Annotated in this window: 97 protein-coding genes and 2 pseudogenes (1 of these 99 cut by a window edge); 42 read left to right on the forward strand and 57 right to left on the reverse strand. The window is 71.9% G+C overall.

Annotated features, from left to right (window positions below; genetic code table 11):
- Positions 1-433 precede the first annotated feature (433 nt).
- Positions 434-1,141, reverse strand: a complete 708-nt coding sequence (locus tag JK364_RS01830) for a response regulator (protein WP_230991262.1) — start codon at positions 1,139-1,141, stop codon at positions 434-436.
- A 2-nt stretch (positions 1,142-1,143) separates the two neighbouring features.
- Positions 1,144-2,106, reverse strand: a complete 963-nt coding sequence (locus JK364_RS01835) for a HAMP domain-containing sensor histidine kinase (protein WP_201846780.1) — start codon at positions 2,104-2,106, stop codon at positions 1,144-1,146.
- Positions 2,107-2,542: 436 nt separating this feature from the next.
- Here JK364_RS01835 and JK364_RS01840 point away from each other — a divergent pair, with 436 nt between their 5' ends.
- From JK364_RS01840 to JK364_RS01855, 4 genes are all read left to right on the forward strand, one after another.
- Positions 2,543-2,872: a TraR/DksA family transcriptional regulator gene (locus JK364_RS01840; RefSeq protein WP_201846782.1), complete on the forward strand. Its 330-nt coding sequence runs from the start codon at positions 2,543-2,545 to the stop codon at positions 2,870-2,872.
- A 49-nt stretch (positions 2,873-2,921) separates the two neighbouring features.
- Positions 2,922-3,290, forward strand: a complete 369-nt coding sequence (locus JK364_RS01845) for a TraR/DksA family transcriptional regulator (protein ID WP_201846784.1) — start codon at positions 2,922-2,924, stop codon at positions 3,288-3,290.
- Positions 3,287-4,126, forward strand: coding sequence for a rod shape-determining protein (locus tag JK364_RS01850; RefSeq protein ID WP_201846786.1), 840 nt, complete (start codon positions 3,287-3,289; stop codon positions 4,124-4,126). The genes JK364_RS01845 and JK364_RS01850 overlap by 4 nt, the downstream gene beginning before the upstream one ends.
- 147 nt (positions 4,127-4,273) lie before the next feature.
- The gene (locus tag JK364_RS01855; RefSeq protein WP_201846789.1) at positions 4,274-4,912 is read left to right on the forward strand and encodes an Rv1733c family protein; all 639 of its coding nucleotides are present in this window, start codon (positions 4,274-4,276) and stop codon (positions 4,910-4,912) included.
- A 76-nt stretch (positions 4,913-4,988) separates the two neighbouring features.
- On the opposite strand, the gene JK364_RS01860 is transcribed toward JK364_RS01855, so the two are convergent.
- Positions 4,989-7,265: a collagenase gene (locus JK364_RS01860; protein WP_307841128.1), complete on the reverse strand. Its 2,277-nt coding sequence runs from the start codon at positions 7,263-7,265 to the stop codon at positions 4,989-4,991.
- 277 nt (positions 7,266-7,542) lie between these two features.
- Between JK364_RS01860 and JK364_RS01865 the strand changes: the two genes are divergently transcribed.
- Together JK364_RS01865 and JK364_RS01870 are read left to right on the forward strand one after the other, a co-directional pair.
- The gene (locus tag JK364_RS01865; RefSeq protein ID WP_201846791.1) at positions 7,543-8,916 is read left to right on the forward strand and encodes an aminopeptidase P family protein; all 1,374 of its coding nucleotides are present in this window, start codon (positions 7,543-7,545) and stop codon (positions 8,914-8,916) included.
- Between the two features lie 112 nt (positions 8,917-9,028).
- Positions 9,029-9,715, forward strand: a complete 687-nt coding sequence (locus JK364_RS01870) for a GntR family transcriptional regulator (RefSeq protein ID WP_201846793.1) — start codon at positions 9,029-9,031, stop codon at positions 9,713-9,715.
- A gap of 35 nt (positions 9,716-9,750) precedes the next feature.
- On the opposite strand, the gene JK364_RS01875 is transcribed toward JK364_RS01870, so the two are convergent.
- The 3 genes from JK364_RS01875 to JK364_RS01885 all read right to left on the reverse strand — a co-directional run bounded on the left by JK364_RS01875 (position 9,751) and on the right by JK364_RS01885 (position 14,061).
- Positions 9,751-10,953, reverse strand: coding sequence for a Gfo/Idh/MocA family protein (locus JK364_RS01875; RefSeq protein WP_201846795.1), 1,203 nt, complete (start codon positions 10,951-10,953; stop codon positions 9,751-9,753).
- A gap of 205 nt (positions 10,954-11,158) precedes the next feature.
- A complete protein-coding gene (locus JK364_RS01880; RefSeq protein ID WP_201846796.1) occupies positions 11,159-12,784 on the reverse strand; it encodes a DHA2 family efflux MFS transporter permease subunit in 1,626 nt (541 codons plus the stop codon).
- Positions 12,785-13,137: 353 nt separating this feature from the next.
- Positions 13,138-14,061, reverse strand: coding sequence for an SDR family oxidoreductase (locus tag JK364_RS01885; protein WP_201846797.1), 924 nt, complete (start codon positions 14,059-14,061; stop codon positions 13,138-13,140).
- An 88-nt stretch (positions 14,062-14,149) separates the two neighbouring features.
- On the opposite strand from JK364_RS01885, the gene JK364_RS01890 reads away from it, so the two are divergent.
- Positions 14,150-14,716: a TetR/AcrR family transcriptional regulator gene (locus tag JK364_RS01890; RefSeq protein ID WP_201846798.1), complete on the forward strand. Its 567-nt coding sequence runs from the start codon at positions 14,150-14,152 to the stop codon at positions 14,714-14,716.
- 66 nt (positions 14,717-14,782) lie between these two features.
- Here JK364_RS01890 and JK364_RS01895 read toward each other — a convergent pair whose 3' ends face one another.
- Positions 14,783-15,862, reverse strand: a complete 1,080-nt coding sequence (locus tag JK364_RS01895; RefSeq protein WP_201846799.1) for an LLM class flavin-dependent oxidoreductase — start codon at positions 15,860-15,862, stop codon at positions 14,783-14,785.
- A gap of 396 nt (positions 15,863-16,258) precedes the next feature.
- Between JK364_RS01895 and JK364_RS01900 the strand changes: the two genes are divergently transcribed.
- The 10 genes and pseudogenes from JK364_RS01900 (at position 16,259) to JK364_RS01945 (ending at position 42,759) form a co-directional block, all read left to right on the forward strand.
- Complete coding sequence (locus JK364_RS01900; RefSeq protein WP_201846800.1) at positions 16,259-16,417, forward strand: hypothetical protein; 159 nt, start codon at positions 16,259-16,261, stop codon at positions 16,415-16,417.
- A gap of 41 nt (positions 16,418-16,458) precedes the next feature.
- Positions 16,459-17,625, forward strand: a complete 1,167-nt coding sequence (locus JK364_RS01905) for a cytochrome P450 (RefSeq protein ID WP_201846802.1) — start codon at positions 16,459-16,461, stop codon at positions 17,623-17,625.
- A gap of 203 nt (positions 17,626-17,828) precedes the next feature.
- Positions 17,829-27,398, forward strand: a pseudogene (locus JK364_RS01910) (SDR family NAD(P)-dependent oxidoreductase); the annotation flags it as partial.
- 3 nt (positions 27,399-27,401) lie between these two features.
- Positions 27,402-28,664: a cytochrome P450 gene (locus tag JK364_RS01915; RefSeq protein WP_201846805.1), complete on the forward strand. Its 1,263-nt coding sequence runs from the start codon at positions 27,402-27,404 to the stop codon at positions 28,662-28,664.
- Between the two features lie 27 nt (positions 28,665-28,691).
- Positions 28,692-34,307, forward strand: coding sequence for a type I polyketide synthase (locus JK364_RS01920; RefSeq protein WP_201846807.1), 5,616 nt, complete (start codon positions 28,692-28,694; stop codon positions 34,305-34,307).
- Complete coding sequence (locus JK364_RS01925) at positions 34,300-38,139, forward strand: type I polyketide synthase (RefSeq protein ID WP_201846809.1); 3,840 nt, start codon at positions 34,300-34,302, stop codon at positions 38,137-38,139. Before JK364_RS01920 ends, JK364_RS01925 begins: the two co-directional genes overlap by 8 nt.
- Entirely contained in the window at positions 38,136-39,359 is a 1,224-nt protein-coding gene (locus tag JK364_RS01930; RefSeq protein ID WP_201846811.1) for a cytochrome P450, read from the forward strand. Before JK364_RS01925 ends, JK364_RS01930 begins: the two co-directional genes overlap by 4 nt.
- Before the next feature lie 135 nt (positions 39,360-39,494).
- Positions 39,495-40,838 carry a PucR family transcriptional regulator gene (locus JK364_RS01935; RefSeq protein WP_201846813.1) on the forward strand — a complete coding sequence of 448 codons (1,344 nt, stop codon included), beginning with the start codon at positions 39,495-39,497 and terminating at the stop codon, positions 40,836-40,838.
- A 172-nt stretch (positions 40,839-41,010) separates the two neighbouring features.
- Positions 41,011-41,505 carry a flavin reductase family protein gene (locus JK364_RS01940; RefSeq protein WP_201846815.1) on the forward strand — a complete coding sequence of 165 codons (495 nt, stop codon included), beginning with the start codon at positions 41,011-41,013 and terminating at the stop codon, positions 41,503-41,505.
- Positions 41,506-41,517: 12 nt separating this feature from the next.
- Positions 41,518-42,759 (forward strand): acyl-CoA dehydrogenase family protein, encoded by a 1,242-nt coding sequence (locus JK364_RS01945; protein WP_230991265.1) that lies wholly within the window; start codon positions 41,518-41,520, stop codon positions 42,757-42,759.
- A 98-nt stretch (positions 42,760-42,857) separates the two neighbouring features.
- Here the strand turns inward: JK364_RS01945 and JK364_RS01950 are convergent, their stop codons facing one another.
- Genes JK364_RS01950 through JK364_RS01970 form a run of 5 tightly spaced genes read right to left on the reverse strand, consistent with a single transcriptional unit; the run spans position 42,858 to position 46,666 of the window.
- Positions 42,858-44,096, reverse strand: coding sequence for a DUF3500 domain-containing protein (locus JK364_RS01950; RefSeq protein ID WP_201846817.1), 1,239 nt, complete (start codon positions 44,094-44,096; stop codon positions 42,858-42,860).
- 8 nt (positions 44,097-44,104) lie between these two features.
- The gene (locus JK364_RS01955) at positions 44,105-44,596 is read right to left on the reverse strand and encodes a nuclear transport factor 2 family protein (protein ID WP_201846819.1); all 492 of its coding nucleotides are present in this window, start codon (positions 44,594-44,596) and stop codon (positions 44,105-44,107) included.
- A complete protein-coding gene (locus tag JK364_RS01960; protein ID WP_201846821.1) occupies positions 44,593-45,345 on the reverse strand; it encodes an HpcH/HpaI aldolase family protein in 753 nt (250 codons plus the stop codon). The genes JK364_RS01955 and JK364_RS01960 overlap by 4 nt, the downstream gene beginning before the upstream one ends.
- Entirely contained in the window at positions 45,342-46,190 is an 849-nt protein-coding gene (locus JK364_RS01965) for a cupin domain-containing protein (protein ID WP_201846823.1), read from the reverse strand. The genes JK364_RS01960 and JK364_RS01965 overlap by 4 nt, the downstream gene beginning before the upstream one ends.
- The gene (locus tag JK364_RS01970) at positions 46,187-46,666 is read right to left on the reverse strand and encodes a MarR family winged helix-turn-helix transcriptional regulator (RefSeq protein ID WP_201846825.1); all 480 of its coding nucleotides are present in this window, start codon (positions 46,664-46,666) and stop codon (positions 46,187-46,189) included. Before JK364_RS01970 ends, JK364_RS01965 begins: the two co-directional genes overlap by 4 nt.
- Before the next feature lie 138 nt (positions 46,667-46,804).
- On the opposite strand from JK364_RS01970, the gene JK364_RS01975 reads away from it, so the two are divergent.
- Positions 46,805-47,740: an NADP-dependent oxidoreductase gene (locus JK364_RS01975; protein ID WP_201846828.1), complete on the forward strand. Its 936-nt coding sequence runs from the start codon at positions 46,805-46,807 to the stop codon at positions 47,738-47,740.
- Between the two features lie 19 nt (positions 47,741-47,759).
- On the opposite strand, the gene JK364_RS01980 is transcribed toward JK364_RS01975, so the two are convergent.
- From JK364_RS01980 to JK364_RS02055, 16 genes are all read right to left on the reverse strand, one after another.
- Positions 47,760-48,713 (reverse strand): LysR substrate-binding domain-containing protein, encoded by a 954-nt coding sequence (locus JK364_RS01980; RefSeq protein WP_201846830.1) that lies wholly within the window; start codon positions 48,711-48,713, stop codon positions 47,760-47,762.
- An 80-nt stretch (positions 48,714-48,793) separates the two neighbouring features.
- A complete protein-coding gene (locus JK364_RS01985; protein ID WP_201846832.1) occupies positions 48,794-49,687 on the reverse strand; it encodes an NAD(P)-dependent oxidoreductase in 894 nt (297 codons plus the stop codon).
- Positions 49,684-50,361, reverse strand: a complete 678-nt coding sequence (locus JK364_RS01990; protein ID WP_201846834.1) for a 4-carboxy-4-hydroxy-2-oxoadipate aldolase/oxaloacetate decarboxylase — start codon at positions 50,359-50,361, stop codon at positions 49,684-49,686. Before JK364_RS01990 ends, JK364_RS01985 begins: the two co-directional genes overlap by 4 nt.
- A 30-nt stretch (positions 50,362-50,391) precedes the next feature.
- Positions 50,392-51,432, reverse strand: a complete 1,041-nt coding sequence (locus JK364_RS01995) for a zinc-binding dehydrogenase (protein ID WP_201846836.1) — start codon at positions 51,430-51,432, stop codon at positions 50,392-50,394.
- A gap of 29 nt (positions 51,433-51,461) precedes the next feature.
- On the reverse strand, positions 51,462-52,226 hold the full coding sequence (locus JK364_RS02000) for an SDR family NAD(P)-dependent oxidoreductase (protein WP_201846838.1): 765 nt from the start codon (positions 52,224-52,226) through the stop codon (positions 51,462-51,464).
- On the reverse strand, positions 52,223-53,011 hold the full coding sequence (locus tag JK364_RS02005) for an SDR family NAD(P)-dependent oxidoreductase (protein ID WP_201846840.1): 789 nt from the start codon (positions 53,009-53,011) through the stop codon (positions 52,223-52,225). The genes JK364_RS02000 and JK364_RS02005 overlap by 4 nt, the downstream gene beginning before the upstream one ends.
- Positions 53,012-53,029: 18 nt before the next feature.
- The gene (locus tag JK364_RS02010) at positions 53,030-54,037 is read right to left on the reverse strand and encodes a sugar phosphate isomerase/epimerase family protein (RefSeq protein WP_201846842.1); all 1,008 of its coding nucleotides are present in this window, start codon (positions 54,035-54,037) and stop codon (positions 53,030-53,032) included.
- A complete protein-coding gene (locus JK364_RS02015) occupies positions 54,030-54,800 on the reverse strand; it encodes an SDR family NAD(P)-dependent oxidoreductase (RefSeq protein ID WP_201846844.1) in 771 nt (256 codons plus the stop codon). Before JK364_RS02015 ends, JK364_RS02010 begins: the two co-directional genes overlap by 8 nt.
- The gene (locus JK364_RS02020; RefSeq protein ID WP_201846846.1) at positions 54,797-55,834 is read right to left on the reverse strand and encodes an NAD(P)-dependent oxidoreductase; all 1,038 of its coding nucleotides are present in this window, start codon (positions 55,832-55,834) and stop codon (positions 54,797-54,799) included. The genes JK364_RS02015 and JK364_RS02020 overlap by 4 nt, the downstream gene beginning before the upstream one ends.
- Positions 55,835-55,951: 117 nt before the next feature.
- Positions 55,952-56,761 (reverse strand): aldo/keto reductase, encoded by an 810-nt coding sequence (locus JK364_RS02025; protein ID WP_201846848.1) that lies wholly within the window; start codon positions 56,759-56,761, stop codon positions 55,952-55,954.
- A 37-nt stretch (positions 56,762-56,798) separates the two neighbouring features.
- On the reverse strand, positions 56,799-57,890 hold the full coding sequence (locus tag JK364_RS54970; RefSeq protein ID WP_201846850.1) for a M24 family metallopeptidase: 1,092 nt from the start codon (positions 57,888-57,890) through the stop codon (positions 56,799-56,801).
- A gap of 34 nt (positions 57,891-57,924) precedes the next feature.
- Positions 57,925-59,253 carry an MFS transporter gene (locus JK364_RS02035; RefSeq protein ID WP_201846852.1) on the reverse strand — a complete coding sequence of 443 codons (1,329 nt, stop codon included), beginning with the start codon at positions 59,251-59,253 and terminating at the stop codon, positions 57,925-57,927.
- 63 nt (positions 59,254-59,316) lie between these two features.
- Positions 59,317-60,546: an aminotransferase class I/II-fold pyridoxal phosphate-dependent enzyme gene (locus tag JK364_RS02040; protein WP_201846854.1), complete on the reverse strand. Its 1,230-nt coding sequence runs from the start codon at positions 60,544-60,546 to the stop codon at positions 59,317-59,319.
- A 69-nt stretch (positions 60,547-60,615) separates the two neighbouring features.
- Positions 60,616-61,587, reverse strand: coding sequence for a 5-oxoprolinase subunit C family protein (locus JK364_RS02045; RefSeq protein WP_201846857.1), 972 nt, complete (start codon positions 61,585-61,587; stop codon positions 60,616-60,618).
- Positions 61,580-62,290 carry a 5-oxoprolinase subunit B family protein gene (locus tag JK364_RS02050; RefSeq protein ID WP_201846859.1) on the reverse strand — a complete coding sequence of 237 codons (711 nt, stop codon included), beginning with the start codon at positions 62,288-62,290 and terminating at the stop codon, positions 61,580-61,582. The genes JK364_RS02045 and JK364_RS02050 overlap by 8 nt, the downstream gene beginning before the upstream one ends.
- Positions 62,291-62,301: 11 nt before the next feature.
- The gene (locus tag JK364_RS02055) at positions 62,302-63,081 is read right to left on the reverse strand and encodes a LamB/YcsF family protein (RefSeq protein ID WP_201846861.1); all 780 of its coding nucleotides are present in this window, start codon (positions 63,079-63,081) and stop codon (positions 62,302-62,304) included.
- 424 nt (positions 63,082-63,505) lie between these two features.
- On the opposite strand from JK364_RS02055, the gene JK364_RS02060 reads away from it, so the two are divergent.
- A complete protein-coding gene (locus JK364_RS02060; RefSeq protein WP_201846863.1) occupies positions 63,506-64,705 on the forward strand; it encodes a S8 family peptidase in 1,200 nt (399 codons plus the stop codon).
- 245 nt (positions 64,706-64,950) lie between these two features.
- Entirely contained in the window at positions 64,951-66,423 is a 1,473-nt protein-coding gene (locus JK364_RS02065) for a PLP-dependent cysteine synthase family protein (protein ID WP_201846864.1), read from the forward strand.
- A gap of 222 nt (positions 66,424-66,645) precedes the next feature.
- Here the strand turns inward: JK364_RS02065 and JK364_RS02070 are convergent, their stop codons facing one another.
- Entirely contained in the window at positions 66,646-67,056 is a 411-nt protein-coding gene (locus tag JK364_RS02070; RefSeq protein WP_201846865.1) for a DUF4395 domain-containing protein, read from the reverse strand.
- Positions 67,057-67,266: 210 nt separating this feature from the next.
- Between JK364_RS02070 and JK364_RS02075 the strand changes: the two genes are divergently transcribed.
- The 12 genes from JK364_RS02075 to JK364_RS02130 all read left to right on the forward strand — a co-directional run bounded on the left by JK364_RS02075 (position 67,267) and on the right by JK364_RS02130 (position 82,230).
- Positions 67,267-67,701, forward strand: a complete 435-nt coding sequence (locus JK364_RS02075; protein WP_201846867.1) for a thioredoxin family protein — start codon at positions 67,267-67,269, stop codon at positions 67,699-67,701.
- Positions 67,702-67,932: 231 nt separating this feature from the next.
- Positions 67,933-69,033, forward strand: coding sequence for an ABC transporter substrate-binding protein (locus JK364_RS02080; protein ID WP_201846869.1), 1,101 nt, complete (start codon positions 67,933-67,935; stop codon positions 69,031-69,033).
- Entirely contained in the window at positions 69,030-70,109 is a 1,080-nt protein-coding gene (locus JK364_RS02085; RefSeq protein ID WP_307841130.1) for an ABC transporter ATP-binding protein, read from the forward strand. The genes JK364_RS02080 and JK364_RS02085 overlap by 4 nt, the downstream gene beginning before the upstream one ends.
- Positions 70,106-71,002 carry an ABC transporter permease gene (locus tag JK364_RS02090; protein WP_201846871.1) on the forward strand — a complete coding sequence of 299 codons (897 nt, stop codon included), beginning with the start codon at positions 70,106-70,108 and terminating at the stop codon, positions 71,000-71,002. Before JK364_RS02085 ends, JK364_RS02090 begins: the two co-directional genes overlap by 4 nt.
- Complete coding sequence (locus JK364_RS02095; RefSeq protein ID WP_201846873.1) at positions 70,999-71,877, forward strand: ABC transporter permease; 879 nt, start codon at positions 70,999-71,001, stop codon at positions 71,875-71,877. Before JK364_RS02090 ends, JK364_RS02095 begins: the two co-directional genes overlap by 4 nt.
- Positions 71,874-73,982, forward strand: a complete 2,109-nt coding sequence (locus JK364_RS02100) for a hydantoinase/oxoprolinase family protein (RefSeq protein ID WP_201846875.1) — start codon at positions 71,874-71,876, stop codon at positions 73,980-73,982. The genes JK364_RS02095 and JK364_RS02100 overlap by 4 nt, the downstream gene beginning before the upstream one ends.
- Positions 73,982-75,949, forward strand: coding sequence for a hydantoinase B/oxoprolinase family protein (locus JK364_RS02105; RefSeq protein ID WP_201846877.1), 1,968 nt, complete (start codon positions 73,982-73,984; stop codon positions 75,947-75,949). Before JK364_RS02100 ends, JK364_RS02105 begins: the two co-directional genes overlap by 1 nt.
- Positions 75,950-75,958: 9 nt before the next feature.
- On the forward strand, positions 75,959-76,891 hold the full coding sequence (locus JK364_RS02110) for an LLM class flavin-dependent oxidoreductase (RefSeq protein WP_201846879.1): 933 nt from the start codon (positions 75,959-75,961) through the stop codon (positions 76,889-76,891).
- Complete coding sequence (locus JK364_RS02115) at positions 76,888-78,120, forward strand: M20 metallopeptidase family protein (RefSeq protein ID WP_201846881.1); 1,233 nt, start codon at positions 76,888-76,890, stop codon at positions 78,118-78,120. Before JK364_RS02110 ends, JK364_RS02115 begins: the two co-directional genes overlap by 4 nt.
- Positions 78,113-79,948: a thiamine pyrophosphate-binding protein gene (locus JK364_RS57455; protein WP_201846883.1), complete on the forward strand. Its 1,836-nt coding sequence runs from the start codon at positions 78,113-78,115 to the stop codon at positions 79,946-79,948. Before JK364_RS02115 ends, JK364_RS57455 begins: the two co-directional genes overlap by 8 nt.
- A 43-nt stretch (positions 79,949-79,991) precedes the next feature.
- A complete protein-coding gene (locus JK364_RS02125; protein WP_201846885.1) occupies positions 79,992-80,705 on the forward strand; it encodes a GntR family transcriptional regulator in 714 nt (237 codons plus the stop codon).
- A gap of 445 nt (positions 80,706-81,150) precedes the next feature.
- Complete coding sequence (locus JK364_RS02130; protein WP_230991267.1) at positions 81,151-82,230, forward strand: LLM class flavin-dependent oxidoreductase; 1,080 nt, start codon at positions 81,151-81,153, stop codon at positions 82,228-82,230.
- Positions 82,231-82,242: 12 nt separating this feature from the next.
- Here the strand turns inward: JK364_RS02130 and JK364_RS02135 are convergent, their stop codons facing one another.
- The 4 genes from JK364_RS02135 to JK364_RS02145 all read right to left on the reverse strand — a co-directional run bounded on the left by JK364_RS02135 (position 82,243) and on the right by JK364_RS02145 (position 85,881).
- Positions 82,243-83,619 (reverse strand): NtaA/DmoA family FMN-dependent monooxygenase, encoded by a 1,377-nt coding sequence (locus tag JK364_RS02135; protein ID WP_201846889.1) that lies wholly within the window; start codon positions 83,617-83,619, stop codon positions 82,243-82,245.
- 19 nt (positions 83,620-83,638) lie between these two features.
- Positions 83,639-84,859: an LLM class flavin-dependent oxidoreductase gene (locus JK364_RS02140; protein ID WP_307841131.1), complete on the reverse strand. Its 1,221-nt coding sequence runs from the start codon at positions 84,857-84,859 to the stop codon at positions 83,639-83,641.
- Between the two features lie 77 nt (positions 84,860-84,936).
- Positions 84,937-85,059, reverse strand: coding sequence for a putative leader peptide (locus tag JK364_RS57985; protein WP_372455496.1), 123 nt, complete (start codon positions 85,057-85,059; stop codon positions 84,937-84,939).
- A 252-nt stretch (positions 85,060-85,311) separates the two neighbouring features.
- The gene (locus JK364_RS02145; protein ID WP_201846893.1) at positions 85,312-85,881 is read right to left on the reverse strand and encodes a GNAT family N-acetyltransferase; all 570 of its coding nucleotides are present in this window, start codon (positions 85,879-85,881) and stop codon (positions 85,312-85,314) included.
- 606 nt (positions 85,882-86,487) lie between these two features.
- On the opposite strand from JK364_RS02145, the gene JK364_RS02150 reads away from it, so the two are divergent.
- Both JK364_RS02150 and JK364_RS02155 read left to right on the forward strand, forming a co-directional pair.
- Entirely contained in the window at positions 86,488-86,682 is a 195-nt protein-coding gene (locus JK364_RS02150; RefSeq protein ID WP_307841185.1) for an ATP-binding cassette domain-containing protein, read from the forward strand.
- A pseudogene (locus JK364_RS02155) lies at positions 86,664-86,876 on the forward strand (aldo/keto reductase); the annotation flags it as partial. The gene JK364_RS02150 and the pseudogene JK364_RS02155, both read left to right, overlap by 19 nt.
- Before the next feature lie 11 nt (positions 86,877-86,887).
- Here the strand turns inward: JK364_RS02155 and JK364_RS02160 are convergent.
- From JK364_RS02160 to JK364_RS02175, 4 genes are all read right to left on the reverse strand, one after another.
- Entirely contained in the window at positions 86,888-88,132 is a 1,245-nt protein-coding gene (locus JK364_RS02160; protein ID WP_307841132.1) for a vanadium-dependent haloperoxidase, read from the reverse strand.
- A gap of 65 nt (positions 88,133-88,197) precedes the next feature.
- On the reverse strand, positions 88,198-88,992 hold the full coding sequence (locus JK364_RS02165) for an ABC transporter ATP-binding protein (RefSeq protein ID WP_201846899.1): 795 nt from the start codon (positions 88,990-88,992) through the stop codon (positions 88,198-88,200).
- Complete coding sequence (locus JK364_RS02170; protein ID WP_201846901.1) at positions 88,968-89,831, reverse strand: ABC transporter permease; 864 nt, start codon at positions 89,829-89,831, stop codon at positions 88,968-88,970. Before JK364_RS02170 ends, JK364_RS02165 begins: the two co-directional genes overlap by 25 nt.
- The gene (locus JK364_RS02175; RefSeq protein ID WP_201846902.1) at positions 89,828-90,889 is read right to left on the reverse strand and encodes an ABC transporter substrate-binding protein; all 1,062 of its coding nucleotides are present in this window, start codon (positions 90,887-90,889) and stop codon (positions 89,828-89,830) included. Before JK364_RS02175 ends, JK364_RS02170 begins: the two co-directional genes overlap by 4 nt.
- A gap of 538 nt (positions 90,890-91,427) precedes the next feature.
- Here JK364_RS02175 and JK364_RS02180 point away from each other — a divergent pair.
- The gene (locus JK364_RS02180) at positions 91,428-91,616 is read left to right on the forward strand and encodes a hypothetical protein (protein WP_201846905.1); all 189 of its coding nucleotides are present in this window, start codon (positions 91,428-91,430) and stop codon (positions 91,614-91,616) included.
- 63 nt (positions 91,617-91,679) lie between these two features.
- On the opposite strand, the gene avaA7 is transcribed toward JK364_RS02180, so the two are convergent.
- The 10 genes from avaA7 to JK364_RS02230 form a co-directional block, all read right to left on the reverse strand.
- Positions 91,680-92,600 (reverse strand): 3-diazoavenalumate denitrifying reductase, encoded by a 921-nt coding sequence (gene avaA7, locus JK364_RS02185; protein WP_201846907.1) that lies wholly within the window; start codon positions 92,598-92,600, stop codon positions 91,680-91,682.
- Positions 92,597-93,136 (reverse strand): hypothetical protein, encoded by a 540-nt coding sequence (locus tag JK364_RS02190; protein WP_230991268.1) that lies wholly within the window; start codon positions 93,134-93,136, stop codon positions 92,597-92,599. Before JK364_RS02190 ends, avaA7 begins: the two co-directional genes overlap by 4 nt.
- Entirely contained in the window at positions 93,133-94,848 is a 1,716-nt protein-coding gene (gene avaA6, locus JK364_RS02195) for a 3-aminoavenalumate diazotase (protein ID WP_201846909.1), read from the reverse strand. The genes JK364_RS02190 and avaA6 overlap by 4 nt, the downstream gene beginning before the upstream one ends.
- Positions 94,845-95,435 (reverse strand): hypothetical protein, encoded by a 591-nt coding sequence (locus JK364_RS02200; RefSeq protein ID WP_201846911.1) that lies wholly within the window; start codon positions 95,433-95,435, stop codon positions 94,845-94,847. The genes avaA6 and JK364_RS02200 overlap by 4 nt, the downstream gene beginning before the upstream one ends.
- 8 nt (positions 95,436-95,443) lie before the next feature.
- Positions 95,444-96,664 (reverse strand): beta-ketoacyl-[acyl-carrier-protein] synthase family protein, encoded by a 1,221-nt coding sequence (locus JK364_RS02205; protein WP_201846913.1) that lies wholly within the window; start codon positions 96,662-96,664, stop codon positions 95,444-95,446.
- Positions 96,654-96,917 (reverse strand): phosphopantetheine-binding protein, encoded by a 264-nt coding sequence (locus JK364_RS02210; protein ID WP_191063597.1) that lies wholly within the window; start codon positions 96,915-96,917, stop codon positions 96,654-96,656. Before JK364_RS02210 ends, JK364_RS02205 begins: the two co-directional genes overlap by 11 nt.
- Positions 96,914-97,192, reverse strand: coding sequence for a phosphopantetheine-binding protein (locus JK364_RS02215; protein WP_020865623.1), 279 nt, complete (start codon positions 97,190-97,192; stop codon positions 96,914-96,916). Before JK364_RS02215 ends, JK364_RS02210 begins: the two co-directional genes overlap by 4 nt.
- A 66-nt stretch (positions 97,193-97,258) precedes the next feature.
- Positions 97,259-98,644 carry a class I adenylate-forming enzyme family protein gene (locus JK364_RS02220; RefSeq protein ID WP_201846914.1) on the reverse strand — a complete coding sequence of 462 codons (1,386 nt, stop codon included), beginning with the start codon at positions 98,642-98,644 and terminating at the stop codon, positions 97,259-97,261.
- A complete protein-coding gene (locus JK364_RS02225; RefSeq protein ID WP_201846916.1) occupies positions 98,644-99,681 on the reverse strand; it encodes a 3-dehydroquinate synthase II family protein in 1,038 nt (345 codons plus the stop codon). The genes JK364_RS02220 and JK364_RS02225 overlap by 1 nt, the downstream gene beginning before the upstream one ends.
- On the reverse strand, positions 99,678-100,484 hold the full coding sequence (locus JK364_RS02230; RefSeq protein ID WP_164422713.1) for a 2-amino-3,7-dideoxy-D-threo-hept-6-ulosonate synthase: 807 nt from the start codon (positions 100,482-100,484) through the stop codon (positions 99,678-99,680). Before JK364_RS02230 ends, JK364_RS02225 begins: the two co-directional genes overlap by 4 nt.
- A 209-nt stretch (positions 100,485-100,693) precedes the next feature.
- Between JK364_RS02230 and JK364_RS02235 the strand changes: the two genes are divergently transcribed.
- From JK364_RS02235 to JK364_RS02245, 3 genes are read left to right on the forward strand one after another with little or no spacing between them, the layout of a single operon-like run.
- On the forward strand, positions 100,694-101,290 hold the full coding sequence (locus JK364_RS02235) for a flavodoxin family protein (protein WP_201848837.1): 597 nt from the start codon (positions 100,694-100,696) through the stop codon (positions 101,288-101,290).
- On the forward strand, positions 101,287-102,894 hold the full coding sequence (locus JK364_RS02240) for an MFS transporter (protein WP_307841133.1): 1,608 nt from the start codon (positions 101,287-101,289) through the stop codon (positions 102,892-102,894). Before JK364_RS02235 ends, JK364_RS02240 begins: the two co-directional genes overlap by 4 nt.
- Positions 102,887-103,756 (forward strand): LysR family transcriptional regulator, encoded by an 870-nt coding sequence (locus tag JK364_RS02245; RefSeq protein WP_201846918.1) that lies wholly within the window; start codon positions 102,887-102,889, stop codon positions 103,754-103,756. Before JK364_RS02240 ends, JK364_RS02245 begins: the two co-directional genes overlap by 8 nt.
- Before the next feature lie 44 nt (positions 103,757-103,800).
- Here the strand turns inward: JK364_RS02245 and JK364_RS57460 are convergent, their stop codons facing one another.
- The 3 genes from JK364_RS57460 to JK364_RS02260 form a co-directional block, all read right to left on the reverse strand.
- On the reverse strand, positions 103,801-105,120 hold the full coding sequence (locus JK364_RS57460) for a sensor histidine kinase (protein WP_201846920.1): 1,320 nt from the start codon (positions 105,118-105,120) through the stop codon (positions 103,801-103,803).
- On the reverse strand, positions 105,117-105,812 hold the full coding sequence (locus tag JK364_RS02255) for a response regulator transcription factor (protein ID WP_201846922.1): 696 nt from the start codon (positions 105,810-105,812) through the stop codon (positions 105,117-105,119). The genes JK364_RS57460 and JK364_RS02255 overlap by 4 nt, the downstream gene beginning before the upstream one ends.
- Before the next feature lie 147 nt (positions 105,813-105,959).
- On the reverse strand, positions 105,960-106,544 hold the full coding sequence (locus JK364_RS02260; protein WP_230991269.1) for a TetR/AcrR family transcriptional regulator: 585 nt from the start codon (positions 106,542-106,544) through the stop codon (positions 105,960-105,962).
- Between the two features lie 160 nt (positions 106,545-106,704).
- Between JK364_RS02260 and JK364_RS02265 the strand changes: the two genes are divergently transcribed.
- Positions 106,705-107,655 carry an SDR family NAD(P)-dependent oxidoreductase gene (locus JK364_RS02265; protein WP_201846924.1) on the forward strand — a complete coding sequence of 317 codons (951 nt, stop codon included), beginning with the start codon at positions 106,705-106,707 and terminating at the stop codon, positions 107,653-107,655.
- A 36-nt stretch (positions 107,656-107,691) separates the two neighbouring features.
- Here the strand turns inward: JK364_RS02265 and JK364_RS02270 are convergent, their stop codons facing one another.
- Positions 107,692-108,615, reverse strand: a complete 924-nt coding sequence (locus tag JK364_RS02270) for a LysR family transcriptional regulator (RefSeq protein WP_201846926.1) — start codon at positions 108,613-108,615, stop codon at positions 107,692-107,694.
- Between the two features lie 50 nt (positions 108,616-108,665).
- On the reverse strand, positions 108,666-109,283 hold the full coding sequence (locus JK364_RS02275; protein WP_201846928.1) for a TetR/AcrR family transcriptional regulator: 618 nt from the start codon (positions 109,281-109,283) through the stop codon (positions 108,666-108,668).
- A 67-nt stretch (positions 109,284-109,350) separates the two neighbouring features.
- Between JK364_RS02275 and JK364_RS02280 the strand changes: the two genes are divergently transcribed.
- Positions 109,351-109,743 carry a nuclear transport factor 2 family protein gene (locus tag JK364_RS02280; RefSeq protein WP_230991270.1) on the forward strand — a complete coding sequence of 131 codons (393 nt, stop codon included), beginning with the start codon at positions 109,351-109,353 and terminating at the stop codon, positions 109,741-109,743.
- 81 nt (positions 109,744-109,824) lie between these two features.
- Positions 109,825-110,127 (forward strand): muconolactone Delta-isomerase family protein, encoded by a 303-nt coding sequence (locus JK364_RS02285; protein WP_201846930.1) that lies wholly within the window; start codon positions 109,825-109,827, stop codon positions 110,125-110,127.
- 1 nt (position 110,128) lies between these two features.
- Here the strand turns inward: JK364_RS02285 and JK364_RS02290 are convergent, their stop codons facing one another.
- The 4 genes from JK364_RS02290 to JK364_RS02305 form a co-directional block, all read right to left on the reverse strand.
- Entirely contained in the window at positions 110,129-110,842 is a 714-nt protein-coding gene (locus JK364_RS02290) for an SDR family NAD(P)-dependent oxidoreductase (RefSeq protein ID WP_201846932.1), read from the reverse strand.
- 237 nt (positions 110,843-111,079) lie between these two features.
- Positions 111,080-111,724, reverse strand: coding sequence for a mycothiol-dependent nitroreductase Rv2466c family protein (locus JK364_RS02295; RefSeq protein ID WP_201846934.1), 645 nt, complete (start codon positions 111,722-111,724; stop codon positions 111,080-111,082).
- A gap of 47 nt (positions 111,725-111,771) precedes the next feature.
- A complete protein-coding gene (locus tag JK364_RS02300; protein ID WP_201846936.1) occupies positions 111,772-112,014 on the reverse strand; it encodes a hypothetical protein in 243 nt (80 codons plus the stop codon).
- A gap of 70 nt (positions 112,015-112,084) precedes the next feature.
- Positions 112,085-112,798, reverse strand: a complete 714-nt coding sequence (locus JK364_RS02305) for an SDR family NAD(P)-dependent oxidoreductase (RefSeq protein WP_198276942.1) — start codon at positions 112,796-112,798, stop codon at positions 112,085-112,087.
- Positions 112,799-113,181: 383 nt separating this feature from the next.
- On the opposite strand from JK364_RS02305, the gene JK364_RS02310 reads away from it, so the two are divergent.
- Positions 113,182-114,474, forward strand: coding sequence for a YbfB/YjiJ family MFS transporter (locus tag JK364_RS02310; protein ID WP_372461919.1), 1,293 nt, complete (start codon positions 113,182-113,184; stop codon positions 114,472-114,474).
- 18 nt (positions 114,475-114,492) lie between these two features.
- On the opposite strand, the gene JK364_RS02315 is transcribed toward JK364_RS02310, so the two are convergent.
- Positions 114,493-114,647: the end of a thiamine pyrophosphate-binding protein gene (locus JK364_RS02315; protein ID WP_230991436.1), read on the reverse strand. Its footprint extends 2,197 nt past the window's final position; the window shows 155 of its 2,352 coding nt (coding positions 2,198-2,352); its start codon lies off the right edge, out of view; the stop codon is at positions 114,493-114,495.

Consider the following 114,647-nt stretch of genomic DNA (forward strand, 5'->3'; position numbering starts at 1 on the left):
GGCGCCGGAGGGGCCCGGCCGCGGTCGTGGGCCGATCGGCCGGGAGAGAGAGGTACGTACGCGGAAGGCACTGAAGCACGGGCGCCGACAGCCGGGGCGGCATCCGCGTCGCGGAGGTCGGCGGCGTGGTGATCCGGTGGGCACGGGCGCTCACCGAGGCGGTCGTACCGGACCCTGGCCTGGGCCGCGCAGCCGGCGGCACACGGGTCATCCGCGCGGGGACCGGTGTCCGGGCGCTCGGCGCCCGTGGCCGACGGGGCCGGATGGGGCACCGGACCGGAGGCGGCCCGCGCGGTATCGGCGGGAACCAGCGCCAGCAGGACGGCGAGGAGCGCGATGAGCGTTCCCGCGAGCCGGTGACCGGCGGTCGGCCGGTGACCGGCGGTCGGGATGGTGCGGGGTGCTGGGCGCATGATCAGGGGCGGGGCGGGCGTCAGGGTTCGATGAGACCGGCGCGGATGGCGTAGCGGGTCAGCTCCAGCCGGTCGTGCAGACCGAGTTTGTGCAGGAGGTTGGCCCGGTGGCGGTGCACGGTCTTGACGCTGATGAACAGGATCTCGGCGATCTCCTTGGAGGAGTGTCCTTCGGCGACGAGTTTGAGGACCTCCTCCTCGCGCGGGGTGAGGAGCTGGTCGGGGTCTTCCTCACCGTGGCGGACCCGGTCCAGGTAGTTGCGGATGAGGGCGGTGACCGCGCCGGGGTAGAGGAACGGCTCGTTGCGCATCGCGGCCCGGCAGGCGGCGACCAGATCGCGGTCGGCGACCGACTTCAGCACATAGCCGCAGGCCCCGGCCTTGAGCGCCTGGAACAGGTATTGCTCGTTGTCGTGCATCGTCAGCATCAGGATGCGCAGGCCCGGCTTGAGCGCCACCAGTTCGCGGGTGGCCTGGAGGCCGGTCAGGCGCGGCATGGCGATGTCGAGCACGGCCAGGTCGATCTCCTGGCTCCGGGCCGCCTCGATGGCCTCGGCACCGTCCCCGGCCTCGGCGACGACCTCCAGGTCGGGTTCCCGGTCGAGGATCAGGCGTACGCCACGGCGTACGAGGGCGTGGTCGTCGGCGAGCAGGATGCGGATCGGCGCCGCGGCCGTGGGAGACGGTGTCGAGGCCGTGCTGGGTCCGGGCGGGGTCGGGTCGGGCATGGTCAGAGCTGCTTCCTGGGGGCGGGTGTGATGAGGCGGATCCGGGTGCCGGTGCCGGGCTTCGAGGTGATGTCCAGGGTGGCTCCGGCGAGCAGGGCCCGTTCGCGCATGCCGCGGATCCCGGCGCCTTCGCAGGCGGCCTCGATACCGCGGCCGTCGTCGGCGATCTCCAGCACCACCGCCTCGCCGACGCGGTGCAGGCTCACCTCGATCTGCCGCGCGTCCGCGTGGCGGGCCGCGTTGGTCAGGCTCTCCTGAGCCACCCGGTACAGCACGAGTTCGCTCTCCTGGTCGAGGGTGGGCAGGTCGGCGTCGAGGCGGCGCACCACACGCAGCCCGGTGTGGGTGGCGAAGTCCTGTGTGAGCGAGGTCAGTGCGCTGACCAGGCCCAGGTCGTCCAGGACGCCGGGCCGCAGGCGGCGCACCAGGCGGCGGACCTCGTCCAGGCTCTCCCGGGTGATCTCCTGGGCCTGCTGGAGGTCCTCGCGCAGCGGCTCGGGGGCGTCGTCCGCGGTGCGCTTGAGCACCAGCAGGATCGCGGTCATGCTCTGCCCCACCTCGTCGTGCAGTTCCTGGGCGATGCGGCGGCGTTCCGCCTCCTGGGCCAGCAGCGCCCGGGCGCTGGACGTGGCGCGTTCGTGCTCCAGCCGGTCGAGCATGGCGTTGAAGGTGCGGATCAGCTCGGACACCTCGCTACCGCCGCGGGCGCCGGGCACGGGCAGCCGCTGGCCCGGGCGCAGCAGGTCGACGGTGGTCATCAGCCTGGTCAGCCGGTCCAGCGGGGCGAGGCCCCAGCGCAGCAGGGTGCCGTTGGCGACCAGCATGACGGCGAGACCGCCGACCAGGATGATCGCCTCGGTCAGCAGCACCGGCACGGAGACGGTCACCGGCGCCCACAGCAGCAGCGCCGTGGCAGTGCCCAGCACCAGGGCGTTGAGCCCGAAGATCCGCCAGAACAGCGACACCGGGGAGACTCCTCCTTCAGTCCTTCTGCGCTCCGTGTGTGATCAGCGTGTGCGATCAGCTCTACTGTCGCTCATCGCCCCCGGGCGGAGCCGCCGCGACTGATCACGACCGAGCCTGACACAGCCTGCCTCCCGCACCGCGCGCGGTCGATGGGGTCCGTTCCCCATATCCGGGGTCATCGGGTACCCATGCGCCGTTCCCCGCCATCGCCCCGTGGTCACCGCTGTCCCGGGCAAATGGGGTCCGCGCCCGATGGGCTTCCGACGCCGAGTCGAGCAGAGTCGAAGAAGATCGAGCCGTCCGGTACGGCCAGTGCTCGCGGTCGTGGAGACCGCGGCCGGCGCAACCGGGCGGCCGCTGCCGCGCGTAGCGCGCCTCCAAGACGCATAGCGCGCCTCCGAGACGCGTGGCGCGCCTCCGAGAAAGGACCTCACCGTGCCGCTCGACACCGCCCAGACCGGCCCCCGCCCCGGGCGGCTGACCTCGCATGAGGCCCGCCAGCGCCTGGAACACGCCCGCAACAGCCGCCTGGCTCAGCTGCGCGCCCTCGACGAGAGCGTGCAGAGCACGGACGCGCATCTGGTGTCCGCGCAGCGGGAGGCGATCCAGCGGGTCCTCACCGAGATCGACGAGGCGTTCGCCCGCGTCGACGACGGAACGTACGGCACCTGCCGGGGCTGCGCCAAGCCCGTCCCCGCCGAACGCCTGGAGATCCTCCCCTACACCCGGTACTGCGTCGCCTGCCAGGGCCGCGCCGCCGCCTGACCCGCCCCATCCGACCCGTCTTCGTCTCCGCCCTGCTCAAAGGGGTGAAGTGGTGAACCACCGAACCGTCGGCGACCGTGCCACGCACCTGTCGCCGGAGGACCTTGCCGCGCTGCGGGAGAGCCTCCACGAACAGCGCCTGTTCCGCCAGGAACAGTTGCGGCAGATCGCCGCGCCGCCCCGCGCCGAGGACCTGCTCCGGCGCCGCTCCGCGGCACAGGCCGAAGTGCACGTCAAGGTCGCCGCCTCCGCGCGCATGGTCCTCGCCGATGTGGAGGCGGCGCTGCGACGCATCGCCGAGGGCCGCTACGGCATCTGCCACCTGTGCCGTCGCCCCGTCGAACGCGAACGACTGATGATCGTCCCGCAGGCCCGCTACTGCGCACGGTGCCAGCAGGTGCGGGAGGCCGGACGATGACCGTCCTCCGCCGCTTCCGAACCGGCTCCCCCGCCGGGCACCGGCACCGGCCCTGGCCGTCGTGCCGGCACTGCTGCGGCCTCGCCCTCGACCTGGGCAGCGCCCGCACCCGCGCCTGGATCGCCGGCCGCGGCCTGATCCTCGACGTGCCCACCATCACCTTCCCCGGTGCCGGGGCGGTGTACCCGATCCAGCGCGGCGCCATCGTCGACGTTCCGGGAACGGCCCGGATGCTCGACCGGCTGCTCAGTCACCGCCTGCCCCGCCTCACCCGCCCGCTGGTGGTGCTCACCGCACCCGTGCTGGACGGCCCCGCCTACCGGGAACGGGCCCGTACCGCCGTGGAGGTGCTGCGCCCGCGCGCGGTCCTGACCGTCCCGGCCGCACGCGCCATCGCCCTGGCCGCGAACGCCGACCTCTCCCTGCCGCTGCTCGTGGTGGACGTCGGCGCCCACCTCACCGAGGTGGTCCTTCTCCTCGACGGCCTGGTCTTCGACGCCCGCCGCACCGCCCTGGGCACCGCCGACCTCGCAGGTGCCGGCACCACGGCGGAGATCAGCGAAGCCATCACCACCATGATCACCTCAATGCTCCGGCAGGACCGCACGTCCCTCACCGCCGAGGCCCTGACCCGGGGAGCCCTCCTGGCCGGGGGCGGCGCCCTGCGCCCCGACCTCACTCACCGGCTCATCGGCGGCACCCACGCGCCTCTGCGGGCGGTTCCCGCACCGCACACCGCGGCGATCCGCGGCGCCGCCAAGTTCCTGCGGGCCGCGCACGGACATCCGTCGGCCGGTGGCACGTCCCCACCCGGGCCTGGCCCGCGCTTCCGCTGACCCCGCGGCCCCACCCCACCGGCCGGGGTCTCCGGTACGCCATCCCCGTACGCCGATCGGCGTCCCGCGACCGGACCGCCCGCACCCGGTCGCGGTCAGCCCTACGCCCTCAGCCCTCTGCCCCCTGCCCTCGGAAGGAGAACCACCGTGTCCGGCGAGATTCCCCCCGCGCAGCCACCGCCCGATCCCCCGCACCACGGGCTCGTGCATCCCCTGTCGCTGTGGCGCTGGCGGCACAATCCGCTGTACCGGTGCACCGACCGCCTTCAGGGCCGGATCGCACTGGCGTTGTTGCTGCTGGTGCCGATCCTGGGGCTCGGTGCCACGTTCGCCATCGGTGACGCCGCCGACCGCCATTACCGCGCGGCCGCCGAGCACCACCGACGGACTCTGCACCGCACCACCGCCGTCCTCACCCACGACGCCCCGGATCATCCGGAGCCCGGATCGGCGGAGGCGAGGGAGAACCGCTACCCGGCCACGGTCCGCTTCACCGATCCGAACGGACGGACCCGCACCGCCGAGGCCGACGTCCTGCCCGGGCTGAACGCGGGCAGCTCCGTCCATGTGTGGGTCGACGCCGACGGAACGATCGCCGAGCCGCCCATGACCACCGAACAGATCCGCAGCCGCACCATGGGCTGGGCGCTTGTCGCCTTCCTGACCGTGGCCCTCGCCGGTGCCGCGGCCTACCGCTGCGCCACCGTGGTCCTGCGCCGGCGCAATCTCGCCGAGTGGGACACCGAGTGGGCCGAGACCGCGCCACGCTGGACGACATCCCCCTGAGCCTCTGCCGACAGCGGCCGCGCCCCCGGCTCAGGAAGCGATGGGCCAGGGGCGCGGTCTCGGTGCTGGTGACACATCAGCCGCGGAGGGGCCCCTCGCAGGTGTAGTCCGACGTGCCCGCGCGCTGGTTGGACCAGATGTCCACCTCGCCGAACGAGCAGTTCATGTCGGTCAGGTTGTTGTCGCCGCCCGCGGCCCGGTCGAGGATGAAGTAGTCGACCGTCTCGGACATGTCCTTGAAGACCGTGTCCGCGTTGCCGGCATCGGTGAGGTTCGCGGTGATCCGGCCGGTGCAGGCGAACCGGGGACGCTCCGGCGCGCCGGTGGCACGGCAGTCCGGGTTGGATTCGGTCATCGCGGTGAAGGAGGTGCGGATCTGGTCGGCCGAGGTGTCACGGAGCTCCCCCAGCGGTGTGTAGCTGGTGTGGGGCACGTACAAGTCGCCGACGTGGGCGATCTGTTGGTCGAGGAAGTGGTCGTACGCGCTCTGCAGCCCCGCGTCCCCGCCGAGCCGGTCGCGCCAGGCGTCGAAGGCCGCCGGGTCGTCGGAGCGCAGGTCGCGGTACATCTCCCGCAGAAGGGAGGGGCGTTCGAGCCACAGGAACTCGAAGAAGGTGCCCGCGTAGTCGTAGAAGCGGAAGCCGTCGCCGTCGTACGTGGCGTGCAGGAACTGGTTCACGGTCATGCGCGGTCCGCCGCCGGCCGTGTCGTCGATGATCCCCTGTACCAGGGACTTGCGGACCCGGATGCCGTCGTCACGGGTGGCGCCGTCGAAGAACTCGGCGGTGCCCTCGTCCATCGCGGTGGTCCGGTCGCCCTCGTACCAGGGACCTTCGCCGAAGCTGCCGGGCACCGCCCAGCGACCGTTGAGGTAGTGGGTGTACTCGTGGCGGAACAGCTCCTCCAGGGTCAGTGAGGAGTCCTGCGGGACGCGACGCTGGTACGTGTAGAAGGTCGCCCCCTTCTCGATGTAGACGCCGCCGTTGTTGGTGTCCATGCCGGTGAGGAGCGGGTGGAAGTTCTCGTAGTCGGCGCGGGAGCCGTACAGGACGATGTGCAGCGTGGTGTTGGTGTCGTCCGCGAGGGGCGTCTCCGTGCCGAGCACCCGGTGGAACTGCGCCTTGACCTGCTTGCTCGCGTAGTAGAGCTGGTCGACGGTGTCCCGGTCGAGGGCGGTGCGGACCTCAATGCCGTCGGTGCCGCCTGTGCCGTAGGTGTACGTGTTCGGGAAGAGACGCTTCTCGATGTCCTCCTTGCACACGTGGTACGGGGCGCAGGCTTCGAACACCACCAGCCAGGTGGCGACCTTCGCCCAGGGTGCGCTGCTGTCCCCGAAGTTGCGGGCGGTGGTGTCCAGGAGGGTGCCGAGGCCGGAGACGATCTCGTCGCGGAGCCCTTCGATCTGGCCGAGGCGGCCGTACTCGAGGAGTGCGTCGCGTATCACCCAGGCGTTGGGCCCGTCCTTGAGGTGGGTGTAGCCGGCGAAGGAGCTGAACGTCGCCCGGTACGAGGGGTCGGCCGTCACCGCGGCGTGGAAGGCGGCGTCCTTGTTGCCGGGATACACGCCGAGGTAGTTCACGGTGAGCGCCGCGAGGGCGGCACCGGCCCAGGAGCTGTCCTGGGCGGTTTCGGGGTGCTGGGCGTCCATGGTGGCCAGAACCCTTTTGATCAGGGGCAGTTGGTGCTGACGCAGACCGGGGGCGGAGGCCGCGTCGAGGGCTTCGCGCAGGGTCTCGGCGTTGGGGCGGGTGACGTCGAAGGTACGGGCGGCCGAGCCGAAGGCGTCGACGGCCTCGCGCATGGCGTTGACGGTCGGCGCGTCGGTGATGTCGATCTCGTCGTGCGAGAAGTCCTGGTACGCCACCGCGTGCAGGTAGGTGAACATCTCCAGCAGATGGCTGCCGTCCTTGCCGTCGTGGGAGGCGGCGAGTTGGGTGATGCGGCGGGAGACGGCCTGGACGTGCTCGTCCGACATGACCGGGACGAGTCGCTGGTCCCAGGTCCACAGGATCGAACGCAGACAGCCGTCGGCGGTGACGGCGGGGTCGGCCAGGAAGTCGGCGAACCGCTCCGGGGGCAGGCTGGTGACGCCGTCGAGCGTGCAGGGCACGGATGCCTTGCCGAGTGTGGCGTGCGGCGTGACGGCGCCGCCCTGGCCCTTCGGCTCGGGCGTTCGGGTTCCGGGGACACCGCCACCGGTGATGCCGCCGGGGGCCGGGACCTTACGTACCCGGCCGGGGGCCTCGGCCAGGCGGTCGACCCTGTCGAAGGGGTCGGTCGAGGCGGCCGGCCGTAACGCCGAAGGCCGCGCGGGAGCGGGGACGGCCGCGTGACCGGGCGGCGTCGCCGTCACGCAGAGCGTCACCGCCGCCACGGCTGTGAGCAGCAGACTTCCGCGTCTGGATCCGCGTGGGTTTCTCAAGTGGAACACCGTTGACTCCTGTGGGGGAGGTGGCAAGGGCTATGGGGCAGCGGCGCTTCAGGGCCTGATTTGCCCTGTGCGGGGCTGCGTTTGAGCGCGCATGGTGCCATGTGATGCGTAACGTAATAATGTGAAATTGCACAGCGCGCAAGGCTCTCGACGCGACGGATCGCGGAGAGCTTGTCAACGTACGGATCGAGGAGGACCGATGCACGATCCCCTGACCGGCGCACCTCGGACGGCCGGCCACGACCTGCCCGTCTCACCGGAGTTCGAGGTCTTCATGGCGGGTGACTGGGCGCCGACCCCGCTGCCCGCGGACATCCGGCCGGCCGCCGCCGACTTCACCCCCGCTCGCCGCGCCCGGCTGTCCGCCCGCTTCCCGGGCGAGCGGCTCGTCATCCCCGCGGGAGAGCTGAAGGTCCGCTCGAACGACTGCGACCACCGCTTCCGGCCGCATAGCGCGTACGCCTGGCTCACCGGTCTGACCGGCGAAGAGCAGGCCGGGCACGTCCTGGTCCTGGAGCCGGACGGGCCCCACCGGCATGAGGCGGTCCTGTATGTGCGGCCCCGCTCGCCGCGCACCGATGACGGCTTCTACCGGGACCGGCGCTACGGCGAGTTCTGGGTCGGCCGGCGCCCCGACCTCGACGAGACCGCGCGCATGACCGGCATCCGCTGCGCCGTCATCGGTGATGAGGCGGAGCCGCCGCCGGGCCGCGACGCCACGGCGGACGCCGAACTGTCCGCGGCCCTCAGCGAGTTGAGGCTGATCAAGGACGCCTGGGAAGTGGGCCAGCTGCAGCTCGCCGTGGACCATACGGCCGCCGGTTTCGACGACGTGGTGCGCGCCCTGCCACGCGCCCTCGCCCACCCACGCGGCGAACGCTGGATCGAGGGCGTCTTCGGCCTGCGCGCCCGCGCGGAGGGCAACGGCACCGGCTACGAGACCATCGTGGCGTCCGGTGCCCACGCCTGCGTTCTGCACTGGATACGGAACGACGGGCCCCTGGACGCACGGCGGTTGCTGCTTCTGGACGCGGGAGTGGAGACGGACAGCCTCTACACCGCCGACATCACACGCACCCTCCCGCTCTCCGGGCGGTTCTCCCCCGTGCAACGGCAGGTGTACGACCTCGTACTCGCCGCCCAGGACGCGGGCATCGCGGCGCTCAGGCCGGGCGCGAGCTTCCGTGATTTCCACCGGGCCGCGATGCGCGTGATCGCGGAAGGGCTCACGGAGTGGGGTGTGCTCAAAAGCCCCGAGGGCGACTTCCACCGCCGCTACACCCTGTGCAGCAGCGGACATATGCTCGGGCTCGACGTCCACGACTGCGCGCGGGCACGGGCGGAAACCTATCTGGACGGGGTGTTGGCGGAGGGTCAGGTGCTGACGGTCGAGCCCGGCCTCTACCTCCAGGCCGACGACGAGACACTCCCGGACGAACTGCGGGGCATCGGGGTACGCATCGAGGACGACCTGGTCATCACCGCCGAAGGAGCACGGCTGATGTCAGCCGCCCTGCCGCGCACCCCGGACGCGATCGAGGCATGGATGGGGGAACTGATCGGGAGCCGCTGAATCGGCAGCGGTAGCGGCATCCGCACAGGGCACCCGCGAGAGCAACATGACATTGTACTCTGGTGATCCTCTCGGCCGTGAAGGCACGGGGCACGAAGGGAACACCACCGTCATGGGCCACCTCAAGCAGCGCAACCTCATCACCACCAGGGAGCGGCTGCGCGACCAGGTGGCCCACGCCCTGCGCGCCGCGCTGATCTCCGGCGAGCTGCGCCCCGGCGAGGTCTACTCGGCACCCGGCCTGGCCGAGGACTTCGGCATCTCCGCGACGCCGGTGCGCGAGGCGATGCTCGACCTGGCCCGCGAGGGCCTCGTCGAACCCGTACGCAACAAGGGCTTCCGCGTCACCGAGGTCAACGAACGCGACCTCGACCAGTACACCGAGATCCGCGCCCTGATCGAAGTCCCCATGATCGGCCGGATCACCCGCAGCGCCGCCCGCGAGGACCTGGAGGCGCTGCGCCCGGTGGCGGAGGACATCGTGCGCGCCGCGCGCGAGCACGACCTCATCGGCTATCTGGACGCCGACCGTCAGTTCCATCTCTCCCTGCTCGCGCTCGCCGGAAACGACCGGCTCGTCGAAACCGTCGGCGACCTGCGCAAACGCTCACGCCTGTACGGACTGACCACACTGGACGAGCGCGACCAGCTGATCCCGTCCGCCGAAGAGCACATCGAGCTCCTCGACCTGATGGTCGCGGGTGATGTGACGGGCGCCGAGACGTGCATGGCCCGCCACCTCGGCCATGTGCGCTCGCTGTGGGCCAAGCCCGGTCCAGGGACGGCTCCAGGCACCTGACCGGCTGCCCCGAGGGGCAGCCGGTCCACGGCCGCTCAGATCCCGGGCGCGTCCCCGAAGTCGGGTATCTCCAACCGGGCTCCGCCCTGCCGCGCGGACTCGTGCGCCACGATGCCCGGCAGGGTGTAGCGGGCCGCGACCCATGCGTTCACGGAGGGCAGTGTGCGGGTGTTGACCGCGGTCACGAAGTCGTCCACCAGGAAGTGGTGGCTTCCCTCGTGCCCGTTGGGCAGGTCGTCGAACTCCCGGGGCAGCCGCGACCGGTCGTGCACGGGCGCGGAGCCCGAAGTGAAGGCGGCGCGCAGGGCGGGCGAGATGTGCTCGAGTGACGGGTCATCGGGAGCCAGTGTCGGCTTGGGCTCCAGCAGCTCCGTGATGTCCTTGACCCCCTTCTTGTCCTGCCAGAAACTCACCGTGGCGAGCTGTTCCATGCTCGCGTCCGTCCCGAAGAACCGGAAACGCGATTCGCGGATGTGCGAGGGATAGCCGACCCGCCGGAACTCGTTCGTACGGAACGAGCCGCCACCCGCCACCTCGAACAGCGCGGTGGCGTTGGAAAAGTCGTTCCCGAACTGGCTGATCTCCTGGTCGAAGACACCGTCCCCGCGATCGTCCCTCACTCCGATCGCCGAGACGCTCACCGCGTGCGTCTGCCAGGCGCCGAGGACCCCGCCGACGGAGTGCGTCGGGTAGAGCAGCGGCGGATAGCTGGCGGTGGCCTTCCAGTTCTCGCCGCCGCTGTACTGATAGGCCTCGTAGAAGCCGAGGTCCATGTCGTGTACGTAGTCGCCCTCGGCGTAGAAGAGCCGGCCGAAGGCGCCGTCGGCGATCTGGTCGCGGGCGTGCACGGTCGCCGGGTTGTACTGGCTCGTCTCACCCATCATGTACGTCAGGCCGGTGGCCCGTACGGCCTCGATGATCGCCGCTATCTCCTCGCGGGTGATCGCCATCGGCACCGCCGAGTACACGTGTTTTCCGGCGTTCAGACCCTGGAGTACGAGCGGGCCGTGTGTCCAGCGCTGGGTGAAGACGGCCACCGCGTCGACCGCCTTCGACTCCAGCATCGCCTCGTACGAGGGGAAGGTACCCGACAGTCCTTCCGCGGCGACCAGCTCCTCGGCCCGCTCGGGAAGCAGATCGGTGACGTGGACATCACCGACGCCCGGGTGGGCGAGGAACAGCTTGGCGAACTGGCCGGAGAACTGCCCGGCGCCGACGATGCCGAGGGAGAACGTCATGTGGTGATCCCTTTCGCTGGTTTGCCGTTGCCGGTCCGCTGGCCGAGCCGGTGCCGGTTCACTGGAGCCGGCCGGAGGCGTCGACCCCGCCGCCGGTGGCCAGACCGTAAACCTTGATATGGGTGCCGGTCACCCCGGCCGCCCGAGAAGGCACCGCCTCGACAACGGCCGCGGCCACCGGGCCGCGACCGTTGTCATCGCCGGGTCAGTCGTGCGGTGTGGTTTCGGCTCGCTGCCCAGGAGCGGGCATGGCCGTCGGCTTCTTGTGCGGGCTGAACAGGAAACAGCACAGGGCGGCGGCCACCAGGACCACGGCGCATGCCACGAGAGCGGTCTGCATGGCGGCGACGAAGCCGGTGGCGAACGTGTCGGCGGTGACGCGTTCGTACAGTCCGGCCGTGGCGGGGTTCAGGCCCCCGGGTGGCGTGGGCGGACGGTAGTCATGTGCGGCGGCGGTGCTGTGGTCGATGAACTGGGCGCGCAGATCCTCCGGTAGCCGGCCGGCCCGCTTCTCGGCCTCGCCGCGCAGGGTCGAGGAGAGGCGGGCCGAGAGCAGGGCGCCCAGCACGGCGGTGCCGAGGACACCGCCGATCTGCCGGGTGGTGCTGGAGACTCCGGAGGCCGCACCGGCCAGCCGGGGATCGACACCGTCCATGGTGGCCTGCTGCAGTGGTGCGAACGTGGCGCCGCCGGCGATCCCGATGATGGTCAGACCGGGCAGCAGGCTCCATGCGCCGCTGCCGGGGCCGACCATGGCGACCAGCACCAGCAGCCCGACGGCCAGCAGCGTCATCCCGGTCAGCAGGATGTACTTGCCGCCGAACGTGTCCGACAGCCGCCCGGCGTACAGCGAGCCGACGGCGGTGAGCACGGCGTTCGGCAGCACCACCAGGCCGGTCTCCAGCGCCGAGTACCCGCGTGCCATCTGCAGGTACAGCACCAGCACGAACATGATGCCGATCATGCCCAGCTGGAAGACGAACCCGACCCAGTTGCCGACCGCGAAGTTGCGCAGGCCGAACAGGGCCAGTGGCATCAGGGGCTCGTCCCGCTGCCGGTGCTGCCGGAGGACGAACACCGCCAGCAGCGCGACACCGGCGACGATGACCGAGGCGATGCTGATCGGCCCGGTGATGGTGCCCCAGTCGTAGCGTTCTCCCTCGATCAGGCCGAACACGATGCCACTCAGCCCGGCGGTGGCCAGCGCGACGCCGACCAGGTCGAGTCGGTGTCGGCGCTCCGAGCGCATGGGCGGGGCGAACGTCAGCGCCAGCACGGCGGTGGCGATCCCGATCGGAACGTTGATGAAGAAGATCCACCGCCAGCTGAGGTGGGCGAGCAGGAAGCCGCCGAGGACCGGGCCGATGATCGGGGCGAAGCCGACGATCGCGCCGAACAGGCCGAACGCCCTGCCGCGCAGCTGCGGCGGGAAGATCGTCAGGATCGACGAGATGACCTGCGGGAACAGCAGCGCGCCGCCCACTCCCTGCAGCAGCCGGGCGGCCAGCAGCTGGGCAGGTGAGCCGGCCAGCCCGCACAGCGCCGAGGCGATGGTGAAGACGATGATGCCGATCACATACAGCCGCCGGTATCCGAAGATGTCGCCCAGCCGCCCGGTGGTGATCAGCAGCACCGAGAAGAGGAGCAGATAGCCGTCGATGACCCACAGCACCTGGTCGTAGGAGGCGTCCATGCTGTGGATCAGCGTGGGGATGGCTACATTGACGATGGATCCGTCGAGCAACGACATGAAGAAGCCGATGCACATGATCGCGAGAACCAGCCACGGACGTCGCGTGGTGGGCTGCTCGGGGGATTTGACTTCCGGCACTCCGGAGACCTCCCTGAGGGGAACCGTCTGCGGGGCGGTGACAGGGACCAGGCCGCTGATGCCGGAACGGCGATATGGCTGGAACACGGTCCCGGGCAGATCCCCCGGGGCTCGGAAAGAACCAGAAGGGTCGACACGCGTCGCCACCATCACAGAACACCCTTATGTGATGAGTGGCTTCCACCTTCCCCGTGTCATCGGGACCCGGGTGAAGCTGGTTGGCGAGGCGGAAAGCCCAACGGTGAGAAGCCGGTTCGGAGCTTAACACGCCGTATTCGGCGCCGTATCCGGCTCGCACGCACGGGAGATGACCCGGACGGCGACGCGCTGGGGCCCGTCGTGGCGGATGTGGGTCAGGCGGGGGTGGCGGGGACTCGGAAGTAGTGGCCCTTGTCGAGGTCTTCGAGGAGGCCGGGGTGGGTCGGCCGCCAATCCAGCAGTTCGCGGGTCAGGGCGTTCGACGCCGGGAGGTCCTGGCCGAGGAAGCCGCCGAGCCAGGTGAAGTGGTCGGCCGCGGCCTCGGGGGTCACGGGGGTCACCGGCACCTCGAGGTGGCGGCCGATCGCCCCGGCGATGTCCCGGATCGGGACACCCTCCTCCGCGACGCCGTGCAGCACCGATCCCGCCGGGGCCTTCTCGACCGCCAGGCGGAACAGCCGTGCGGCATCGAGGCGGTGGACGGCCGGCCAGTGGTTGGCGCCGTCGCCGATGTGGCCGGAGACACCCCTGGTCCGGGCGATGGCGACCAGGGCCGCCATAAAGCCGTTGTCCCCCTCACCGTGGCAGGTCGGGGACAGTCGCACCACGGACGAGCGCACGCCGCGCGAGGCGAGTGCGAGCACCGCCTGGGCGGTGGCCGACCGGACCGAGGCCGGCGAACCGTCGATCGTGGGCGTGTCCCGCTCGGTCGCCACACGTCCGGGCGCGAGGCCTACCAGACCGGAGGCGAGGACGAAGGGGCGGTCGGTGCCGGAGAGCGCCTCACCGAAGGTGTCAACGGCCCGGCGGTCGGCCTCGGCGGCACCCTGGAAGTCGCCGGTGAAGGCGATGTCGTGCTTGAAGGCGAGATGGATCACGCCGTCCGACGCGGCGGCGGCGCTCCCCAGGACGTCGAGGTCGTCAATGGTGCCGCGGACCACTTCCACCCCGGCGGCGGTGAGGGCGGCGGCGGAGGTGTCGGAGCGGGCGAGCCCGACAACCTGGTGCCCCGAGCCGATGAGCTCGGGAACGACGGCGGAGCCGATCCAACCGGACGCACCGGTCATGAAGACGCGCATGAGAGATACCCCGAATCATTGATGTCAGTGACTGTCATCCGACCATAGCACCTGATGTCAGTGACTGCCATCGCGGTAGGATCCGAGCATGGGTAGATGGGAGCCGAACGCGCGCGGACGCCTGGCGAAGGCGGCGTTGGAGCTCTATGGCGAGCTCGGCTACGAACAGACCACAGTGGCGGAGATCGCCAAACGGGCCGGCCTCACCGAGCGGACCTTCTTCCGGCACTACGCCGACAAGCGCGAGGTGTTGTTCGACGGGTCGAGTGCGCTGCAGGAGCTGTTCGTGACCGCGGTCGCCGAGGCACCGCGGTCCGTGGCGCCGATCGACGCGATGGCGGCTGGGCTCGAGGCGGTCTCCACGGTGTTCGAGGGCCGGCGCGAGCACGCCCGGCAGCGCCAGGCCGTCATCGTGGCGAACGCGGAACTCCGGGAGCGTGAGCTGATCAAGCTCGCCTCGATGTCGGCCGCGCTCGCCGACGCCCTGCGCCGACGCGGTGTCGCGGACCCTGCCGCGAGCCTGACCGCCGAGGCGGGGATCGCCGTCTTCAAGGTCGGCTTCGAGCTCTGGCTCACGGCACCGGAGGAACGTGAGATGTCGCGGTTGATGCGGGAATCGCTGACCGAACTCAAGGCCGTGACCGCGCGCGGCTAGGCAGTTCCGGCTGGATCGGCCGGTCGTTGGTCCGGGTCCGCGACCGCGTGTGGCGGGTGGGTCCGCTCAGGTGAGGAGTTTCGCGAGCCGGGCCATCTCGGCGGGCGGGTCGATCACCGGCTGGATGAGGAGTTCGTCGACGCCGGCCTGTTCCAGGGCGGTGATGCGGGTGCGGAGGTCGTCGCGGGTGCCGACCAGGGCCAGGGTGTTCATCAACGAGGGCAGGACCAGGTCGCGGTCGCGCGGTGCGATGCGTCCGAGGTAGTTGGGGTAGAGCTTGATGTGCCGGTCCGGTGCGGTGGAGGTGGTGCCGCGCCGCTCAAGGAGCCGCCGCACCGCCTCGCCCTCCTCAGGGCCGAGTTGCTCGGCGAAGGCGGGTGTGTCGGCGGCGAAGGCCAGTAGCGACATGGCGAGGTGGCCTGTGGCGTCCCGGGCCGGATCGCCGTGGGGGTCCTCGTCCTCGTCGAGGAGGTGGAGCGAGGTGACCACGTAGGAGTCCGCCCGGGAGTCCGGGTGCGAGTCCGGGTGGGAGTCGGGGTCATGGGGTGTGACCCGGGCGGCGTGGCGGCGGGCGTCGTGCAGCGCGTACCAGGCGGTGGGGTCCAGCAGGCCGAAGGAGATGAGGCCGGTGCCGCGGCGGCCGGCGACGGCGGCGGCCTTCGGTCCGCGCAGCGCGGCCACGACGAACTCGATCGGGTCGGCGGTGTTCACCTGCGCCCCGGTGTGCAGGAACCGGATGTCGCTGACCCGGTCACCTTCGCGGTACTCCGTAGAACCTCCGGCGCACAGGTCCTGTAGTGCGGCGGTGAAGTTCTCCAGCCTGGCCGCCGTGGTCGGCCGCATGCCCAGGGTGCGGCGGGCGGTGTTTCCGGTGCCCACCCCGCAGATGATCCGGCCCGGTGCCAGGGCGTTGAGGCCGGCCAGCCCGCTCGCGGCGGCCGGGGCCGAGCGCAGCGCCGGTGAGGTCACGCCGATGCCGAGCCTGATGCGGCTGGTGGCCTTCGCACACAGGCTCAAGGCGACGAAGGGGTCACCGTGGACCATCGGGGTGTCGTAGACCCAGAAGCTGTGCAAGCCCAACTCCTCGGCCCGCACGGCGAGGTCCTCCACACCGGGGTGCGCGGCGACAATGACGCCCGTACGCATCAAGACCTCCAAGGTGTGCGGATGGTATCGAACGTGCTCAGCATGGCGGTTTCCGGCGCGGGGCCGTTGCGGAGTCGCGTGATCTCGTACCGTCGCAGGCCGGATGGCCGCCGTGCCTGACGCAACGAAGCACCGTTGTCGCCCTCCGACACGTCTCCTACCGGCACCGCACGCGGGGCCATACGCCCCGAACCCACCACAACAGCGTCGGACATACCGCGTCCTGGTCTATGCATAGTACTTCCACTAGTTGTGTCGATAAACCATCATCTTCTCCCATCCGCGTTGTTAGCGTGACCTCGTCACGCCCATTCCTGAAGCCACGTCACCCCGAACGACAGCGGTACGCACAACGACAAGACGCACACTCTCTCGACCCAGCCGAGGAAGAGCCATATGAGTGATCGCCTGCTGCACCCGCTCACTGCCCACCAACGGGACATCTGGTTCTCGGACGCCCTTTTACCGGAGTCACCACAATTCTCGATCGCACTCCGCGAAAAGCTCTCCGGAGACATCGGCCTGACGGCCTTGAAGGCCGAGTCGAGGTGGTGAGCGTGCGCGACCAGGGCCCGCTGCGAGCCGAGACTTGGCCGATGTCTCGGACCTGCCCGTTTTCCCTGCCTCCGGACTACGCCAACCTGCGCGAGCACCCCGGCCTGCCCAGGGTGACGGGCCCGAGCGGACGTACCGTGTTCGTCGCCGCACGCCATGACGACGTCCGCGCCGTGCTCGGCGACACCCGGTTCAGCTCCGACCGCTCGCACCCGGACTTCCCGCGGATGCGCGCCGGCGAGGCCGCGTTCCCCGGCTTCAGGCCCTCGCTGGTCGAGATGGACCCACCCGAGCACGGCCCCGCCCGTCGTGCGGTCGCCGGCGAGTTCGCCGTCCGCCGCATGCGAGAACTGGGCCCCAAGGTCCAGCGCATCGTCGACGGTCTGCTCGACGATGTGCTGGCCGGCGCCAAGCCCGCCGACCTGGTGTCCGCGCTGGCCGTGCCGATGTCCGGTCTGGTGCTGGGTGAGCTGCTCGGCATCCCGACCGGTGACCGGCAGGAGCTCACCACCAACATCACGGCGCTGACGGCCCACGACTCCGCTGACGCGGATCGCGCCGAGTCCTTCCGCTCCCTGATCGCGCATTTCGACGCGCTGTGCGCCACCAAGATGACCGAGCGACCCGAGGACCTGCTGGGCAGGCTGGCGGGCCACCAGCTCTTCAGCGGTGACGAGAGCCGCTGGGCCATGGTCGAACTGTGCATACTCCTGGCCACCGCGGGCCTGGAGACCACCGCCACGATGACCGCACTCGGGATCCTGGCTCTCCTCGAACACCCCGACCAGCTCGCCCTCCTCACCGCCGACCCGGGCCTGACCCCGGCGGCGGTGGAGGAAGTGCTGAGGTTCTTCTCCGTCGCCGAGCTGTCCCTGATTCGCCTCGCCACGGCGGACGTCGAGATCGGCGGCACCCTGGTACGGACGGGTGAGGGCGTCGCCGCCCTGCCCGCCGCCGCCAACCGCGACCCCGCGGTCTTCGCCGACCCGGACACGTTCGATATCACCAGGGACAACCGCAGGCACCTGGCTTTTGGCTCGGGACCGCACCAGTGCCTCGGCAAGACTCTGGCCCGGCTGGAGCTGCGCACCGTCCTGGACGCTCTGTTCCGGCGCATTCCCACTCTCCGCCTGGCCACGCCACGCGACGAACTGCGCTACGTCAACGGCTCCGCGTTCTCGGTATCGGCACTCCCGGTCACTTGGTGACGGAGACAAAAAGCGCCGACCGTCAGTCATGCGTTTACGCAATCTGATATTTGAGTTCCGCGTGGGGGCGAGTCGCACTGCTGCGCCCGGTAATCGGGCGGCGCCACTGACCGAACTCGTGGTCCCGCTTCTGGCAGGTCGCGGAATTCAGCGGGATCTACGAATTATCGGCTTTTTTTCTGGGAGGGCACCGGATGCCGGGCGAACCAATTGCGATTGTGGGCATGGCGTGCCGCTACCCGGGCGGAATAGCCGCCCCGGAAGGGCTCTGGCAGGCGGCCAGGGACGGGATCGACGCCATCGGCGAGTTACCGGACGACCGGGGCTGGGACCTGGCGGCACTCTACGATCCCGACCCGGACCGGCCCGGTACCTCCTACGTCCGGCACGGCGGCTTCCTCTACGACGCCGGCCATTTCGACGCCGAGTTCTTCGGGCTCTCCGCCCGCGAGGCGTTGACCACCGATCCGCAGCAGCGCCTCCTGCTCACGACGGCGTGGGAGGCCCTGGAGAACGCGGGCATCGATCCCACCTCGCTGCGGGGCAGCCGCACGGCCGTGTTCGCCGGCTCGATGATGCACGACTACGCGCCCCGGGTGCATACCGTCCCGGACGGGCTGGAGGGGTACCTGATCACCGGGAACACCTCCAGCGTGGTGTCCGGCCGAGTGGCCTATGTGCTCGGCCTCACCGGTCCCGCGGTCACGGTGGACACCGGCTGCTCCTCGTCGTTGGTGACCACTCATCTCGCGGTGCAGTCGCTGCGTCTCGGCGAGTGTGACCTGGCCCTGGCCGGCGGGGTGACGGTGATGGCCACCCCGGAGATGTTCGTGGAGTTCTCGCGGCTGCGGGGACTCGCCCCGGACGGCCGGTGCAAGCCGTTCTCCGTGACGGCGGACGGTACGGCCTGGTCCGAGGGCGTCGGAATGCTGTTGCTGGAACGGCTCTCCGACGCCCAGCGCCACGGGCACACCGTGCACGCGCTGGTGCGCGGCACCGCGGTCAACTCGGACGGGGCCTCCAACGGGCTCTCCGCGCCCAGCGGGCCGGCTCAGGAACGGGTGCTGCGGGCGGCGCTGGCCGACGCCGGACTGTCCGAGGCGGACATCGACGCGGTGGAGGCGCACGGCACGGGCACCACGCTCGGCGACCCGATCGAGGCACGGGCGCTGCTGGCGGTGCACGGCCCGCAACGGGCGCGCTCGCTGCTGGTGGGGTCGGTCAAGTCGAACATCGGGCACACACAGGCCGCTGCCGGGGTGGCGGGCATCCTGAAGATGGTGCACGCCATGCGCGACGGCGTGCTGCCGCGCATCCTGCACCTGACCGAGCCCAGTCCGCACGTGGACTGGGAGTCCGGCAGGGTCACCCCGCTCGCGGAGGACACGCCGTGGCCGGAGACCGGACTCCCCCGCCGGGCCGGGGTGTCCTCGTTCGGCATCAGCGGCACCAACTCCCATGTGATCCTGGAACAGGCGCCGGAACCCCCGCCCGCCGCGGCGCCGCGACCGGCGTCCGCACCACCGCGACCGGCGTCCGCGGTGCCGCTGCTGCTGTCCGCGCGGTCGGCGGAGGCGCTGCGGGAGCAGGCCGGCCGGCTGGCCGAGCGGCTCCGCCCGGACCGGGTCGGCCTGCTCGACGCCGGATTCACGCTGGCGACCGGCCGGGCCGGGTTCGAGCACCGGGCCGCCGTCCTCGGCCGGGACCGGGAATCGTTGGTGCGCGGACTGGACGCGCTCGCCGAGGGCGGCTCGGCACCGGGCACGGTCGTCGGGTCACCCTGCCGGGACACCAGTCCGGTGCTGTTGTTCCCCGGCCAGGGCACGCAGTGGACCGGGATGGCCACGGAACTGCTGGCGTCCAGCCCGGTCTTCGCCGGGCACATGGCGGCCTGTCAGGACGCGATGGCGCCGTACGTGGACTGGAACCTGCGCGAGGTACTCACCGACGCGGACGCGCTGCTCCGGGTGGACGTGGTGCAGCCCGCGCTGTGGGCGGTCATGGTGTCGCTGGCCGGACTCTGGCGGGCCCACGGGGTGCGCCCGGCCGCGGTGGTGGGCCACTCCCAGGGCGAGATCGCGGCCGCGACCGTGGCCGGCGCGCTGTCCCTGGACGACGCGGCGCGGATCGTCACGCTGCGCAGCCGGGCATTGCGGGCGCTCTCCGGTACGGGCCGGATGCTGTCGGTGGGGCTGCCGAGAGCGGCGGTCGAGGAGTCGATGGCCCGCTGGGGCGAGGATCTCTCGGTGGCCGCGGTCAACGGGCCGCGCGCGACGGTGGTCTCGGGCGCCGTCCAGGCGGTCGAGGAATTCGCCGCCGTACTGACCGCCGAGGGCGAACGGGCGCGCCTGTTGCCGGTGGACTACGCCTCGCATTCGGCGCAGGTCGAACTGCTCCGTGCGGAGTTGCGCGAACTGCTGGCGCCGGTGACTCCGATGGCGGCCGAGGTTCCCTTCCACTCGACCGTGACCGGCGGTCCGGTGGACACCACCGGACTGGACGCGGACTACTGGTACCGCAACCTGCGCGCCACGGTCGAGTTCGAGGCGACGGTGCGCGGGCTGGTCGCCGCCGGGCACACCACGTTCCTGGAGTCGAGCCCGCATCCGGTGCTCGCCGGCGGCGTGCGGCAGATCCTCAGGAAGTACCAGAAGGACCACGACGGGGACGGCGTGGTGCTGGAGACCCTGAACCGGGGCGACGGTGGTGCCGACCGCTTCCTGCTGGCGGTGGCCGAGGCGGCCGTACACGGTGTGGACGCGCACTGGAACGGGCTGTTCGACGGCGCCCGGAGGGTGGAGCTGCCGACCTACCCGTTCCGCGAGCAGCGGTACTGGATGCTGCCCACCGCCGCCTCCGGGCCCGTCGCCGGGCATCCGATGCTGGACTCGGTGGTCCAGCTCGCCGGCGGTGGCCTCGTCGCCACCTGCCGGCTCTCTCTCACCCGGCACCCCTGGCTGGCCGAGCACGCGGTGCGCGGCACCGTGCTGCTGCCCGGGGCCGCGTTCGTCGAGCTGGCGCTGCACGCGGGTGCGCGGGCGGGGCTGCCGATGCTGGACGAGCTGGTGCTGGAGAGCCCGCTGGTGCTGCCCGAGCGGGGCGAGACCGAGTTGCAGATCGCGATCGGCGAGACGGATCCGGGCACGCTGGCGATGTACGCCCGGTCCGCGCCGGACGCGCCGTGGACCCGGTGCGCGACCGGGACGCTCCGGGCCGCGGAGTCCGGCGGCGCGACCCTGACGGAGTGGCCGCCGGCCGGTGCCGAGGAGATCGACCTCGACGGCGCGTACGCGCGGCTCGACGAGCGGGGTTACGAGTACGGACCGGCCTTCCAGGGGTTGCGGCGGGCCTGGCGGCTCGGCGCGGAGCGCTGGGCGGAGGTCGAACTGCCGGACGATCCAGGGCGGTTCGGCCTGCATCCGGCCCTGCTCGACGCCGCGCTGCACCCGCTGCTGCTGGATGCGGGGGACGCGCCGGTGCGGTTGCCGTTCTCCTGGAGCGGGGTCGCGCTGCACGCGGTCGGGGCCACGGCATTGCGGGTGCGGCTGACTCCGCGGGGCAGCGACTCGTTCGCCGTGGCGCTCGCCGACGCGGCCGGGGAGGCGGTGGCCACGATCAGCGCGCTCGCGCTCCGGCCCGTGGGGCCCGTGCGGTCGGGGGCGGCGGGCGTGGACCGGGCGCTGCACCGGCTGGACTGGGTGCCGGTCGCGCGGCGGGCCGCCCCGGCGTTCGTGGACGCGCCGATCGTGGACGTGGCCGGGCCGATCGTAGACGTGGCCGGGGCCGAGGAAGCACTGGCGCGGGTCCGCGAGTTCTTGGGCACCGACGACGAGAAGACGTCGGGCGGGCCCCTGATCGTGCGGACCCGTGGTGCGGTCGCGATCGCCCCGGAGGACGACCAGGACCCCGACGCCGCGGCGGTCTGGGGTCTGGTCCGCACGGCACGCACCGAACATCCCGGCCGGTTCGTGCTGGTCGACCTGGACCGCCCCGGCGACCCCGAGGACACCGGCTCCGCCCTGGAACTGGCGCTGGGCACCGGTGAGCCGGAGATCGCCGTCCGGGGCGGGCAGGCGTTCGCACCGCGGCTGGCTCGGGTGACGCGGACCGGGGACCGGCCCGCCCTCGCCGGGGGCACGGTGCTGATCACCGGCGGGACCGGCGTACTCGGCCGGGAGCTGGCCCGGCACCTGGTCACCGAGCACGGGGTGCGGCACCTGGTGTTGGCGGGGCGGCGCGGCGGCGCGGCGGCGCTCGAGTCCGGTCTCGAGGACCTGACCGGCACCGCCGAGATCACGGTCGTGGCGTGCGACGTCGCCGACCGGGCCGCCCTCGCCGAGCTGCTGGCGGCGATCCCCGCGCACCGCCCGCTGACCGCGGTGATCCACGCCGCCGGGGTGCTGGACGACGGCACGGTGCGCTCCCTGACCGCCGAACGGCTGAACGCGGTGCTGCGACCGAAGGTCGAGGGTGCGCGCAACCTGCACGAGCTGACCGAACACCTCGACCTGGCCGCGTTCGTGCTGTTCTCCTCCGTAGCCGGTGTCCTCGGCACGCCGGGGCAGGCGAATTACGCGGCCGCCAACGCGTGGCTGGACGGGCTGGCGCAGCACCGCCGCTCGCGGGGACTGCCCGCTTCGTCGATGGCGTGGGGACTTTGGGCGCGGGACACCGGCATGACCGGGCGGCTGGGCGACACCGACCGGGCCCGGCTGCGGCGAACCGGGCTCGTGCCGATGTCCCGCGAACACGGGCTGGCACTGTTCGACGCGGCGCTGGGCACCGACCTGGCGTGCACCGTGCCCGCCCGCTTCGACCTGGCCAACGTGCGTGCGGCAGGCCCGGAGCGGGCTCCGGTGTGGGCCGGGCTGCTCGGCGTCCGGCGGAGCGCGGCCCGGCCGGCCGCCGTGGCCGCGGCGCCCGTGTTCGTCTCCGGTGGCGAGCGGTCGATGCTCGATCTCGTGCTGGCCACGGTGGGCTCCGTGCTCGGCGTGGAGCGCCGGGTGGACCCGGCGCGGGCGTTCCGCGACATCGGCTTCGACTCGCTGTCCGGGGTGGAGCTGCGTAACCGGCTCACCGCCGCGACCGGGGTGCGGCTCTCCGCGACGGCGGTGTTCGACCACCCCACCCCCACGGCCCTGGCCGGGTACCTGTCCGGGCAGCTCCCCGGCGCGGTACCCGGCGGCCGGACACCGGTCGCCGGGCCCGGCCCGGACGCCATGGACGACCCGGTGGTGCTGGTCGGCGCGAGCTGCCGCTTTCCCGGCGGGGTGTCCACCATGGACGAGCTGTGGGCGCTGCTGGCCGCCGGGCGGGACGCGATCACCGAGTTCCCGGCGGATCGCGGCTGGAACCTGGACGAGGTCTACCACCCGGAGCCGGGCCGCGGCGGGCGCAGCTATGTGCGGCACGGCGGCTTCCTGGACGGGATCGCCGAGTTCGACAACGGCTTCTTCGGCGTCGCCCCGGCCGAGGCGGTCTCGATGGACCCGCAGCAGCGCATCCTGCTGGAACTGGCCTGGCACGCGCTGGAGGACGCCGGGATCGACCCGACCGCGCTGCGGGGCACCCGCACCGGTGTCTACCTCGGGCTGATGGGCAACGACTACGCGCGCCGTGCGCACCGGACGCCCGAGGACCTCACCGGCGACGTTTCGATCGGCAACGCGGGCAGCGTCGCGTCCGGGCGGCTGGCCTATACGTTCGGCTTCCACGGCCCGGCGATCACGGTGGACACGGCGTGTTCCTCCGCGCTGGTGGCGATGCACCAGGCCGCGCAGGCGCTGCGGGCCGGTGAGTGCACGGTCGCGCTGGCGGGTGGCATCACGGTGCTCACCACGCCGACGCTGTTCGTGGAGTTCTCCCAGGTGGGGGTGCTCGCCCCGGATGGCCGGTGCAAACCGTTCGACGCGGCCGCGGAGGGCACCGCGTGGAGCGAGGGCGCCGGCCTGCTGGTGCTCGAGCGGCTTTCCACCGCGCACGAACGGGGCCACCGGGTGCTCGCCGTGCTGCGCGGCTCGGCACTCAACTCCGACGGCGCGTCCAACGGGCTGACCGCGCCGAACGGTTCGGCCCAGCAGCGGGTGATCCGGGACGCGCTGGCCGCCGCGGGCCTGGCGCCCGGTGAGGTGGACGCGGTGGAGGCGCACGGCACCGGCACCCCGCTCGGCGACCCGATCGAGGCCACCGCGCTGCTGGCGACCTACGGGCAGGACCGGGCGCGGCCCGTGCTGGTCGGGTCCGCGAAGTCCAACCTCGGGCACACCCAGGCCGCGGCGGGCTTGGCGGGTGTGCTCAAGATGGTGCAGGCCATGCGGCACGGCCGGTTGCCCGCGACTCTGCACCTGAATGTCCCGAGCCCGCATGTGAACTGGGACGACGGCGCGGTACGGCTGCTGGACGAGCCGATGGACTGGCCGCGCGCGGGCCGTCCGCGCCGGGCGGCGGTGTCCTCGTTCAGCCTCAGCGGCACCAACGCGCATGTGATCCTGGAGGAACCCGAGCCCGAGCCCGAACCGGAGCCGGCGACCGCCGCGGCTCCCCCGCTGATCCCGTGGGTGCTCTCCGCGGCCACCCCGGAGGCGCTGCCCGCGCAGGCCGGGGCCCTGCTCCGCCGGCTGACCGACGAGGGGCTGACCGACGAGGACGCGAACGGGGCGCCGTCCGCCCTGGACGTGGCGTACTCGCTGGCCACCACGCGGGCCCGGCTGCGTGCCCGCACGGTCGTGCTCGGCACGGACACCGGCGAGCTGACCGCCGCGCTGCGAGCCGGGACCGGCATGACCGGAGTGGCGGCCGACGGCGCGACCGCGTTCCTGTTCCCCGGCCAGGGCGTGCAGTACCCGGACATGGCCACGTCGCTCCGGGACCGGGTACCGGTGTTCGCGGCGGCCCTCCGGGAGATCGCCACCGAGCTGGACCCGCTGCTGGACCGGCCGCTCGCCGAGATCCTCCGGGACGGACCCGGTGAACGCACCGACCATGCGCAGGCCGCGGTGTTCGCGGTTCAGGTGGCGGTGTTCCGGCTGCTCACCACGGTGGGGGTGCGGCCGGACTCGGTGACCGGGCACTCGGTCGGCGAGATCGCCGCAGCGCACGCCGCGGGCGTGTTCCCACTGGCCGACGCCTGCGCACTGGTGGCCGCGCGCGGGCGGCTGATGCGCGAACTCGGTGGCGAGGGCGCGATGGTGGCGGTCCAGGTACCGGAAGCCGATGTGCCGGAACTGCTCCGCGGCCACGAGGACCGGGTGGCGCTGGCCGCGGTGAACGGGCCCGCCTCGGTGGTGCTCGCCGGGGACGCGGACGCGGTGCGGGAGATCTCGCGGCGGGTGACCCATGTGCGCCGCCTGGCGGTGGGGCACGCGTTTCACTCCCACCACATGGACCCGGTTCTGGACCCCTTCCGTAAGGTGCTGGCCGGACTGGACTTCCGGACACCGGAGATTCCGGTCGTGTCCTCGGTGACCGGCGCACGGGTCACCGAGGAGCTTCGTGACCCGGAGTACTGGGTCCGGCATGCGCGGGAACCGGTGCGCTTCCACGACTGCCTGCGCGCGCTGGACGCGGCGGGCACCAGCACCTACCTGGAGCTGGGACCGGGCGCGACGCTCAGCGCGCTCGGCCAGGAGGCGCTGGGCGGGGACGGTTTCCTGCCGGTGCTGCGGCAGGGCGTCGACGAGGTGCACGGCCTGCTGACGGCGTTGGCGACCGCGTACACCCGGGGGTGCGACGTGGACTGGGCGGCCTGGTGCGCGGGCGGGCGGGCGGTGCCACTGCCCGGCTACGCGTTCACCCGGCAGCGGTTCTGGCTGCCCGACGACGACGGGGCCACCGCCGACCCTCTGCTGCACGGTGTCGAGTGGCCGCCGCTGCCCGTCCCCGGCCCGGTCGCCGACGCGCCGGGGCCGTGGCTGGTGGTGGCCCCGCCGGGTGCGGACTGGGACCGGCTCACCGAGGACGTGGCGGGCGCGCTGGGCGAAGGGACCCGCACCGTGCGCGGCGACGCCGTGGACGGCGAGCACTGGGACCGGCTGCTGCCCGGCCTGCCGGGCGGCGGCATCGTGTCCCTCCTGGCGATGGCCGAGGGCTCGGACACCCCGGGGGTGCCGACCGGCCTGGCCGCCACCCTGGCGCTGCTGCGGGCGCTGCTGTCCAGAGGCGCGGATACGCCCCTGTGGTCGATCACCAGCGGCGCCGTGCGGGCCGACACGGCGTCCGACACGGCGGACACCGTGCCGAATCCGGAGCAGGCCGCCGTGTGCGGGTTGGTCCGGGTCGCGGGCATGGAAGCGCCCCGGCTGCACGGCGGCCTGGTGGACCTGCCGCCGCGACCGGCCGCGGCGGACCTGGCCGCGCTGCCCGCCGCGCTGGCCGCCAGGGACGAGGTCGCGATCCGGGACGGGCGGCTGTACGCCAGGCGGCTGGTCCCGGTGGGCCGCGCCGAACCCGCCGCGGCGGAGCCCATCGGCACCGTGCTGATCACCGGGGGGCTGGGCGGCATCGGCGCGCACGTCGCCCGCCGGCTGGCGGCCCGCGGCGCGGACCGCCTGCTGCTGGTCGGCCGCCGGGGCGTGGACACCCCCGGCGCGGCGGAACTGCGCGCCGAACTCACCGCGCTGGGCACCGAGGTCGACATCGCCGGCTGCGACGTGGCCGACCGCGAGGCGCTGGCCGGGCTGCTCGCCGGGCGGTCGCTCACCGGTGTGGTGCACGCCGCCGGGGTGCTCGACGACGGGGTGCTGGAGGCGCTGTCCCCGGCCCGGCTGGCGCACGTGTTCGCGGCCAAGGCGGGCGGCGCGCGGTTCCTGCACGAGCTGACCGCCGGCCATCCGCTGCGCTTCTTCGTGCTGTGCTCCTCGCTGGCGGGCGCCGCGGGCTCGCCGGGGCAGGGCAACTACGCCGCGGCCAACGCCGTCGTGGAGGCGCTGGCGGCCCATCGGCAGGCCGGCGGCCTGCCCGCGACGAGCCTGGCTTGGGGCCCCTGGCTGGACACCGGGATGACCACGTCCTGGCCCGTCGGCTCGCGGTCGGACAGCGGCGCCACGCCGATGCCCGCCGACCGGGCGCTGGACGCGCTGGAGCGGGCGCTGTCCGGCGGTGCGGCGCAGTACGTGGTCGGTGCCGTGGACTGGCCGCGGTTCGCCGCCGCACGGCCGGGGCGCCTGTGCTCCGCACTGCCGGGGGTGGGCGCGGACACCGGGCCCGAACCCGCGAGCGCGTTGCGGGAACGGCTGGCGGCCACCGCGCCGCAGCGGCGGTCGTCGGTGCTGCTGGAGCTGGTCACCGCCCGGGTCGCCGTCGTATCGGGCCGGCCGGCCGGAAACCTGGACGCGCACCGGCCGTTCCAGGAGCTGGGCCTGGACTCGCTGGCCGGGGTCCGGCTGCGCAACCTGCTCGGCGCGGACACCGGAGTGCCACTGGCGGCCTCCGCGGTCTACGACCATCCCACCGCCGCCGCACTGGCCCGGCACCTCGGCGACGCGCTCGGAGTCGACGAGGGCGACCCGGCCGAGCGGGTCGTGCTGGACCGCCTGAGCGAGCTGGAGGCGGCCCTGCTCCGGTGGCCTTCGTCCGCGCCCGTCCCCGAGGTGATCGCCACGACACTGCGGCGACTGCTGCGCGGCCGGGAAGACGGCGCCGCCGATGAGCACGGAGCGGTGCCCGACCTGAGCGGCGCCACGGACGACGAGATGTTCAGGCTGATCGACGGAGTGCTCGACGACACGAAATCGGACACCGGTCGCACTGTCGGCCGTGCCACGGAGAGGAGCTAGCCCATGTCAGCGCCGAGCCGCCCACCGGCCACCGTGCTCGACAACCCGCTGCACGCCCTGCTCGACCGGGAGGTGCTCGCGAACCCCTACCCGCTGTTCGAGCGGTGGCGAGAGCAAGGTCCGATGTGGACGTCGGACGGTTCCCTGCTGCTGAGCGACCACGCCGACTGTATGGCGGTGCTCAAGAGCCACCAGACCATGGGAAGTGACACGTTCAACGCGCCGGGGATGCGGGAACTCTTCGGCGACCGCGGCGACGAGCCGGTGCTCAACTCGATCTTCTTCATGGACGATCCCGCACACGGGCGGCAGCGGAACCTGGTCAGCAAGGCATTCACGCCACGGATCACCGCGCGCTTCGAGCCGTGGATTCGCGAGATCGTGGACGAACTGCTCCGCGACTGCCTGGCCGACGGCGAGTTCGACGGTGTGCGGGACCTGGCCTCGGTGCTCTCGCTGCGGGTCATCGCGACTCTCCTGGGCATCCCGCGCGAGGACATCCCGATGCTGCGGGAGTGGTCCAGCGACATGGCGCTGTCCACGGAGCTGCCCACGCTGGTGGCCAGCTTCCACTCCGCCGCGATGTTCGACCAAGAGGAACTCGTCCGCATCATCCGCACCACCACCGAACTGCACGGCTACTTCGCGAACCTCATCCACAAGCGCCGCCGCGACCCCGGCGAGGACCTCATCTCCAGTCTGCTCTCCACGCAGGAGGACGGGCGCGGGCTGAGCCGGCGTGAGGTGACGAACGTCGTGGTGACCGTGTTCACCGCGGCCCACGAGTCCACCACGAACCTGATCAGCAACGGCCTGCTCGCGATGTCGCGCCACCCGGAGCAGTTCCAGCTGCTCCGGCAGGACCCGGCGATCGTCGGCGACGTGGTCGGCGAGGCGCTGCGCTACGACTGCCCGATCATGCTGACCGGCCGTTTCGCGCTGCGGTCCGACCGGATCAACGGCATCGACATCCCCGAGGGCTCGGTGGTCACCCTGGTCCTCGCGTCCGGCAACCGGGACGAGCGGGTGCACCCGAGCGCGGGTCGGTTCATCGCGGACCGGAAGCCGGCCGCGATGAACCTCGCCTTCGGCGCCGGTGCGCACTACTGCCTCGGCAGCAGCCTGGCCCGGTTGGAGGCGGAGATCGTGTTCGGTGAGCTGGCTCACCGGCTGCGCGGCTTCCATGTGCACGAGGACTCACTGAGCTATCGCCGGCACGTGGTCGTCCGCGGACTCGACACCGAACGGATCACCTTCCAACTCTGACCACGCATCCGTCGCAGGGAGTCGTTCATGCCCGATGAAGTCAGCACGCTCCGGCAATATCTGAAAAGGGTCACCGCCGATCTGTTACGCACCCGGGAGCAGTTGCGTGAGGCGACCGAGCAGTCCGGCGAGCCGATCGCGGTGATCGGCATGTCGTGCCGGCTGCCCGGCGACGTGGCCTCGCCCGCCCAGCTGTGGGACCTGGTGGCCGCGGGCACGGACGCCATTTCGCCTTTCCCCGGGGACCGGCACTGGCCGATCGAGGAGCTCTACGACACCGATCCGGACTCCCAGCAGGCGCGGCGGTCCTATGTGCGCGAGGGCGGCTTCCTCAGCGGGGCGGGCGATTTCGACCCCGCGTTCTTCGGGATCTCCCCGCGCGAGGCGCTGGTGATGGACCCGCAGCAGCGGTTGGTGCTGGAGCTGGCCTGGGAGGCATTGGAGTCCGCGGGCATCCTGCCGGACTCGCTGGTGGGCGAGCGGGCCGGGGTTTTCGTCGGCGCGTCCAGCAACGACTACGAGATGCTCTGGCAGGGCACCGACCAGTTCTCCCAGTACGGCATCACCGGCAACACCATGAGCGTGATCTCGGGCCGGATCAGCTACGCCTTCGGCTTCCACGGCCCGGCCCTCACCGTGGACACCGCCTGCTCGTCCTCCCTGGTCGCCACCCACCTGGCGATGCGGGCACTGCGCGCCGGCGAGTGCCCGATCGCGCTGGCGGGCGGTGTGACAGTACTGAGCACTCCGGAGACGTTCGTCGAGTTCTGCGGCCAGGGCGTCACCTCCCGGGACGCTCGGATCAAGGCGTTCGCGGCCGGGGCGAACGGCTCGATCTGGGCCGAGGGGGCGGGTCTGCTGGTACTGGAGCGGCTGTCCGACGCGCGGCTCAACGGCCACCAGGTGCTCGCGGTGCTGCGCGGCTCGGCGGTCAACTCCGACGGCACCAGCAACGGGCTCTCCGCACCCAACGGCACCGCCCAGCAGGAGGTGATCCGGACCGCGCTCGCCGACGCCGGACTGTCCGCCCAGGACGTCGACGTGGTCGAGGCGCACGGCACCGGCACCCCGCTCGGCGACCCGGTGGAGGGCACCGCGCTGGTGGCGACCTACGGCCGGAACCGGCCGCCCGGCCGGCCGCTGCTGCTGGGCTCGCTGAAGTCCAACATCGGGCATACGCAGGCCGCGGCCGGTGTGGCCGGCATCATCAAGATGATCATGGCGATGCGGTACGGTCTCGCGCCGAAGACGCTGCACGTGGACAGCCCCACCCCGAAGGTGGCCTGGGGAGTGGACGGGGTCAGCGTGCTCGCCAACGCGATGCTCTGGCCGGAGACCGGTCGAGCGCGCCGCGCCGCCGTCTCCTCCTTCGGGATCAGCGGCACCAACGCCCATGTCGTGCTGGAACAGCCCGCCGGGCCGGAGGCGCCGGAGCCCGGCGTACCGTCCGCCGGTCTGGTGTGGACGGTGTCGGGCCGGACCGAGGACGCGCTGCGCGCACAGGCGACCCGGCTGCTGGCCTTCGCCGAGTCCGGCGACGCTCCCTCCGCCGAGGGGCTGGCGCACGCGTTGGCCACCCGCCGCACCCACTTCCGCCACCGGCTGGCAGTGCCCGGCCGGGACCGGGCCGAACTCACCTCCGCGCTGCGCGGCCACCTCGACACCGGCCTGGTGCCCGATGTGGCGGTGGGCACCGCGGCCGGCGGCGGGGTGTGCGTGCTGTTCACCGGCCAGGGCGCGCAGTGGCCCGGCATGGGGCGGCAGCTCGCCGCCTCCTTCCCGGTGTTCGCCGAGGCGTTCGACGAGGTGTGCGGGCTGTTCGACCAGGAGCTGGCGAGTCCGCTGCGGACCGTACTCGAGGACGAACCGGACCTGCTCGACCGCACCGACTACGCCCAGGCCGCCCTGTTCGCGGTGGAGGTCGCGCTGTTCCGGCTGATGCGCTCCTGGGGTGTGCGCCCGGACCTGCTGCTGGGACATTCGATCGGGGAGATCAGCGCGGCGCACGTGGCCGGGGTGTGGTCGCTGCCGGACGCGGTCCGGCTGGTGGCCGCCAGAGGCCGTCTGATGGCCGCGCTGCCCGAGGGCGGCGCGATGCTGTCCGTGCTGGGCACCGAGCAGGACCTGGCCCCCTGGCTGGCGGAGCGCGCGGGGCGGGTCTCCGTCGCGGCGGTGAACGCCTCGGACACGGTGGTCGTCTCCGGCGCGGTCGAGGACATCACGGAGCTGGAGGCCGACTGGGCGGGCCGGGGACGGCGGACCCGGCGGCTGCGGGTCAGCCACGCGTTCCACTCGCCGCTGATGGAGCCGATGCTGGCCGAGTTCGGCACGGTGCTGGCCGGGTTGACGGCGCACGATCCGGAAATCCCGGTGATCTCCAACCTCACCGGCGAGCCGGCCACGGCGGAGCAGTTGCGCTCGCCGGCGTACTGGACCGCGCACGTCCGGCAGGCGGTGCGGTTCCACGACGGACTGCGCACCGCACGGGCGGCCGGTGCACGCGTCCTGCTCGAACTGGGACCGGGCGCGGTGCTCTCCGCGCTGGCCGGGCGGGATGCCGGGCCGGACGAGGCGACGGTGCCCACCCTGCGCGGGGCCGATCGTGACGAGACCAAGGACGTGCTGCTCGCCCTCGGCGCGCTGCACACGCAAGGCGTGGAGGTGGACTGGCCCGCCGTGCTGCCCGCCGCCCCCGCCAGGACGGCGGACCTGCCCGGCTACGCGTTCCAGCATGAGAGGTACTGGCTGGTGCCGGACGGGAATGGGCTGAACCTGCGTTCCACCGGGCTGCTCCCGGTGGGCCACCCGCTGATGGGCGCCGTGCTGTCCGCGGCCGAGGGCGACGGCGTGCTGCTCACCGGCAGACTGTCCCTCCAGTCGCACTCCTGGCTGGGGGGCCACCAGGTGCGCGGCATCCCCCTGCTGGCCGGCACCGGCTTCGTGGAACTGGCGCTGGCCGCGGGCGAGCAGGTCGGCTGCGACCTGCTCGAACAGCTGACCGTCGAGGCACCGCTGGTCCTGCCGGAGCACGGCGGGGTGTCGGTGCAGGTGGTGGTGGGCAACACCGAGGAGAGCGGCCGCCGCCCGGTGCGGGTGTACTCCCGGCCGGAGGGCGTGGGCCGGGCCGAGCCGGGCCCATGGCGGTCACACGCCTTCGGCTACCTGGGCATCCGCACCGCGACGCCGGACACGCCCCTCGCGCACTGGCCGCCGCGTGATGTGCGGGAGATCCCGGTCGCGGACGTCTATGACGAGGTGGTGGAGGGCAGGCACTTCCGCTACGAGGGCGCGTTCCGGGGCCTGCGGACCCTCTGGCAACGCGACCACCCCGACGGGAGCTCGGAGATGTTCGCCGAGGTCGCCCTGCCCGCCGAGGCGGCGGGGGACGCGAAGCGCTACAGCCTGCATCCGGCGCTGCTGGACGCGGCACTGCACGCGGTCGGTCTCGGCCCGCAGCTGGACGGAATCGACGAGGGCAACGGCTCGATGCCGTTCTCGTATTCGGGGCTGTCGCTGTTCCGGGCCGGAGCCTCGATGGTGCGGGTGCACGCCACCGGCGGGAACGGTGATGTGGCGATCACGCTGGCGGACGAGTCCGGTGCCACCGTGGCCACGGTGGACTCCCTGGTGTTCCGGCCGCTGCCCGCCGATGAGTCCTACCTGCTGGGACCGGCCGAGGACGGCGCGGAACTGCTCGCGCAGGACTGGGTGCCCGTGCGCCGCCCATCCACTGTGGACGATTCCGGTGGGTGGCACGACCCCGGGGTCGGTGGGCTCGACCTCGCGTCGCTGGCGGACGCGGCGGACCCGGTACCGCCGGTGGTGGTGCTGCGCCCGGCCCGTCCCGCCGGGGACGACGTCACCGCACGGGTCCGCGCCGCGCTCACCGAGCTGACCGGGTATCTGCGAGGGTGGCTCACCGACCAGCGGTTCGCCGGTTCGCTGCTGGTCGTCCGCACCGAGCGCGCGCTCGGCGTGTGTGCGGGCGACGAACCCGACCTGGCGCTGTCCGCGGCCCACGGGCTGGCTCGCTCGGCACAGAACGAGTACCCGGGTCGCCTCCTGCTGGTCGACGTCGACGAGCCGGCCGACACCGCTTTACGCGACGCGGTCGCCGTCGCGGCCGCGGCCCGTGAGCCCCAGGTGGCGCTGCGCGCGGGCGAGTTGCTGGTGCCCCGGCTGCACCGCGACGACGGTCCGGCGGAGAGCGACGGCGGTCCGGCGGAGAGCGACGGCGGCTCGGCGGATAGCGACGGCGGCTCGGCCGCCCGCACGCCCGATCCCGACGGCACCGTGCTGATCACCGGTGGGCTCGGGTCGCTGGGCCGCACACTGGCCCGGCATCTGGCGAGCCGGGGCGCCCGCAGGCTGCTGCTCCTCTCGCGCCGTGGCGCGGAGAGCCCCGGCGCCGCGGAGCTGGTCGCCGAACTCGGCCGGCTCGGCGCGCACGCCGAGCTGGCGCGCGGCGATGTCGCCCGGCGGGACGACGTGGCCCGGGTGCTGGCCGAGGTGCCCGCGGCGCACCCGCTCACCGCCGTGGTCCATGCGGCCGGTGTGCTGGACGACGGCTTGGTGGAGTCGCTGACCGACGGGCAACTGGAGAACGTACTGGCGCCGAAGGTCGACGGAGCCTGGCACCTGCATGAGTTGACCCGGGAGCTCGATCTCGTCGGGTTCACGTGTTTCTCCTCCGCCGCCGGCGTGTTCGGCACCGCGGGCCAGGGGGCTTACGCCGCGGCGAACGCCTTCCTGGACGCGCTGATGAACCAGCGGGCCGCCGCCGGGCTCCCGGCCCGCTCGCTGGGCTGGGGCCTGTGGGCGCCGGACGCCGAAACCAGCACGGCCGACGGGATGGGCGGCGGGCTCGCCGCCGCGGACCGGGCCCGCATGGACCGCACCGGGATCCGCGCGCTGACCGTCGCGCAGGGCCTGGCCCTCTGGGACACCGCGACCGGCTCGGACCGGGTCCACCTGGTGCCCATCGGGCTGGATCTGGCCACCGTGGCCGGCCTGGGAGAGGAGGGCATCCCGCCGCTGCTGCGCGATCTGGTCCGCCCGGCCCGCCGCCGGGGCTCCGCGCGGTCCGCCGCGCCCACCGAGTCCCCGGCGGACCTGGCCCGCAGGCTGGGTGGGCTGAGCCCCACCGAACGGGACCGGCAGCTCCTCAACCTGGTGCGTGGGCACATCGCGGCCGTGCTCGGCTACCCGTCCGCGGACGGGGTGCCCGCGGACGGCCCGTTCGGAGACCTCGGATTCGACTCGCTGAGTTCGGTCGAGCTGCGCAACCGGCTCAACACCGCCACGGGTCTGAACCTGCCCGCCACCTTGGTGTTCGACCACCCCACTCCGGCCGTCCTCGCGGCGCACCTCGGTACGGAGGTCGCGCCGGACGCCGCCGGCGCGGAGGAACTGGCGGACGGCCCCGCCGAGCGCGGCCCGGATCAGCTCTCCGCACTCGCGCAGGCGGTCGAGGAGGCGCTGGCCGGCGAGCACGCGCAGCGCGACGCGCTGCGCGGACAACTGTGGGCGGCGCTGCGCGCGCTGGACGGCGAGCCGGACGAGGAGCTCGGGGCGGACGAGCTGAGCGCGGCCTCCCTGGACCAGCTCTACGCCTTCGTGGACCGGGAACTCGGCGATGCGTGAGTCAGCAGCCGGGACCGCCCGGCCGACCGGAGAGGAACCGAAAGCCGTGGGCGAGGATCCGAAGCTCGTCAAGTACTTCCAGCGGGTCACCGCGGAACTCCACCGCACCCGGGAACGGTTACGGGAGCTGGAGAACCCCGTCGACGACCCGGTGGCCGTGGTCGGCATGGGCTGCCGGTTCGGCGGTGGGGTCGACTCGCCGGAGCAGCTGTGGGAACTGCTCGCCGGGGAGCGGGACGTGATCACCGGGTTCCCGGCCGGCCGCGGCTGGACCGAAGACCAGATCTACCACCCGGAACCGGGCACGCCGGGCCGCTCCTACGTTCGGCACGGTGCCTTCCTCGACGACGCGGCCGACTTCGACCCCCAGTTCTTCGGCATTTCGCCGCGCGAGGCGCTCGGCATGGACCCGCAGCAGCGGATCGCGCTGGAGGTCACCTGGCAGGCGCTGGAGTCCGCCGGTATCGATCCGGCCGGGCTGCGCGGCAGCCGCACCGGCGTGTTCCTCGGACTGTCCAACGCGGACTACGCCACGGCGGTCCGCGAGATGCCCGAGGACATGCTGGGCCAGCTCTCCATCGGCAACGCGGGCAGCGTGACCTCCGGTCGGCTGGCGTATGTGTTCGGCCTGCAGGGGCCCGTACTCACGGTGGACACCGCCTGTTCCTCGTCCCTGGTCGGGATCCACCTGGCCGTGCAGTCGCTGCGCGCGGGCGAGTGCGCCCTGGCGCTCGCGGGCGGGGTGACCATCCTGTCCAGCCCGCTGCTGTTCATCGACTACGCCCAGCAGCGCGGTCTGGCGCCGGACGGGCGGTGCAAGCCCTTCTCCTCGGCCGCCGACGGCACCGCGTGGGGCGAGGGCGCCGGGATGCTGGTGCTGGAGAGGCTTTCCGACGCACGTCGCAACCACCACCCGGTGCTCGCGTTGCTGCGCGGATCGGCGATCAACTCCGATGGCACCTCCTCCGGGCTGACCGCCCCGAACGGAACCGCGCAGCAGCAGGTGATCGCCGACGCGCTCGCTTCGGCCCGGCTGTCGCCCGCGGACGTTGACGCGGTGGAGGCGCACGGCGCGGGCACCGCGCTCGGCGACCCGATCGAGGCGCAGGCGCTGTTGGCCGGGTACGGCCGCCACCGCGGCGACCGGCCGCCGCTGCTGGTCGGCTCGGTGAAGTCGAACCTCGCCCACACCCAGGCCGCGGCCGGAGTCGCCGGTGTGGTGAAGATGGTGCTGGCCATGCGGCACAGCACGCTGCCCAGGACCCTGCACGTCGGCACGGTGACCCCCCGGGTCGACTGGGCGCGGGGCGGGGTCGAGGTGCTCACCGGCGCGGTCCCGTGGCCACGCGACGGGCGTCCCCGGCGGGCGGGCGTGTCCGCGTTCGGAGTCGGCGGCACCAACGCGCACGTGATCCTGGAGGACCCGGAGCCCGACCCGGACACCGGGCCCGGCGACCGGACCGTCCCGCCACTGCTGGCCTGGACCCTGTCGGGCAGGACCGAACAGGCGCTGTCCGCGCAGGCGGCCGCGCTGCACGAGCACCTCGACCGGGCGCGCCCGGATCTGCTGGACCTGTCGTGGTCGCTGGCCACCACCCGGGCGCATCTGCCGCACCGCGCGGTGGTGTTCGGCTCCCGCCCGGCCGACCTCGCCGCGGGCCTGACCGCGCTGAGCACGGGCCGGAACGACACCGGGAGCGCCACGGTGGCGGTCTCCGGCACCGCCGTGCGGAACGGCACCACCGCGTTCCTGTACCCACACGAGTGCGCCCCGGCCGTGGTGCGCGCGTTGGCCACGCAGTACGCCGAGGCCGAGCCGTTCGCCGAGCACCTCTCCGAAAGTGCGGCGGTGCTGGCCAAGCTGGTCGGCTGGTCTCTGGCGGATGTGCTTCGCGGCGACCCGGACGCACCACCACTGGACCGGCCGGACGTGTTGGTCCCGGCCACGCTGGCCGTGCTGACCGGCGTGACACGAGTGTGGTGCGCGTCCGGGGTGCGCCCGGCGGCGTTGGCGGGACACGGATCCGGCCTGCTGGCCGCGTCCTGGGCGGTCGGGTGGCTGTCCCTGTCCTCGGCGCTGCGGATCGCGGCCGGGTGTCCCGCGGGCGTTGAACCCGACGTCGTGGATGTCCCGCCCCTCGCGCCCGGTGTGCCGGTGCTGTGCGCTGACACCGGCCGTTGGCTGCGGGAGCGTCCGGCCGAGGACGACTACCGCACGGTGCCGGCCGCCGAATCCGACGTGGCCGCCCGCGAGTTGCGGGCCGACGGTCATCGGCTGCTGCTCGTGTTCGGTGGGGACACCGCGGCCATGGCCGCCGCGCTGTCCGACGGTGCCGCCGTGCTGGCGGTGCCGGAGGAGACGGAGAGCGCGCTGACCGGTTCTGCGGCGATCGTGCGCGCGCTGGGCCGCGCGTATGTGATGGGCGCGGCGGTGGACTGGCGCGTCGTCCTGGCCGGGGCCGGTGCGCGGCGTATCCCGTTGCCCGGCTACGCCTTCCAGCGCAGCCGGTACTGGATCGAGCGCGAGTGGACCATGCCGGTGCTGCTCTCCGACGACCCGGGGACGCGCGAACCCGATCGGCGCTCGCCCGCGGCTCTGCTGTGGGCACTGCCCGAGCAGGAGCGCACGCGCCACGTGGAGACGCTGGTTCGTGCGTGCCTGGACCGGGCGCTGGGCAACGGGCCGGATGACGAGGTCGACGCCGAGGACACGTTCCGCGATCTCGGGATGGACTCGCTGGGCGCGGAGGATCTGCGCAACCGCCTCACCACCGGTGCCGGTGTGGAGATCGAACTCGCCGACGTACTGAACTATCCCACGGTGGTCGATCTCACCGAGCGCGTGCTGGAAAAGCTGGCCGCCCGCGCCGAGGAGGGCACGCTCGACGAGATCGTGGGGACCGCCCGGTCCGGGAACGAGGTCCCGGAGTCCGGCACCGGGCCGGTGGACCCGGCGCCCGAGAACGCCGACGAGAGCGACGGCAGCCTGGCCTCGTTCTACATCCGGGCGATCCGCACCGGCCGGATCAACGTCGCCCTCCGCCTGGCCCGCGCGGCCTCCGAGACCCGCGACACGTTCGACCAGGACGATCCGCGCGATCTCGCCGAACTGCGCAAGGTGGGGGCGGGCACGGGTGGCCCCACGATCGTCGGCCTCACCCCGCCGATCTTCCCCAACCTGGACCTGCCCTACTCGTACCTGCACACCGGGCTGGACCCCGCGTCCGACGTGTGGTCGCTGTGGTCGCCCGGATTCGCGGGTGAGGCTCCGCTGCCCGCCGACCGTGCCGCCCTGATGCGGATGCTGGCGAAACCGCTGCGCCGTGAGCTGGCCGGCACCCCGTTGATCATCGCGGGCTACTCCTCGGGCGGCTGGCTGGCGCACGACCTGGCCGCGCACCTGGAGCGGACCGGCGTCCCCGTCACCGCGGTGCTGCTGCTGGACTCGTACCTGCCGGAGGAGGAGATGGACCAGACCGAGACCCGCAGCGAGTTCATGCGCGAGCAGATCCGACGACGCGACCTCATGGGCATGTCGCTCGACCGTCCGGACCGGACGGTGACCACCAGCGGCCAGATCGCGGCGATGGGCGGCTACAGCAGGATCTTCAGCGGCTGGCAGCCCGGCCCGCTGGCGGCGCCGGTCCTGCACCTGCTCGCCAGCGAGGTCGTCGCGGGTATGGCCACCAGCTCGGAGGACCACCCGTTCCCGGCCGAACGGGCGCACCGCGTGCGCAAGCTGCCGGGCGATCACTTCACCATCCTGTCCCAGCACGCCGACCTGATCTCAGCGAACCTGCACGACTGGCTGACGGAGGTGCAGCCCGCATGACGCCCCTTCCCGATCTTCCCGACGCCGCAGAGGCGCTGGAGCACTTCCCCTTCGACGACGGCCGCGGCATCGAGGTCAACGAGCGGTTCCGGGAGCTGCGGCAGCGCGAGGGGCTGCTCCGGGTGCGGCTCGCCTACGGTGAACCCACCTGGCTGGTCACCCGCTACGAGGACGCCCGGCTGGTGCTGGGCGATCCGCGGTTCAGCCGCGCGATGTCCGTCGGCCGGGACTACCCGCGCCAGGACGAGGCGACGGACCTGGCCGGGCTGATCACCCTGGATGCCCCCGAACACACCCGGCTGCGCACGCTGCTGCTCAAAGCCCTCGGCAAATCCCGCATCGAGGCGCAGCGCCCGACGGTGCGCGCGGCGGCGGACGCTCTGCTGTCGTCGGCGATGAGCGCCGGGCCGGGCATGGACATCGTGACGGACTACGCGCAGCAGATCATCGTGCTGTCCATCTGCGACCTGATCGGCGTGCCCGCCTCGGACCGGGAGGCGTTCGAGTCGACCAGCACGGCGCTGCTGCCCGGCAGCACCGTCGGCCCCGAGGACATGATGCGGCGGTTCGGTGCCCTGCGCGCCTGCACCGAGCAGCTCATCGCCGAGCGTCGGGCCCGCCCCCGCGACGACCTGATGTCGGCGATGATCCAGGCCCGGGAGGAGGAGGACCGGCTCACCGACACCGAGCTGATCGACATGGTCGTCGGCCTGCTGCTGGCCGGATTCGAGGCGATCACCACCCAGATTCCGAACTGCGTCTACGTTCTCACGCGGGGCGACCGTGCGCTCTGGAACCGGCTGCGTGCGAATCCGGCCGAGCTGCCGGCGGCGGTCGAGGAACTGCTGCGCTACAACGCCTCCGCCGGTGCCGGCCTGTTCGTCCGCTACGCACGGGAGGATGTCGAGGTCGGCGGCACGCTGGTGCGCGCGGGCGAGGGCCTGACCGTCGCCAATGAGTCGGCCAACCACGACCCGGCCCGATTCGAGGACCCCGACGCGATCGACTTCACCCGGCCACCCGGTGGACACCTCAGCTTCGGTCATGGCGCGCACTACTGCGTCGGCGCCCAGCTCGGGCGCGTCGACCTCCAGGAGGGACTGCGGGTGCTGCTCACCAGGGTCCCGGAGCTGACCGTCCGCGACATCACGTGGAAGGAACGGCCGCACGTCCGGGGGCCGGAGGCGATGCGCGTCACCTGGCAGAGTGGCCCGGAATGACCACCACCGGCACCGGGGCTCGGCGCGGCTGATCGCGCGGATCCGGACACTGCCGGGGCATCGTTCGGTTCTGCCGAACGATGCCTCGGCAATCCCCAGTTGATCAGCCCCTCGGGTTGGACCGAGTATGGCGATGTGAGCGAGAACGATCGGCGGGTACGGCGGGACTGGATCGCGCGGCTGGGTCCGCGGGGTGAGGTCGGCCTCGACCGGGCGGCGAGCCCGCGCGCGACCGTCGAGGACGCCGTCGCGCGCGTCGGTGCGGACCCCGTGCGCTGGGCGATCGAGCTGAACTCCGTGGTCCTGCGGCGGATCGTCGGCGAGGTGCCGGTCCTCGGCGGTAGTCCGGCCGCGGTCGAGATGCTCCGCCGGGGCAATGAAGCGACCACCCTGCGGGCGCTGTTCACTCTGGTGGAAGGCCCGGCGGCCGCCCCGCCCACCGGTGAGGCGATCCTGGAGGGCATCCGCGAGTTCGTTCACCGGGCCATACCGCTCGAGCGGGTGTTGCACGGCGTCCGGGTCGGGCACGCGGCAACGACCGAGGCGTTCCTGCGGGCCTGTGCCGAGCTGGCCGACCCGGAGGAGGCGGTCGACGAGGTCACGGCGATCTCCCGCGAGCTGTTCTCCTACGTCGATGACCTTTCCGACACCATGATCCGCACCTACCTCGTGGAACACGAGGTGTGGAGCACCAGCGCGGCCGCGGCACGGGCCGACCTCGTACGCTCCCTGCTGAGTGATGCCGCGGCGACGGACGTCGGCGAGGCGTCAAGTGTCCTCGGCTACAACCTGCGGCGGACCCACGAAGCGGTGGTGGTGTGGTCGGACGCGCCGAAGGGCGGCTCCACGCTGCAGGCGGCGGCGATCGAGGTGCTCCGCGCCCGTGGCGCCACCACGACGCTGGTCATCCCCGTGGCCTCGGGCCGGTTGTGGGCGTGGGGCACCGTACCTCCGGACGGGACGCACCCGACCGGTTCCTGGGAGACCATCACGGAGACACTGTCCCGGCAGCGGATGCGGGCGGCGCTCGGGACCCCGGGTTCCGGCGTCGCGGGCTTCCGCCGCTCTCACCGCGAGGCCCAGCGCGGGGAGCGGGTCGAGCGACTGCGCCACGAGGCCGGACGGGTTCCGAGGTACGCGACCGCCTACGCCGACGTCGCCGCCATCGCGCTGTTGGCCACCGATCTCGACGCGGCCGGTGACTTCGTACGACGTGAACTCGGCGCGCTCGCCGCCGGCGGCGCGCCGATGGAGGCACTGCGGACCACGCTGTACCACTACCTCGGCGCCGAGCGCAGCCTCGTGGATGTCGCCCGGCGCCTGCACGTGGCCAGGGGGACCGTGACCTACCGCGTGAAGCGGGCCCAGGAGGTGCTGGGACACGACCTCGACGACCGCCGCTTCGCCCTCCACACCGCCCTGGCACTCGCCGAGGAACTGGGGGACGCGGTGCTCCTGCCGCGCGACGTCGAGCGGTGAGCCCGGGGTACCGGTCGCGGACCGGCCCGGCAGACCAACGGGAGACCGGAATCCTGGGCCGGCAGACCAAGCGGCCGCCGCGTGGCCGGAGTTGACTTCGTGAGGTCGGACGCGGTGCCCCACCGGGCCGCGCATCCCGACAGCCGGATTCCAGCCCAACGGGAGGCCCACGATGATCGACCGAGAGACCTTTACCGAGCTGATGAGCGGGGTGTGTGCCCCGGTCACGGTGGTCACGGCGACGACCGCCGACGGGCGGCCGCACGGCAGCACCGTGTCGAGCTTCGCCTCGCTCTCGCTCGACCCTCCGCTGGTGAGCTTCGCCCTCGACCGCGCCTCGGGGCTGCTGGCCCACCTCCAGCCGGGTGACCGGGTGGGGGTGAACATCCTCGGCGCCCACCAGCACGAGCTGGCGTCGGCGTTCGCCCGCCGGCACCGGGGACCGGGCTCGAAGTTCGACGGCGTCACCTGGACCGTCCGCGCCGGACTCCCCCACCTGCCCGAGTCCGCCGGCTGGACGGCGGGACGCGTCGAACGCCATGTGGACGGCGGTGACCACGTCCTGCTCCTCGTGTGCCTCGAGGAGGCCGAGTCGACCTCCACGGCCCCGCTGATCTACGCGCGCCGGATCTTCGGCACCCACGCCCCGCTCGCTGTCGCGAGCTGACCCGTACCCCGCATGATCCCTGACACCGAAGTGACGACGATGACCATCACCCTGGACGTTCCCCGCACCACCGACGCCGCGCGCAAGCTGCGGGCCGACCTCGTCGAGCGCGCCGCCACACTGCGGCCACTGCTCTCCCGCAACGCCGATCCGACCGACCGCGAGCGCGGAGTGCCCGCCGAGAACATCGACGCCCTGGCCGAGGCCGGTCTGCTCGCGCTGATGCGGCCCGCCCGTTACGGCGGTCTGCAGACCGACCACCGCACCCTGCTGGAGGTCAGCCGCGAGGTCGGGCGCGCCTGCGGCTCCACCGCCTGGCTGACCTCACTGCTCAACGCCAACGCGTGGTTCGTCGGGCTCTTCCCGGCCCAGGCCCAGGACGACGTCTGGGCCCACACCCCCCACGCCCGGGTCGCCGGTGTCGTGACCCCCTCGGGTACCGCGCGCGTGGTCGAGGGCGGGTACCGGGTCAGCGGGCGCTGGGCCCCCGCGTCCGGGTGCGCCCACGCCGACTGGGCGGTCCTCGGGGTCACCCGGCCGGACGCCGAGGGCACGTCGGACGGCGTCGGCATCGTGCTCGCGCCGATGTCGGAGCTGACCATCGAGGACACCTGGTTCGTGGCGGGGATGCGCGGGACCGCGTCGAACACGCTCGTCGGCGAGGACCTCTTCGTACCCGCACACCGCTTCCACTCCGTCCCCGACGCCATCGAGGGCCGCTACGCCACGCCCTTCACCGACGAGGCGCTCTACCGGGGGCCGTTCGTGCCGACCGCCGCGCTCGTGCTGACCGGGCCCCAGCTGGGGCTGGCCGCGGCCGCTGTGGATCTCCTGGTGGAGCGGGCCCCGGGGCGAGCGTTGACCCTGACGGGCTACACCTCCCAGGCCGAGGCACCCACCGTCCAGCTCGCCGCCGCGCGCGCGGCGTCGCTCGCCGACTCCGCCCAACTGCACGCCTACCGTGCGGCCGCCGACATCGACGAGGCCGCACGGGCCGGGGTGTTCCCCGACTACGACGCCAGGGCACGGATGCGGATGGACGCGGGAATGGCGGCGGTCCACGCGCGGGAGGCGGTCCGCATCGTGTGCTCGGCCCAGGGGGCTTCGAGCTTCGGCGAGTCCAACCCGCTGCAGCGCATCTGGCGCGACATCGAGACCGGGAGCCGGCACGCCGTCCTCAACCCCGAAGTGGCCGCCGAGATCTACGGGAAGTCGCTGTTCGGCATCCGGGGCACGGTGTCCGTGATGGTGTAGGACGAGGTTCGCGGGCATGCCGCCGACGGCACGTGCGCGATGAGGCGGTGCCCCGGGAGCTCCCCCGCTCCCGGGGCACCGCCTCGTCGTGCGACAGGTCAGCCGGCTCCATGCCCGCCGTGGTGAAGCCGGTAGTGCTGGGCGAGCAGATCGCGTCCGTAGTCGTTGCCGTTGGGCGCCCGCACGATGGTGTGGACGTGGAAGCGGGCGGGCTCGGGGTTGGTGAGGAAGACACCGGGATGGTTGTCGTACTCGACCAGGAGCACGGGTGAGTGGATCCGGTAGTAGAAGGCGCACTCGTCGTCGTGGCCGCCGCGCCAGGCGAACCGCGTCTCGTCGAAGTGCTCACGGACGAGCGCCAGGGTGCGTTCGGCCTGGGCCGGCGGGAGGCGGTCGAGGTAGACCCGGATCAGCTCCACCAGACCGTCACGCTGGTCGGCCGGCAGGCTCGCCGCGACGATCCCCTCGGGAGGCAGAACGAGGTTGTCACTGCCCGCGCCGGCCAGATGCCGCCCGTTCCACGGTCCGGCCAGCTCGGGCGGAAGGTCCTCCGGGCGCAGCGACGGCCCCATCAGGAACTCGTCCTCCCGGCCCGGGTCCAGGGTGCGGCGGAACGCCAGGGCGACCTCGGTCTCGTCGCCGAGGGCGTGGACGCCCTCGAACCGCCCCGTCCCGGTCGTCGGCTCGGCACCGAGGAATACGGGGGCCAGAACCACCTGCCCGCCGACGAAGACACAGTGCAGGTCCACGTGGTGGCCCATCAGCTGCCATCCCCACGGGGAGTCGCCCGCGGGAGTCCCGAAGACGGTGAACCAGTAGGCGAACTCCGTGAGGGTGTCCCGGTAGTCGTCGATGAGCTCGCCCAGGTTCGCGTTGAGCGCCATCACCGCTCGTACCTGGGCGTAGCCGGCCGGGCTGAGACTCGCCTCGATGACGGCGAGCGCGCGGTCGCGGTCGCTGTCGGCGAGCCGTTCCAGGCGCATGCCCTTCGGGTGCCAGGTCGGGATCGCGTTGGTCCACAGCCGCCACTCCGGGGCGTCCATGGGCAGGGCCGCGACCACCCTCTGGTGGGGCGCCAGTCCGTCGAGGTAGGCGCGGGCCGCCACGACGGCGGCGTTCTGGGAGGTTCCCGCGCCGTCGAGGCGGTAGAGCCCCTGGCGCGGCGTGCCGTTGTCGGTGATGCCGACGTAGGGGTCGAGATGGCGGCGCAGGCCGGCGGTCAGCTCGTGGGCCGCCTCCGGGGGGAGCAGGTCGTCGAACAGGTGGGAGTCGACGATCGGCAGATCGCCTCGAGTGGTCGGCAGGGGGAAATCTCCCGGGTGCCGCTGGTGGGACATCGGTCTCCTTATTCGGTGGGAACAGCGAGGACGTCACCCGGCATGAGGAAGCGGTTCTCGATCCGGCGGGAGGCGATGAGCCACCGGCGAGCCTCCCCGTCCGGCTCGCCGGCCCGGACGAAGCGGTCGAACACGTCGGCGACCAGCACCGGAACGGTCGTCGGGATGGGTGGCTCGCCGTCCTGCGCGTAGAGCACCAGGGCGGACACGGCCTCGACGAGATCGGTCTCGTGACGCAGGACGTGGAAGTTGGACATCAGGTGGCGCGAGACCCGTGGTCCGCGTGCGGCGCGGTCGCCGTACACGCCGTTGATCTCGTCGGTGCCGCGGAAGGTCCGGCGCGAGAAGGTCAGTTCGGCGTCGGCGGTGAAGAAGCCGGAAGCCGCCGAGCCATCACCGTGGTCGATCTCGAACCACAGCGCCGTCACCAGCATCGACAGATCGGTGTGCACGAGGGCGAGGGCCGGACCACCCACGGCCGGAGTGCCGCCGGCGGTCATCGGCCGGCCTCCGTCGCGGCGGTGCGTACACCGCTCACCAACGTGTGTGCGCCCTGGCGCAGCATCGTGGTGTCGGCCCCCAGGACGAGGAAGTCGTACCCGCGGCGGTCCAGCAATTCCGCCGCGTTGCCCGCGGCCGTGGTCCCCAGGGTGATGCGGTGGTCGGCACAGCGTTGTTCGGCCGCCGCGACGAGGTCCGCCAGCCTGCCGTCCCCCTCCCGGAGCCGGCTGGAGACCGCGAGATCGGTCGGGCCGATGAAGACCGCGTCGACGCCGGTGACTTCACCGATCTCGACGATCGCGGAGAGAGCTCCGGCGCTCTCGGCCTGGACGACGAGGCGGACCTCGTCATTGCCGGAGCGCAGGTAGTCGCCGAGGGCCTCGAGCCCCCACCGGCCGGCCCGTCCGGAGGTGCTGGCCCCGCGTCGTCCGAGCGGCGGGAACCGTGTCGCCCGTACGGCGTCCCGCGCCCGGGAGGCGTCATCGACCTGCGGGACGAACAGGCCGGCCGCACCCGCGTCGAGCGGGACCTGGACGTCGCGTGGGGCGGTGCCGGCGACCCGGACGAAGGGCGCGATCCCACAGCCACGGGCCAGCCCGATCATGGTCGACGCCGTGCGGCTGTCGATCGCGCCGTGCTCGGCGTCGATCACGACGAAGTCGAACCCGGCGAGTGCGAGCAGTTCGACGCTCTCCGGTGCGGGGAGCTTGACCCAGGCTCCGAGCCGGGGGAACGCGTCGCCCGTCACCGCTGGGTTCCCTGGTACTCGCCGGCGTTGAGCACCCAGCCCTTCGCGAGGAAGTCCTCGCGCGGCGGGGCGAAGACGTCGATGAGCGTATGCGGGCCCGCGCCCACGGCCCGGGTGGTGTGCACGACGGTCGGCGGGATCAGTGTCATCGAGGGACTGCCGACCCGGACGTGCTCATCGTCGCGCCACTCGCTCATCCGGCCGGTCCACGGAACCCGGAGGTGATGGGCGTAGCTCCCGACGAGGGTCACCGACATCTGCTCGAAGTCCTCGTGGGAATGCGGCGAGAGCCGTTCGGTGTCGCGCGGCCCCTCGTGCACCGGAAACCAGTTCACCATCAGCGACGCCGTCCGGAAGATCCGGCCGAGGCGTCCCTCCTCCTCGGGTATGTCTCGCAGGCGATGTATCCGGATCCCGTCACCGCCGGCCTCGGTGGGCTCCGGCAGCGGTGCGGCCCGGGGGTCGGCCCCGGCGGCATGGTTGGCGGCCCGCCTCATCTGCTCGTCGCACCGGGCGGTGAACACCCGTACCACCGTCGTCGGCGACGCCGCGTGCACAGTGCTCGTGCCGGCCGGTACGACGACGAGGGCGGGCTCGGACACGGACACATGTGCCCGACCGCTGTGCTCCACGCCCACCACCGTGTCGTCCTGGACGAGCAGCATGTACTCGTCGGGCAGGTCGTGCTCGGTGAGGCGGTCATCCGCTTCGAGCTCGGTGACCGCCACCACGAAGTTGCGGCCGCACACCGACCACGTCCGGCTGCCAGCTGAGGAGACCAGGTCCGGATCGCGCTCCGAGATCTGGTCGACGACGGGGGTTCCCACGAGTGCGGCGATGGTCATCGGCCCTCTCCTTCGAGTTCCCGGCGCACGGTGGCGGCGATGCGGGTGAGCGCGGTGCCGAGGTGGCGGCGTTGAGCGGCGCTGAGGGGGTCGAACACGAGTCGCTTCACCTGCGCGACGTGTTCCGGTGCGCTCGCGACGACCTTCTGCCGTCCGGCGTCGGTCAGGGTGGCGAGGGTGTACCGGCCGTCGGTGGGATCGGGTCGGCGGGCGACCCAGTCCCGGGCCTCGAAGCGGTCCATCACCTTCGACAGGCGGGGCTGGGTGCTGTCGCATTCCCGGGCCAGGTCGCTGAGTCGCATCGTGGCCTCGTCGCTCATGGACAGCCGGGCCAGAACGCCGTATTCGAAGTTGGAGATGCCGGCATCTCGTTGCAGCTGACGGTCGAGGGCCGCCGGGAGTGCGATGACGACGGTGAGCAGCGCCTGCCACACGTCTTGCTGATCGTCGTCGAGCCAGGGTGACTGAGTGTCCATGAGACCCATCGTACTTGCCTGGGCAACTCGAATGACTTGCCTGGGCAACTCTTGCGGGGTACTTTCTGAGTTGCCTGGGCAAGTGAAAATGGTTGGGCCCCTGCGTTGATATGTGCATACACACTGGAGGAAAGTGCCATGAAGGCAGTGCGTTACCACGGCTTCGGCGGCAGCGAGGTCCTGCGCTACGAGGACATCGAGCGTCCGGCCCCCGGCACCGGGCAGGTGCTGGTGCGGGTGGCGGCCACATCGTTCAACCCGGTCGACGATCACATCCGCGCCGGTGTCCTGGCCGAGATGATCCCGGTCGCCCTCCCGCATGTGCCCGGGATCGATCTGGCGGGCACCGTCGCCGAACTCGGCGCGGAGGTGACGGGCCTGGAGGTCGGTGACCGGGTCGTGGCGATGCTGCCCCTCAACGCCACCGGCGCGTCCGCCGAGTATGTGCTCGCCCCGGCCGAATCCCTGGTCGCGGCGCCCCGGACGATCGAGCTGGTCGACGCCGCGGCGCTGCCCCTGACCGGCCTGTCGGCCTGGCAGACGTTGTTCGAGCTCGCCGAGCTGAAGCCCGGGCAGACCGTCCTGGTCAACGGGGCGGGGGGTGCGGTGGGTGGCCTCGCGGTACAGCTCGCCGTCGACGCGGGAGCGCAGGTGACCGCGGCGGCCGGTCCGCGCCACGCCGAGCGCCTGCGGAGCTACGGCGCGGCCCGGGTCGTCGGCCACCTCGATCTCGCCGAGGGCCCGGCCGCCGTGGGTGGTCCGTTCCACGTCCTGCTGAACCTGGTGCGCGTCACCCCGGACGAGCTCGCGCGGCTGTCGCGCTACGTCGCCGACGGCGGGGTCGCCGCCAGCACGGCCGGCCCGATTCCCGAGGAACCCGCCCGGTCGGTGCGTGCCGCGAACCTGTTCGTCCGCAGCGACGCCGCCCAGCTGGCCGAGCTGGTCGCCAGGGTCGATGACGGCCGGCTCCGGATCCACGTCGCCGCCCGCCGCCCGGCGATCGAGTCGAGTGCGGTGCATGAGGATGCCGCCGCCGGGCGGCTGCCCGGCAAGACCGTCCTGATCGCTCCCTGATCGCCCGGCCGGGGCTCACTCATGGATGAACGGCGTTCGCCGCGACGCCCGGCTCGCGCCGTCCGGCGGTGCCGGGCTGGTCCCGGATGAGCGTGCGCAGCAGGTCCGCCACCAACGCGGCGGCCTCCGAGAGGGGCTGCACCTCGGGGGTGCACAGGGACATCGCGGTGCGCAACCGGCCGTCGGCGAAGCGGTAGGCGCGTATCTCGTCGGGGGCGAAGTGGGTCCTGGCGGCCGTGAGCGGCAGCACCGTGGCGCCGAGGCCGCTCACCACCGCGTCCCGCAGCACCATGCCCGTCTCGACCTCCGCGACGACGGAGCAGTGCAGTCCCGCGGTGTGGAAGGCGGCCTCGGTGATGCGCCGGACGGTGTGCAGTTCGTTCGGCAGGATGAAGCCCAGCCGGCTCGCCTCCTTGAGGGTGACGGCGTCACCGCGGGTCGCGAGCGGCGGGGTCTTCGCGCTGGTGATCAGGTGGAAGTCCGCTTCCTGGACCTGCTGGACCACCAGGCCCTTCACATAGCCGGGGTCGTAGATGAGCGCCATGTCCACTTGGCCGAGCAGCACGGCCTGGCTCATGACCACCGTCAGGTTCTGGATCAGCTGGAGGTGGATGTTCGGGTACCGCTCGCGCACCATGCGCAGCAGCGGCACGGCCAGGCCCGGCGCCATGCTGTACGAGGCCAGGCCGATCGTGACCAGTCCGGCCGGGGTGTCGTTGCCCGCGTGCAGGTCGATGCGTGCGGCCTGTTCGAGGCGGAGGATGCCCTGTGCGTAGCGGTAGAGGGAGCGTCCGGGCCTGGTGACCTCCACGCCGCGGCCGGTGCGTTCGAGCAGGCGGGTCTTGACGTCGTTCTCCAGCGCCGAGATGTGCTGGCTGAGCGCGGACTGCGTGATGTGCAACGAGTCCGCGGCCCTGGTGATGTTGCCGATGTCCACGACCCGGACGAAGTAGGCGAGCCTGCGGGTGTCCATCGCACTCCTCCTCGCCGGTCGACGACCCGTACCGCGCCGGCCGCAGCCGACGCGGTAAAGCGGTAAACACGCAGGTGAACCTACCCTCCGCAACCGTCCGGCGGAACAGGTGCGCGCGTCGCTCCCGAGATGACCTCGTAGACGGCCGCGTGGTCCGCGCCGCCGAGCCCTCGGTCGAGCAGTTCCTCGAACAGGGCACCGGTGTGTCGCGTCTGCGGCAGTCGGGCGCCCAGTTCGTCGGCGAGTCCGGCCGCGTACCGGAGGTCCTTGACCTGGTTGGCGGCGCTTCCGCCGAGGCCGTAATCCCGCTGGAGGATCTTCGTGGCCTTGGCGTCGAGCACGGCGCCGGCGGCCAGGCCGCCCTGGAGGACACGTACCAGCTGCTCGCCATGGAGCCCGGCCCGCCGGGCCAGGTCGAGGGCTTCGGCGACGGACACCAGCGTCGCCGCCACGATCACCTGGTTGCACAGCTTCGCCACCGTTCCCGCGCCGGGCGGGCCCATGTGTTCCACGGTCCCGGCGAACGACCGCAGCACCGGCTCCACGTGGCGGTACGCCGTCGGGGTCGCGCCGACCATCAGGCTCAGGGTGCCCGCGCGAGCCCCGGCGTCGCCACCGCTCATCGGCGCGTCGACCACGGCGATACCGAAACCACCGAGCCGTTCCGCGAGCCGGCCGGCCTTCTCCCGGGAGGTGGTGCTGAGCACGACCACGTGTGTGGTGCCGTGGCCCGCCCATTCGCGGATGACGGGGTCCGGGGCGATGTCGTCGAACTGATCGACGTCCGGCAGCGCGGACAGCACGATCTCCGCGCGGAGCTCCCCGGGATGCGCGACGGCCCGGTCGCCGAACGCCTCCGCCCTCTCGCGGGTCCGGTTCCACACCTGGAGCGGGAAGCCCGCGCATGCGAGGTGTCCGGCGACCGGCGCGCCCATCGGGCCCAGGCCGACCATTGCGACCGTGGGTCCCTTCACTCCTCCACGACCAGACCCTTGGCCTTCAGCTTCTCGGCGAGTCCGTGCACCTCGATGAGGGTCCTGTCGCCACGGCGGTGCTGCTCACGGATGTCCGCCTCATGGTCCTCTCGTTCCTGGCAGAGCCGGACGACCTCCTCGGCCTCCCGCGGGTCGACCACCACGATGCCGTCGGCGTCACCGCGCAGGATGTCGCCGGGCCGGACGATCTGCCCGCCGATGGGGATCGGCCGGTTCACCGTGCCGAGGGTTTCCTTGACCGTCCCCTCGATGCAGACCGAGCCGGAGAAAACGGGGAAGCCCAGCTCTCGCAGGTCCGCGCTGTCGCGCACGCCGGAGTCGGTGACGAACGCGGCGAGTCCCTTGCTCTGGCACGCGGTGGCGAGGACATCGCCGAAGGAGCCGGCCTGCTCGAACTCCGAGGCCGCGACGATCACGACATCACCGGGCCGGGCATATGAGATCGCGACCTGGACCATGATGTTGTCGCCCGCCTGGGCCTCGGCGGTGAAGGCCGGGCCGCAGAAGGACATGCCGGGGTCGACGGGCTTCAGCCGGTGCGCCAGCGCGCCCTTGCGCCCCTGCGCCTCATGGATGGTCGCGGCGGAGAACCGGCCGAGCGCGGCCACCACGTCCGCGGACGGGCGGTCGAAACTGGTGCGCACATGGATCATGAAAGGCTTCCTCTCGTTTCAGGACTTGTTTCAGGACTCGGGGTCCGCGGATACGCACAGCACCGTCTTCGACGACCGCGAGGAGTCCGCGGCGCGGGCGAAGGCCTCGGTGGCGGCGTCGATGGGGAACGTGTGACTGAGCACCGCGTCGAGCGAAGGGTCCCCGGTGAGTGTGGCGATCGCGGTGTCGAGTTCGGTGTCGAAGCGCTGCGAGCCGTACAGCACCAGTTCCTTGGCGATGACCGTCGACATGGCGACCGGGACCGGTTCACGCGGCAGCATGCCGAGCTGGAGCACGGCGCCGCCGGGGCGCACCGCGGTCAGCGCGGTGGCGAGCGAGGACACGGCGCCCGCCGCCTCCACCACGACATCGAAGGAGGACTCCGGGACGGAGCCTCCGGCGGAGAGGTTCACGGTCCCCGCCGCCCCGACCGCGGCCGCGACCGTGAGCGGGAAGTCCTGGAGGTCGGCGGCGACGATCTCGGCGGCACCGGCGTGCCGGAGTCCGGCGATGGCGAGCGCGCCGATCGGGCCCGCGCCGCTGACCAGCACCCGCGCACCCCGTACCCGCGCACCCAGCCGCGCCACCCCGTGCAGGGCGACGGCCAGCGGTTCGGCGAGCACGGCCCGGCGCAGCGGGAGTGCGTCGGGCAGTGGCCGCAACTGTCCGGGCAGCACCTCCAGCAGTTCGACGAAGCCGCCCTGGGTGTGCGGCCGGGTCGAGGCGCTGCCGAGGTACGTTCCGCCGGGGCGCAGGTGCAGACCGGTGGCGGTGGTGGCACCGGGCGGCGCGCAGGGCGTCGCGGGGTGGATCGCGACGCCGGTGCCGACGGCGGGTGCGTCCGGAACGTCGGGGCCGGCCTGTGCGACGACGCCGACCACCTCGTGGCCGAGCACCAGTGGTTCGGTGACGGTGTACGGCCCGTTGCGGCCGTCCGCGGCGTAGTGCAGGTCCGATCCGCAGATGCCTCCGTACACGATGCGCACCGCGACCCGGTCCGGCGCTACTTGGAGGTCGGGCAGGGCGTCCACGCGCAGGTCCCCGGGTCCGTGGACGACGACGGCTTTCACGTCGGTCGACTCCTTTCGTTGATGAGGGTTCAGCGGCCGAGGTAGCCGCCGTCGACGGGGAGCACCGTCCCGTGGATGAATCGGGCGGCGTCGGAGGCAAGGAAGAGCGCGGCTCCCGCGACGTCCTGCGCGGTGCCCCACCTTCCGGCGGGGATGCGTTCGAGGATCTGGCGGTTGCGGGTCTCGTCGGCGACGAGCGCGGTGTTCATCTCGGTGTCGATGAACCCGGGTGCGATGGCGTTGACGCGGACGCCCTTCGCGGCCCACTCGTTCGCCACCGACTTCGTGAACTGCGCCACGGCCCCCTTGGACGCGGCGTACGCGGAGGCCGTGAACCCGCCGGTGAAGGAGAGCATCGACGCCAGGTTGACGATCACTCCCGCGCCGCGTTCGAGCATCGGACGGCCGAACAGCTGGGTCAGCTCCACGACCGTCCGTACGTTGAGCTGCTGCACCCGGTCCCAGTCCGCTACGGGGAAGTCCTCCACGGGGTGGCGGATGTTGAGCCCCGCGTTGTTGACCAGGATGTCGACCCGGTGCTCCCGCAACACCTCGGCCGCGACGGCGGACACCCGTGCGGGGTCGCCGAGGTCGGCGGCCACCGGTATGTACTTCCCGGAGTGCTCGGTGGCCTCTCGGCGGTGGATCCCCACCACGGTCGCGCCGTTGCGCAGGTAGAGGTCGGCTATCGCGTATCCGATGCCGGTGCTGGCTCCGGTGACCACGGCCGTCTTGCCGGTCAGGTCGGCGGTGAACGGAACGTCGTCCACGGTGGTCTCCTCGTCGTGTGTCATGCGATGTGCGACCCACCGTTGACGTCGTAGGTGACGCCCGTGAGATATCCGGCGTGCTCGCTCAGCAGGAAGGCGATGACGCCCGCCACATCGCGTACGGTGCCGATCCGCCCCACGGGCAGCTCCTGGAGCAGCACCGCCTTGCGCTCGTCGGACAGCGGGCCGCCCATGATGTCGGTGTCGATGGAGCCGGGAGCCACGGAGTTGGCGGTGATGCCGTACGGTCCGAGCTCCCGGGCGAGGGTGCGGGCGAAGCCCAGCAGCGCGGCCTTCGAGGCCGAGTACGCGGCCCGCCCGTACACACCGCCGCCGCGCTCGGCCGAGGCGGAGGAGATGTTCACGATGCGGCCGAGCCGCCGCTCGGCCATGAGCTGCGCCGCGGCCTGGGTGACATGGAAGGTGCCGTTCAGATTGACGTCGACCACCCGCTGCCATTCGGCCTCCGTGACCTCCAGGAACGGCACGGGCGAACTCACTCCGGCGTTGTTGACGAGGCCGACGAGCTGCGGCAGCACACCGTTCACCCGGTCCACGGCCGTCCGGACCGCGTCCCGGTCGCGGATGTCCACGCCGATGCCCAGGCAGGGCACGCCGTGTTCGTCCTGGAGACGGGTGGCGAGGTCGTGGCATGCCTCCTCGTCCAGGTCGAACACGGCGACCGACCAGCCTTCGGCGGCGAGCCAGGCGGCGGTCGCCCGGCCGATGCCTCGCTCCGAGGCGGCTCCGGTGACGATGGCGGTGCGTTCACGGGGGAATTCGGCGGCGGGCGGAGGCGGAAGTGTCACGGTTCTCCTGTCGTGGGGTCAGCCGGTGGTGGGGAGGATGCGTCGCAGGTACGCGGCGTTGGTGGCGCCCACGCTCAGACCGTCCCCGCCGTAGTGCTCGACCACGAACGCGCCGCGGAACCCGTGGGCGATGGCGTAGCGGACGGCGGCGCGGTAGTTCACGATGCCGAGTTCGAGGGATGTGGGGTGGGTGAGGACGGTGCCGGTGGCGGGGTCCTCCAGGCGCAGATAGTTCTTGATGTGCCAGTAGTTGGTGCGTGGCGCGGTGGCCGAGACCAGGTACTCCCAGGTGTCGACCGGACGCTGCTGCCGGATGAGGTTGCCCAGGTCGGGATTGAGCCCCACCGTCTCGTGGCCGATGGCGTCGAGGAAGCGGATCGCCTCGTCGGCGCTGCCCAGGTACGTGTCCTCGTACAGCTCCAGGGAGAGTTCCACGCCGACGTCGGCGGCGTGGTCGCCGAGTTCGCGGAAGCGGCGTACGGCGAGGTCGCGCACCGCGGGGTCGGCCGGTGCCCGGTCCCCCGGCACCGTCCAGAACCACAGCGCGCGCCGCTGCTCCGGGGTCAGGGTGTCGTGGAGTCCGAGGCACACGATGTCCGCGCCGAGGGTGGCGGCCGCGTCGATGGTCCGGTGCGAGAAGGTGAGGTTGCGCTCGCCCCGCTCGGGATGGATGACGCTCCGCCGGACCACGCCCACGCCGGGCACCGTGAGCCCGGCGTCGTCCAGGACGTCGCCCAGCGCCGTCAGCCGGGCCCGGTCGAGGTCGCCCAGGGGCAGCCAGGCGGTGGACAGTTCCAGGTGGCTGAACCCCTCGTCGACCACGGGCTGGAGCAGGCGGCGCCACTCGTGGGGGTCCAGCTTCTCCACCGGAGTGCCGTCCGCCGCGTGCGGCGGGAACTGGAGCATGGCGGCGGCGATCGGCCAGTCCTCGGGCGTGTGCGGCACGGGGAGCGGGGAGGACGGCACGGCCAGGGAGGGCCGCTCGGTGTGCGCGGGGGACCCGGAGGCCCCGGGGGACCTATCCAATGCGAAGACCTCCGTTGATGTTGTACGTCGCGCCGGTGATGTACCCGGCCTCTTCGCCGATGAGGAATTCGATCAGCGCGGCGACATCACGTGTGGTGCCGAGCCGTCCGACCGGCAGTTGCGCCAGGAACGCGGGCTTGCGGTCGTCGGTGATGCGGCCGCCCATGATGTCGGTGTCGATCGTGGCCGGTGCGACCACGTTGACCGTCACCCCGTACGAGGCCACTTCCAGCGCGAGCGCGCGGCTGAACGCCTCCATCGCGCCCTTGGACGCGGCGTACGTGGACTTGCTGTACGTACCGCCGCCGTTCTGCATCGCCGTCGACCCGAGGGTCACCACCCGGCCGTAGCCGCGCTCGACCATGCCGGGCACGACGCGCTTGCTGACGACGAAGGTGCCGGTGGCGTTGATCCGCAGGACGCGTTCCCAGGTGGCCAGGTCCACGTCGAGGAAGGACACCGGTGAGCTGACGCCCGCGATGTTGGCCAGGGCGGTGATGGGCGGCAGTTCCGCCTCGAAGGTGGCGACGGCGGCGTCCACGGAGGCGGGTTCGGCGATGTCCGCGGCCACTCCGGCCGCCGCGACGCCGTGCTCGGCGCCCAGCTCGGCGGCCACCTTCTCGACCTCCGCGTCGATGTCGAGCAGGGCGAGGCCCCAGCCCTCGGCGGCCAGCCGTTCCGCCAGCGCGCGGCCGATGCCGCGCTCCGAGGCCGCTCCGGTGATGACCGCCGTGCCGCGGCGTCCAGGGTCGTCGTCCGTCATGTCCTGTCCCTCTCGTCGTCGTGTTCGTCGCCGCGGCCCCAAGTGCCTTGCGGGAAAGGGCCGTTCACCGTCTCGGCGGGCCGCTCGCCACGGCTCACCGCGATCAGTGACGCCATGACGCTCGCCGAGACGGCGGCGGTGTACTGATCCGTCCAGCAGAGGGAGTGCGGGGCGAGGACGACGTTGTCCAGCGCGATCAACGGACTGTCCGACTTCAGCGGCTCCTCGGTGAACACGTCCAGGCCCGCTCCGGCCAGCCGTCCGTCCGACAGCCGCGCGGCCAGCGCCTCCTCGTCGACCACCACACCGCGCGCTACGTTGATCAGCCGGGCGGTCGGCCGCATCAGCGAGAGTTCCCGCTCGCCGATCAGATGCCGCGTACCGGAGTTCGCGGCGACGGTGACCACCACATAGTCGCTCTCCTCCAACACCCCTTCCAGGGAACGGAGTTCAACACCGAGCTCGGCCGCCTCCCGGCCGCGGTCGCTCCGGTTGTACCCCAGCACCCGCAGCCCCTGCGCACGCACCCTGCGCGCGGTCTCCAGGCCGATGCCGCCCAGCCCGACGATGCCCACCGTCGCGCCGGTCAGCCCCGAGCCCCGCCACTCCTGTCGCTCCGCCCACCGCCCCTCGCGCACCAGCCGGTCCTTGACGACCAGGTTGTGCGAGAGGGCGTACAGCAGCGCGATCACGGAGTCGGCCACCGGGCGCCGGACCGCCTCGGGGGTGTTGGTCACCAGCACCCCGCGCCGGGCGCAGGCATCGGTGTCCACGGCGTCGAAGCCGGCGCCGAACCGCGCCACGTGCCGCAGCCGTCCCGACGCCGGTATCGACGCGGCCGAGACCCGCTCGGGTCCCAGCACGAGGACCGCGTCGGCCCCTTCGAGCTGGTCGGCCCGGACCTCCTCGACCTCGTCGTCCAGCACTCGCCACGCAAGCCCGGCGTCGGTCAGCCGAGAGAGCTCGATATCGCCGAAAACGGTACTCCCGTCCGGCTCGGCATAACCGCGTGTGACCAGGACCTGATAAACCACAATGGCCTCTCTCCGCATTCGATGGCCGCTGTCGGAGCGTAGTTCCGCCAGGCCGCCCGGAGCGGTCGGAGCGGAAAGCCGCATGGCGGCATCGCGATTTCCGATGATTCCCCGGCGTTATGCCGCGGCGACGCCCGAAAGGCCGTTGATCGCGCCGATATCCTCCGGTGTCAGCGTGATGTCGACGGCCGACAGGTTCCGCTCCATCCGGTCGCGATGCGCGGATTTCACGGTCACCGCCACCTTGTGGTGCAGATTCCACGCCAGGACGACATCACGTGCCGAACGGCCGTGCCGCCGTGCGACCTCGGCGAGTACCGGGTGGTCCAGATCGGTGCCGCGCAGCGGGCTGTGTGCGCTGAGCACCACGCCGCGTCGGCGCATCGCCTCGGCGAAGTCCGGGTCGTGGCTCCCGGGCCCCCACCGCACCTGGTTGACGGCCGGGTACTCCCCCGTCGACTCGTGCAGCGCGTCGATGAGCTCGACCGAGTAGTTGCTCACGCCGATGGCCCGTACGAGGCCCTCGTCGCGGGCGCGGATGAACTCGCGCCAGCTGGTGACGCCCGGGTAGCCGCCCGGCGGCCAGTGGATCAGCCACAGGTCGAGGTAGTCGCAGCCCAGCGCGGCCAGGCTCTCCTCCAGTGTCAGCCGTTCCCTGCCGACCTGGTCGGGCGGCATCTTGGTGGTCACGAACAGCTCGGACCGGGGCAGGCTCGTCGTCGCGAGGGCCGTTCCGACGGCGGCCTCGTTGCGGTAGCGCGTGGCGGTGTCGACGAGTCGGTAGCCGACCGAGAAGGCGGTCAGCACCGCCTCGGTGGCCTGGTCGCCGCGCATCGGATGGGTGCCGAAGCCGAGCAGCGGCATGGTGCGGCCGCCTGCGTCGGCCGTGGGCACCCGGCCCGCTCCCGGCGGCAGGGATGTGTCCATGAACGTTCTCCTCATGCGGTGGTGGCCGGTCGCCGGGTCAGTGGAGTTCGACGAGCCGCAGCGGCGTGCGCGCCTGAGGCTCCGCGCCCGAGTCGGTCAGCACGACGGTCTCCGCCAGCTCGATCGCGCCACGGCCCGGCACCGTGACCTCGGTCCGTACGCCGAGCACCATGCCGGGCTCGGCGGTCACCGCGCTGTCACGCGGGAGTGGCGGCGACGCCCCGCCGCCGCGCAGCGCCACGATCCGGCAGGCCGCGGCGTGCTCACCCGCCTCGCGGCCGAATGCCTCCCGGTAGAACGCCTCGCGGCCGTCGCGGAGCGGAGCGCCCGGCCGCAGCGCCGCCAGCAGCGAGGCCGTCGCGGCGGCACACGCGGCGCCCGCGGCGCGCAGCGGGCCGTCGGGCTCGCCGAGTACGGCGGTCGCGGCGGCATATCCGGCGACCCCTTCCAGCAGCGGGTGCAGGACGAATCGGACCGGTGTCCCGGCCGTCAGCCGGGCGGTGCCGGGGTCGTGGCCGCGGACGGTCACCAGGTCCGAGCCGGCCGCCCGGCCGGTCGTGCCGTACGGGTCGCACGGGTCGTACGGGTCGTACGGGTCGTACCACCCCAGCAGGCCGCCGGCGCGGCGGATCGAGCGGTCGACGTTGCCCGACAGCTCCCGTACGTCCATGCCGACATGCAGATGGTCCATGACCGCCGTATAGCCGACGGCGGCGAGGTCGGCGGCCGCGGCGACCGCGGGCAGCTCACCGGGCTCACCGCTCGCCAGTTCGGTGAAGACCAGGTCGGCGGCGGGTCGCAGCCGTACTCCCGCCTCGCTGACCTGTCCGAACACCTCCCACGGCAGATCGGCGTCCGCGCCGACCACGCCGCCCGCCACGCCGCCCGCCACGCCGCCGGCGCGCAGCACGGCCATGATCGCGGTGGGAAGGTCACCGGCCGCGCTCGTCACCGTGCCCTCGGTGGTGAGCAGGACGGCGGTCCCGTCGGCGAGGCCGGGCGCCCGTCCCAGCGCATACCGGCGCCCTCCGGGCGAGGTCAGCACCAGGGCCGCGAAGCCTGCCTTGTCCAGCTGTTCGCGGAGCCGGTCCAACCCGGTTCCGGCCTGGCGCGTGGCTGCTGTCGTCACGGGACCACCGTCCTTTCGGATGTGCGGGTGAGGGTCAGCGCTTGAGTGGTTCGAAGGCCGTCTCGCGGATGCGCAGCGCGGCGACCCCGGCGACGGCGGAGGTGAGGACGAGGTAGATCGCCGGGATCCAGGTGCTGCCGGTCGCGGCGATGAGGCCCGCGACGAGCAGCGGGGCGGCGCCGCCGAAGATCGCGGTGCCGAGGTTGTAGCCGACGCCGTACGCCACCGTGCGGATGCGGGTGGGGAAGAGCTCGGCGAGCGTCACCTGCATCACGCCGTTGGTGCCGGCGAAGCACAGGGACATGAGCACCGCGCCGACCGTCGCCGTGGCGAAGGACCCCCGCGTCAGCAGCCAGTAACACGGGAAGCCGATGACGACCATGGTGAACGCCGAGGTGCTGAGCATCCGCTTGCGGCCCACCCGGTCGGACAGCCGTCCGGCGTAGAGCACGGCGAACGTGCCGACGGCCAGCATGATGGCCGTGACGAGCAGGCCTTCCAGGGCCGAGAAGTGCATCTCGTCCTTCATGAACGACGGCATGTAGATGAAGAGGATGAAGTAACCGGAGCTGTTGAGCAGCGGCAGGACGATCGTCGTCCCCATCGCGCGGCGGGTCTCGCGGGAGGCGAGGGCTTCCCGGAGCGGACTGCCGGTCACCCGGCCCTCCTCCTCGGCTTCGGCGAACTCCGGCGACTCGTCGGCCATGCGCCGGATGATCAGGCCCACCACGCCGAGTGGCAGGGCGAGGAGGAACGGCAGCCGCCAGCCCCACGCCTCCATGGACGAGGAGCTGAGCACGGCGGTCAGCAGGGCGGCGAACAGGGTGCCGAGCAGCATCGCGATGAACGTGGCGGCGTTGGCGTAGCTGACCACTCGCCCCCGGCGCCCCTCCCCGGCGTGTTCGGCGAGGAACGAGTTGCCGTTGCCGGGCTCGCCGCCCATCGCGAAGCCCTGGATGAAACGCAGCAGCACCAGGGCGATCGGTGCCCAGACGCCCGCCACGGCGTAGCTCGGCAGGAAGCCGACCAGAGCGGTGGACAGGCTCATCATGGTGATGAGCACCAGCAGTACCCGCTTGCGGCCTATCCGGTCGCCCCAGCTCCCGGCCACCGCGGCGCCCAGTGGGCGGAAGAAGAAGGGAATGGCGAAGGCGAGGAATGTCAGCAGGACACTCGTGGTGGGGGCGTCGCTGGGGAAGAACACGACCGCGAGAGTCCCGGCCACGAAGCCGTAGACCGCGTTGTCGTAGAGTTCGATGAAGACGCCGACGAGGCCACCGATGATCGATGCTTTCGTCGCTTTCGGTGTGTTGTCCGGGGAGACTCTCCGCACACGCGGCGGGGCTTGGGAAACCTTGTTCACGAGGACTACCTTTCTCAAGGGTGACGCCGTCGTCACCGGAAGGCCGGCACCGGTGCGTTTTCTTCAGCGGCGCAGCAGGGATACCGAATGGGCGAGTCCGGCGACGGCCTCTCGAATGGTGTCGGAGGACAATGCGAAGCCGGCCCGGAAATGACCGGGGAAGCCGTAGGAGTCACCCGTGATCACCACCACCCCGGAGGTCTCCAGGAAGTGTTCCGCGAGATCGGCGTCGGACGTGAGCGTCACCCCCGACGGCGTCACGGCCCCCATGAGCGCGGAGGCGTCGGTCCATACGTAGAAGCCGCCCTGAGGGACCGTCGGGCGCAACCCGTCGATCTCGCCGAGTCCGGCCACCAGCAGGTCCCGGCGTTCGGTGTAGATCCGCACCGTGCGGTCGATGAACTCCCGGCCGCCGTCGAGCGCGGCGGCCGCGGCCGCCTGGCTGACCGACGACGGGCAGGACGAACTCTGTGACTGGAGCGTGCCGATCGCCCCGCACAGGGACGCCGCCCCGGCACCGTAGCCGATGCGCCAGCCGGTCATGGCGTACGCCTTGGACACTCCGTTGACCAGGAAGACGCGCTCCCGCAGGTCGGGAGCGACGGTCACCGCGCTGGGCACCGGCCGGGCGCCGAAGTTGATCTCGTCGTAGATCTCGTCGCACAGCACCGAGACATGCGGATGGGCGCGGAGGACGTCCGCGAGGCCGCGCAGTTCCTCCTCGCCGTACACCGCGCCGGTCGGGTTGTTCGGCGTGTTCAGTACGACCCATTTCGTCCGGTCGGTGATGGCCTCGCGCAGCCTGCCCGGGGTGAGCTTGTACCCCTCCGCCGCCGTGGTGCCGACGATCACGGGCCGCCCGCCGTTCACCGTGACCATGTCCGGATAGGACACCCAGTACGGTGCCGGCACGATCACCTCGTCGCCCTCGTCGAGGGTGGCCATGAACACCAGGAAGATCAGCTGCTTGGCGCCGCCGCCCAGGCATATCTCCTCGGTGCCGTAGGACTGCCCGGTCTTCCGTCGCAGCCGAGAGATGATCGCCGTGCGCAGGGCGGGCGTACCGTTCGCCGAGGTGTATTTCGTCTCACCCGCGTGAATTGCCGCGATCGCCGCGTCCTTCACATGGTCCGGCGTATCGAAATCGGGCTCGCCGATCGTGAGCGGAAGGACCTCGCGACCCGCCTCCTGAAAGGCGCGCACCCGGTCCGCGACCCGGGAACTCGGTGATTCCTTGACCCGCGACATCCGCTCGGCCAGCACGGGCATCGGTAGCGTTTCGAACAAAGTCATCCTCGTTCTCCTCCGGCGGTGCGGTAAGGCGGTGCGGTAAGAAGGTGTGTGGGAAGCGGATGTGAAGTGTCAGGAAAGTGCCGCGAAAGCGGTTCGCGCGCGGAGCGCGATCCGGTCCAGGAGCCGCCGTCGCTCCAGGTAGGCGGCGGTGGCGGCGGCCGCGGTCGTCCGGCGGAAGCGGATCTCCTGGCCGGGCCTGAGCTGCGCCGCGACATCCTGGGCCCGCGAGGTGAGCACCGCGAGCACCGGGTATCCCGCGGTGATCCCACGGCCGCGCATCAGGACGAGCAGTTCGTCGCCGGTCGGGGCCTCGATGGCCCCGACCGGCACACCGCGCGACAGCACCTCACCGGGGTCCGATCGCCGCGGTACGTATCCGGCCACGCGAAGCCCGACGTGGTTGATGCGCGGAGTGACCGTGTACCGGGAGTCGAACAGCCGCTGGAGCCCGGCGCCGAACTCCGCGGCGTCGGGCCCGTCGATGACGTCCAGCACTCCGGGCACCCGGCCGATGTCCCGGGGGATCCCGAAGTCGAAGACGGTGGCCCCGAAGCGCCGGTTCACCAGTGGCGGATGGGAGCGGAAAAGGGAGAGGGATGTGCCGGAGGTGACGGAGGTGCCGAACTCGATCATCGAGTCCGGCGCACAACTCCCCATCAGCCGGGGCACGTCGAACGATCCGTGGACGGCGACGTAGGCACGCAGACCCGCGTCGGAGATGCCGACCCGCACCGTCTCCCCCGCCCGCACCGACAACGGTGTCCACGCGGGATGCGGCCGGCCGTCGACTGCGGGTTCGGACGGCGCTCCGGTGACCGCCATCAGAACGTCGTGGCTGGGGCGGAGGGTGATGCCGAAACCGGTGATCTCGATGAGCGGGTCCGTGGGCGCGTTGCCGACCAGGGCGTTCGCGGCACGCGCCGCGAACTGGTCGAGCGCGCCGTTGACCGCCAGTCCGCGCGAGGGGCCGCGGGTGCGGCCGAGATCGGTGACCACGCCCGCCGTCGCGGACTCGACGTACAGCTCGGGCCGGTCAGTCATCGTGGCGGTGACGCATCGGGGTGCCGAGAAGGCCGTCGTAGCCGGCCTGGTCGACCGGGAGGAACCGCACCCTGTCGCCGGGCCGGTACGGCACGACGGCCTCGGCGTCGGTCCTCAGGATGTCCAGCGGGGTACGGCCGATCTGCCGCCAGCCGCTGGGCGCGGCGACGGGGCCGATGACCAGCTGGCGGCCCGCCACGGAGATCGCGCCCGGCGGCACGCGCAGCCGGGGAGTGGCCAGCCGGGGAACGGGCACCGAGAAGTCCGGTCCGTCCGTCATGGCCGACGCGGCGGGACCGCCCAGACACCGGATGAGATGCTCCTTCGCGCAGACGAGTTCGATGACCCTCGCCACCGGCTCACCGATGACGCCGGCCACCCACGTCAGGTCGGGGCCGGCATCGCCGCCGAACAGCACCGGTACGTCGATGACACCGGAGCGGACCGGCTCGTCCCGCTCCGGCAGGGTGTCCCAGATGTCGATGTGCGACGTGATCGCCTCAGCCGTCGTGTGGTAGGGGTCGAACTCCACGAGCACCGCGTCGTACGTCGGGACGGCGGACACCGTGGGGTGAACCGCGCCGCGGTTCAGCCATCCCGCGAGCCGGTGCACCGCCTTCCACACGTCGTCGGTGTCGGTGCCGAGCACGGTGACACGCAGCGCGGCGTCGCCGCAGGGCGAGACCTCGATCTTGGTTGCCATCCCGGTGCCCGTCACGCCGCCCGGACACCCAGCACCTCGTCCAGCGGCGCCAGCCGGACTCCGGCGGCCCGCAGTTCGTCACGGATGCGCGAGGCGAGCTCCAGTGCCGCGGGGCCGTCGCCGTGCAACTGTACGCAGTCGGTCCGGACGGGTAGGTCCACCCCGTTCCGGCTGGTGATCAGCCCCTCGGTCACCATCCGGACGGTCCGGTGGGTGACCTCGTCCGGGTCGTGGAGTACGGCATCGGGCTCCGACCGCGACACCAGCGTGCCATCGTCCTCATACGCCCGGTCGGCGATGCCCACCATGGCCATCCGCAGGCCGCGTTCGCGCGCCACGGCCGCCATCTCGCCCTCCTGCATCAGGATGGCCAGGGACGGGTCGAACGCCTCGACCGCGTCGGCGACGGCCTCGGCATAGTCCCGCCGGGTCACCACGAGGTTGCCGAGGCGCCCGTGCGGTGCCAGGTGGTTGACGCGGGTGCCGTGTGCGCGGGTGAACGCGGACAGCGCACCGAGCTGGTACAGGACGTCCGTGCGCACCTCGTTCGGGCTCAGGTCCATCGCCCGGCGCCCGAAACCCACCAGGTCGGGGAAGCTCGGATGGGCGCCGACGCCGACCCCGCGCTCCACGCAGGCGCGTACGGTCGCGTCCATCACCCGCGGATCCCCCGCGTGGAAACCGCATGCCACGTTCGCGGAGGTCAGCAGTTTCAGCAGTTCGGCGTCGTTGCCCATGGTGTAGGACCCGAAACTCTCTCCGAGATCGGCGACCAGATCGACGACAGGCACAGTGAGGCTCCTTCCCCGCCGGGGACGGGACGGCTGCCGAACCACGTCCGGCGCTCGTGTGAACGGGTCCGGTATGGACCGTGTCCAGCTGAGACGCTAGATCCGCCACGGCCCGGGAAGAAGGGCACATCAGAAAGGCCCATGGCCGCATAGCGGATACCGATGGGACCGCGCACGGGGTCTTGACACCACGAGGCGGTGTGTACGGGTGATTGCGGGAGTTTGGCCGCCCGCGACGGCACATGACGCCCCGCTACGTGTGCGTGTCGTGTTGCTGTCAGCCCTTGCCGCCCGCACCCGGCCCGGCGAATCCTCGACAAGCCGGAAGCGTGACCATGCGCTCCCCGCGAACCGCGCAAGGCCCACAACCCGCAGAGCGCGCACGCACCACAGCGCGCCACCGACCGAGGAGGACTCCCTCGCGATGGCAGTGATGCGTACCACCAAGCGGCGGATCGCCGCGGGAATCGTCACCGCGGCGGCCATCGGAGCAGCCACGGTGCTCCCCGCCCACGCCGCCCCGGCCGAAGCCACGGTCCTGAACACCGGAGCCGCGGAAGCGGTCCCGGGCAGCTACATCGTCACCCTGAAGAAGACGGCCGGCTTCAAGGCCTCCTCCACCCGCGGCAAGGACCTCATATCCGGATACGGCGGCGAGGTGAAGCGGACCTTCACCACCGCGCTGAACGGCTATGCGGCGAAGCTCGGGCCCACCGAGGCCAGGAGACTCGCCGCCGATCCGGCCGTCGCCTCCGTCGAGCAGGACCAGAAGGTCCACGCCGACGCGACCCAGACCGACGCGCCCTGGGGCCTGGACCGGGTCGACCAGTCCAGCCTGCCCCTGAGCGGCACGTACACCTACCCCGACAGTGCCGGCAGCGGGGTGACCGTCTACGTCCTCGACACCGGTGTGCGGATCACCCACGCGCAGATCAGTGGCCGGGCGTCGTACGGCTACGACTTCGTGGACGGCGACACCACGGCACAGGACGGCTACGGCCACGGCACGCACGTCGCCACGACCGTCGCCGGCACCACCTACGGCGTGGCCAAGAAGGCGAAGATCGTGGCGGTCCGGGTGCTCGGCAACGACGGGTCCGGCACCACGGCCGGTGTCATCGCGGGCGTGGACTGGATCACCGCCCACCACTCCGGCCCGTCCGTCGCCAATGTCTCGCTGGGCGGCGGCGCCAGTACCTCCCTCGACAACGCGGTGACCAAGTCGATCGCGTCCGGGGTGACCTACTCCATCGCGGCCGGCAATTCCAACGCCAACGCCGCGAACTACTCCCCCGCGCGGGTGCCGACCGCCCTCACCGTCGGCGCCACCACCAACACCGACGCGCGGGCGGGCTACTCCAACTACGGCGCGTCCGTGGACCTCTTCGCCCCGGGCTCGAACATCACGGCCGGCTGGAACACCTCCGACACCGCCACCTACACGGGCTCCGGGACCTCCTTCGCCGCCCCGCACGTCTCGGGCGCCGCGGCGATCTACCTCTCGGGCCACACCGCCGCGTCCCCGTCCGAGGTGGGAAGCGCGCTGGTGAACGGGGCCACCTCGGGGGCGCTCTCCGGTATCGGTTCGGGCTCGCCCAACAAGCTGCTCAAGATCGTGCAGTGACACCCTGATCGGCGCACCGGACCTACGCTGATCACACCCGCCGCCCGCCGGGTCCCACCCGGCGGGCGGCACTCCGCTGTCCGGCAGTGCGACGCTTCCCCCGCGGACCGGCCGTGCCGCCGCGGACGCGGCTCGCCACGGCCGCGTGTCGCCACGCCTGTGCCGCCGCGGGAGATGATGAAACGGACCAGACTGTCAACTGACCGATCACCACGGCCCGCACCGGGCCTCAGCCAGGCGGAGCCATGACTCTTCACGAATCCCTGCTCGACGCTGTCGGCAACACCCCGCTGGTCAGACTCACGAGGATCGCCTCCGGGGTGCCCGCCCCCGTCTACGCCAAGGTGGAGTTCTTCAACCCCGCCGGCAGCGTCAAGGACCGGGCGGCGCTGGGCATGGTCCTGGCGGCGGAGAAGTCCGGGGCACTGGCGCCCGGCGGCGTCATCGTCGAGGGGACCTCCGGCAACACCGGGATGGCATTGGCCATGATCGCCGCTCAGCGGGGCTACGGATCGATCGTCGTGGTCCCGGACCGTACGAGCCCCGAGAAGATCAAGACGCTCAGGGCATACGGCGCCGAGGTGGTCGTCACCACGGGGGCGCTCCCGCGTGAGCATCCGGAGCACGTTCGCAACGTCGCCGCGCGCCTGGCGGCGCGGACACCTGGCGCCTGGTACGCCAACCAGTACGACAACCCGGCCAATCCGGAGGCCCACCGGACCACGACCGGCCCGGAGATCTGGGCCGAGACCGGCGGCCGGGTCACCCACTTCGTCGTCGGCGTCGGCACGGGCGGAACGGTCACCGGGACCGGCGGCTTCCTCAAGGAGGCCAGCGGCGGCCTGGTCCGGGTGATCGGCGCCGATCCGCTGACGTCCACGTACTCGGGCGGCGACGGAAGTCCGTACTACGTGGAGAGCATCGGCCACTACCTCCACCCGCAGACCGCCGAGGACGAGTACCCGGAGTCGTACGACCCGTCGGTGGTGGACCGGTTCGAGCGGATCGGAGACCGTGAATCGATCACGATGGTGCGCAGGCTGGCCCGCGAGGAGGGCATCCTCGCGGGCGGCTCGGCGGGCACGGCGGTGGCCGCGGCGCTGCGGGTGGCCGCCGCCCTCACCCCGGACGACCTGGTGGTGGTCCTGCTCCCGGACTCGGGCCGGGGATATCTGTCGAAGTACTTCGACGACGGCTGGCTGCGGCGCTTCGGCTTCCTGGAGGACGTCTCGGGGACACCGACGGTCGCCGACGTCCTGGGCGACCGCCCGGCCCCCCTCACCGCCCTTCCGTCCACGGCCACGGTGGCCGACGCGCTCAGCGCCGCCGAAGCGCTCCCCGCCGCCGGAGCGCTCGTCCCGGTGCGTCTCCCCCGCTCCGGCGGCAACGCGACGACCGATGTGTCCGAGGTCATCGGCGCCGCCCGGCCCGATGCGCTCCGCGCCCTGGTGGCCAGGGATCCCTCGGCGTCCGCCGCCCCGCTCCGCGACCATCTCCTCCCCTCGCCCCCGGCCGTGGGCATCGGCGAACCCGTCGACGAGGCCACCGCCCGGCTCGCCCCGGACACCGACATCGCCTGGGTCCTCGTCGACGGCCGGGTGTCCGGCACCATCACCGACGACGCCATGCGGCAGGCCACCGGCCACATCCCCCCGGGTCAACGGCAACCTGCTGGTCGCCCACCATCCCGTGGTGCGTGTCCACCCGGAGACCGGTGAACGGGCGCTGTTCGTGTCCCCCGGTTTCGTCAGTTTGATCGGCGACGTTCCGGTGGGGCCGGACGGACGCGAGTCCGAACTGATCTCGGGCAAGCCATTCGCGGCGGACCACCGGGTAGCGGTCAGTACCTGCCCCCACAGCGGCGCCCACCCGTCGCGACCCGCGGGATTCCCGTACGAACCGCGGCCCGCAACGCCCGGAGAGCTCCCGCAGGCGTGTGATCAGGCGCTTCGGACGCGGCGCACGAGCAGGTACATCTCGCAACCGAGGCAGTAGCCGAAGGCCGCGTTGAGGAAGGCCGCCGCGAGGGCCAGAGCGGTCGCGGCCAGGCCCAGCCAGTGCGCGCCGGTGAGGTAGCCGACAGTGCCGAGGAGGCCGAAGACGGCGCCGACGCCCTGGGCGAAGCGGGGCGGCCGGGCGTCCTCCAGCTCACCGGGCGGAGGGAGTCTGGGCCGGACGGCGACTCGGTACAGCCGGCCGTACGGGGAGTACCGCGGGCCGCCGAACGCACCGAGCGCGAAGACCGCGGTCTGCGCGGCGAGGAGGGCGCCGCTGCCGGTGATCAGTACCGCGGACAGGACGAGTGTGGTGAGCGCGGCGGCGAACCGGGGGCCGCGCGGATCGATCTGCATGGGGAGGACTCCGGAAGGGCGGGAACGGCGATGACCGGTGCGGGTGTCAGCGACAGCGGGATGCCGTGGCCCGGCACAGGTCGACCACACGGCGGCTGGTCAACCGCGGTGAACGGGGGGAGTCCATGGCGGTCATGGTAGGGGAAAAGCGGCCAGGCGGCGATGGTGGCGGTTGTCCCCGAAGGGGCCGCGTGGATGCAGACTGGTGGCATGACCGGCTTGGTGGTGTGTGTGGCGGTGCTCATTCTGGCGAGCGTCGTCGGAGTGGCGCGTGCGATGCGCGGCGGGAGGTTTCGGGCGCGGCCCCGGGATGGCGCGGTGCGCCTGTCGGCGGTGGAACTCGGGACCGAGCTGGGGGACCGGGCGACCCTGGTTCAGTTCTCCACCGCCTTCTGCGGGCCTTGCCGGGCGACGCGGCGTTTGCTGACGGAGATCTCCGGGACGGTGCCGGGTGCGACACATGTCGAGATCGACGCGGAGGACCGGCTCGAGCTGGTCAAGCGGCTGGGGATCCTGCGGACGCCGACCGTGCTGGTGCTCGACCGGGCCGGCCGGGTCGTCGGCAGGGCGTCCGGGCAGCCCCGGCGCGCGGAGGTGATGGCGGCCATCGACGAGGCGGCCGGAGCCACCACCGCCTCGTCGTAATCAAGCCAAGGGGCGCCGTCGGCGCGCGCCGGCAACGGCGCCGTGGCCTTGGTTCGTGGTAACCGCCCACGTCCCTCGGAGCGGTCAGTACCAGGTGCGGATGGCTTGTTCTGTTGCAGTCACATGAACAACGCTCCCAACTATTGCATCCGACTTCGCATGCGAAGAAGTATGGGAAGCACGTCACGGGAGGAAAGAGCCCGGACGCATCCGTACCTGAGGAAGAAGCCTATGACGCACCATGTGAGTCGCCGTGACCTTCTGCGGTCCACCGGAGCGGCCGGACTGGCCCTCCTGGGCGGAGGCATCCTCACCGCCTGTGGTGCGCCCGGGGGTTCGTCCGGCGGCGGGACCCGGCTGACCATGTTCCGCTGGGCCGGGGCTCAAGGAGAGGTGCCGAAGCGGATCGGGGACACGTTCGCGAAGAAGCACGGCGTCACGGTCCGGTACATCGAGGGTACCAACGCCGAGACCTTCCCCAAACTCGTTTCCTCGGTGCAGGTCAACGCCCACAAGCCGCTGCTGAACCTCGGTTTCTTCAACGCCCAGAGCTTCGCTCAGGGAGCCGAAGAGGGCCTGTGGGCCGCTGTGGACCCCAAGCTGGTTCCCAACGCGGCCAAGGTGCTGCCGGAGTTCCGGCGCGATGACGGCCTGGGGGCGTACACGGTGATGGACGCCATGGGCATCCTCTACAACACCAAGGTCGTCAAGAGTCCCCCGAAGTCCTGGCTCGATCTGTTCAAGCCCGAATATCGCGGCAAGGTGACCACCTGGGACGCCCCCGCCTTCGCCGTCAACGCCGTGCCCGTGATCAACAAGCTCAAGGGCGGCGATGAGGCGGATCTGTCCAAGGGGATCGACGTGTTCGCGGACGCCGCGAAGTCGGGTCAGTTCGCCGGGCTCGTGGCCTCCATCGACCAGCTGCGCAAACAACTGGTCAGCGGGCAGGTCGTGATAGCCCCCGGTTTCCAGGGGGTGGCCCAGCCCTGGATCGACGCGGGTGATCCGATCGGCTTCGCGGTGCCCTCGGAAGGTGTCATGGCCTTCCCCGAGGGGTTCCAGCTGGTCAAGGGCTCCAGCTCCGAGCAGTTGAAGGAGGGCGCGAAGCTGATGAACGAGATCCTCGCGCCCGACGCCGTCAGCCGCTACAGCGCGGCCACCGCCACGATCCCGCTCATCGAAGGCGCCGAGCTGCCCGCCAGATTCCGCGGCAAGCCGGGCTTCCGGCTCACGACGGTGCGGGATTCCATCCAGCTGGACTGGGGGCGGCTCGCCAAGAGCGTCCAGCAGGCGACGGACCAGTGGAACAGCGACGTCAAGGCGCATCTGTGAGCGATCATGCGATAGCCGTCCGGTCACTGTCCAAGTCCTTCGGTCGGAAGGACGTACTCAACGACATCGAACTCACCGTCCGGGCGGGCGAGTTCTTCTCCCTCCTCGGGCCGTCGGGGTGCGGCAAGAGCACCGCGCTGCGCATCATCGCCGGGCTGGAGCGGCCCGACCACGGACGGGTGCTGCTGGGCGGCGTCGACGTCACCGACACCCCGCCCCACCGCCGCCCCACCAATCTCGTCTTTCAGCAAGGTGCGCTGTTCCCGCACATGAACGTGTTCGACAACGTGGCCTACGGGCTACGGACACGCAGGACGGGACGCGCCGAGATCACCCGGCGGGTGGCGGAAATCCTCGATGTGGTCGGCATGCCGGAGTTCGCCGGGCGTGCGCCGACGACACTCTCCGGCGGCCAGCGCCAGCGGATCGCCATCGCCCGCGCGCTCGTCGGCCGTCCCGAGGTCCTGCTGCTCGACGAGCCGCTCAGCGCGCTCGATCTGGGTCTGCAGCTGCGCATGCGCCGCGAGCTGCGCAGGCTCCAGCGGCAGACGGGCACCGCGTTCGTATGCGTCACCCACAACCAGAGCGAAGCGATGGAGGTCTCGGACCGGATCGCCGTCATGAACGACGGCCGCGTGGAACAGATCGGTACGGCCGAGGAGCTCTACCGGGCCCCCGTCAGCCGGTTCGTCGCCGGATTCATCGGCGAGAACAACCTCTTCGACACCGCGCCCGATCCGGACTCCCCCGGCCTGCCGCGGGCGGACGGCCTGACGTTTTCGGTACCCGGTGGCGGCTCACCGCTCGTGGCGGTACGGCCGGAGTTCATCCGTGTCGTCGAACCCTCCGACGACGGCGCCATCGGGCGCGCGATCGTACGCTCGGTGGGCTTCCTCGGGGCGCGGATCCGCATCGTCCTGGAGACCTCGACGGGCCGGGAGGTCCTGGCCGACACCGATGCCCACTCGGCCCCGGTGACGGTCGGCGCGACCGTGGGGGTGGCGGTGGACCCCGCCCGTATCACCGTGGTCCCGACCGGCGGCCGGGCCCGTGAGGCCGAGGCGGCGGCCGGATGACCCCGGAGAAACCCGCCCCCACCGCCACCGAGAAGGCGCGAGGCGTGGCACGCGGGCGGCGGGTCGCCTACGCACTGATCGCGCCCGGAGCCGCGTATCTGGTTCTGATCTTCCTCTCGATCATCCTGCTGCTGGTGTCGTACAGCTTCCGCACCGAGCAGACCAGCCGGCTCATCGCCCCCTTCGACACCGGCACCTGGGCCGGGGCGCTCAGCGACTCCTACAACCTCGCGGTGCTGTGGACGACGCTGCGGGTCGGAGCCGTCGTCACCCTGCTCACTGTGGCCCTCGCCTACCCCATCGCCTGGTGTCTGCTGCGGGTGCGCCGCTGGTGGGCGGCGGGGCTGCTGATGTTCATCGTCTTTTCGCCGATCCTGGTCAGTGTCGTCGTCCGCTCCTACGGCTGGATGCTGCTGCTCGGCCACGGCGGGCTGCTCGGCGGTGTGCTCCGCGGCTGGCTGTACCACGAGCCGGGCGTCATCCTCGCCCTGGTCCATGTGGAGCTGCCGTTCGCGGTGTTCCCGCTGCTGGCCTCCCTGCGCAATCTGCCGCCGGGTGTGCTGGAGGCCGCCGCCGACCTTGGCGCGCCCCCGCTCCGGCGGCTGCGCACGGTGCTGCTGCCGCTGACCGCCTCCGGGATCGTCGCGTCCGCCCAACTGGTCTTCGCGCTGACGGTCAGCGCCTTCGCGACCCCGTCCCTGCTGGGCGGCGGCCGCGTCACCGTCCTCGCGCAGTCCGTGTACCAGAACATCCAGCAGCTGCGCTGGCCGCTCGCCGCCGCCCAGGCGCTGCTTCTGCTGGCCATCGCGCTGGCCGTGCTGGCCCTGTTCAACCGGCTCGGCCGGTACGCGGACGTGCGGCACCGAAGCCTGGAAGGGGGCGGTTCGCGGTGACCCCCGCCGGACGGCGTGCCGCCACCGCGGTGCGCGTGCTGTTCCTCGCTCTCGTGGCCGTCTTCGTCCTGCTTCCGCTGGCCGTGGTCGTGGTGTCGTCCTTCAGCGTGGACGAGACGGGAGGCGGATGGCCGAGTGGCTTCACCCTCCAGTGGTTCCACCGGGCGCTGGACCATGAGCCGTTCCGGGTCGGGCTGCTGTATTCGCTGGAGGTCGCGGCGCTGGCGACGGTCATCTCCCTGGTGTTCGGCACCATGGCCGCCTACGCCATCGCCCGCCACCGCTTCCCCGGGCGGGAGCTGCTGCGCTCGGTCTTCGTGATGCCGTTGAGCCTGCCTCGTGTGGTCGCGGGATTCTGCCTGTTCGTGCTGTACGCGTCGCTGTTCCCGGCCGCCTACGGGACGGTCGGCGGGATCGCCTTCGCGCACTGTCTGCTGCTGATGCCGTTCGTCGTCGCGGTCGTCGGCGCGGCGCTGGCCGGACTCGATCCCGCGCTGGAGGAGGCGGCGCGCGATCTGGGCTCCTCGGCGGGCCGTGCCTTCCGGCAGGTGACACTGCCACAGATCCGATGGGCGCTGCTCGCCGCCGGGATCTTCGCGTTCATCACCTCGTTCGACGAGGTCGACACCTCGGTCTTCCTCATGCCGGCCGATACCACCACCCTGCCCGTCGCCATGTTCCTGCGTCTGGAACAGCAGCAGGACCCCACGGTCACGGCGATGTCCAGCATCCTCATCGCGGGTTCGCTGCTGCTGGCGGCGGCCGCCGCCGCGGCCGCGCGCCGGACCGGCGGAGCCCCGGGCGTGGTGAGTGCGGCGGCCGGGGCACAAACCACCGGACCCGCGAGGTCCGCGGAAGGAGAACCCACACCGTGACCGCGTCTCAGCATGCGCGGCGGGGCCGCTACCGGCTCGGCGTCGACGTCGGCGGAACATTCACCGACATCGTCCTCACCCACGCGGAGAACGGCACCGTGCACACCGCCAAGGTGCCCTCCGACGCGGCCAGGCCCGCCTCGGCCGTGGCGGAGGGCGTCGCCGGTGCGCTGGCACGGCACGGGGTGTCCCCGGGCGAGGTGGAGCACTTCGCGCACGGCCAGACGTTCGCCCTCAACACCGTGCTGCAGCGTGCCGGAGCCCGCACCGGACTGCTCGTGACCCGGGGTTTTCCCGATCTGCTGGAGATCGGCCGACTGCGGCTGCGCGACCCCATCGACTTCTTCGCCGCCGCACGCCGTCCGCTCGTCGACCGTGCGGACGTCCGGGAGGTGGACGAGCGGCTCCGCGCGGACGGCGGTGTGGAACGCCCGCTGGACGAGGCCGGGCTGCTGGCCGCCGCCGGCGCGCTGGTGGCGGACGGCGTCGAGGCGCTCGCGGTGTCCTTTCTGCACGCCCACGCCCATCCCGAGCACGAGCGGCGCGCCGTGGAGCTGCTCCGCGCCGCGCACCCCGGGGTGGTGGTCGTGGGCGCGGCCGGACTGTGGCCGGAGGAGAGGGAGTACGAGCGCACGACCGTCGCCGTGCTGGCCGCCCATGTGGCCGGGCTGCTCGGCGACTACCTCGCTGAACTGTCGGACCGGCTGCGGGCGCTGGGGCTGCGCTGCCCGCTGTACATCGCCAAGTCCAACGGCGGTGTGATGTCGCTGGACACCGGGTCCGCCGAGGTCCTGCGTGCCGCCGTCGAAACGCTGTTCTCCGGTCCCGCGGCGGGTGTCGCCGGGGCGATCCGGCTGGCGGGCGCCGCGGGGGTCGACCGGCTCATCACGATGGACATGGGGGGCACGAGCGTCGATGTGGCCCTCGTCGAGGACGACATCCCGTACTCCACCGACAGCGCGCTCGGGGACTTCCCGCTGATCATCCCCTCGGTGGAGATCTCCTCCATCGGGGCGGGCGGCGGCTCGCTCGTCCGGGTCGACTCCTCGGGGGTGCTCAAGGTGGGCCCGCGCAGCGCGGGCGCCGTGCCCGGACCCGCCGCGTACGGGCGTGGCGGTACGGATCCCACGCTCACGGACGCGTATGTGATCTGCGGCTTCATCGATCCGGAAGGCTTCGCGGGCGGTGCCGTGACCATCGACCCGGCGGCCGCGCACGCGAGCCTGCGTCCCCTGGCCCGGCGGCTCGGTCTGACGGTGGAACAGGCCGCGGCCGCCACGATCGATGTGGCGACCGCCATGATGCACGCCCAGCTCGTCCCGCTGCTCGCCCGCCGCGGCCTGGACGCGACGGGCTCCCATCTCGTCGCCTTCGGCGGCGCGGGGCCCGTACACGCCGCGCTGCTCGCCCGCTCGCTGAACATCCGGCGGGTGCTGGTCCCCTGGTCGCCGGGCACGCTCTGCGCCTTCGGCGCACTCGCCACGGGCTTGCGCCAGGATGTGGTGGCGTCCATCGGCGAGACGACGGCGACACTGGACGACGCCCGTCTGGAACGGGTCTGGAAGGACCTCGCCGAGCAGGCGCACGCCTGGTACGCGCGGCAGCACACGGCGCCGTACCAGCGGCCCGAACTGCGCCGCTGGGCCGATGTGCAGCTGGTGGGCCAGTCGTTCACGCTCCCCGTGGTCCTGCCGGATGACCGGCCGCCGACGGTCGAGGCCTTGCGTTCGCTCTTCGCCGAGGCCTACCGGGCCGCCTACGGAGTGGACGCCTCGGGCGGCGAACTGGACGTCCGCAACCTCCGGGTGACCCTGACCGCCCCCGGGGATCCGCGGCTTCCGGCGGTGGCGGCGGGCGAGGCGCGGACGCCGCGCGAGCACACCGTCCACGAGTCCGGTGAGCGTCGCCGCGCGCTGCGACTGCGCCGGGCCGAGCTGCCGGTGGCCGCGACGGTCCACGGTCCCCTGGTCGTCTCGGCCCCCGACACCACCGTCTTCGTGCCGACAGGAGCGGCGGTCCGCGCGGACGCCCTGGGAAATCTGCTGATCGACATGGCCCCGGACATCCATCACGACGACGTAACCGAGGACAGGAGGGGATCGTGATGCGTGGCTCCCCCGTGACACGGGAAATCCTCTCCCACCGGCTGACCGCCGTGGTCGAGGAGATGGCCGAGACCATCCGGCGGACCAGTTTCAGTGTGTTCGTCAAGCAGACCGCCGACTTCGGAACGTGCCTGGTGACCCCCGGAGGTGAGGTCTTCGCCGCGCCCCGGGCCATCTCGGGCAACCTGATGATCGGGATCCCCGCGCGCACCGCCATCGAGTCGCTCGGGCCCTACCGCCCCGGCGACGTCGGCATCAGCAACGATCCCGATGCCACGGGCGGGCTGGTCACCCATCTGCCCGACATCTGGCTGTGGGCGCCGCTCTACGCGGGCGGGCGGATCATCGCGTTCGCCTTCAGCTTCGTCCACTCCTCCGACATCGGCGGCGACGTACCGGGCTCCATCTCCTGGGCACACACCGACCGCTGCCAGGAAGGGCTGCTGATCCCGCCCGCCAGGCTCCGCGAGGCGGGCCGGACCAATGAGGCGCTGCTGCGCACGATCCTGTCCAACACCCGTGTTCCGGAGCAGAACCGCGGTGACATCGAGGCACAGCTGACCGGGCTCGCCGCGGCTCAGCGCCGTATCGACGAGATCGTCACCCATTACGGCGCCGAGGCGCTCGGGGACGCGATCGAGGACCTGCTGGACGAGGCGGCCGAACGAGCGGCCCGGCTCGTCGATCGGCTGCGCGACGGCAGCTACCGCTTCGTGGACTACGTCGAGGGGCTGGAGGAGGACGACGTGACAACGGTGCCGCCCACCCGGCTGAGCCTGGAACTGACGGTGTCCGGGGGTTCCACCAAACTGTCCTTCGCCGGTACCTCCCCCCAGGTGGCGGAGGCGATCAATCTGCCCACCGGCGGCGAACCCGGTCACTACATGCTGGTGTTCGCCCTGGTGAACTACTTCTGCTCGCTCGACCCCGGGATCCCGTACAACTCGGGGCTGGTGCGCGGTATCACCGCCGAGCTGCCGCCGGGTTCCATCGTCAACCCCGGGCCCGGGGCCACCTGCGGAGTTCGGGCCGCCGTCTTCTTCCGGATCATGGACTGTGTGCTGGGCTGCCTCGCCCAGGCGGCTCCCGAGTCCGCGTTCGCCACCTCCTCCGGCGCGGTGGCCATCGCGACCGTCGCCCATGCCGACCCCGTGACCGGGCAGCGCCATGTCTCCGTCGGCCAGCCGCTGACCGGTGGTTCGGGGGGCCGTCCGGCCCGGGACGGGCTCAACGGGACGAGCTTCACCGGCGGGTGGCTGCGCAACGTCCCCAACGAACTGCTGGAGCGGGACGCGCCGGTCCTCGTCGAGGAGTACCGCTACCGCCCGGACTCCGGTGGCACGGGCCGCAGGCCCGGTGGCGCGGGCATCGTGCTGCGGCTGCGTGCCCTCGCCGACGAGGTCACCCTCGCCGTACGGGGCATGGAGCGGCTGCTCTTCCAGCCGTGGGGGGTAAACGGCGGACGGCCCGGAACACCGGGGCGGGCCGTGCTCAACCCGGGGGCGCCGGGCGAGCGGGAGCTCGGCCGGATCAACGTCGTCACGCTGGCCGCCGGTGATGTGCTGCTCATCGAGACCGCCGGTGGCGGCGGCCTCGGCGACCCGGCCGACCGCGCCCCGGACGAGGTGGCCGCCGACGCGGCCCGGGGACTGATCGGCGCGCAGCAGGCGCTGCGCGCCTACGGCGTGGTTCTGCGGGACGGCGCCGTCGACGCGGCGGCCACCGAACGCGGCCGGGCGGCGCTGCCAGGGCGCGCGGCGCCGTTCGACCTGGGGGCGGCGCGCCGGGCGTACGACGAGCGGTGGCCGCAAGCCGTACAGGAGCAGCTGATCGCGGCCGTCGGACGGCTGCCCCGGGCGCGGCGCCCCGGGGCCTACCGCGCCGCCTATCTCGCGGCACAGGCACGAGCCGGAGCCGGTCCCGTCACCGCGGAGCTGGTCAGGGACGTCATCGAGGAACAGGGCTGAGACACGACCATGACGACGACACCACTGCGATTCGGGCTGATGACCTACGAGGCCGCACCCTGGCCGGAGCTGACGGCACGGTGGCGCGCCTTCGAGGAACAGGGCTTCGACAGCCTGTGGGCCGGCGACCACGTGTGGAGTTCCATCGACGGCTCCGGCGCCACCTCCCGGCCCCGGTTCGACGCCTGGCAGCTCGCCGCGGGCATGGTCGCGGCGACCGAGCGCATCACCGTGGGGACGCTGGTCAGCGCCTTTCCACTGCGCAACCCCGCGGTGCTCGCCAAGCAGACCATCACGCTCGACCACATGTCGGACGGCCGTTTCGTCCCCGGCATCGGCGCCGGGGGCAATCCGAAGGACCATGCCGTGGCGGGCGTGGAGACATGGCCGTCCGCCGAGCGCGCGGCACGCTTCGACGAGTACAGCGCGGTCGTCGGCGGGCTTCTGCGGCAGGACCACTTCGACTTCTCCGGCAGCCATTACCACGTCGAGGGAGCCGTGCGCGCCCCCGCACCGGTCGCGGTGCCCCACCCACCGCTGCTGATCGCCGCGCATGTCGAGTCGACCATCCGGATCGCGGCGCGGGACGCCGACATCTGGAGCACGTACGGCACGCTCTTCTCCCAGCTGCGCCGGGGCGTGAAGCTGAGCGAGGCGGAGAGTCTGCGGCTCACCCGGGACCGCGGGCGGCTCCTGGACGAACACGCGGAGCGGTTCGGCCGTGACCCGGCGAGCATCCGGAAGTCGTTCATGGCCGGGTTCACCGAGGACGCGCCCTTCGAATCGGCCGAACGGTTCACCGACTTCGTCGGCCGGTTCAGCGAGATCGGCATCACCGAGTTCATGTTCCCGTATCCACTCCAGGGACCGCACAAGGAGGGCGTCTTCGAGGAGGTCGTCGCCGAGGTGCTGCCGAAGCTGCGGACGGAGGGGGTCCGATGAGGGGCCTGTTCGAGGAGGAGACCGCCGCGCTCGCCGGTGACCTGGTCGCGCTGCGGCGGTCGCTGCACACCGCCCCCGAGGTGGGCCTGCACCTGCCCGGCACCCAGGCGCTGGTGCTGGACGCGCTCGACGGGACAGGGCTGAGCGTGCGGACGGGTGAGAACCTCAGCTCGGTGGTCGCGGTGCTGGACGGCGCTGGACCGGGGCCGACGGTACTGCTGCGCGGCGACATGGACGCGCTTCCCGTGCGGGAGCGCACCGGACTGCCCTTCGCCGCCGAGGGCGAGGCGATGCACGCCTGCGGCCACGATCTGCACACCGCGGCTCTGGTCGGCGCGGTGCGGCTGCTGCTGGCACGCCGGGAGGAGATCTCGGGCAGCGTGGTCTTCATGTTCCAGCCCGGGGAGGAGGGGTACGACGGGGCCGGGCTGATGCTCGACGAGGGATTGCTCGACGCCACGCCCCGGCCGCCGGACGCGGCGTACGCGTTGCATGTCGTCGCCGATCTGCCCGCGGGCCGCTGCTACACCCGGCCCGGCCCGATCATGGCCTCCTACGGCGTGCTGGAGGTGACGGTCACCGGGCGGGGCGGACACGGCGGGCGGCCGCATGAGGCGCTCGATCCGATACCGGTCGCCGCCGAGGCCGCCACCGCGCTGCAGACGTATGTGACCCGCCGCTTCGACGCGTTCGAGCCGGTGGTGGTGACCGTCGGCGAGTTCCACGCCGGCTCCGCGCCCAATGTGATCCCCGAGCATGCCGTCTTCCGCGCGGGGGTGCGGTCGTTCTCCGACCCGGTCACCGAGCGGCTGGCCGCCGAGCTGCCGGCACTGGTCGAAGGGATCGCCGCCGCCCACGGGGCACGGGCCGAGGCCACTTTCGAAACCGTGCTGCCCGCCACGGTCAACTCCTACGAGCACGCGGCCCTGTTCGCCGAGACGGCCCGGAAGCTGTTCGGCGACGGCCGCTTCGAGGAACTGGCCCGGCCGCGGATCGGCTCGGAGGACTTCTCGCATGTCCTGCGCCGGGTTCCGGGGGCGTACGGCTATCTCGGGGCGGCTCCCGCGGATGCCCTCGGGCACCCGTCCGGCAACCACTCCCCCACCGCGGTGTTCGACGACTCGGTGATTCCGGACGCCGCCCGGCTGCTGGCGGCACTCGCCTGGCAGCACGTCGGCCCGTCACCGGCGCCGCCCTCGACGAACCGAACAGGAGACGCACGTGACTGACCCGGGATCGACCGGCCACTCCACCGTCACCGCCCCGGCGGACGACGTCCCCGGCGCCGACGGCACCCGGCCGCGCCGGGGCGCCGATGTCCTCGTCGACGCGCTGGTCGCCGGTGGCGTCGACACGCTCTTCGGCGTTCCGGGCGACACCGGCGTGGCGTTCTACGACGCCCTTTACCACCGCGCCGAGGACGTCCGGCACGTTCTCGCCCGCGATGAGCGCCACGCCGGCGCCATGGCCGACGCCTATGCCCGGAGCGGCAACCGGGTCGGTGCCGTCGAGGTCTCCAGCGGCGGTGGCACCACCTATGTCGTGGGCGGGCTCGGCGACGCGTACGCCTCGGGCGTACCCGTCCTGCTGCTGACCTCCGACATCCACACGCGAAGCCGCGGCACCGGGGCGCTCACCGAGATCGACCAGACCGCCCTGTTCTCCGCCGTGACCAAGTGGACCCGGGTCGCCGAGAGCGCCGCGGAGATCCCATCGCTGCTGCACGAGGCGCTGCACACCGCCGTGTCGGGGCGCCCGGCCCCGGTGGCGCTGATCATCCCGGAGAACGTGCTCGACGAACCCGCCGAGGGCATCACCGCGGTCCCCGGTGTGCCCACACTGCCCGCCGTCCGTGCCACGGCGGAGCCGAGCGCCGTGACGCGGGCCGCGGATGTGCTCTCCCGCGCCGGACGCCCCACCCTTCTCGTAGGCTCCGGCGTGCATGTCTCGGAGGCCTGGGACGTCCTGGCGGAACTGGCCGACGCACTCGGCGCGGCCGTGGCCACGACCATCCATGGCAAGGGCGCCCTGCCCGACAGCTCCGACTGGTCACTCGGGGTGGTCGGCAACAACGGAGGACAGCCCGGCGCCAACGCCGCCGTACGCGACGCCGATGCCGTACTCCTCGTGGGCACACGGGCGAACGCCACCGACACCAACAGCTGGACCGGACCCAGCCGCGATCCCCATGGCGGGGCCGCCGTCATCCAGATCGACATCGACGCCGACCGTGCCGGGCGCAACTTCCCGGATGCGATCCGGCTCGTGGGCGACGCCGCCACCGTGCTCGGCCGACTCCTGGCGCACATCACCCCGGTGGGCGCCGATGTCCGCGCCGAGCGCCGCGCACGGGTCGCTGCCGCCCGCGCACAGGCGGCCGACTCCCTCACCGGGGCGCCCGTCACCGCCACCGCCACCGCCACCGCCACCGCCACCGCCACCGCCACCGACGGCCAGGTGCCCCCCGCCGATGTCGTACGCACCGTCAATTCGGTCCTCGGCGACGGCACTCTGGTCGTGGCCGACCCCGGCACCCCCACCCCCAACGTGGCCGCGTTCTGGCGGCAAACCCGGGCCGCGCGCAGCGTGCTGATCCCGCGCGGACACGGCCCGATGGGCTATGCCATCCCGGCCGCCGTCGGGGTGGCGATGGCCCACCCCGGCCGCGAGGTCGTCTCCTTCACCGCCGACGGCAGCTTCGCCATGGCCTGTGGCGAGCTGGAGACGGCCGTGCGGCTGCGACTGCCCATCGTGTACCTCCAGTTCACCAACCACAGCCTCGGCTGGATCAAGATGCTCCAGCATCTGTACACCGGACGGCGCTATTTCGGCGTCGATCCCGGCACCATCGACGCGGTCGGCGTGGCGCGGGCCTGCGGAATGCGGGCCCACCGTGTCCGGTCGCTGCCCGATCTGACGCGGCGGCTGCGCTCCTTCCACGAGGACGGCGGTCCGCTCTACCTCGACATCGAGGTCCCGCACCTGATCGACCACACTCCTCCGGTGCCCGCGTGGGACACCGGCCGGGCGGGCACCGGTGAACGACCGGTTTACTAGAGCCGTCGCACACCAGTCCCCAGGCGATGAGGAACACGATCGGATGACCCAGACGCCAGCACAGTCGGAACCTGTGGAGCGCGCCCCCGCCGAGGGCCCCACACGGAACGCCGACCCTAGCCCCCGTCCACGTACCCGGCGCTCGGAGGAGGTGTACTGGACGCTGCGCCGGGAGATCACCGCCGGTGTGCTGCGGCCCAATGCCGCGCTGGTCGAGGACGAGATCGCCACCCGGCTGGGCGTCTCCCGTACACCGGTGCGCGAGAGCATGCAGCGCCTGGAGGCGGACGGGCTCATCGTCTCCCATCGACGGCGCTGGATCGTGCACGAGCACACTCAGGACGAGATCGTCCAGCTGTACGGGGTCCGGTGCGGACTCGAAAGCCACGCCGCCCGTCTGGCCTGCCGACACGCCACACCGGAACAGCTCAAGGTAGTCGAAGGCTGGCGGCCGGGGATGACCGCCCACGACCCGGCGGTACTGAGCGACCGGGCCCGCGACAACGACAGTTTCCACGACGCGATCAGCGCGGCATCGGGCAACCCCCGGCTGCTGGCGGCGATCCAGGCCAACCGTCTGTTCCACTTCAACACGCGGCTGGCGGCGCTCTACAGCCCCGATGAGCTCGCCCTGTCCTCCCGGCAGCACGGCGAGCTCATCACGGCGGTCTGCGCACGCGACACCGAACGGGCGGCCACGATCGCACGCGAACACGTCGAGTTCTCCCTGGAGCTGATTCTGCGGAAACTGTTCTGACGGCAGGCGGGCATTCCGGCGCCGGTCCGGGATGCCGGCGCGCGTCAGCCGAACGTGGCGAGCTGACGCGCGCTACAACCGTTTTCGTCGCACCGGGTGACGCCGGGCCGAGGCCGTAAAGGCTCATTGACATTCTGAACGCTCACGCAGAGACTCGATCACATGCCTGAGGTCCTGCTCCTTACCAGCGAGCGCTGTGTTGACCTCGTTCGCGTGTCCAGCGCGCAGTGTTGATCCTTCGTCCGCTTCGGCACGCCGCCCCACTCCTCCGGAGCTGAAGCAACGCTCCGTTCACGGTCCGCCGCGTTCCCTTGACCAGCGAGGACCTTCACCTACGGCGGCGCCGAACTCGACCGGGCCACCGCGCTCCGGCCCCACCCTCCATGACCGGCCCGGCTTGTGTCGTGCGGACACCGGCCAAGCAGCGATCGGAACCATCATGAGCATGGAATTTCTCTGGTACATACCCAACTCCGTCGAACCGGGCCACCGCGGTGACGACACGACGACCGGCTGGGGATCCATCGAGTACTCGACCGGCCTTGCCCAACTGGCAGAGGACCACGGCTGGGGCGGGGCGCTGCTCGGCACCGGATGGGGGCGCCCGGACACCTTCACCGTCGCCACCGCGCTGGCCGCTCGGACCACGACGTTCAAACCCTTGGTCGCGATCCGTCCCGGCTACTGGCACCCGGCGAACTTCGCCGGCGCGGCGGCCACGCTCGACCAGCTCAGCCGGGGACGCGTCCTCGTCAACATCGTCAGCGGGCTGGACAACCCGGCCGCGTACGGCGACACCAACGTCGAACCCCCACAACGGTACGCACGCACCCAGGAGTTCCTGCATCTCCTGCGGCGCCTGTGGACCGAGGAGGACGTCACCTTCCACGGCGAGCACTTCCAGGTCACCGGCTCAACGGTCGCGCCACGCCCGTACCCCACCGACGGGAGGACGCATCCGACGCTCTACTTCGGCGGCGCGTCCCCGGCCGCCGAACGGGTGTCGGCGGCCGAGGCCGATGTCCAGCTCTTCTGGGGTGAACCACTCGACGGGATCGCCGAACGCGTCGACCGGCTCAAGACGCTGAGCGAGGAGCTGGGCCGACAGCACAAGCCGCTGGAGTTCGGGCTGCGGATCACGACGCTGGTGCGCGACACCACCGAGGAAGCATGGCGTGCCGCCGAGGAGAAGGTCTCGAAGATGGCAAGCGACGCCGACGAGACCACATGGACGGGGAACCGCGGGACGGCGGTCGGGCAGCAGCGGCTCCTCGATCTCGCACAGCGTGGCGAGGTGCTCGACACCTGCCTGTACACCACCCCAGGAAGGTTCGGCGGTGGCGGAGCGGGGACCACCTGGCTGGTCGGCTCCGCCGACGACGTCGCCCGTGCGCTGCACGGCTACCGCGAGCTCGGCATCACCCACTTCGTCCTGTCCGACACCCCCTACAAGCAGGAAATCAGCCGGATCGGTGACCAGCTGATTCCCCTGCTGCGTGATGGTCACCGGGTACGACGAGGGTGATGACCGGAGACGTCATGACGCGGCCCGGGCCTGGTCCGCCCCGGTGCCGGGGTGGGCCAGGCCGAGGTGGTCGCGCAGGGTCGTGCCCTCGTACTCGGTGCGGAACACACCACGCTCCTGCAGCAGCGGGACGACGGTGTCCGCGAAGACGTCCAACCCGCCGGGGGTGATGTGCGGTACGAGGATGAAGCCGTCGCTGGCATCGGCCTGGACGAAGGAGTTGATGGTCTCGGCGACCGTGGCCGGGGAGCCGATAAACGACTGGCGGTTGCCGGTCTCGATGACCAGGTCACGGATGGACCACTTGTTCGCCTCCGCCAGCTCCCGCCACTCCCGGGCGACGGCCAGTGGATCGCGGTACATCCGTACCTGGGCGCGGCCGCGGGCGACGGTGTGCTCACCGGGGTCGGGGTCGATGTCGGGCAGCGGGCCGTCCGGATCGTACCCGGACAGGTCGCGGTTCCAGACGAACTCCAGGTGTTTGATCGCGGTGGCGCCGCTGACCTGTTGGCGCCGTACCTCGTGGGCCAGCTCCCGCGCCTCGGCGTCGGTGTCGCCGAGGACGAAGGTGGCCGCGGGCAGGATCAGCAGCTGGTCGTGGGTGCGGCCGTGGCGGGCGAGGCGGCCTTTGACGTCCGTGTAGAACGCCTGCCCCTCCTTCAAGGTGCTGTACCGGCTGAAGATGGCGTCGGCGGCGGCCGCGGCGAACTCCCGGCCTTCCTCCGAGTCACCGGCCTGGAAGATCACCGGGCGGCCCTGCGGGCTGCGCGGGACGTTGAACTGCCCGGCGATGTCGAAGTGCTGTCCCTGATGGGCGAAGGCTCCGGCCCGCGCGTCATCGAGGAAGGTGCCGGATGCCTGGTCGGCGACGATCTCGTCGCCCCGCCAGGAGTCGAACAGCTCGGTGGCGGTGGCCAGGAACTCCTTGGCCCGGGAATACCGTTCGTCCTGCGGGAGGAAGCCGCCGCGGCGGAAGTTCTCCCCAGTGAAGGCGTCCCACGAGGTGACGACGTTCCACGCGGCGCGCCCGCCGGACAGGTGGTCAAGGCTGGCGAACTGGCGGGCCACTTCGTAGGGCTCGTTGAAGGTGGAGTTGATGGTGCCGGTCAGGCCGAGGCGATCGGTGACGGCGGCGAGCGCGGACAGGACGGTGAAGGTGTCCGGCCGCCCCACCACGTCCAAGTCGTAGATTTTTCCGCCCTGTTCGCGCAGCCGCAGCCCTTCGGCGAGGAACAGGAAGTCGAACTTGGCGCGCTCGGCGGTGCGTGCGAAGTGGGCGAACGAGCTGAACTCGATATGGCTGCCCGCCTCCGGATCGCTCCACACCGTGGTGTTGTTGACACCGGGGAAGTGGGCCGCCAGGTGGATCTGCTTGAGCGGTGTGCTCATGGTCGGTGGTCCCTCCGGCTCAGACGGTGGCGTAGCGGTTGGCGGGGCGGGCGAGGCCCAGCAGCCCGCGCAGGGTGTCGGCCTCGTAGGACCGGCGGAAGGCGTCGCGGCGCTGGAGTTCGGGCACCAGGCCGCGGGTGATCGCCTCGAGGTCGTGGCCGATCACACCGGGGCGCAGCCGGAAGCCCGACAGTCCGGTCCGCTGCCAGGTCAGTAGCAGATCCGCGAGTTGTGCGGGGGTGCCGGTGAACACCTTGGCGTCGCTGGTGTACGGGTGGCCCGCGAGGGCGTCCAGGCGCTCCCGTCGGGCGGCCGCGGCACCCGGTTCGTCATCGAGGAACACCACCAGGTCACCGAAGAGGTGCACGGGCTCCTCCGCCCGTCCCGCCGCGGCCTGGGCGGCGCGGATCTCGGCGACGGTGGCGCGGGCCTGGTCCGTGTCGTGCGGGGTGATGTAGCCGATGTCGGTGGAGGTTGCCACCAGCCGGTAGGGCACGCTCTGATGGGCCAGTGCGCTGACGACCGGCTGTCCCTGGGGTGGCCTGGGAGTGATCGAGGGGCCCTTGACGCCGAAGTGCCTGCCCTCGAAGTCGATGTAGTGCAGCTTGTCGCGGTCGACGAAGCGTCCGGTGGCGACGTCCCGGATCTCCGCGTCGTCCTCCCAGCTGTCCCAGAGGCGCCGTACCACCTCGATGTAGTCGGTGGCCTCCTCGAAGAGCCCGGCGGTCAGCTCCCGGACCACCGGTGTGTCCAGATTCTCGGGACCGAAGCGCGGGATGGCGCGGCGGCCGAAGTGTTCCGCCTCGTGGCGCCGCCTGGACACCCGGATCCGCAGTCCCGCGCGGCCGGTGCTGACGTAGTCCAGAGTGGCGATCGCCTTGGAGATGTGGAACGGCTCGGTGTGGGTGGCGACAACGGTCGGCACCAGCCCGATGTGCCGGGTCAGCGGCGCCACCCGGGAGGCGATGAGCACCGCGTCCAGCCGCCCGCGCACCTGGTCGGTGCGGCCGTCGGGCTCGGTGCGGTGCGAGGACTGGAGCGAGAGCCCGTCCTCGAAGGTCACGAAGTCGAGCAGACCGCGTTCGGCCTCGGTGACGACATCGGTCCAGTACGCGGCGTCGAACAGTTCCCGGGGGCGGGCCTGCGGCTCGCGCCATGCGGCCGGATGCCAGCCCGCCCCGTCGAGAGCGACGGCGAGGTGCAAGAGGGTGGACGAGGACGTGGATGAGGACTTGGACACGAAGGGTGCCTCCCTGGTCGGCCATGGATGATCACCGCCCCTCATCGGGAGGGCGCGGTGTCCTCGAGGTGATCAGGTCAGCGGCGACAGAGCGCGCCGGCTACGCGCAGCAGATCGATGTGGTGCCGGGAGTACAGGCGGACACCCTCACGGAGGGCCGGAGCCGGCGCGGGCGGGCAGGTCATCGGCCGCGACACCATCGCCTCCCGTTCCCGTTCCCGACGGGCCTTCGGGCCCTGGATGATATCTCGGAACGCTACGTGAGGCCGGTGACCTCACGCAATCGTGAACTCGGACGGGCCGCGGCGTATTCCTCGGCGCCCATGCGGCCCCCAGCCGTCACGGTCGGCGAGTTCGTGTGTCAGCGGGCCGCGCCGCCGTCATGCCCGGCCCCGGCCGAGCCCCCGACGGTGCGAGCCGCGGCGGATGTGACGGCGGCGGGCCGCCGGGGGTCACACATGGCTCCCCCGCTCCGCACCGCCGGTGGCGGGCAGCCGTTTGGCGAAGCAGACGCTGTACGGGTCGCGGGAGTAGGGCGGATAGGGCGGGATGCGGTACCAGCCCTCGCGTGCGTAGAGGGCGGCGGCCTCCGGCTGCCGGACACCCGTCTGCAACATCAGCTCCGCGACGCCCCGTTCGGCCGCGGACGCCTCGACGGCCGCCAACGCCACTGCGGCCAGCCCGCGGCCGCGGTGGCCGGCACGGACGAACACCCGCTTGATCTCCCACCGGTCGCCGGGCAGCGCGCGCAGCGAGGCGGTGGCGACGGGTTCGCCGGAGCCGGTGAAGGCGATCCAGGTGACGGCCACTTCGTCGGCGGTGGGCGGGGGCGGCAGATGCGGACGCGGCCCGAAGGCGGCGTAGCGGGGCTTGATCTCCGCGTCCATCAGGGTCCTCAGCTCGGCGGCCGCCGGGTCGTCCCAGCCCACGGCCGCCCAGCGGACCCGGTCCGGCGAATCGGGCGCCGGGTCGGTGTCGGGATTCCCGGCGGGGGACGCGATCGCGTGCGTCGTGTGAGTCACGGTGGTTTCCTCATGAGATGCGTGGGCTCTTGGGAGCCGACGCGGGCAAGTTGACGCGCCGTCACGCCGCACGGCGTACGGAGGTTCGGCCCCGTACGGGCAGACGGATCACACGCGGGAAACAGCTGGGAGAAGGCGCCCCGGCGGGCAGCCGTCAATGCCTCAACAACACTGCGCGCTCACCACTCGACCGAGGTCGATGTGGTGGCGGTGCACCAAAAGCGTGGAGGCCATGGGCGCCACCCAACACCGGCGTTCGTGCACTGGTCAAGCGGCGACCAGCATCCGGAACGGCGTACGGCCGCCGGGCACACCGCGCATCTCACCATGCGGTCCGCTGTTGACCTCGGCAGACAGCGGTGTGAGCATCCCATCCCATGTCGCGGACTCTTCACTGCACGCGCCGCCGCACGGTCGATCACATGGTGATCACCAGTGCCGCCTGTTTCTCTCACTGACCTCATTCCCGCTCAGGGCCGGCCTGTCGTCTTCCTGTTTCCTTCGGCGCGCCCGCCCGCACCCTCCCCAGAGCGTCGAGGAGTACACACGGTGATCCGTGTAGAGAAACTGCACAAGACCTTCGGTACCGGTACCCGTGCGCGGCCGGTGCTCCATGAAGTCGACCTGAACATCGCGCAGGGCACCATCGGCGTCGTCGTCGGCCCCAGTGGCGCGGGGAAGAGCACCCTGGCCCGCTGCGTAAATCTGCTCGAACGCCCCACATCCGGGCGGGTATGGGTGGCCGGAACCGATGTGACGGACCTTCCGGAACGTGAACTCCACCGGCCGTGTCGACGGTGATCATCGGCCCGCGCACCCAGGAGCACCTGACGAGCCAGCTCGGCGCCGTCGACGTCCGTCTCTCGCGGGACGTGCTCGACCGGATCGACGAGATCGTGCCGCCCGGCACCACGATCAGTCCGGCCGATGAGGGCTACCAGCCCCCGTCGCTCACCGACCCGGCCACCCGCCGCCGTCCGGCGACCCGCGACTGAGCCCCGGAGGGCTAGCGCAGGAGGTGGCCGGAGGCGCGCAGCACATACCCGGCCACCCTCTTGCCGAGGGTGACTCCGGCCTCGTCCGCGGAGCGGGTGTGGATGCCCGAGAGGATCCGCGCGTCGACGTTCTCGGCCGTCAGCCGGTGCCAGTCCGTGTACGTGCGGGTGACCCCCGGCGCGGTGGGGCTGGTCAGCTCGAACGGCGCGGTGCGCGGCCCGGTGAGGGCGGACAGTATCTCCTCCGCCGCGCCCGCGTAGGTGTTGTGGCCGCTCGGATAGTCCGGGTGCGCCGGGGTGTTGTGCAGCGGCGTCCAGTCGGGGTCGGGGTCGATGGCGCCGGTGCGGATGGCGGTGACCGGACGCCAGCGCAGATACGCGTACTTGGAGTCGGAGGTCGCGATCTGCGTGTCCACCGAGGCGATGTGGAACAGCGCGACCAGCTTCGCCCGCTCCGCCACCGACCCGGCGGAGCGGGACAGCGCGACCCGCAGCGGCTCGGTGTAGAGGGTCAGCGAGGAGCCGTACCAGAAGTTCGCCGTCTCCGTCTGGTGGGCGGTGCGCCGGGCGCTGTCCGCCGCGCCGTAGGCACGCACTTCGGCCAGGTCCGACCGGTACCGCCGGGAGGCCGGCGCGGGCGGCGGTCCGAGCCGGAACTGGTCGGGGGCCGCCAGCGCGAACGGCCGCGCGACGCGGTTGCCGTACTGCGTGGCGGGGGCGTACGCGGGCGGCGTCGGCTGCCAGACACCGGGGGCGGCCGGGGGCACGGTGAACGGGGCGTCGACCGACGCCGGGTCCAGGCCGTCGCCCTCCCGGGACGCGAGGACGGACCGGGCCTCCCGCTCGCCCGCCGCCACGCCCCGGTCCTCGGCCGGGCCGTCCGGGATCCCGTCGAGGGTACGGCGGAACGCGGCGTCCAACTGCTCGGTGCGCGAAGGCGCGAGGGTGGTCAGGGAGCTGTGCACGGCGGAGGCCAGCGCCGCGTCCTGATAGTCGTCCCGGTCGACGCCCGTGGGCACCTGGCGGGTGGCCCGTGCCCCGGCCAGCCAGCTCACCGCCCAGGTGCGGCTGTTGGTCACCTGGGTCGGCGCTCCGGCCGCCGCGATCGTCTGTGCCGTGGTGTCGTACCAGTCGAGCGCCACCGATGGACGGGGCTCGGCGGGCGCGGCGACGGCGGTCGGGCCCACGGCCGAGGCGGCCAGCAGCGACGCGGCTCCGAGTGCGAGCATGAACGGTCGGGTGGCTGAGGGGATCACCAGCAACTCCTGAAAGGGTATCGGGACTTCGACAAGGTCAGTCGTGGGGCGCGTGTTCGACTCGGTCAGTCGTGGGGCGCTTGGCGGTTCTCGGGACGGTCGTCCGCCCGCTCGGTGGCCACGTCCACGCCCAGCCGGGCGAGCAGTCGCTCGCGCAGCGCGGCGTACTCGGCGCCGGCCGGCCGACGCGGCGCCGGAACCTCCACGGCCAGGTCGGCGGCGATCCGGCCCCCGTCCAGGACCAGCACCCGGTCGGCGAGCGCGATGGCCTCGTCCACGTCGTGCGTGACCAGCAGCACGGCGGGACGGTGCCGCTCGTACAGACGGGCCAGAAGGGCGTGCATACGGGTCCTGGTGAGCGCGTCGAGCGCGCCGAACGGCTCGTCCGCGAGCAGCAGTTCGGGCTCGCGCACCAGGGAGCGGGCCAGCGAGACCCGCTGCTGTTCGCCGCCTGACAGCTCCACCGGCCAGGCGTCCTCCCGTCCGGCCAGGCCCACCTCGGCGAGCGCGGTGCGGGCCCGCTCCTCGGCGTCCCCGCCCGTGAGCCCCAGTGCCACATTGGCCAGCACCCGTTTCCACGGCAGCAGCCTGGCGTCCTGGAAGACGACCGACACATGGGCGGGCGCGCTCAGGACGCCTTCGCCACCGGCGTCGTGGTCGACTCCGGCGAGCGCCCGCAGCACGGTGCTCTTACCGGAGCCGCTGCGGCCGAGCATGGCCACGAACTCCCCGGCGCGCAGGCTCAGATCGAGCCCGTCCAGCACCTTGCGCCCGCCGAAGGCCCGTACGAGCCCCTCGATACGGACGGCTACCGCGGCCTCCGGGGCGGTGACCGTCAGCCCGCCAGCGTGCGTCGCCATGACAGGACCTTCCTCTCCACAAGCCGCACGAGTCCGTCGGAGAGCAGTCCGAGAAGTCCGTAGACGACGAGACCGACGATGATGATGTCGGTCTGCCCGTAGGTCCGCGCGAGCCCCATCATGTAGCCGATCCCGCTGGTGGCGTTGACCTGTTCGACGACGGCCAGCGCCAGCCATGCCGCGGTCACCGCGAAACGCATCCCGAGGAGGAAGCCGGGCAGCGCGCCCGGCAGCACGATGTGCAGCAGGAAGCGCGGGCGGCTCAGCCCCAGCGTCTCGGCGAGCTCGACGTACCGGCTGTCGATGGTGCGCAGTCCGTTGTGGGTGTGGATGTAGACCGGGACGAAGGCACCGAGGGCGATGGTGATGACCTTCATGGACTCCCCGATGCCGAACCACAGGATCAGCAGCGGGATGAGCGCGAGCGAGGGAATGCCCCGCTTGATCTGCACGGGGCCGTCGATCACTCCCTCGCCGAGCCTGCTGAGCCCCGCGATCAGCGCCAGCACGAGCCCGGCGGCCGTCCCGTACGCCAGACCGGACAGGGCTCGCCCGGTGGAGGTCCACACATGGGACTGGAGCCTGCCGTCCGCGATGAGGTCACCCGCCGTGGTCACCACCGTCCAGGGGGCGGACAGGTTGCGCGCGTCGATGAGGCCGGTGGCCGAGCCGGCCGACCAGACCGCGAGCAGCAGGAGGGGGCCGAGGGCCCGGCCGTACGGGATGGGCCGGCCGGGACCGAGGCGCCGGCGGGCGACGCGGCGCCCGGCGTTCCCCGTGGCCGGGGCCGTCTTCGTGGTTTTGGCCGACAGCCGCTCGCCGGGGACGTCCGTGCTCATCGCGGCCGCCGCGCTGCCGCGACCGCGTCGGCGGCGACCGACTCGTACCGGCGGTCGAAGAGGATTCCCGCGTCGAACTTCTTCTTGCCCGTCTCCTTCGCCAGCAGGTCGACGGTCTTCTGCTGCCGTGCGATGGCCGGCGTCCAGTCGGCCGGGATGTCCGGATGGCCGTTCTGCTGCACCAGGTACTCACCGTCGGCGCGGGTGAGGCCCTGGTCCTTGACGTAGTAGCCGTCGATCCACTGCTTCGGGTGCTGGTCGACCCAGACCTCCGACCGCGCCCAGAACCTGATGAACTCCCTGATCGCGGCGGCCTTCTGCGGATCGCTCACGGCATCGGTCACCGCCCACAGATGTGCGGGGTCGTCACGCAGCCCGTGCTGGATGGTCTTCCCGCCGTCCTTGCCGTATTTCGCGGGGTAACGCTTGATGTTGACGCCTCCGAGGGGCGCGACGTCCACCTGGCGGCTGCCGAGCGCGGTCGGGTACACATCCCCCGTGCTGGGCAGCTCGACCAGTTGCACATCGTCCTTGGTGAGTCCCGCCTTGGCCAGGATCCGCAGCACGAGCGCCCCCTGGGCCTGCCCCGGGCTGTAGGCGATCTTCTTGCCGCGCAGGTCGGCCAGGGTGTCGACGTCCGCCCCGGGAGCGATTCCGAGTTCGTAGACGGGGTGCCGCAACGGGTCCTTGCGGAATTCCGTCGCCACGAGCTTCGTATCGAGACCGGTCCAGTGGGCGTGTATTGACGGGATCTCCGCCGCCGAGCACAGATCCAGGGAATGTGCGCGGAAGGCCTCGGAGCACTGCGGACCGCCGCTGATATTGGCCCACTTGACCTTGAAGGGCAGCTTGTCGAGCTGCCCCGAGAGCTTCAGCGCCACCTGAGTATCCGGCGCACCGACCGTAATCGACGTATTCGCCTTCACCTTCTCCGGAATCTTGACGTGGGCGAGGTTCCTGCTGTCGGCGGCAGTCGGCGAGGTGGTGTTGTCCGCACAGCCGACCAGCAGCGAGGTGCAGGTCAGAGCGGTCAGGATGAGCGGCGCGAGCCTGGGCATACACATTCCCGGGTGCAAGGCGTACGGCATCGGAGCGTACGGAAATGAAGTGATGTCGCGTGGGGGAATTCGTCGCGAGTGAGGGGTGTTCGCTGCTGGATTTCAGCTACGCTGCTGGTTTTCAGCTACGCTGCTGGTTTTCAGCTACGCTGCTGGTTTTCAGCTACGCTGCTGGTTTTCAGCTACGCTGCTGGGTTTCAGCTACGCTGCTGGGTTTCAGCTACACAGCGCGACGGTGATGCGCATCAGATCGACAGGGCGCCGCTGCGTGAACCGCGGAGAGATCGGCATGCCGCTGAAGCTACCCACGACGTCAAGAAAGGGTCAAGCGCGTGTTCGCGTTTCCGGAAGGCGGCAATGACTACTTCGTACGGCTGCCATGTTCGCGTTACATGGCCCTGGATCGAGTCCCCGCGATGTCCGTTTCGCGGAAGCCGAGGAGGGCTCGTACCGCCTCGATGGTGGCTTCGGCCAGGGAGGGGTCGCAGCCACCGCGGGCCCGGGCGCTGAGACGGACCGGGGGAACGGCGGGGAGGTCATGGCGTGGCGTGAGGCCATCAGGGTACGGACCGCCGGGAACGGCGAGCAGGGCGGCGCCGAGCCCGGCGCGGGCCGCGTCCAGGACTCCCGCGAGGACCCCACCACCCGGGAAGCGCTCGAACGGCTCGTCGACCAGTTCTCAGCGGCGCTGAGCGGCTCACACTCGGCCGGCGTGGTCGCCGCGTGACCGCGGCCGGGGTTCCTCCACCGGCGCGCGGCCGGGCCCCGCGGTGGGCCCGGCCGCACCCGGTCAGTCGGTGGCCAGTCGGGTCCGCCAGCTGGGTATCGAGGGCTTCCAGTCGAGCGCCTGCCGGATGCGGTCGTTGGAGGCGCCGCGCATGGCGGTCAGCTGGTGGGCGGTGAGCCAGCCCAGCAGCCGCTCGGCCAGTGGCGTCGGCACCGTACGGGGCGGGGGTGCTCCGAGCAGTCGGGCGTATTCGGGCAGCCAGACCGCGGCCTCCGCCGGGTCGTCGTCGGCCACGTTGAACACGCCGTCGGTGTCCGCCTCGACGGCACGGACCGCGGCCCGTGCGGCGTCCTCGACATGGAGGAACGAGGTGACGCCGGTGGCGGGCTCGGGCAGGGGCAGCCTGCCGCGCGCCACCGCGCCGCGGATCGCACCGCCGTGGTGGTAGAGGGTGCCCGGCCCGTACAGGGTCCCGTAGCGCAGGACGATCCCGGAGAGGTTCGCGGCGCCCAGCACCCGGCGCTCCAGTTCGGTGACCGTCTGGGCGGTGAGCGCCCAGCCCGGATCCGGTGCGTCGACATGGAGCGGCGCGTCCTCGGTGAGCACCGGCCCGCCGCGGGGGGCCGTGGCGAACGCGATGCTCTGCGCCACCATCCGTCGCGCTCCGGCCGCCTCAGCCGCCGCGATCAGATGTGCGGTGCCCTCGGTGCGCAGCAGGGCGGTGCGCTCCAGGCCCTCCGCGGTGGATCCGCGCAGCGCGGTCAGCTGATGCACCACCACCTCGGGCCGGGCCGAGAGCACCGCCGCGCGCACCGCCTCGGCGTCCAGCGCGTCGGCCACCACGACGCCGTCCAGGCCCGGCCCGGCCGCGCCGGACGGCTCCCGTACCAGCGCGGTCACATGGTGGCCGCGGGCGCTGAGCAGCGGGACCAGCGCCCGGCCGATCACCCCGGTGGCTCCGGCGACGAGGACCCGTGCCGTCATGCCGCGCCTCCCTCGGCCCGCATCAGCAGGCGGCACGCGGGATCGCCGTCCCGCAGACACGCGGTGGCGCAGTTGCGGGTGAGTTCGACGCCGAGCCCCTCCGACCAGCCGGCGTGGATGTCGGTGCACGGGCACTCGTAGCCGTCGAGCGAACCGGCCATCCGGACCATGGTCACGGCGAAGTTCTGCCGCATGGTCAGCTCGATATCGCCGTCCGGGAGCACCGCGGTCCCGCCGTCACGCAACTCGTTCGGGAACATCCACTCGGAGCAGGCGTCATACCGGCGGCGGAGTTCCTCGAGGTCGGCGGCCGGCTTTCCGCCGAACTGACGGCGGATCCGCTTGCCCACCTGGACGGCCACATACCGCAGCGCCTCGGCGTTGATCTCATTCGCCACGTCGTGTCCGAACCTCTTCGCCACGCCCTGGTACCAGCGCGCGTCGTGCAGCCACCACTGCCGGTACACGTCCATGGTCCTCGGACGGGGGCTCGTGCCGGGGCTCGTGCCGGGGCTCGTATGGTCGAGCGCGGTCATCGCACCTTCCCGTCCAGCTCGCCGTCGGCCACCCGGGCCCGGAACCGTTCGCGCATCTCCCGCTTGAGCACCTTGCCGGTGGCTCCCTTCACCACCTCGCTCGCGTCCATCCGGAGCGCTCCGGTCAGTTGCGGAAAACCCTCGGCGGCCAGCACCCGGTTGACGTCGGCCGTCCATCGGGCGTCGTCGCTGTCCGCCCGCGCCGGGTCCCCCGCGTCCGCCGCGTCCGCGCGCACCTGCAGCAGGGCGTAGGCGTCGGCGGTCCCGTCGCCGTCCCAGTCCGCGCGTACGCCCTCGGGCGCGACCGCCACCACCGTGCAGTCCTCGAGCTCGGGCAGCTCGCGCAGCAGCAACTCCTCGGTGCGGGTGCTGAACACGATGCCCGCGGGGGTGCGGATCGCGTCCGGCGCGCGGTCCAGGTGGTAGAAGTTTCCCTCCTCGTCCCGATAGGACAGATCGCCGGTGAGCCAGTAGCCACCGAGCCGCAGCCGGTGGAAGGTCAGCGAGTCGTTCCAGTACCCGGGGGTGAGCGTGGGTGAGCGCACGCCGAGGCGGCCGATCTCGCCGGGCGGCAGCGGTGTGCCGTCCTCGGAGAGCACCGCCGCCTCGGCGAAGCTCATCGGTTTACCGACGCAGCGGGAGAACGACGACTTGCCGGGCCGGTGTCCGTTGTGGAAGAGCGAGTAGCCGGTCTCGGAGGAGCCGAGTCCGTCGGTGAAGACGGATCCGGTGATCCGGCGCCGCTTCAGATCCTGGCCGACCGTCTCATGGCTGCCCTGCTCGATCAGCGCCCTGATATGGGTCTCGTGCGCCGCGTCCCCGGTACTGTACCACGCCTCCACGCTGGACAGATCGCGCACCGAGAGATCCTGGGCCGCCATCTCCCCGTAGGTTCCGGCGAACGCGAACACCGTGGTGGGGCGGAACGACTCCATGGCGTCCAGGACGTCGATCCCCCGCTGGCTGGACAGCATGCGGACGGGCGAGCGCAGCAGGAAGCCGAACAGCATGACCGAGATGGCGGCGTTGTGCGAGCCGGGCAGCGCCACCAGCAGCCTGCCCATCGCGGAGCCGACCGACAGCTTCAGCCGGTGCAACTGCGCGTACAGCAGGGTTTCGTGGGTGTGCGGTACGGCCTTGGGCATACCGGTGGTGCCCGAGGAGTGGGAGATGATGATCGGGTCGGTGGCGTGGTGGGCGTACGGGTAGGCCGCGGGGAGGGGCTCGCGGTTCTCCGCGCGGATGTCGGCCGCCGTGACGCAGAAGCCGAGGCCCAGTTCGGCCCGGTCGCGGGCCAGGACCTCGTGGTGGGCCTGGTCGGTGATGGCGCCGACCGCGCCCTGGCGCCGTACGTATTCGCGGGCGATCTCCGGGCGGAGGTTGCCGTTGACGAAGGAGGGGATCGCGCCGAGGGAGGTGAGGGCGAGGAAGTTGATGGCGAACTCGGTGCTGGACCAGGTCTGGATCGCCACCGGGTCGCGGGGCCCGACACCCTGTGCGTGGTACCAGCTCGCGTAGATCTCCACGGCCTCGTGCAGCTCTCCCAGGGTCAGTACCCCGGGGTGGCCGCCGTCCGGGGCCTGCCAGGTGGCGTCGGTCCACAGGACCTGCTCGTCGAACGATCTGCCGTACGCCTTCAGCCGGTGGATCACATTCCCGGCCCCCAGGGCGGCGTCCTCGCTGATCCGCGCGCGTTCCTGTTTGGTGATCATGGTGTGGTTCCTTGGATTCGGGCGGCCAGCTCGACCAGGCCGCGAAGGGTGCCGTACTCCCCCGAGGGGGCGGGCGGGATGTCGGACGGCGGGCGCGGGAGCGGATCGTCCCGGTCCAGCACGATGGCCACGGCCAGGTCCGCGGCGGGTGGGCCGGTACGGAGCTCGCGGTGCGCCGCCGTGGTGCGCTCGGTGCCGGTCAGCTCGACCCCGATGAGCACGACGCGGTCCAGCTCCTCGTCCTCCAGCAGCAGTTCCGCGGCGGCCAGCAGCTCATCGGCCGGGTCCGCCACGGTGGACAGGCAGAGCAGCGGCCCGGTGATGGCGAACTCGCGGCTGAGCTGGCCCAGGACCGCGTTCGCGGTGGACTGCATGAACAGCAGCGGATTGTGCACCTGCCCGGCCACGAGCAGACGGCTGCCGAGGTCGAGGGTGGCGGCGTCCCCCATCGTGCTGGCCAGGACCATGGCGGTCCGGGCGCCGTCGCCCGGCCGGGCGGTCAGGCATCGCTCGACGGCCTGGTACACCATCGGGTTGAAGGCGGACTCCACGAAACCGGCGACCGGCGGCGCGGAGGGTCCGGACATCGCGGCGATCATGCTCGCTCCAGTACCAGCGCGGTGTTGGCACCGCCGAACGCGGCGTTGACGGTGAGGGCACGCCGGAGCTCGGCCTTGTGGGGGCGGTTGGGCACATAGTCGAGATCGCAGTGCGGATCCGGTTCGGTGAACCCGGCGGTGGGCGGCAGCACCCCGTCCCGCAGCGCGAGCAGGGTGATCACGAGCTCCACGACTCCGGACGCCTCCAGCAGATGTCCCGTGGTGCTCTTCGTCGAGCTCACCGGCGTCCGGGCGGCCGCCGCGCCGAAGAGTGTGCGCAGACCCCGCGTCTCGGCGGGGTCGTTGTACCGGGTGGCGGTGCCATGCGCGTTCACATAGTCGATCCGCGGGCCGCCCGCACGCCGCAGCGCCCGGCCGGCGGCCATGACCAGCCCGGCACCCTCCGGATGGGGCCGGGCGACGTGGTGGGCGTCGCCGGCGGCGCCCCAGCCGGTCAGCGCGCCGAGCGCACGCGCTCCCCGGCGCCGGGCGCTCTCGGCGGATTCGAGCACCACGGCGGCGGCTCCGTCCCCGAGCAGCAGACCGCTGCGGTCGGCGCAGAACGGACGCACCATCCCGTCCCGGGAAAGGGCGAACCCCGAGTCGAACTTGGCCAGGTTCTCCTCCTCCACCAGATACGCCCCGGCGCAGATCGCCGTGTCGGCCCGGCCGGAGGCGATGAGCCGGCAGGCGTGTGTGATCGCGGTGGCCGAGGCGACGCACGCGCTGGTGAACGCCTGCCGGGGGCCGCGCACGCCGAGGGTGTCCGCGAGGGTCTCGGCCTGCCATGCGGGCACGGTCTCCGCGGCCCCGCCGAAGCCCACCGCGCCGGGAGAACCGGGTGAGCCGGGAGCGCCGGATGAGCCGGGTGAGCCGGAAAACCCGGGTGCGCCGGGTGCGCCGGGCGCGTCCGCGGCGCGCCAGAAGCGGGTCAGGCCGGTGAAGTCGCCCGCGGTCCCCACCAGGACGGCGGCCCCGGCACCCGTCGGCAGCCCGGCCATGGCGACCGCCGCCCCGCCGACTTCGGCCAGCACCTCCCGCAGCGGGGCGGCCGGGCCGCCGGTGGCGGCCAGGCCCGTTCGGTACGGGCCGGTGTCGAAGCGGGTGATCGGCGCGAAGGCGGGCCGCCCGTCGAACACGCCCTCCCGCACGGCGTCCGCCCCGGTGCCGAAGGCCGTGCGCACCCCGAATCCGGTCAGCAGCACCTCACGGTCCATGAACGCCCACCAGGTAGTCGGTGATCCGGCGGATCGAGGTGAATTCGGCGAGGAAGGCGTCGGCCGGCTCGATCTCCAGGCCGTAGCGCAGCTCCAGTTGGTGCAGGAACCACACCAGCCCCAGTGAGTCCAGGGCGAGTTCGGCGTCGTCGTCCAGGCCGGGCGGCAGATCGGCGAAAATCTTGGGGTCGGACAGCAGCTCCCGGACGGCGTCGGTGGTGATCCTCGGCCGGGCTTCGGATTCCGCGGTCATGCCGTGGCGCCCCGCTCCACCACATCGTTGATCAGGTCGCCCAGGTTCATCGCGCCGGCCTGCTCGATGTCGCTGTCGGGGAACTTCACATCGAACCGGCGCTCCAGGCGGAGGAGCAGCTCGATCAGGCCCAGTGAGTCGATGTCGATCCCACCGGTGCCCATGGGGCTGTCATCGCTGATCTCGTCCGCGGCGAGCGGATGGTTCATCTCCTCGCTGATCGTGCTGAGCACGAAATCGCGGATCTCCTTCTGCAGGGCCGTCTGCGTCTCCATGGTGCGCAACCTTTCTGTGCCACGGGGGGTCGATGCGGGGTGGTCGGCAAGGGGCGGTCAGCCGGGTCAGTGGTCGGGAGCGCGGGCGAGCAGGGCATCGCGGCGCCTGACCAGCTTGCCGTTGGAGGTGCGGGGCAGATCCGCCAGGACGTGGACGACGCGGGGCACCTTGTAGTCGGCCAGCCGGTCCCGGCACCAGCGCAGCAACTCCCCCGCCGAGGGGCCGTCCGCCGCGACCGAGACATAGGCTTCGGTGGCACCGGCGTGCACGACCACGGCCCCGCTGACCCCGGGGTGCCGGCGCAGTACGGCCTCCACCTCGGTCAGGTCGACCTTGAGGCCGCCGATGACCACCAGGGAGTCGCCGCGGCCCAGCAGCCGCACGGCGCCGGAGGGATCCAGTTCGGCCCGGTCGTGGGTGCGCAGCCAGCCGTCGGCGAACCGGTCGCCGCCGGAGGCGTGCAGATACGGTGAGCCGTCCGGCAGACAGACGTCCAGTTCGCCCTCGCGGATCCGCAAGAGCACACCGGGCGCCGCCCGGCCGACCGAGGGCCGCGAGGCGCCGCTCACCTCCATCGCGATGACGCCCGTCTCGGTGGTCCCGTACGACTCGCCGACCCCGGTGCCGAACCGTTCGGCGAATCGCGCTGCGGTCCGCGGCGGCATGATCTCCCCGCCGGAGACCGCCGCGCGCAGGGCGGGCAGGGCGGGCAGGTCCCGGGCGGTGCTCAGCAGTTCGTAGTGGAACGGGGTACCGAAGATGACGTGGACGTCATGGCGTCCGGCGGCGCCGAGGATGTCCTTGGCCGACACCCGTGGCGCGAAGACCGCCGAGACGCCCGCGGCGAGGGAGTGCAGCACCCCGGCGATCAGGCCGAAACTGTGCGCGGTCGAGCTCAGCAGCAGCACCCGCTCGCCCAGGACCGGCATCCCCTCGATCCGGGTGAACCGCTCGATCTCGGCCGACAGGGAGGCCGCGGTCCGTCCGATCACCTTGGGCAGCCCGGTGGAGCCCGAGCTGAACTGCACCAGCTTGTGCTCGGTCGTCGCCGGGCGACCGTCCGGGTACCGGGAGGTGACCACCTCGTACCTGGGCTCGAACTTGAGCGGTGAGCGGCCCGCCGTACCGGCGTCGACCAGGAACTGCGGGTGGCACAGCGCGCGCAGGGCGTCCACTTCGGACGGTTTGAGCCGGTGGTCGACCAGCATCACCTGGGCGCCCAGCCGCCACAGCGCGAGCAGCACCTCTATCTGGGTGCAGCTCGGCGGGATCTGGAGCATCACCGTACGACCCTCGCCGATGCCGTGCCCGGCGAAGACCGCCGCCTCCATGTCCACGGCGGCCCGGACCTCGCCACGGCTCACCGGGTGGTCGCCGTGGACGAGGTAGGGCAGCTCGTCGGGATGGGCGTCGAACAGCGTGTCGAGGAGCTCCCGCATCGGTGCGCTCATCAGTGTTCCTTGCAGAACTCGCCGATGGGGAAGCCCACATGGCGCTGGTCCGTGGCCAGGTAGCCGAGCAGCTCGTCGCCCTGCCGCAGCTCGGTGACGTTGAGGACCTTGCCGCCGGGCCCGAGCACCCGCACATGCCAGTCGTCCTGGACGGTCAGGCTCACCACGGTGTCGTCGGCCGACCGCGCGGTGATGGTCAGCAGTGGACGGGACTCCAGCTTGGCCCGGCCGACCGTGACCGGCCGGGTCCGGCCCTCGGAGTTGACCGCCAGGGTCGTGCTGCCCGAGCCCAGCTCGCTCAGGTAGTTGGTCCGGTTCTCCGGGCCGAGCACATAGGAGTGCAGGGCGCCGGCGTTGACCCGGAACGGACGGGTCGGCATGTACGGCAGCGGATGGGTCTCGCTGCAGCACAGGATGAAGCCGGTCGAGTACGAGCCGACCAGGATGCCCTCGTCCTCGGCGAAGTGGGTGCAGGTGTCCACGCACACCCGGTCGCCGAGCCCGTGGTGCTCGATGCGGTCGACGGTCAGCGTGGTCAGCTCCAGCGGGGAGGTTCCGGCCTCCAGCAGCCGGGCCAGCGCGAACACCTCGCCGGCGTCGGAGGGAGCCAACAGGACTCCGTCCGAACCGCGTTCGAGCACGTCCAGCACGGTGGCGGCTTCTTCCAGGTCCGCGCAGACGGTGATCAGCTTTCCGGCGGAGCGGTCCGCCGCGGCGAGCACGATCTCCAGGGGGATCTTGGTCGGGTCGGCGAAGCGGACCACGGTGTGGGGCAGCGCGACCGCGGCGGCGCACGCCAGCCGCAGCGACGGTTCGTCGTGCACATCGACCCAGGCCGCGTCGGCGTCGAGGCCGTAGAGCTGCTTCTCCTCGGTCACCGCCGCGGTGGTGATGGCGGTGACGGTCGGGGGCAGCGACTTGAGGACGGATTCGTCATCGCAGAGCACACCCTGCATCCGGGTGTGGATGGCGGCGTCCACGACGGATTCGAGCCGGGCCTGCGGAACGGTGCGGAGGTCGATCCATGCGAACTTCATGCGGCTCCTGTCGCGATCGTCGAGGGGTGGGGGGTCGTTCCGGCTTCGGCGGCGTGCACCACGGCGGCGAGCCGTGCCACCAGCGAGGAGGGTGAGGGCGAGGAGAAGATCCGGCGGCCCACCGCGAGGCCCCGGCAGCCCGCGAGCATCAACGAGGTCCCATGGCTGACCAGGTCCGAGCCGTCGGGCGGGCCGCCCGCGGCGAGGATCGGCAGCGGACAGCTGTTCACCACCTCGGCCATCCGCTCCATCGGCAGGGCGATCGAGGTCTTCACGAGGTCGGCGCCGAGATCCGCGGCGATGTTGACGGCATGGGCGAGCAGCGCCGGGTCGTGCGGATCGGCGATCCGCGGCCCCCTCGGGTAGATCATCGCGAGCAGCGGCATGTTCCAGAGGTCGCACGAGGCCGCGACGGTCCCGAGATCCTTGAGTTGCCGGTGCTCGGTGTCCGAGCCGAGATTCACATGCACGCTCACCGCGTCCGCGCCCAGCCGTACGGCCTCTTCGACGTCGCCGACGAGCACCTTGGCGTCGGTGTCGGCCGCGTGCACGGTGCCCGCGCTCAAGTGAACCACCAGAGCGCAGTGGCGCAGGATGTCCGGTGCGATCGCCCGCGCCCGGCCCTTGTGGACGACGACCGCGTCCGCGCCGCCGTCCACCAGTGCCCTCAGCAGCCCGTTCCAGCGGGCCTGGGACACCACCGGCCCATCGGACACACTGTGGTCGAGCGGGACGAAAAGATATCTTCCGTCCCCCGCGACCGAGAGCCTCCGCATCCGGAATGATTTACCAATATCGGTCATGTGCCAGGCACACCTCTCCCAAGGGGCGAACCACGCAGAGGATTGCGGAGACAGAATGGCACGGCGATGCAAAAGCGAGCGGATATCGAATCTCCATAACTCCGCGGTTATATGACTCTGAGGAATTTCTGAGATTGCTCTGACAGGCTGTCCGACGGCTATTCCGCCGGAGCCGAATCCGCGTTTTCCAGGAGGCTGGTTTGACCGCCTTGACCGACCCGGTTCGCATCTCGATCGCCTGTCACGGCGGACGTGGTCACACCGCCAGGCTGGGTGAGGCCGTACGAGCCGGGGCGAGCCGGGTGCCACACACCGAGGTCACCTCTGTCCAGGTCGACCGGATCACCGATCAGGAATGGCATCGGCTCGACGACGCCGACGCGATCATCTTCGGTGCCCCGACCTATATGGGCACGGCCTCATCGGCCTTCCACACCTTCGCGGAGGCGAGCGCCAGACGCTGGCTCACCCGCCGCTGGCAGGACAAACTGGCGGCGGGTTTCACCAACTCCGGCTCGATGGCCGGGGACAAGGCCGGCACCCTGGGCTATTTCGCCACCTTCGCCGCACAGCACGGCATGCTCTGGGTCAGCCTCGGGCTGCCCCCCGGCTGGAACTCCTCCGCCGGCGGCGAGTTCGACCTGAACCGGCTCGGTTTCTACCAGGGCGCCGCCGCGCAGTCCCCCGTGGACGACAGAACGGGGACGGTGCACAAGTCCGACCTCGCCACCGCGGAACATCTCGGGCACCGGGTCGCGGAGCTCACCCGGACCGTCGTCGCGGGCAGACGAGCGCTGGAGTCGTGAGCCACCGGCCCGCCGCGTCGGCCGCGGCCGGGGACGAGGGCCGTGCCGTGGCCGCCTCCGCCCGGCAGTGGTGGACCGTGGCCGTGGCGGTCCTGGCGCAGACGCTGGTCCTGCTGGACAACACGGTCCTCAACGTGGCGATGGAAACCCTCGCCGATCCGGTCCACGGGCTCGGGGCGAGCGCGGCGGACCTGGCGTGGGCCAACGCCTCGTACTCGCTGGTCTTCGCCGCGGGCAGCTTCGCCGGTGGCGCGCTCGCCGACCGCTACGGGCCGCGTCGCACGCTGGTCGCCGGGCTGACGCTGCTGGCCTGCGCCTCCGCGCTGGCCGCGTTCTCGGACGGGGCCACGGAGTTGATCGTCACCCGTGGTTTCATGGGCGCGGGCGGGGCGCTGATCACACCGGCGACGCTGGCGATCGTCACCCGCGGTACCGCGCCGGCCGACCGGACCCGGGCGATCGCGGTCTGGGCCTCCGCGGGCGGCGCCGCCGTCGCGCTCGGACCGGTGGTGGGCGGTGCGCTGCTGACCCGGTTCTGGTGGGGCTCGGTCTTCCTGGTCAACCTTCCGGTGGTCGCGCTCTGCCTGGTCGGCGTGGCTCTCCTGGTGCCCGGGCTGCGCTACGCCGAGCGCAGGGTGCTCGACCCACTGGGCCTGGCGCTCTCCGTACTGGGGCTGGGCCTTGTGGTGTACGGCGTCATCCGGGGCGGCCGCCCGTCCGGCTGGACGAGCCCGGCCGCGCTGCTGCCCATGACGCTCGGCCTCGTCCTGCTGGCGGCGTTCGTGGTGTCGCAGAGCCGCCGGGCGGTGCCGGGTTTCGATGTGCGCCTGTTCACCGAGGCGCGTTTCGCGGGCGGCAGTGTGACCCTGCTGCTGCTCTTCTTCGGCCTGGCGGGGCAGCTCTTCTACTGCGCCTTCTATCTGCAGGGGGTGCACGGACTGTCGACGCTGGCCGCCGGGGCCGTGATGTCGGCCGCCGCGGGTGGCATCGTCCTCGGCAACCAGGTCTCCCCCGCGCTGTCGCGGCTGCTGACCGTCCGCTGGTGCGCGGTCGCCGGGATACTCCTGTCGAGCGCCACCTTCGGCGGCTATCTGCTCTTCGACGCGGACACCCCGGTGGCCTGGATCGCCGGGACGCTGTTCGCGCAAGGCGTCGGTATCGGGCTGGTGGTCGCGCCGATGACGGCGGAGATGATGGCCGCCCTGCCACCGCGGTACACCGGGGCCGGCGCGGCGATCAACGCCGCTGCCCGGCCGGTGGGCAGCACGCTCGGCGTCGCGGTGCTCGGCTCGGTCCTCGCCACCGCCTATCGCGGGGCCGTCCGGCCCGCCCTCACCGAACTGCCTCCCGGGCCACGGGAGAAGGCCCTGGACTCCGCGGAGGCCGCCCGTGCGGTGGCGAGGTCGCTGAACCGGCCCGAGCTCCTCGCCGCCGCGGACCGGGCCTATCTGCACGCCATGTACGTCACCGCCGCGTGGACGGCGCTGCTGTCCCTGGCCGGTGCCGTCCTCGTCATCGGATATTTCCGGCCGCGACCATCAACGACGGAGGCAGCAAGTGGATATGGGGCTGCGCCATCTTCGAATCGTGCTCACCGTGGCTGAATCGGGCAGCATCAGCCATGCGGCCGCCACCTTGAAGATCGCCCAATCCGGCCTGTCCACACAGCTCAGACGCATTGAGCAGGAATTCGGCGGGCCGCTGTTCCGCCGCCGCCCGAACGGCGTGGTGCCGACCGAACTCGGCGTCCATGTGCTGGGGAGGGCCAGGCAGTTGCTCGACGAGTTCGGCGATCTGCTCTCCACGGCGCGGACCCTGGCCCAGCCGGCCGAGCCGCCGCGGGCCGTCGGGCTGGGCGGAGTGGACAACCCCTGGGTGCCTCTGATCGCCGCGCTCGTCCGGGAGCGGCTGCCGCACCATGAACAGCTGACGTATCTGGAGCCCTCGTCCCAGGCCGTGCTGGAGCTGCTGCGCACCGAGAAGATCGCGCTCGCGGTCATCAGCGAGTTCCCGGACGTCGTGCCGCCCGCGGTCCGCGAGTTCGCCGTCCGCGACCTCGACACCGAGCCGGTGCTGATCGGGCTGTCCTCCGGCCACCGGCTGGCCCACCGGCAGCTGATCACCCTCGAGGAACTGGCCGAGGACACCTGGGTCGCGCCCGGCGACCGCTCCGACGGGCTCGGCCTGAGCCTGCGGATCGCCTGCGAGCGTGCGGGGTTCACCCCCCGGTTCCGGTACTTCGGCGCCGACCAGACGACCGCGGCGGCCATCGTGAGCGCGGGGAACGCGATCGGGGCCTTCTTCGCACCGGGCGACCACTGCCCGGGGGTCTCGTTGAAGCGGCTGGCGAACGGCCGGCTGTGGCGCCGGACCCGGCTGGTGTGGGACGCCGAGTCGCCGCTGGCCGGGCTCGCCGAGGACCTCGACGGCGGCGCACTCGACTGGCGCCGGCCGTACGCCTCGTGAGCCCGGCCGTACGTCTCGTGAGCCCGGCCGCGGACCCGGCCGGCTCAGCCCCCGGGAACGTCGGGCCGTCTGCCTCCGACGGAGAGGCACGACGCGATCGTCCGCTCCCGCGGAACCGCCTCCCCCGTCCGCGCCGCCGGCAGCTCCACGGTGAACAGCGCACCGTGCCCCGGCCGCCCCTCGGCGGTGATCCGCCCACCATGGCTCTCGACCACCTCGCGGGCCAGCGCCAGTCCGAGCCCGAACCGTCTGCCGCGGCCGGCGGAACCCCTGGCGAACCGCTCGAAGAGGCGCGTGGTCTCCTCCGGTGCGAACCCCACTCCGGTGTCGCGTACGGACAGCGACACGATGCCGGGAAGCGGGGCGTCCACCGATACCACCACCTCCCCGCCGGGCGGGGTGTGCCCCATCGCATTGTCGACCAGCGCGGCGATCACCCGGCGCAGGGCCGGCGCGGTACCCACCACCACATGCCGCCCCGGCCCGGGCCGCAGCCGCACGGCCAGCCCCATCTCCTGGGCCCGGACGTCCTCGGCGGACACCGCCTCCTCGGCGAGCGCGGTCAGGTCGACCGGATCGCGGGATCCCGGCGACTGGGACAGCCGCGCGGACAGCAGCAGGTCGTCGATGACGTCACCGAGCTGCCGGGTGCCGGTCACCAGACGCTGGAGGTCGGTGGCCATTTGCTGGGGGGTCTCCGAGCCGGAGCGCCGGGCCAGCAGCTGGGCGCGGGTGTGCAGCTGGGTCAGCGGGGTGCGCAGTTCATGGCTGGCGTCCGCGACGAACCGCCGCTGCCGGTCCAGTGCCTCGGAGAGCGGCTCCATCGACCGTCGCGCGAGCATGCCGCTGGCGGCCGCGACGAGCAGCAGACCGACCGCCTCGGCCGCCGCGAAGGCGAGCAGCAGATGGGTGCGGTCGGCGCGCTGGAACCGTTCTCCGTACGCCGCCTGGACGAGCTCCGAGCCACGCCGGTCGGTGCGCACCGTGTACTGCTCACCGCCTCGCTCCACCCGTTCCAGCACCGGAGGAGCGCCCGCGCGGACCGCGGCCAGGCTGGATCTCACGGGCAGTCCGGCGGGGGTGCCGGGGGTGCTGCTGACCCTTCCGCCCCGCTCCACGGTCATCCACACACAGACCGGGGGGCTGTCGACGGTGTTGTGGTCGATGCCCCACTGGGTCTCCCGCTCCGCGTCGGCGCGCTGGGCGAACAGCACGACGGTGTAGACGATGCCCCCGACGATCAGCATGATCACCGACATCACCAGCGAGATCCGCCAGGTGATCGTCCACTGGGCGGCGGCGAGCCTGCGCTGCTCGGGGCTCCGCGCCGGGCGGCGCGGGAAACGGATCGGTGTCGCCTTCACAGCACCCCCAGCTGGTAGCCGCGTCCCCGCACGGTGCGGACGACGTCGCGGCCCAGTTTCCGCCGCAGGTAGTAGACATAGGTGTCGACGATGGACTCCGCCGAGGTGTCGGGGAAGACACGCTCCCGGAGGTGTGCACGCTCGTGCACGATCCTGGGGCCTTCGGCGAGCGCGTGGAGCAGTCCGAATTCCCGCAAGGAGAGTTCGACGCCCGTGCCGTCGGCCAGGCGCACCTCGCGGCGCCGGAGGTCGAGCTCTCCGTCGCCGAGCGGAAGGACTTCCGCGTCGACGAGGTCGCGCCGGCGCAGCGCCCGTACCCTCGCCAGCAGTTCGTCCACTTCGAAGGGCTTGACCAGGTAGTCGTCCGCGCCGGAGTCGAGGCCGGTGACACGCTCGTCGAGTGCGCCCAGCGCGGTCAGCACCAGCACCCGGGTGGTGACACCGACCCTTCGTAATCGTTTGACCAGGTCCAGGCCCTCGATTCCCGGAAGCATCCGGTCGATGACCATCACCTGATGTTGTCGTCCCAGAGCGAGATGAAGCCCCCGTTGGCCATCGAATGCGACATCGACGTCGTAACCCTCTGAGTTGAACAATTCGGCCAGCATGTCTGCGGTTTCCCGGTCGTCCTCGACCAGTAACAGCCGTGTCTGATCCGCAGTCGACCGGTCTATATCGGCTGGGTAGATCATTCGCTCATCTTGTCCCAATCCGCGTCGGTACGACGTCAGGGGTGCGAAACAGGGTCGTGAAGGCGCCAGAAATGGCCCTCGGGGACCCCCGGTGCGGGTCCGCCGAGTGCTCAAAGGGCCGCTGTCGCCCCGATGGCGCGGACCGTGTCAGCTCCTCACGACGCCGCGCAGGAGCAGGTCGATGAGCCGGGTGGCCAGGTCGCGCCGGTCCTCGTCGGCGGCCATGATGCTGATCCCGCCGAGGGCCATCAGCACGTCCTGGGCGTCGACCTCCGGCCGCGCCACCGGCCGGCCCTCCCCGGACGACAGCAGGTGGCCGATCGCCTCGGCGAGCAGGGCCCGGGTCTGCAGCCGCTCGCTGTCGTCGGTCAGCACCACTCTCAGCGCATCGGCCATCCCGCTCTTGGCGGCCATGAAGTCGATGAAGCGCTCCATCCAGGTCCGCAGCGCGTCCACCGGCGGCAGTGTGGCGGCGAGGTGCGGCGCCGCCTCGCACAGGCGCCGCACTTCCTGCCGGTAGACCGCCTCGACCAGGAGTTCCTTGGACGGGAACCGGCGGTAGAGCGTGCCGACGCCGACACCGGCCTCGCGGGCGATGTCCTTGACCGAGGCCCCCGCTCCCTCGCGGGCGAACACGGCCGCCGCCGTCTCCAGCAGCCGGTCCTCGTTGCGCTGCGCGTCGGCGCGCAGCGGCCTGCGATGCCGCGCCGCGTTCCCCTCGATGCCGGTCAATCCGGGTCCCCTCTCGCCATCACTTGCAACCGGAACCAGTTCCGCTTACTGTCGGGAAGCGAACCGGAACCCGTTCCGGATACGAGCGTACGACGGCCCACCGCCACCGCGCCACCGGCCGCGCGCCCACCCTCATGCCACCATCTCCCTGGAGCACGCCATGACCGAAAACCTCATCACCACCCCCTTCGGGGCCCGGACGACCGCCGCCGAGGTCCTGGACGGCGTCGACCTCACCGGCGAACGCGCCATCGTCACCGGAGCGGCCTCCGGCATCGGACGCGAAACCGCACGTGTCCTGGCCACCGCGGGTGCCGAGGTCACCATCGGCGTCCGCGACCTGGCGGCGGGCGCGCGGGCCGCCGAGGAGATCTCCCCGGCGAGCGGCCCGGGAGCGGTGCACGCCACCATGCTCGACCTCGCCGACCAGAGTTCGGTGCGCGCCTTCGTGGCCGCTTGGCGCGGGCCGCTGCACATCCTGGTCCTCAACGCCGGTGTGATGGCCTCGCCACTTCAGCGGACGAGGGAGGGCTGGGAGACGCAGTTCGCCACCAACCATCTCGGCCACTTCGCCCTCGCCACCGGTCTGCACGGCGCCCTGACGGCAGCCCGTGGCGCACGAGTGGTCGCGGTCAGCTCGGTCGGCCACGTCAACGGCGATGTGCTCTTCGACGACATCAACTTCGAGCACCACCCCTACGACCCGTGGGCGGCCTACAGCCAGTCCAAGACCGCCAACGTCCTGTTCGCCGTCGAGGCGAGCCGCCGCTGGGCATCCGATCAGATCGCCGTCAACGCCCTCAACCCCGGCCGGATCACGAACACCCGGCTCGGCCGCCACATCGGGGACATCTCCCGCAGCCCCGCCTCGTTCGACCCCACCAGCACCGACGTGTCCTGGAAGAACATCGAGCAGGGGGCCGCGACCTCCGTACTGCTCGCCGCCTCCCCGCTGACCGAGGGCGTGACCGGCCGGTACTTCGAGGACTGCGACGAGGCCGGACCCCATCAGCCCGGTGTCCGGCGCGGAGTGGCCGCCCACGCGCTGGACACTCAGCAAGCGGCCCGCCTGTGGCAGATCTCCCTCGACCTGCTCGCGGCCGCCGCCTGACCACGCCATCCCGCACGGGGTCCGACGGGACGAGAACTACCGCTTGTACGGATCCCCGTCAGGGAGCCATGCGTCCGGCGCGTGGATGCCGAAGTCGCCGACGCCTTCCGTCAGGGCGTCCACGGTGCTCAGTACGGCCGGGCGGAGTTCTTCCCGGCGCCAGACGAGGGACCAGGTCCAATAGACCTTCGGCTCGACCACGGGACGCATGACCAGGTCGGGCGGCAGTGAAGTGGTCTGGCCCTTGGGCGAGTTGAGGACGGGCCGCCCGCGGTGGCGTACGTGGTCGAAGAACACGGGGCCGGTGATGCCGCCGTCCGCGATGCGCACCGCGGTGGCGCCGGTGTCGGCGGCCAGCCGCTCCGCGTAGTCGTTCCAGGACACCCATGTGGTGGCGTCGTCGTCCAGCAGCACGACGGTGTCCCGGGCGCGGACCTCGCCGGTGTCCTGCCCGGCCGAGACGGCGTAGAGCCGGTCCGCGCCGATCAGCCGGGCGCTGAGTCCGCGCTTCTCCAGATCGTCCGTACGAATCCAGCACACCGCGAGGTCGAGACTGCCGTCCGCGACACGGGCGGCCTGGGCGTGGGAGGGCGCGACCCATGCGTCGATGTGCAGGCGCGCCACGGACGAGGCACGGGCGGTCAGGTCCGAGGGCAGCCAATTCACGTATCCGAGCCGGACCGGTTCCGAGCCCGCGATCCGCGCGGCGCGGTTGCGGAGATCGTCGGCGCGGTCGAGCAGGTCCCGGGTGTGCGGGAGCAGGGCCGCTCCGGCCGGAGTGAGGGCCACCGAACGGCGGTCGCGGTCGAAGAGCCGGACGCCGAGGTCCCGTTCCAGCGCCTTGATCTGCTGGGACAGGGAGGGACCCGCGATAAGGAGCCGCTCCGCGGCCCGGCCGAAGTTCAGCTCCTCGGCCACAGCGACGAAATACCGCAACTGGCGCAGCTCCACGATCGCCATGCTACCTGCCGTGGGAGGCGACACCCATGAGCCGGTCAGCGGCCGTCACCTCAGGCGCCGACCGGTGCCTGAGGTGTACGAGCTCCCAGCAACGCCAGGCAGTTCGGCCACACCGCGCTGAGCCGGGAAGCGTTGTTGTAGAGCTTGGCGAACAGGACCTGGCCCTCGAGCTGCGCGACCACGGACCGAGCGGCCTCGCGGGTGTCGGCGACGGTGACCTCGTCGCGCTCGGCGGCATCGGCGATGACCGAGTCGACCATCTCGACCTGGGTCTCGAAGATCTCCTGCAGCCGCTGGCGGACGGCTTCGGTCTGGTTGCTCATCTCCAGGGTGAGGTTCCCGAACATGCAGCCCGAAACGGTCCCGCAGCTCCGCTGGCCGGCGAGCTGGGCGGCCTCCGTCTCCTCGAACAGCTGCCGTAGCCGTTGCAGCGGCCGCGCGTCGCTGTTCAGGATGCGAGTCCAGTCGTGCCGCTGGGCGGTCCAGTGCTCGTCGATCACGGCCAGCGCGAGGGCCTCCTTGGACTCGAAGAAGTAGTAGAAACTGCCCTTGGGCACCCCGGCCGCCTTGCAGATCTCGGCCACTCCCAGAGCCGAGTAGCCGCGCAGCTCGATGAGCGCCCGCGCAGCGCTGAGGATCTTCTCCCTGGCATCGCTCGTCCGTCCCATGTTGCCAGTATACGACCGATCGACTACCTTTTTACTAGACCGGTCATCTATCACAGGAGCTGACGCCATGAGTGACGCCATGAGTACTGACGCGGTGAACGACCCGATGCACGAGGTGCTGAGACGCTGGCAGGCCGCTTTCGACAGCCACCAGGCGGACGTCATGGCCGACCTGTTCACACCCGACGCCCTCTTCCAGGGGTTCGGCCCCGAGACGCTCTCCGGCCGGGACGCGGTGCGCGGCTACTACGAGGCCGTTCCGGACTACCGCAGGGCGCATCTCGGGGAGGTCCACGGCTACCGGATCGGCGAGCACGTGGCCGGTGGCTTCGCCGACGTCACCTTCCGGGATCCGACGGGCTGGGAGGCCCCGGTGCACCTGTCGCTGGTCCTCCAGCACGAGGGCGGCGGTTGGCGGATCCGCCAGTACCACGTCTCCCGGATCGTCGCTGATCACTGAGGTCGGCGACGATCCACGCAAGGCCGGGTCGGGCACACCGCACGGCCTCGTCCCCCACCGGGACCCGAGAGAGGAAAAGCCATGGAAGAGTTCCTGGTCGAGCTCACCACCACCGTCCCCGAGGGCACCGACCCGGCCGAGGTCGACCGTCGCCGTGCGGCCGAAGCGGTACGGGCCCGGGAGCTGACCGCCGCCGGCCACCTGGCCAGGCTGTGGCGTCCGGTGGGTGAACCGCGCAGCATCGGTCTGTGGCGGGCCGCCGACGAGGCCGAGCTGCACGAGAAGGTGCTCGGTACGCTGCCCCTGTGGCCCTGGATGACCGCGGTGGTCACCGCCGTTCGGCCGCATCCCAATGACCCGGGTGGGGCCGGCGTCACCGGCTGAGTCAGTGGCCGGCGCTCTGGCCGCCGTCCACGTGCATGATCTCGCCGGTGACGAACGGGGCGTTCTCGAGGTAGACGATCGCGTTGACCACATCGTCGATCTCCCCCATCCGGCCGAGCGGGTGCATCGCGGCGAGGGCCTCGTATGTCTCGGGCGGATGCATGGGAGTGCGGATGGTGCCCAGTGCGACGGTGTTGACCCGGATGCCACGGGCCGCGTACTCGATCGCCAGAGCCCTGGTGACCGCGTTCAGACCGCCTTTGGTCAGCGAGGCGAGCGCTGAGAGCGTCTGTGAGTTGGCGTGGTCGACCAGGCTGGTGGAGAGGTTCACCACGTGGCCGCCGCCGTCCCGGGAGAGCATCGCGGCCACGGCGCCGCGGGAGGTTTCGAAGAAGCCACGCAGGTTGACCCCGGTCACGAGGTCGTAGTCCTCGTCGGTGAAGTCGGTGAACGGCTTGGAGACGAAGACCCCGGCGTTGTTGACGAGCGTGTCGATCCGTCCGAACCGGGCCAGGGTCGCGTCGACGATATGGGCGCCGACGCCCGGCTCGGCCACGTCACCGCTGACGGTCAGCACGCTGGGATCGCTCGACTCGTCCAGGGAGCGGGCGGTCGCGGTAACCGCGTAGCCGAGCTCGCGGTAGGCGGAGACCAGGGCGGCGCCGATCCCTCGGGAAGCCCCGGTGACGATGGCGACCTTCTGCACGGTGTTCATTCGACCACCGCTCTCTCCGGTTCAGGCGGTAGTGGCGATCCGGGCCGCGGCGCCGGGCAGGTGCGCCGGGAAGTGCGCCCATTCCGCCGAGGGGCCGCTCGATGGATTCAGGTCCCAGGCGCGGCTGCTGCCGTTGTCTCCATCATGCGCCCGACAGCGGCGCACCCGCACGCCGGGGCGCCGGCACCGGATCCCCCCGGTGCCGGCGCCCCGGCGTGTCACGTCAGGTGGCAGGGGTCAGTCGAAGAGCGGGCCGACGGCGCGGCTGCGCTTGATCTCGTAGAAGCCGGGTATGGAGGCGACGGCGAGGGTCCCGTCCCACAGGCGGGCCGCCTCCTCGCCCTTGGGCGCCGGTGTGACGACGGGACCGAAGAAGGCCACCTTGCCCGACGGCGTGTGCGGACCCGGCACGGCGATGATGGGGCTGCCCACTTCCGAACCGACCAGGGTGATGCCCTCGCGATGCGACAGGCGCAGTGCTTCGTCGTAGGCGTCGGTGTCACCCGCGTCGGCGAGGTCGGCGGGCAACCCGACCTCGCCGAGCGCCGCTTCAATGGTGGCGCGTGTCCTGGGTTCCTGGTTGAGGTGGTATCGGGTGCCGAGAGCGGTGTAGAGGGGCTCCGTTACGTCGGCGCCGAAGGCGATCCGCGCCGCGATCAGGGTGCGGATCGGCGCCCAGGCCCGGTCCATGAGGTCGCGGATGTGTTCCGGCAGTTCGTCCAGGCGCGTCTCGTTGAGGACCGCCAGGCTCATGACGTGCCAGGTGATGTCGACGGGCCGGGCCCCGCCGACCTCGAGCATCCAGCGGGAGGTCAGCCACGTCCATGGGCAGACGGGGTCGAACCAGAAGTCGACCGGCAGGGGCGACGATGCAGGGGGCATGTGGTGTCCAGTGGTTCAGTGGTCGGTCGGGAAGTCGGTGGAAGCCGTCAGCTGGGCCCAGGCGTCGATGTCGTCATCGGCTCGAAGACGGCGTCGTAGTCGGGGATGCCGCGCGGGACGCGGACCAGCTCCATCCCGGTCGCGCGGCCGGGTGCGAGCGCCTCGAACGCACGGATCTGGTCCGGCTCGCGGACGGTGCCGACGGCCCGGTGCCCGGCGGCCAGCGCCTCCTGGGCGAAGGCGCGTCCGAGACCGCCGCCGACACCGATGATGAGGAAAATCTTGCTCATGGAAACTTCCGTGTGAGGGCAAGGGCGTGCCCGGGCGCCCCGTACCGGCGCCCGGGCAGGCGGTCCGGGGTCAGTGGCCGGCGCTCTGGCCTCCGTCGACATGGAGGATCTCGCCGGTGACGAACGGGGCGTTCTCCAGGTAGACGACGGCGTCGACGATGTCGCCGATCTCGCCCATCCGCCCGACCGGGTGGAGGGCGGCGAGTGTGTCGTGGTACTCCGCCGGGTGCATCGGCGTCCTGATGATGCCGAGGGAGACGGCGTTGCTGCGTATGCCGCGGGTGGCGTATTCGATGGCCAGGGCCTTGGTGGCCGACTGCAGTCCGCCCTTGGTGAGGGAGGCCAGTACGGAGGTGACCGCGGAGTGGGCGTGGTCGACCAGGCTGGTGGTGATCTGGACGATGTGTCCGCCGCCCTGGCGGAGCATCTGCTCGGTGGCGAGCTGGGTGATGCGGAAGAAGCCGCTGAGATTGACGCCGGTGACCGTGTCGTAGTCCGCCTGCGTGTACTCGGTGAAGGGCTTGGCGACGAAGACGCCGGCGTTGTTGACCAGGGTGTCGATGCGGCCGAAGCGCTCGATGGCGGCACCGGCCACGCGCTCGGCGGTGGCGGGGTCGGCGATGTCGCCCTGGACGGTGAGGATCTCGGGATCGGAAGCGGGGGCGATCCCGCGTGAGGTGGCGACGACGGCGTAGCCGAGCTTGCGGTACGCCTCGACCAGGCCCGCGCCGATGCCCTGGGACGCTCCGGTGATGACGGCGACCTTCTGGCCGGAAGTGCTCATGGTGACTGTCTCCAGTGGGGTGGGTTGTCCGGACCGGCGCTGATCACCGGCCCTCCACGAACATAGACGACCGGTCGACAAACAACCAGGAACGGCGAGCGCGTCCCGCCTCCCCCGCACCGCTGTGACCTGCGGTGGGAGGCAGCGCCTACCAGATGGGAGGAAGCCGGTCACAGGGATGCCCTGGTCAGACCGGTCCATCCGGGACATCGAGGCCGAGGAGAGGAGGTCCGCACCCCCGCGTGCGCGTGGCCCGTAAGAGGCCGGGCCTACCAGGAGGGAGGAAGCCGATCGTGGCATTCGCCCTGGTGGCGGGCGCAGTCTGAGGCCATGGGAGCGCAACGCCACCCAGGCTTCCGTACCGCGAAACCGTCAAGGACCACATCGTGACCGCAGCGCCTCCGCGCCCCCATGCCACCGGCTCCCGGGGCGTCCGCCACTCGCCCTGGGCCCATGTCGCGCAGGCCGCCGCCGCGCTGGGGGCGGGCATGGGTGTCGGCCGTTTCGTCTACACCCCGATCCTTCCCCTGATGCACACTCAGGCCGGGCTGTCCGCCGCGACGGGTGCGAATCTCGCCACCGCCAACTACGTCGGCTATCTGATCGGCGCGCTCGCCGGGACCTTCCTGCCGCGTCTGATGCGCTCCCCCGCCGTACTGCGGAGTTGTCTGGTGCTGCTGTCGGTGTCCCTGGCCGCGATGCCACTGACCCACGCCACCGGTGTATGGCTGCTGCTCCGGCTGTGCGCGGGCGTGGTGAGCGCGGTGATCTTCGTCATCGCCGTCAGCTCGCTGCTCAGCCATCTGCGCGACCATCCCGCCCACTTGCCCGGGTGGGCCTTCGGCGGAGTCGGGGCAGGGATCGCCCTGTCCGGGGCGCTCGTCCTCGCCCTGCGCACCATCGCGGACTGGCAGGCCGCGTGGTGGGCCTCCGCCATGCTGAGCGCGCTGCTCGCCGTTCCCGCGTGGTTCCTGCGGCCGGAACCCGCGCCCCCGTCGGCGTCCGCCACCCCGGCGGCCGGAGCGGAACGGCGGGAGACCGGCCCGCGCACTCATCGCTGGTTCACCGCGCTCTTCGCCTCGTACACGCTGGAGGGCGTCGGCTACATCATCGCCGGTACCTTCCTGGTGGCCGCGATCGACCAGAGTTCCCCCGGCTGGATCGGCAGCGGCGCCTGGGTGCTGGTGGGCCTCGCGGCCATTCCGTCCTCCGCGCTGTGGGCGGGACTGGGGCGGCGCTGGTCCCGCCCCAGCCTCCTGCTGGCCGCGCTGGGCGTCCAGGCCGTCGGCATCGCCCTGCCCGCGCTGATCGGTGGCGTCGCCGCGGCGCTGATCTCCGCGGTGCTCTTCGGCGCCACGTTCATCGGCGTCAGCACCCTCGCGCTCGCGACCGGCGCGCATCTGCGCTTCCCCCGCGCGGTCGCGCTGCTGACGGCCGGATATTCGGTGGGCCAGATCCTCGGCCCGCTGGTCGCCACCCCGCTGCTGCGCCACGGGTACCACCAGGCCCTGCTCCTCGCGGCCGCCGTCGTGCTGGCGTCCGCCGTGGCGGCCGCCCTCCTCCGGATCGGGTTCCCCCACCACATGCCCGCGCTCGGCCACCCGGTCGTCCGCGCGGAGGCCGCACCCGACCGGCAGTCCACGGGCCTCGGCACCGCCGAGGCCCGGGCGGACTGACCTCCGCCTCAGCCGACTTCAGTCGACGAGGTCGAGGGCGGCGGTGACGATGCTGTCGGTGTCGATGCCGTGGTAGCGGTGGACGTCCTCGATCGAACCGCTCTGGCCGAACCGCGTCACACCGAGGGTGGTGACGGGCGTGTTCTGGATCGTGCCCAGGAAGGCCAGCGTGT

The sequence above is a fragment of the Streptomyces endocoffeicus genome (assembly GCF_016741935.1).
GTDB lineage: Bacteria > Actinomycetota > Actinomycetes > Streptomycetales > Streptomycetaceae > Streptomyces > Streptomyces endocoffeicus.

What these genes read in the sequence shown, in the direction of transcription:
- JK364_RS02225 (WP_201846916.1), bottom strand. Translation starts at nt 99,681, where the DNA reads ATGAAGTTCGCATGGATCGACCTCCGCACCGTTCCGCAGGCCCGGCTC.
- JK364_RS01885 (WP_201846797.1), bottom strand. Translation starts at nt 14,061, where the DNA reads ATGCGCGTCTTCATGACCGGTGCGTCCGGTTGGATCGGCTCCGCCGTC.
- JK364_RS01980 (WP_201846830.1), bottom strand. Translation starts at nt 48,713, where the DNA reads ATGGACACCCGCAGGCTCGCCTACTTCGTCCGGGTCGTGGACATCGGC.
- JK364_RS02255 (WP_201846922.1), bottom strand. Translation starts at nt 105,812, where the DNA reads ATGATCTACCCAGCCGATATAGACCGGTCGACTGCGGATCAGACACGG.
- JK364_RS01870 (WP_201846793.1), top strand. Translation starts at nt 9,029, where the DNA reads ATGGGCCACCTCAAGCAGCGCAACCTCATCACCACCAGGGAGCGGCTG.
- JK364_RS02290 (WP_201846932.1), bottom strand. Translation starts at nt 110,842, where the DNA reads ATGAACACCGTGCAGAAGGTCGCCATCGTCACCGGGGCTTCCCGAGGG.
- JK364_RS01955 (WP_201846819.1), bottom strand. Translation starts at nt 44,596, where the DNA reads ATGACCGCCGGCGGCACTCCGGCCGTGGGTGGTCCGGCCCTCGCCCTC.
- JK364_RS02065 (WP_201846864.1), top strand. Translation starts at nt 64,951, where the DNA reads ATGACTCTTCACGAATCCCTGCTCGACGCTGTCGGCAACACCCCGCTG.
- JK364_RS01990 (WP_201846834.1), bottom strand. Translation starts at nt 50,361, where the DNA reads ATGATCCATGTGCGCACCAGTTTCGACCGCCCGTCCGCGGACGTGGTG.
- JK364_RS02015 (WP_201846844.1), bottom strand. Translation starts at nt 54,800, where the DNA reads ATGACGGACGACGACCCTGGACGCCGCGGCACGGCGGTCATCACCGGA.
- avaA6 (WP_201846909.1), bottom strand. Translation starts at nt 94,848, where the DNA reads ATGATCACCAAACAGGAACGCGCGCGGATCAGCGAGGACGCCGCCCTG.
- JK364_RS02300 (WP_201846936.1), bottom strand. Translation starts at nt 112,014, where the DNA reads ATGAGCAAGATTTTCCTCATCATCGGTGTCGGCGGCGGTCTCGGACGC.
- JK364_RS01905 (WP_201846802.1), top strand. Translation starts at nt 16,459, where the DNA reads ATGTCTCGGACCTGCCCGTTTTCCCTGCCTCCGGACTACGCCAACCTG.
- JK364_RS02205 (WP_201846913.1), bottom strand. Translation starts at nt 96,664, where the DNA reads ATGGACCGTGAGGTGCTGCTGACCGGATTCGGGGTGCGCACGGCCTTC.
- JK364_RS02220 (WP_201846914.1), bottom strand. Translation starts at nt 98,644, where the DNA reads ATGAGCGCACCGATGCGGGAGCTCCTCGACACGCTGTTCGACGCCCAT.
- JK364_RS02135 (WP_201846889.1), bottom strand. Translation starts at nt 83,619, where the DNA reads ATGAGCACACCGCTCAAGCAGATCCACCTGGCGGCCCACTTCCCCGGT.
- JK364_RS02230 (WP_164422713.1), bottom strand. Translation starts at nt 100,484, where the DNA reads ATGACCGATATTGGTAAATCATTCCGGATGCGGAGGCTCTCGGTCGCG.
- JK364_RS02285 (WP_201846930.1), top strand. Translation starts at nt 109,825, where the DNA reads ATGGAAGAGTTCCTGGTCGAGCTCACCACCACCGTCCCCGAGGGCACC.
- JK364_RS01850 (WP_201846786.1), top strand. Translation starts at nt 3,287, where the DNA reads ATGACCGTCCTCCGCCGCTTCCGAACCGGCTCCCCCGCCGGGCACCGG.
- JK364_RS02215 (WP_020865623.1), bottom strand. Translation starts at nt 97,192, where the DNA reads ATGGAGACGCAGACGGCCCTGCAGAAGGAGATCCGCGATTTCGTGCTC.
- JK364_RS02295 (WP_201846934.1), bottom strand. Translation starts at nt 111,724, where the DNA reads ATGCCCCCTGCATCGTCGCCCCTGCCGGTCGACTTCTGGTTCGACCCC.
- JK364_RS01875 (WP_201846795.1), bottom strand. Translation starts at nt 10,953, where the DNA reads ATGACGTTCTCCCTCGGCATCGTCGGCGCCGGGCAGTTCTCCGGCCAG.
- JK364_RS02090 (WP_201846871.1), top strand. Translation starts at nt 70,106, where the DNA reads ATGACCCCGGAGAAACCCGCCCCCACCGCCACCGAGAAGGCGCGAGGC.
- JK364_RS01970 (WP_201846825.1), bottom strand. Translation starts at nt 46,666, where the DNA reads ATGGACACTCAGTCACCCTGGCTCGACGACGATCAGCAAGACGTGTGG.
- JK364_RS01895 (WP_201846799.1), bottom strand. Translation starts at nt 15,862, where the DNA reads ATGCGTACGGGCGTCATTGTCGCCGCGCACCCCGGTGTGGAGGACCTC.
- JK364_RS01975 (WP_201846828.1), top strand. Translation starts at nt 46,805, where the DNA reads ATGAAGGCAGTGCGTTACCACGGCTTCGGCGGCAGCGAGGTCCTGCGC.
- JK364_RS01900 (WP_201846800.1), top strand. Translation starts at nt 16,259, where the DNA reads ATGAGTGATCGCCTGCTGCACCCGCTCACTGCCCACCAACGGGACATC.
- JK364_RS02175 (WP_201846902.1), bottom strand. Translation starts at nt 90,889, where the DNA reads ATGCCCAGGCTCGCGCCGCTCATCCTGACCGCTCTGACCTGCACCTCG.
- JK364_RS02130 (WP_230991267.1), top strand. Translation starts at nt 81,151, where the DNA reads ATGGAATTTCTCTGGTACATACCCAACTCCGTCGAACCGGGCCACCGC.
- JK364_RS01865 (WP_201846791.1), top strand. Translation starts at nt 7,543, where the DNA reads ATGCACGATCCCCTGACCGGCGCACCTCGGACGGCCGGCCACGACCTG.
- JK364_RS02180 (WP_201846905.1), top strand. Translation starts at nt 91,428, where the DNA reads ATGGCGTGGCGTGAGGCCATCAGGGTACGGACCGCCGGGAACGGCGAG.
- JK364_RS01965 (WP_201846823.1), bottom strand. Translation starts at nt 46,190, where the DNA reads ATGACCATCGCCGCACTCGTGGGAACCCCCGTCGTCGACCAGATCTCG.
- JK364_RS01945 (WP_230991265.1), top strand. Translation starts at nt 41,518, where the DNA reads ATGATCCCTGACACCGAAGTGACGACGATGACCATCACCCTGGACGTT.
- JK364_RS02270 (WP_201846926.1), bottom strand. Translation starts at nt 108,615, where the DNA reads ATGGCGATCGTGGAGCTGCGCCAGTTGCGGTATTTCGTCGCTGTGGCC.
- JK364_RS02075 (WP_201846867.1), top strand. Translation starts at nt 67,267, where the DNA reads ATGACCGGCTTGGTGGTGTGTGTGGCGGTGCTCATTCTGGCGAGCGTC.
- JK364_RS01940 (WP_201846815.1), top strand. Translation starts at nt 41,011, where the DNA reads ATGATCGACCGAGAGACCTTTACCGAGCTGATGAGCGGGGTGTGTGCC.
- JK364_RS02165 (WP_201846899.1), bottom strand. Translation starts at nt 88,992, where the DNA reads ATGGCGACGCACGCTGGCGGGCTGACGGTCACCGCCCCGGAGGCCGCG.
- JK364_RS01920 (WP_201846807.1), top strand. Translation starts at nt 28,692, where the DNA reads ATGCCCGATGAAGTCAGCACGCTCCGGCAATATCTGAAAAGGGTCACC.
- JK364_RS02070 (WP_201846865.1), bottom strand. Translation starts at nt 67,056, where the DNA reads ATGCAGATCGATCCGCGCGGCCCCCGGTTCGCCGCCGCGCTCACCACA.
- JK364_RS01915 (WP_201846805.1), top strand. Translation starts at nt 27,402, where the DNA reads ATGTCAGCGCCGAGCCGCCCACCGGCCACCGTGCTCGACAACCCGCTG.
- JK364_RS02045 (WP_201846857.1), bottom strand. Translation starts at nt 61,587, where the DNA reads ATGACTGACCGGCCCGAGCTGTACGTCGAGTCCGCGACGGCGGGCGTG.
- JK364_RS01950 (WP_201846817.1), bottom strand. Translation starts at nt 44,096, where the DNA reads ATGTCCCACCAGCGGCACCCGGGAGATTTCCCCCTGCCGACCACTCGA.
- JK364_RS02080 (WP_201846869.1), top strand. Translation starts at nt 67,933, where the DNA reads ATGACGCACCATGTGAGTCGCCGTGACCTTCTGCGGTCCACCGGAGCG.
- JK364_RS02060 (WP_201846863.1), top strand. Translation starts at nt 63,506, where the DNA reads ATGGCAGTGATGCGTACCACCAAGCGGCGGATCGCCGCGGGAATCGTC.
- JK364_RS02190 (WP_230991268.1), bottom strand. Translation starts at nt 93,136, where the DNA reads ATGACCGCGCTCGACCATACGAGCCCCGGCACGAGCCCCGGCACGAGC.
- JK364_RS02210 (WP_191063597.1), bottom strand. Translation starts at nt 96,917, where the DNA reads ATGACCGCGGAATCCGAAGCCCGGCCGAGGATCACCACCGACGCCGTC.
- JK364_RS02050 (WP_201846859.1), bottom strand. Translation starts at nt 62,290, where the DNA reads ATGGCAACCAAGATCGAGGTCTCGCCCTGCGGCGACGCCGCGCTGCGT.
- JK364_RS02110 (WP_201846879.1), top strand. Translation starts at nt 75,959, where the DNA reads ATGACGACGACACCACTGCGATTCGGGCTGATGACCTACGAGGCCGCA.
- JK364_RS02125 (WP_201846885.1), top strand. Translation starts at nt 79,992, where the DNA reads ATGACCCAGACGCCAGCACAGTCGGAACCTGTGGAGCGCGCCCCCGCC.
- JK364_RS02305 (WP_198276942.1), bottom strand. Translation starts at nt 112,798, where the DNA reads ATGAGCACTTCCGGCCAGAAGGTCGCCGTCATCACCGGAGCGTCCCAG.
- JK364_RS02025 (WP_201846848.1), bottom strand. Translation starts at nt 56,761, where the DNA reads ATGGACACATCCCTGCCGCCGGGAGCGGGCCGGGTGCCCACGGCCGAC.
- JK364_RS02280 (WP_230991270.1), top strand. Translation starts at nt 109,351, where the DNA reads ATGAGTGACGCCATGAGTACTGACGCGGTGAACGACCCGATGCACGAG.
- JK364_RS02170 (WP_201846901.1), bottom strand. Translation starts at nt 89,831, where the DNA reads ATGAGCACGGACGTCCCCGGCGAGCGGCTGTCGGCCAAAACCACGAAG.
- avaA7 (WP_201846907.1), bottom strand. Translation starts at nt 92,600, where the DNA reads ATGACGGCACGGGTCCTCGTCGCCGGAGCCACCGGGGTGATCGGCCGG.
- JK364_RS02200 (WP_201846911.1), bottom strand. Translation starts at nt 95,435, where the DNA reads ATGTCCGGACCCTCCGCGCCGCCGGTCGCCGGTTTCGTGGAGTCCGCC.
- JK364_RS02000 (WP_201846838.1), bottom strand. Translation starts at nt 52,226, where the DNA reads ATGACACACGACGAGGAGACCACCGTGGACGACGTTCCGTTCACCGCC.
- JK364_RS57985 (WP_372455496.1), bottom strand. Translation starts at nt 85,059, where the DNA reads ATGGTGTCGCGGCCGATGACCTGCCCGCCCGCGCCGGCTCCGGCCCTC.
- JK364_RS02040 (WP_201846854.1), bottom strand. Translation starts at nt 60,546, where the DNA reads ATGACTTTGTTCGAAACGCTACCGATGCCCGTGCTGGCCGAGCGGATG.
- JK364_RS01830 (WP_230991262.1), bottom strand. Translation starts at nt 1,141, where the DNA reads ATGCCCGACCCGACCCCGCCCGGACCCAGCACGGCCTCGACACCGTCT.
- JK364_RS01890 (WP_201846798.1), top strand. Translation starts at nt 14,150, where the DNA reads ATGGGTAGATGGGAGCCGAACGCGCGCGGACGCCTGGCGAAGGCGGCG.
- JK364_RS02105 (WP_201846877.1), top strand. Translation starts at nt 73,982, where the DNA reads ATGCGTGGCTCCCCCGTGACACGGGAAATCCTCTCCCACCGGCTGACC.
- JK364_RS02265 (WP_201846924.1), top strand. Translation starts at nt 106,705, where the DNA reads ATGACCGAAAACCTCATCACCACCCCCTTCGGGGCCCGGACGACCGCC.
- JK364_RS02115 (WP_201846881.1), top strand. Translation starts at nt 76,888, where the DNA reads ATGAGGGGCCTGTTCGAGGAGGAGACCGCCGCGCTCGCCGGTGACCTG.
- JK364_RS01925 (WP_201846809.1), top strand. Translation starts at nt 34,300, where the DNA reads ATGCGTGAGTCAGCAGCCGGGACCGCCCGGCCGACCGGAGAGGAACCG.
- JK364_RS02275 (WP_201846928.1), bottom strand. Translation starts at nt 109,283, where the DNA reads ATGGGACGGACGAGCGATGCCAGGGAGAAGATCCTCAGCGCTGCGCGG.
- JK364_RS01930 (WP_201846811.1), top strand. Translation starts at nt 38,136, where the DNA reads ATGACGCCCCTTCCCGATCTTCCCGACGCCGCAGAGGCGCTGGAGCAC.